The sequence below is a fragment of the Pseudomonas sp. Marseille-Q5117 genome, from assembly GCF_946901175.1.
Taxonomy (GTDB): domain Bacteria; phylum Pseudomonadota; class Gammaproteobacteria; order Pseudomonadales; family Pseudomonadaceae; genus Aquipseudomonas; species Aquipseudomonas iranensis.
The window spans coordinates 285,831-399,774 of sequence record NZ_CAMPPP010000002.1 but is presented as its reverse complement, the minus strand read 5'-3'; the positions used below and the strand labels follow the sequence as shown (position 1 = coordinate 399,774).

Genomic DNA, 113,944 nt, shown 5'->3' with positions numbered 1-113,944 from the left:
GCTTCGATGACGATATTCCGTTCTGATTTGCCGCTGTAACCGTCTTAAATGAAAAAGGCCCGTCGCTTAAACGACGGGCCTTTTTTGTTCAGGAAATTCCTGGCTACTCGCAATCTCCTGTGGGAGCGAGCCTGCTCGCGAAGGCGTCAGATCAGTCGGCGCACCACTAACTGACAGGACGCTTTCGCGAGCAGGGTGAACTGGTCAAGTAATCCCAGACACCGGTTACGGTGTTTTAGGCAGCTTTCTGCTCCATCGCTATTGGCGACAGATAACTGTTGTAGCTGTGGAGCCGGGTGCGGTTGTAATACACGAAGAAACGCACCATGTCGGTTTCTGCTTCATCGATCAGGCTGTAGCCGCTGCGAGGCACCCATTCTGATTTCAAGGTTCCAAAAAAACGCTCTGTCGGAGCGTTATCCCAGCACTGGCCACGATGACTCATGCTTTGCAAGATGCCATGGCTCATTAGTTCCTGTTGAAACTTGCGACTGGTGTATTGGCAACCCTGATCCGAGTGAAACATCAGTCCCGGCGGGCATGTTCGTATCTGTGTCGCCATGCGTAACGCCTTGCTGACCAAGTTAGCGTCATTGACCAGCGAGAACGCCCAACCAATGACCCGGCGAGCAAACAAGTCGATCACAATGGCTAGATGAACCCAGCGCTTGCCCACCATCAGACTGGTAACGTCTCCACACCAGACCTGATTAACCGCCGTTGGCTTGAAATTTCGCTTGAGTAGATTGGGTGCGACAAATGCTTCAACCCCCCTGGATCTAAAGGGATGCGGTTGGCGCTGTTTGCTGACAATGTTTGCCTCTCTCATTAGCGCTCTGACAAGACTCCTTCCCGCCGCTATGTTTTGGGCCTGCAGACCTTTGCTGATCATTCTGGAGCCCATGGCACCCCGGCTTTCGCTGTGCAGTTCAACCACTTTCAGCTTGAGTTCTTCGCGTTTTATCTGTGGCTTGGCTAGCCGCTGAAGCCACTCGTAAAAGCTGCTGCGCTTCACATCGAAAACACGACACAGAGTGGCAGTCGGAAAAGACTCTCTTAGCTCCGCGATCATCGAAAACGATCGGGATCCGACATCAAGAGAGCAGTAGCCTTTTTTAAGATATCGGCTTCCATCTCCATGCGTTTGATCTTGGCTTTCAGCTCCTGAATCTCGCGCTTGTCTTCGGTAATCGCTTTAGTGCCATTGACCGGCTGTCCTTCGCGCTCTTTGCGAACTTGGTCCACCCACCGCCTTAAGGCAGTAGGGCCTATATCCAGCGATGCGCAAACGTCTGGAACCGGGCAGTTGTCGTCAAGCACCATGCTGGCAGCACGTAGCTTGAATTCGCGGGTATAAATCTTTCTTTCGTTCATGAAACCTCCAGATTGGCGAAATCATATCGCCCTTAAGAGGTGTCCGGAATTATTAGGCCAGTTCAGGGTCGCTCCCACAAGGTAACTTCGTCTTAATCCAGAATCAGATGCGGCAGGAAGCGGCTGGAGTCCCTGGTGATCAGACTGTTGTCCTCGCGCACACCAATCCCTGCCGCCTCATCACCAATCACCCACGAGCCAATCAGCGTGTAGCTGTCGCCAAACTTCGGCAGCGGTGCGAACTCCTGCAGGATGAATGGCGCGTCGGTGTAGGGCCCGTCCTCTTTGATGATCAGACCTTCCGCTGTTTGCAGTTCGATGTTGGCACCTTCGCGGGAAAAGTACGGCTTGCGCACCCAGCCCTTCGGCACCGCACTCTGCGGATTCGGATCAAGGTGCGCAGCGAGCAGATTCGGATGTCCCTTGTGCGCTTCCCACAGCAGCGGCAGCGCACCCTTGTTGGACAGGATCGCCTTCCACGCCGGCTCGAAAAACTGCGTATCGCATTCGGCGATCGCCGCGCCGAACGGTTCGTGGAAGATGAATTCCCAGGCGTGCAGCTTGAACAGATGCGGGATCCAGCGATCCTGCAGATCGACGAAACGGCCCTCAGCCGTCAGGCCGATGTCTTCGATATCGATGTGGCGTGATTCGATGCCGACCTTTTCCGCGATCAGCCGCAGATAGTCGGTGGTGCCTTTGTCCTCGACCGAGTCCTTCATCGAGGCAAAGTAGAACGGCCGCTTCAACTGCAATTCGGCGAAGGCCTGATGCAGCTTGGTGTCGATGCTGTTGAACTGGTCAGCATGCGGCGGCAGCGTGCCACGCTCGATGCATTGTTCCAGCCAGCCCCATTGAAACGCCGCCGCCTCATAAAGGCTGGTCGGCGTGTCGTAGTTGAGTTCCAGCAGTTTCGCCGGCCCGTTGCCGCTGTAGGAAAAGTCCATGCGACCGTACAGATGCGGATGACCCTCGCGCCAGGAGGTGCGGATCATGTCGTAGTACGCCGCCGGGATGCTGAGGCGATCGAGCAACTCCTCGCTGTTGACGACGCGATCAACCAGATCCATGCACATCTCGTGCAGTTCGGTGGTCGGATCTTCGAGATCGTTTTCGATCTGCGCCAGGCTGAACTGGTAGTAGGCGCTTTCGTCCCAGTACGGTTCGTCGTCGATGGTGTGGAACAGGAAACCGAGGCTTTCGGCGGTGTGTTTCCAGTCGGGGCGCTCGGTGCAGTGGATCTTTTTCATGTCAGCTGCTCGAGCGTCCGGAACTGCTGCCCCAGCCACCCCAACCGCTGCGGGCGCTGGACTGGCTGCCGAAGCCGCCGCGCGAAGTCGACGACGCAACGTTCACCGGTTTGCTCTTGCTGCTCTCGTAATCCGACTGGCTGCGCGAGGTTGTGTCAGCTCGGCGGTACTGCGTTGAGGTGTTGTACGGCTGGCGCGTTTCGCGATCACGGTAAACGGTGCGTTCGGCGTTGTTGCTCATTGCGTTGCCGATCAGCCAGCCGGTCAGCCAGCCATTGCCGCCGCCACCTGAGCCACCGGAATAGTGCGAGCCGCCGTGGCTTGCGCTGCTGCTGGTGTCGCCCGCCGGCATTTGCGAATTGGCGATGGCATCGAGATCCTGCGGCGTCTCGGCATTGCCCGGCACTTTGAAGCCGCCGAGTTTCGGCACGAAACGACCATCGGAATTTTTCTGACACCAGCCAGCGGCAAAGTCTGCGTCGCACTTGGCCTTGTCGGTGTAGGCCGGGGCGATACGCCGGTGCTCGTTCAGGGCGGCGACGTAGGCGCTGGAGCAGAGATCGGCGGCCACTTCGGCGTCGACACACTGTTCAACGCTCTGGAAATTGCGCGGCTGATCCAGCGCCGCTGCTTCACCGGAAATCGCCATCGCCACCGATGCGGCGAGGGACAATTGCACGTATTTGCTGCGTTTCATCGAGAGGCTTCCTGCCGGTCAGTGGGACGGGGTCATGCACGCGGCATTGAGCATGCCGACGCTGATCGCCACGGCGGCGACATAAATGCCGGCGGCGACTTCGCCGTTGGCGATGCGCTGGGACGTGCCCTTGAGCACCAGCCCGGTCGCAACGAACGCCAACAGCTGCACGACGGCGGCGATGACCGCCCAGAGGACAAAGTCGAGCACGTTGACCGAGTAGGCGATCACGTTGCTCGCCGGAATCGCGAAACCGATGATCGCCCCGGACAGGGCAATGGCGGCGGCAGTGTTGCCGGCGCGGATCAGCTCGAATTCCTTGTGCGCGGTGATCCGCGTGTAGACGAATTGAAACAGCATGAACAGCAACACGGCGCCGATCAGGTAGACGACAAAACCGACCAGCGCGGTTTTGTTCAGGGAAACGGCCAAGACTTCCAGCATGAAAAACTTCCTTTTTTAAATGGCGCTCAAATCAGTCGTGTACAGCGAGATGCCCAGCGAGGTGCTCAGGCTGACGGTGCCTTCTTCGTCCTGTTCGACGGAGAACAGCAGCAGTTCGCGGCGATCGGTCAGGCCGGTGTCGCGGGCATACAGCATGGCGTGGTGCTTGATGGTGTAGGACTCGTCCGGGTTGACCACGTGTTCGGTCATTGGCACCAGTTCGGTCTGATGCAGTTCGGTGCCCCATTCGCGGGTGTATTCAACACCGTCGTGGTTGTACGTCGGCAGACCGATCAGGCTGTTGGGGCCGGCCAGACGCTGCAGTTCGGCGTCACTGTTGACCGTTACGTAGCTGAGGTAATTGAACAGCGTGACCGACTCGACCTGATCATCGCCGGTGACGTGGATCTGCACCCAGAAATCCTCGTCGTTCATGTAGTAGCGGTGCAGCTTGTTGGACTGGCCGAGATCGACCCAACCGGCGCTCCACACCGCTTGATCGAATGGCACCCGCACCGACGTCGAGCCTTCCAGCAGCAATGCCAGGGTCGTGTCGAAGCGCACGCCTTTGCCTTGTGCCATGCCCAGTGGACCGCTGGCGCCGGTGCTCGTTGGCGCAGCGGTCTGCCAATTGCTGGTGCCGAGCAAGTCTTTAAACCATCCCATGGGTACGTTCCTTGAAGCGGGTGGAGGTGTTCGGGGGTGAAAAAGTGGCGGTAGTGTAACGGGCGAAGCGGTGAACGAGCAGAGGCAATTACGCCGCAAAACCATGTGGGAGCGAGCCTGCTCGCGAATGGGTTGTGTCAGTCACTCGATTATTTGACTGTCACGACGCTTTCGCGAGCAGGCTCGCTCCCACAGGTTACCCTTCAGTGATTACTGCGCGGACTTCTGCTTCAGCCGCTCAAGGATCGCATTGGCGCTGCCTTCGTTCGGCGTGATGCCGGCGTCGCGCAGTTTGCGTTCCAAGTCGTTGCCGGTAGAGGCGTCGGCCAGTTCGTCTGCGGCGTTCAGTTCGGCAGCGCGTTGCTGCTGCTTGGCTTGCAGGCGGTTCAGGGTGCCGACTGCGGTTTCCAGTTTGCCGTTGGCGCCGCCGCTGGCAATCGAGGCGCTGACCTGGGCTTTCTGCACGCTGTCGCGGGCCTTGGCCATGTCCACTTGCTGGCGCAGGCTCTTGATCCGCGATTCGGCTTTGCTGATGTCCTTGCGCATGTTGTCGGCGTAGGCGCCGAATTCATCGCTGAGTTTCTTCTCGGCAGCGAGGTCGTTGGTCAGGGTCGAAATCGCTTCGGCCACTTCCAGCGCCAGGTCTTCACGGCCGGCATTCAACGCGGCTACAGCCTTGGCTTCGAGGTCCTTGATCTTGGCGTCGTATTCGCTGACGCGGTCGGCGGCCAGTTTGTGCTTGGCCATGATCGTCACCAGTTCGCGGCGGGCATTGGACAGCGCGGTGTCGGCGTCGCGGATTTCCTGATCGAGGATGCGCAGGGCCTGCTGGTCGGCGATGGCTTCGCCGACTTCATTGGCGCCGCCGCGCAGTGCGGTGAACAACTTGCTCCAGATGGACTGAGTCATTGGATATTCCCTGTTGATTACTTGAAGAAGTGTTCGAAGGCTTCGCTGGCGCGCTGCACGTTGTCGACCAGGGTTTTCACCTCGGTGACCACGTTGGTCAGGCTCGAATCAGCACTGAGGGCGCCGAACATGTTGTAGACGGTCTGCCCGTTCGGCATCGACTCGATCCCGATCGACGACAGCGGGAACATCTCGCGGCTGCGCAGCACGGCATCGTTGAACGCCTGGACGTTGCTGATCGAATCGATGTCCACCAGCACGGTGTCGACGATGATCTGCTGACCGGCCAGGGCGATGTGAATCGGCAGGCCGCCGAATTCGTTCATTTCCAGCTTGATGCTCGGCTCGGAGCTCTGGATCAGGGACAGCGAAATCTCTTGGGAAGCCACCTCTTCCAGCGCCTTGAGGGCATTGAAGAGGCTGTCGATGGTCCAGTTGTTGCCTGCGCTCATGTATTTCTCCGACATGAAAGAGCCAGCCAGAATCGGTTGGCGTAGCTGTTGCTCCATTTGCTTGAGCAAGCTTCGGTTTTCCGGAAGCACCCAAGTTTCGTGTTTCACATAACCGGCGGCGGCCAGGCCTGCGCGCATCTGCTTCATGTAGAAGCTCGATGGTTTTTTCGCCGACGTCTTGCCACGCTCGCCCTTGGGGCTGGCTGCGGCAGTCGTCCGAGTGCGGCTTGTCATGGCTGGAATCCGGTTATGAGCGTCTCACGCGTGGGCCACACTACAACCAATGCAAAGTGCCATCAATGACTCACGCGTGAGATTTTCGTGACAGACGCAAAAAGGCCCGCAACGTGGCGGGCCAGGGGATTGCGCAGTTGTTGCTAGGCGTTGCTGCTCAGGAATTCGTCAGTGGATACCACGCTGGCATAGGCGAAACCCAGCGCCGCCATGAAGGCTGCGTGCACATGGGCGGCCGGCACCGTCAGGCCGTTGAATTCCAGGTCACGGCTGGCGCAGGCATCGTGAATCACGGTCACGCTGTAACCCATGTCCGCCGCCGCGCGGTGATGCCATCGACGCACATATGGCTCATGCTGCCGACCACCACAAGGTCGGGGATGCCGTGTTCGTCGAGCACCGCTTTCAGCTCAGTCTCACGGAACGAGTTGACGAAGTGCTTGAGCACCACCGGCTCGTCGGCGCGGTTGAGCACTTTCGGATGCAGTTTCGCGCCCTCGGAGCCGGGAGTGAAAAACGGCGCGTCTTCGGAGGTGAATTCATGCCGAATGTGCACCACCGGATCGCCCGTTTCGCGAAAGGCTGCGATCAGCCGTGCGGCGTTGTCGGCAGCGGCGTCGGCGCCGACCAGCGGCCACTTGCCTTGGGGGAAGTAGTCGTTCTGGATATCGACTACGATGAGCGCTTGCTTGGCCATGGGATTGTCCTCGAGACGGTGATTGGGTGTGGCCTCAGTATTGACGCTGGCCGAGGATTCTAGGATTGGCCGCACCGACAATAGACGGGGGAAAACTGACAATGGCTGCACAAAGAGCCGCCACTGCTGAACTGGGCGTGCTGATTTACCCCGGCGCGCAACTCGCGGCGGTGCACGGTCTGACCGACCTGTTCGCCGTGGCCAACCGCATCGCCGCCGAGTATCAGGCTGTGCAATTGCCCGTGCTGCGGGTCAGTCACTGGCAGGTCGAGGGCGAGCAGTTGCCGACGCGGGTTTACGACAGTCATCCCGGTGCCGAAGACGCCTTGCTCGCCGTGCTGATTCCGCCGTCCCTCGGCGGGTTCGATGCGGCGCAGATGACCGCGAGTCTTGCGCAATGGCTGCGCGATCAGCATGCGCGCGGCGCAACCCTTGGTGGTGTTTGTGTGGGCTCGTTGATGCTCGCCGAAAGCGGCTTGCTCGACGGTCGCAGCGCCACCACCCACTGGACCTCGGCCCAGGCGTTTGCCGAGCGTTACCCGAAGATCAAACTCAAGGCCGACACGCCGATTGTCGACGACGGTGACCTGATCACCACGGCCGGGCTGATGGCCTGGTCGGAACTGGGACTGCGCCTGGTCGATCGCTTGCTCGGCCCGAGCATCGCCACCGCGACCGCGCGTTTTCTGGTGATGGAACACAGCGACAGCGCCAGTGAATGCGGGAGCAATTTCGCGCCGATCCTCAGCCATGGCGACGCGGCGATTCTCAAGGTCCAGCACTGGCTGCAAAGCACCGGGGCGACGGATGTTTCGCTGAACGCGATGGCCGAGCGCGCGGGCCTGGAAGAACGCACTTTCCTGCGCCGATTCCGCGCCGCGACAGGCTTGAAACCGACCGAATATTGCCAGCACCTGCGGGTTGGTAAAGCGCGAGAAATGCTCGAGTTCACCAATGGCACGATCGACCACATTGCCTGGACGGTGGGCTATCAGGATCCGGGCGCGTTTCGTGCGATTTTCAAGAAGATTACCGGGCTGGGGCCGAGTGAGTACCGGGGGCGGTTTGGTCTGAACCCCGCTCCCAGAACGACGATGAACTAATGTGGGAGCGAGCCTGCTCGCGAAGGCGCTGGATCTACAGAATTGTAGTCGGCTGACACTACGCTTTCGCGAGCAGGCTCGCTCCCACAATGATCGCGGCGAGGATGAGAGATCGTGCAATTTGCCGGAGTTTTGCGCGCTGTCGTGCAGTTTGAAACAGGCGTGATGCCAGCACAGTCACGGCAAACTCCCGATTATCGGGCGGTTCGGAGGGATCGTTGATTGGCCTGATCTCTGCAATTTCCTTTGAGAACCCATCGACTGATAAAAGGGGAACGCATGACCCCGACACCCAGCAACAAAATCGTCGTGGCCCATTCGGTGCGTGCCGAGGCGCCGCAACATGAAGTCGAGACCAACAAGGCTCTGGCGCGCTGGTTGGCGCAGATTCTCGGTTGCAAATTCGGCGGCAGTTACGACCCGGCCAAACATTCGGGCCGCGACCTCTATCTGCTGCCAACACAAACCATCGTCGGCGCCGCCCACGCGCAAGCACTTGGCATCAACGGCCCCGATGACTTGTGGGGCGGTTACGTCGAATACGATTTCATCTGCACCAAAGCCATCAGCCACGGTTTGCGCAGTCATCTGGCGCAGGCGCCGCAGGGCTGGTCGCCGCTGTTTTCGGAACGGGTGCGCAACGTTGTGCTCGACGGTCTCAGCGTATTTGCCCTGGAAGATGCACGGCCCGCCGCCGAACATCTGCTGTACGCCGGGCCGATTCGCTTGAAGCCGGTTCACGCTTGCGCCGGTCGCGGTCAGGAAGTGATCAAGAGCCTCGACGCGTTCGATGAGATCCTCGCGCGGCCCGAGGCGCAAAATCTGTTCAAGGACGGCGTAGTGCTGGAGCAGGACTTGAGCAACGTCGTCACCCACAGCGTCGGCCAGTCGTTCATCGGCGGCAAAGTGTTGAGCTACTGTGGTGATCAATACTTGACCGAGGACGGCCAGGGCGAAGAGGTCTACGGCGGTTCGAATCTGCTGGTGGTGCAAGGGGGCTATGACCAATTGCTCGCGCTGGATCTGCCTGATGATGTGCGTCTGGCCATCGAGCAGGCGCAGGTCTTCGACAGTGCCGCCAACGAAGCTTACCCGCGCTTCTTCGCCTCGCGGCGCAATTACGATATCGCCCAGGGCCTCGACGCTAGCGGCAACCCGCGCAGCGGCGTGCTCGAACAATCCTGGCGCATGGGCGGTGCCAGCAGCGCCGAAGTGGCGGCGCTGCAAAGCTTCGTCAACGATCCACAGATGCGCGCGATTCGCGTGTCGTCGGTGGAGACCTATACCGATCAGGCGCTGCCGGCGGACGCCATCGAGGTCTATCGCGGTCCGGCTGAAAACAGCGCGTTTCTTCTCAAATATGTGACGGTCCAATCCTATGACGGCTAGAAGCGAAAGCATTCAAATCGACATTGATGACGAACAGATGAGCGGGACTTTTCTCAGTCCCAAATCGAAAGTCCCGGGGGTGTTGTTTGTGCACGGTTGGGGCGGCAGTCAGGAACGTGATCTGGAACGGGCCAAAGGCATCGCCGGCCTGGGTTGCGTATGCCTGACTTTCGACCTGCGCGGGCATACCGGCGGCACCGGAATCCCGCTGACCCGCGTGACCCGTGAAGACAATCTGCGAGATTTGCTGGCGGCCTACGATCGCTTGCTGGCGCACCCGGCCCTCGACACTTCGGCGATCGCCGTGGTCGGCACCAGTTATGGCGGCTATCTGGCCTCGATCCTGACGTCACTGCGCCCGGTGCGCTGGCTGGCGCTGCGCGTACCGGCGCTGTACCGCGACGAGCAATGGCACACGCCCAAACGCGATCTGGACAAGGCCGACCTGCGCGATTATCGCGGCACGCTGGTGCGCGCCGACAGCAATCGCGCCCTGCATGCCTGCTCGCAATTCACGGGCGATGTGCTATTGGTGGAGTCGGAAACCGACGATTTCGTGCCCCACGCGACGATCATGAGTTACCGCGCCGCGTGTCAGCAGACCCACTCGTTGACCCACCGGATCATCGATGGCGCGGATCACGCGTTGAGTGACCCGGTGTCGCAGCAGGCCTACACCTCGATTCTGGTGGACTGGATTACCGAGATGGTGGTGGGGGAGCGGTTGAGCATTATCCAATCCAGATGATCTGTCGCGTGTACCGCCCCTTCGCGAGCAGGCTCGCTCCCACAGTTTGTGGAAGCGAGCCTGCTCGCGAAAGGGCCATCAGCAGCAATGCATGGTCAGGAAGGTTTCTTCTCGATGCGCAACGCCTTGGCCTTGGCTTCCACCACCAGATACATCACCACCGTAATCAACAGCGGCAGCAGAAAATAAATCGCCCGATACGCCAGCAATCCCGCGACCAGACTGCCGCGCGATGCCTCATGCTGCAGCAACGCCACAAACACAGCTTCCAGCACCCCCAGCCCCGCCGGAATATGCGTGATGACCCCGGCAATCGCGCTGATCAACAGCACGCCGAGCACCAGCGGATAATCCAGTTTGCTTGGCAGCAGAGTGAAGATCACCGCCGCCATCAGCGACCAGTTCAGCGCGCCCAAAAGCAATTGCAGCACCGCCATGCGCAGCGACGGCAGGTTGATTTCCACGCCGCGAATCGACCACTCGCGGCGCTTGGAAAACTGACACGCCGCCAGATAGCCGGCGCTGACCAGCAGCAATAACACACCGACCAGTTGCAAGGCCGAACTGCTGAGCTTCCAGCCCGGCGGCATCGTCACCAGACCGCTGCTGAACACTACGCCGGCGATGGTCATGTAGCCGAACCAGTTGGTCGCCAGGCTCAGGCCAAGAATCTTGGCGATGTTGCCTTTGCTTACGCCCAGCCGCGAATACAGGCGATAGCGCATGGCGATGCCGCCGACCCAGGCGCTGAGATTGAGGTTGAAGGCGTAGCTGATGATGCCCACCGGCAGGATCTGCTTCCAGGTCAGGTCCTGACGAATGTAGGTGCGGCCGATCAGGTCGAAACTGGCGTACACCAGAAAACTCAGCAGGGTCAGGCTGGCGGCGATGATCAGCGTGCGCACCTTGAAATCGGCGAGGGTTTCCAGCACCTCGGCCCATTCGATGCGCGTGGCGAACATCGTCAACAGGACGATCAGCGCGAGGAAAAACAGGATGGTCAGCGGACGTTTCCAGCGGCTCCATTTCGACGGCGCCGCCTGTGCCGAATGGCTATCGGAGTGCACTTCGGAATGACTCATGGACGCGCACCTCGGAAAGGCTTCAGACGCGGTTTATGCGCCGGCAGCCAACCGGCCATGGCCGGAAAGTGCCGCAGGAAGTGGAACACCAGAAAGCCCACGGTCATGTGCCAGATGCGCCCACGCGGCAAGAGTTTGGCGTCCATGGCTTTGCAGTGGTTCTGGCTGAGGTCTTCGAGGCGTTCGTACAGGTGCTGATTGAACGCGCGATCGCGGATCAGCACGTTGGCTTCCAGATTCAGCGACAGGCTCAGCGGGTCGAGATTGCTCGAGCCCACGGTGCTCCAGTCATCGTCGACCAGCGCGACCTTGCCGTGCAGCGGGCGCTGGCAGTATTCGTGAATCTGCACGCCGGCACGCAGCAGATAATCGTATGTCATGCGCGCCGCCAGTTTCGCCACGAGCATGTCCGGCTGGCCTTGCAGGATCAGCCGCACCTCGACGCCACGGCGGGCGGCGTTGCGGATTTCGCGCAGCAAACGGTAGCCGGGAAAGAAGTAGGCGTTGGCGATGATCACCCGGCGCTTGGCCTTGCGCAGCACCTGCAGATAGACGTCTTCGATATCGGTGTTGTGTTGATCGTTATCGCGGAACACCAGGCGCACCTGGCCGTCGTGATCGGTGAAGGCCATTTCCTCCAGACGCTGGCGCCGGCGCTGCCACCAGAACCGCGCGCGTCCGGGACGACCGCTTTGCAGCAGGGCGAAGTGATGGATATCGGCGACCACCGGGCCTTGGATCTCAACCGAGTAATCCTGCTTGGCTTCAGGGCCGAAATCGGCCAGGTGATCGCCGGAAAAATTGATCCCGCCAATGAACGCGATCAAGCCGTCGACCACCACGATCTTGCGGTGCAAGCGGCGGAACCAGTTGGTGCGGATGCCCAAGTGCTTTGGCGCCGGATCGAAGATCTGCAAATGCACGCCGGCATCGCTCAAGGCCGACAGATAGCCGGTGCTCAGCTCGCCACAGCCGAAGCCGTCGAGGCTGACCGTGGTGCGCACGCCGCGCTGGGCGGCTTCGATGAGGATTTGCTGCAACTCGGCGCCGACCTTGTCTTCGAAGACGATGAAGGTCTCCAGCAGGATCTCGCTCTTGGCTGCGCGCATCGCTTCGAATACCCGAGGGAAATATTCCTCGCCGTTCTCCAGCAGCTCTACGCGGTTATTGCTGTGCCATTGATACTCGACGTCAACGTGGCCGGGTTCGCGCACCGGCGGGTTTAGCGGAACCGGGTCGACGGCGGATTTTTCCAGTGGCGCACTGTTCATAGTTCAATCTCCACCGATAACGGTGCGTGGTCGGAAAGGTGGGACCAGGGCCGGTTCGTCAATACTTTTGGCCGGCTGGCCTTGAGGTTGCGTACGTAGATGCGGTCGAGTCGTAGCGCTGGCAGCCGCGCGGGAAAGCTGCGCGCCGGCTTGCCGTACTGCTCGGCGAACACTTCGCGCAGGCCACAGGGCTTGAGCTGCGCATCGGCGCGCTGGCGCCAGTCGTTGAAATCGCCAGCGACGATCACTGGGGCATCGGCGGGCAATTCGGCGAGACGTTGCATCAGCAGATCCAGTTGCGCATTGCGGTGGCTCTCGCGCAGGCCCAGATGCACGCAGATCGCGTGCACTTCGGTGCCGTCGCCAGGCAGGCGCAGCACGCAATGCAACAGGCCGCGGTTCTCATGGCCGCTGATCGACACGTCGAGGTTGTCGTGGCGGATGATCTGGAATTTCGACAGCAGCGCATTGCCGTGATCGCCCGCCGGGTACACGGCGTTGCGCCCGTAGGCGAATTGCGGCCAGAGGCTGTCGGCGAGAAATTCGTACTGCGGCATCGTCGGCCAGTTGTCGTAGCGTTTCGGATGCTGCTCGTGAGTACCGTGGACTTCCTGCAGAAACACCACGTCGGCAGCCACACTGCGCACCGCTTCACGCAGCTCCGGCAGAATGAAACGCCGGTTCAGTGCAGTGAAACCCTTATGGGTGTTGACCGTCAGTACGGTGAAAGTGCGCACCGAGGGCGCAACCACGGAGCCTTCGTCGGTAAAACCGACCGGTTCGGGAATGCTCATGACAGAACTCCTTCTGCGGCAACTTGCCCGGGAGTCGTGGCGAGGTCTTTATCGAGGTCGAAGCGCTGCAAGAGGTTGCGTGCGTCGTAGGGCGCGCGGACTTTGATGTCGTTGTCGAAGTAGCAGAACACTTCGCGGGATTTGCGCGCGCGGGGTTTCAGGCGTGGCGCTATCAGGTGGGCGTCCTCTGGCTGTTTACCGTGATGCCAGGCGTCGATGCGCTCGGCCCAGCGCTTGAGCGCTTGTTCGGAATAACCGCTGGCGTAGAGCTCTTCGGCGCCATGCAAACGCAGGTAGACAAAGTCGCTGGTGAGGTCTTCGCGGTACGGCCATTTGCCGGCGGTGTCGGCGACCACCAGAGCCACGTTATGGCGCTTGAGCAGGCGTACGAACTCCGGGTCGATGAAACTTTCATGGCGGATTTCCACGGCATGGCGCAGTGGCTTCTTGCGCCAGGCTTTGACGCTGGCGTGGCCGGGCAGATGCGAATCGTGCTGGCGGGCGAGGGCGGCTGCGGCTTGGGTGTCGTGGGGCAGCTGCGCGAGAAACTGGTCGAAACGCTCGGCGTCGAATTTGAAGTTTGGCGGAAACTGCCAGAGGATCGGCCCGAGTTTTTCCTTCAGCTCCAGCACGCCCGAGGCAAAGAAATTCGCCAGCGGTTTTTCGATTTCGCGCAAACGGCGCACGTGGGTGATGAAGCGCGGTGCCTTGACGCTGAACACGAAGTCATCAGGGGTTTCGGCGTACCACTGGGCGTAACGTTCGGGGCGTTGCAGGGCGTAGAACGATCCATTGATTTCGATGCTGTTGACCGCGCGGGAGGCGAACTGCAATTCGCGCTTCTGCGCCAGTCCCTTCGGGTAGAAATCCCCGCGCCACGGGGCGTAGCGCCAGCCTGAAATACCGATGTGAATCGTCGCCATCCCATCCTCCCGTAGAAAGTCCTCGTGTTGCCGATGTTCTGTGATGACTGCGGCGGGGGCGGGAAAGTTTCGGTGGTGTTACGGACGGTCGCGGGTGAAGCGAAGATCAAGAGCTTACCCCCTCACCCCAACCCTCTCCCCCAAGGGGGCGAGGGGGAAGGGAGCAGATCTTCATGCCTCCTGAAATCGCGTACGACTGTGAAGGGAGCAGATCTGCATGGTCTTCAGGACTTGAGTTCGACTCAAGGCGTGCAGTTGGTGATTTTGGTCATGCAACTCGGTCGGCTCCCTCTCCTGGGGGAGAGGGCTGGGGTGAGGGGGCTCTTGAACTTGCCGCGCAATTACCGATCAGTTCCTTACCAGGGTCAGCCACGGGAGATCGGAGCTTTGCGCAATTTCAGGATCGCCATTCTGCTGGGAGCGCTGCTGTGCTTCGGCGTCAACGCATCGCAAGCCGTCGCGCTACCGGGCGTTCCGGCGGCCGCCGACACGGCGGAAAAACCCGCCGAACCGGAACCGCTCGTGCAGGGCGGTCTGCTCGGGGCGATCAGTACGAGCATCGACGACGTGCAGGAAAAACTCGATCTCAACGAACACCTGGTCGATGCCTGGCGGCTGCGCGCCGACCGCGCGGCGGATGAGGTCGATCGGCTGGTCAAGCAACCGTCGAACCGCTCGGGCTGGAGCGTGGCCGGGGATTTCCTCACGTTGTCGGGAGTTTGGCTGGGCAGTTTCGCCCTGCTCACCGTGCTCGGCAGTCTGTTGGCCAAGCGTCTGCGTGAGGGACGCTGGTTGCGCACCCGCCAGCGCAGTCAGGATCTGCTCGGTTACGTGCTGCCTTACACCGTGCCGGCGCTGATCTGCCTGCCGCTGACACTGTATGTCAGCCATTTTCTGCAAGCTTCGGTGGGCCGTGCGCTGGCGCTGTGTCTGGCCTACGCCACCAGCAGCGGTATCTTCTCCACATCGATGTTGTTGTGCGTGGTGGTGATGTTCAACGTCGGCCACAAGCGCGCCGCCGCGCGAATCATCCGTGAATACTGCCCGCGCCCGCTGTTCCTGATCGGCTTTCTCGCCGCCCTCAGCGATGCCCTGACCAGCCCGCAGATCGCCCGACAATTGGGCGGCAATATCACCAGCAGCATCGCCGTGTTCACCGGGCTGATCGCCTCGGTCATCTTCGGTTTGCTGGTGATTCGCCTGCGCCGCCCGGTGGCGCATCTGATCCGCAATCGCCCGCTCGCTCAGCGTTTGAAACAACCGTCGCTGCAGGAGTCGCTGCGGATATTTTCCGGGTTGTGGTACTGGCCGATCGTGCTGATGGTGCTGGTCTCGGCAGTCAGCCTGATCGGCATTGGCGAGGACAATCAGAAAGCCCTGCGCTGCGCCTTGTTCACTACCGTGCTGCTGATCGCCACGGTGTTTCTCAGCACGGTGTTGCAGCACCTGTTCAAGTCGCGCAAGGCCGAGGCGATCCAGCGCAGCAGTGCCTACAAGGAGCGTTTTCTCAGCCTGTTGCATGCGTTGCTGCGCATCGTCATGGCGATTGTGTTCATCGATATTCTCGGGCGGATCTGGGGCGTATCGCTGCTCGATTTCGCGCAGAGCAGCACGGTCGGCCGGGCGATCAGCAATGCCTTGAGCAGCATTGGTCTGATCTTCCTGGTGACGTGGCTGCTGTGGGTGGTGCTCGACACGGCGATTCAGGAAGCGCTGAAACCGCCGATGAGCAAACGCGCGGCACGCCAGCCGAGCACGCGGGTGAAAACCATCCTGCCGCTGCTGCGCAATGCGATCAAAATCATCCTCGTGGTGATCTGCGCGATTACCACCATGGCCAATCTCGGCATCAACGTCGCGCCGCTACTGGCCGGTGCGGGCGTGGTCGGTCTGGCGATCGGTTTCGGTTCGCAGCAACTGGTGCAGGACGTCATCACCGGGTTGTTCATCATCATCGAAGACACCCTGTCGATCGGCGACTGGGTGGTGCTTGATTCCGGCCACGCCGGCACCGTGGAAGGCCTGACCATTCGCACCTTGCGCCTGCGTGACGGCAAAGGCTTTGTGCACTCGGTGCCGTTCGGCCAGATCAAGGCTGTGACCAACCAGTCACGCCAGTTCGCCTTCGCATTTTTCTCGGTGCAGTTCACCTACGACACCGACGTCGACAAGGCCATCGAGCTGATCCGCGAGGCCGGCGATTCGATCCGCGAAGACCCGTTCCTCAAGTACAACCTGCAAGGGCCGCTGGATGTGTTCGGGGTGGACAAGATGGACTTGAACGGCGTGGTGTTGACGGCGCAATTCCGCACGGTGTCCGGTGGACAATATGCGGTGAGCCGCGCGTTCAACCAGCGCTTGAAGAAGCTTGTGGATACCACCCCGAACGTGCATTTTGCGCAGACTTATCCACAGCAGGTGCTGTTGCCGAAGCGGCAGGAGGAGGGGGCGGTGGTTGCGGGTGAAGTGCCGCAGGAGTCGCGGACCTGAAGCATGATTTTGGGGTGCAGGGCCGGCCATTCGCGAGCAGGCTCGCTCCCACAGGGGAAACGGGATTGGACTGTGGGAGCGAGCCTGCTCGCGAAAGACGCCGGTGCGAACACTCTCAATGCCGGATCAGCTTGGCATGCAGTTGTCCCATGGCTATCGGATCCAGCTCTACCCAAACCTGCTGCTTGCCGGCAATCACTGCCGCCACCGGCACCCCATCGCGATACACCAGCCGATTGCTCACCAGCGCCGGCACTTTCACCCCGGGCAACAAGGTCCCGGCCAGATTCAGCGGATCAACCCCACACACCGCCACCAGGCTGCCGTCCTGCGGGCGTCGGCGTACTTCGCGCAGCAAGGGAATGGCTTCAGGCAAGGCAAACTGCTCGCCAGCCAGACCACTGACAACCCGCCCGCCGCGAATCTCGCCCCGCGCCTCCAGACGATGAAAGGTGCGCAGCAATTCCCGCCAGCTCGGCAACCAGTCCGCTTCGCGTTCGAGCAGACGCCAGAACACCACGCCGTAGCGGCGCAGCAGGGTCATGGCGACATGTTCGAGCGTCTCGGCGGCATCGGCTGACGAACCTCGGCGCAGCAATGCCCAGCGCCCGGCATCGTCCATGCCGCCGATGAATGCGCCGCGTCCGCGTCGACTGCTGCGCTGCTGGCGCTTGCTTGCCGGCGTGATCAGCGCGCGCAGACCGGCGAAGCTGTCGGCGTTCACCAAACCTGCGGCGACCAGTTCCTGCAAGGCGATTTCCAGTTCGCTGCGCAGCAGGCGCGCTTCATGAATCAACTCATCGAAAAACAGCGCGCCATGCTGACTCAGCGCCTCGAAGACTTTCTGTGTTTTCGGCGATAACTCACTCACTGGTGTCTGTTCTGCCAATGCACTCCACAGACCCACCTGGCTGCGCGGCAGAAGCACAATCGGCGTACTGCGCAATGCCGAGCCGCTGACCTTCTGCCGCGCATTGATGCGCGTCCACACCAGTTTGCCGTTGCGGCACAGTTCATCCAGCCAGCTCGGCGAATAGTCCTTGAGGCGCGCCGGCAGGATGTCGCTGTCCCACGCCGAAGCTGCCGCCGGGTAGCCTTCGAATTGGCCGACAATCGCCGGCAGCACCGCACTGCCCTGACCTTGGGTGGCCGGCGTCAGATGCTGCCAGTCGAACAGAAAACGCATGAAGTCCTGCAATGCCACCGGTTCGATTTCCCGGCGCAGGCGCTTGACCGTGTAGCGATGGATGCGCGCCAGCAGATGGCGTTCGCACCATTCTTCAATCGCGCTGATCGGCGTGAACTGGCCGCGCAACACATAGCCTTCGCGTTCCAGTTGCGCGAGGGCCTGATTGACTTGCGCGGCTGGCAGCGCGAGCGGTTCGGCGATGGCGGGCAACGGGATCGGCCCAAAGGCGCCGAGGCGGGCGCGGATCACTTCGACCAACGCCTCATCGAATGCCCACGTGTCGTCGAAGCCGGGCAGCACCACCGCCTCAGTCAGCAACGTCGCCTGTGGATAAAGAGCTTGTAGGCAACTCAAGCGTTCGCGGGCCAGCCATAACTGATGCTCGGCGTCGATCTGCAACAGGCAGGCGCGGCCACTGGCCATCAGCATTTGCAGCCAGTCCGGCCAACCCGCGTTGGCGCGCGCTTCGGTGTCGCTTATGCAGGCGAGGCTCATCAGCGCTTCGTGCATTTCATCCATGGAATTGGGCGACGGCCAGGCTTCTTCGCGCACTGCGGTGATCGCATCGGCGTCCAGCGCGCCGAGATCATCGGTCGACTGCGGATCGCTCCAGCGTCGATTGATCACCGCTTGCGTGCGGCGTTCCTCCAGCGGCGCGTCGTCGAGAAACGTGTAGGGTCGGGCGCTGAGAATTTCTGCCGCCAGCGGCGACGGCGCAGGTAAATCCCGGGCAATCAGGCGCACCTCGCCACGCTCCATGCGCCGCAGCAGGGTCAGCCAGCCTTCGCTGTCCATCGCTTCGTGCAGGCAATCGTCGAGGGTCTGTTCCACCAACGGATGCTCGGGGACTTCACGCTCGCCGGCGAGGTTTTCCAGGCAGGCGATCTGGTCGGGGAAGACGCTGGCGATGAGGTCTTCGCTTTTCACCCGTTGCAGTTGCGGAGCGACTTTGCGCCCGCCGGTGAAGCGCGGCAACGCCAGTGCCACTCCGGCATTCCAGCGCCAGCGCACGCCGAACAACGGCGCATCAAGCACCGCTTGAATGAGCGTGTGTTCAGCGCTGTTGCTGTGCAGGTAACGCCAGACTTCGTCGAGCTCGAAGCTGTGGCTGGTGGACAGCGACAGCACGATCGCGTCTTCGCTGGCGGCGGCCTGCAACTCGAAGTTGAAGGTGCGGCAGAAACGCTTGCGCAAGGCGAGGCCCCAGGCGCGGTTGATGCGGCTGCCGAACGGCGTGTGAATGATCAGTTGGGTGCCGCCGGACTCGTCGAAAAACCGCTCCATCAACAGCGTGTCCTGCGAGGGCAGGGCGCCGAGGGTCTGCCGTGCGCGAGCGAGGTATTCGACCAGTTGCTCGGCGCTGGCGAGGTTGAGGCCGAGTGTTGCGGTCAGCCAGTCGAGTGCCGGTTGCAGATTGCCGGGACTGGCGCTGAGCAGCTCATCCAGTTGCGCTTGCAGGCGCGCGACGGCAGCCGACAGTTCATCACTGCGCCCCGGCGCTTCGCCGAGCCAGAACGGAATGGTCGGCGGCATCCCCTGCGCATCCTCGACCCGCACCTTGCCACTTTCCACCCGCAAGATGCGGTACGAGGTATTGCCGAGCTGGAACACGTCGCCGGCGATACTTTCCACGGCGAAGTCTTCGTTGACGCTGCCGATGTTCAAACCCTGGGGTTCGAGCAGCACGCTGTAGTCGGCGTTGTCCGGGATGGTGCCGCCACTGGTCACGGCGGTCAGTTGCGCGCCGCGCCGGCCACGCAAGGTGCGACTGACGGCATCGCGGTGCAGATAGGCGCCGCGGATGCCTTGGCGGCCGTTGTAACCCTCGGCGAGCATGCTCAGCAGGGCCTGATAGTGTTTTTCATCGAGATCGCGATACGGCCAGGCTCGGCGGAACATCGCCAGCAACGCGTCCTCCGACCATTCCTGGCAACTGACCTCGGCAATGATCTGCTGCGCCAGCACGTCCAGCGGTTTTTCCGGAATGTGCAGCGTATCGAGCTCGCCCCGACGCACGCAGTCGAGCAGGGCGGCGCACTCGATCAGGTCGTCGCGGGTGGTGGCGAACAAACGCCCCTTGGGCGTGCCGCCGACCTGGTGTCCGGAACGGCCAACCCTTTGCAGAAACGCGGCGATCGAACGCGGTGAACTGATCTGGCAGACCAGGTCGACTTCACCGATATCGATGCCCAGTTCCAGTGATGCCGTGGCGATCAGCACCTGCAGCTCGCCGCGCTTGAGCCGTTGTTCGGCGTCGAGGCGAAACTCCTTGGCCAGGCTGCCGTGGTGCGCCGCCACCGCCTGCTTGCCGAGGCGTTCGCTCAGATGCCGGCTGAGGCGCTCGGCAAGGCGTCGGGTGTTGACGAAAATCAGTGTGGTGCGGTGCTCGCGGGCGAGTTCGGCGAGGCGCTCGTACACCAGTTCCCAGACATCGTTGGCCATCACTGCCGACAGCGGCACCGGCGGCACTTCGATGCCGAGGTCTCGTGGACGGGCGTGGCCTATGTCGACGATTTCGCAGGGGCGATCGTGACCGACCAGGAATTGCGCCACGGCTTCTACCGGTTTCTGCGTCGCGGACAGGCCGATGCGGGTCAGCGGTTCGGCGCACAACGCTTGCAGTCGTTCAAGGCTCAAGGACAGATGACTGCCGCGCTTGCCGGCGGCCATGGCGTGGATTTCGTCAATGATCACCGTGCGCGTGGTGCCGAGCATCCTGCGCCCGGATTCTGAGCCAAGCAGCACGTACAGCGATTCCGGGGTGGTCACGAGAATGTGCGGCGCGGTCTTGCGCATGGCGGCGCGGTCTTTCTGCGGCGTGTCGCCAGTGCGTACGGCGGTGGTGATGGTCAGCTCCGGCAGGCCCATTTGGCGCAATTGCGCAGTGATGCCAGCGAGCGGGTTCTGCAGATTGATCTGAATGTCGTTGGACAGTGCCTTCAGCGGTGAGACATAGACCACCAGGGTTTCGGCGGGCAGACCATCGGGCTGTTCCAGACCTCGATGGACAAGCTCATCAAGCACGGCGAGGAACGCGGTCAGGGTTTTGCCCGAGCCAGTGGGCGCGGCGATCAGCGTCGACCGGCGCTGGCGGATCAACGGCCACGCACGGGCCTGAGCGGCGGTGACCGCCGGGAAAGTCTTGTTGAACCAGGCGCTGACGGCGGGGTGAAAGCCGGCCAGCGCACTGTTGGCGGGGAGGGGCAGATTCATGACTGAAGTTATGCGGGCGGGGGCGGGAAGATGCAAGTACCGTTCGGACGCCTTCGCGAGCAGGCTCGCTCCCACCTTGGAACCCGGTCCCCTGTGGGAGCGAGCCTGCTCGCGAAGGGGCCGGTCAGGACGCCGCAAATTCGCGGATCTACACTTTACGGATGACGGTTGCGCACTAAACCCGCAAAATGCAACGATTCCGGCAATTATCGACGACGGTTCCACGAGAACCGTCGCCAAAGCCATCGTTCCAATCAGACTGGGCCTGCTGACTCTATGCGAATGCGCCTTATGTTACTGGGCGGCGGAAATGCCCTTGGGCAGGCGCTGATTCGCCTCGGTGCGGAAGAAGACATCGGTTTCCTCGCCCCCCGCCCGCCCGAAAACGGCTGGGATGCCGCGAGCCTCACCCAACTGCTCGACGACACCCGTCCCGATGCGTTGATCAACCTCGCCTACTATTTCGACTGGTTCCAGGCCGAGAGCGTCAGCGAAAGCCGCATGAGCGGTCAGGAACGCGCCATCGAGCGTCTGGCCGAACTGTGCCAGCACCACAACATTGTCCTCGTGCAGCCGTCGAGCTATCGCGTGTTCGACGGCTCGCGGGCCACGGCCTACAGCGAAAAAGACGAACCGGTGCCGCTGGGCCTGCGCGGTCAAGCCTTGTGGCGCATCGAGCAAAGCGTGCGCGCGACCTGCCCGCAACATGTATTGCTGCGGTTTGGCTGGCTGCTCGACGACAGTCCGGACGGCACCCTCGGGCGCTTCCTCGCCCGTGCGGAACAACCCGAAGAGTTGCTGCTGGCCGATGATCGTCGCGGCAATCCGACTCCGGTCGATGACGCCGCGCGAGTGATCATCTCCGTGCTCAAGCAACTCGACTGCGCCGCGCCGCTGTGGGGCACTTACCATTACGCCGGCCACGAAGCGACCACACCGCTGGCGCTGGGCCAAGCGATTCTCACCGAAGCACGCAGCCTGCATCCGCTGGCGATCGAAGCACCGACCGCGCAGGCCCATGCCGCGCGCCCGGACGCCGCCGAAGAGCCGCAACACGCGGTGCTGGCCTGCAAGAAGATTCTCCACACTTTCGGGATCAAGCCGCGCGCCTGGCGTGCCGCGCTCCCGGGTCTACTGGACAGGTTTTACCGACATGGCTGAAGGAACGGTTCTAATCACCGGCGGAGCAGGATTCATCGGCTCGCACCTGACCGACGCCTTGCTCGCCAAGGGCTATGCGGTACGCGTGCTTGACGATCTGTCGACCGGCAAGCGCAGCAACCTGCCGCTGGACAATCCCAAGGTCGAACTGGTGGTCGGCGATGTCGCCGATGCCGCTTTGGTCGCCCGCGCCATGCAAGGTTGCAACGCTGTCGCGCATCTGGCGGCCGTGGCCTCGGTGCAGGCCTCGGTGGACGATCCGGTGAAAACCCACCAGAGCAATTTCATCGGCACCCTGAATGTCTGCGAAGCCATGCGTCTGGCCGGGGTCAAGCGCGTGGTGTATGCCTCCAGCGCGGCGGTGTACGGCAACAATGGCGAGGGCGAGTCGATTGATGAAGACACGCCAAAAGCGCCGCTGACACCCTATGCCTCGGACAAACTGGCCGGTGAGCAGTACTTCGATTTCTACCGTCGCCAGCATGGCCTGGAACCGGCAATTTTTCGCTTCTTCAACATCTTCGGCCCACGCCAGGATCCGTCCTCGCCGTATTCCGGGGTGATCAGCATCTTCAGCGAGCGCGCCTCGAAGGGTTTGCCGATCACCGTGTTTGGCGATGGCGAGCAGACTCGCGATTTCCTCTATGTCGGTGATCTGGTCGATTTGCTGGTGCAGGCGCTGGAAAAGCCCGAAGTGCAGGAAGGTGCGGTCAATGTCGGCTGGAACCAGGCGATGAGCCTGAAGCAGATGCTCGAAGCATTGAAATCAGTGGTCGGTGAACTGCCGCCCGTGAGCTACGGGCCGGCGCGTTCAGGTGATATCCGCCATTCGCGAGCCGATAACCGACGCTTGCAGCAGCGCTTCGAAATGCCGCCGCAGACGCCGATGAGTGTGGGCTTGGCGCGCTTGCTGGGGCGCTCCTGAGAAGCCCCTCACCCTAGCCCTCTCCCAGGGGAGAGGGAACTGACTGAGGTGTTTGTGAGAAGTACGCCGACTTGCGATACCCAGTCGAACTCAGGTTTTGAACAACACACAAATCGGCTCCCTCTCCCCCGGGAGAGGGCTGGGGTGAGGGGCCCGGGCCTCCAACGCCCCACATGACTCAGCACCAAATGAAAAAGGCGCCTTTTTCAACAGGCGCCTTTTTCACGGCCGGAATATTGCTATCCCTGTGGCGAGGGAATGTTATCCCCCGATCGACTGCGTACGGTCTTCGTCAGGTCTGTGCCTGCCCGCCACCAAGCCTCATTCACCACCACGTGAACGTTCGGTAAAAAATCGACTTAGAACTTATAGCCCAGACCGACCATGTAGATGAACGGATCGACGTCCACATTCACCCGTGCACGGGTGCCGGGGGCGACGGCGTTGTTCTCGACGGTCGCGCGGGTGTCGATATCGATGTAGCGCACCTGGGCATTGAGCATGATGTTGTCGGTGATCATGTAGTCGGCGCCGACCTGCCAGGCCAGGCCCCAGGAGTTTTTCGCCTTGAAGTTGCTGAAGCCGTTGGCGCTGGCTTCGCTGCCGACGTGTTCGTCGTAGATCCAGGTGTAGTTGATGCCACCACCCACATACGGCTGGAAGGCCGATTTCGAATCCAGTGGGTAGTAGACGACGCTGAGGGTCGGCGGCAGGTGCTTCAGGGTGCCGAGCTTGCCGTTGGCGGCGGGCAGGGCGGTGCCCTTGAGCTTGACGTCATGCTCGAACGGCGTGGCTGCCAGCAGTTCGATACCGATGTTGTTGGTGAGCATGTAGGCGAAGTTCAGGCCCAGTTGGGTGTCGCTGCTCATGGTCGCCTTGCCGCCCAGATTAGTGCCGCTCAGCGGACCCTGATCGACCTTGACGCTGGAACTGTCGGCCTTCGGGTTGACGGTGATCGCGCCAGCGCGCACGAGAATGTCACCGGCTTCGTGGGCATGGGCGAGCGGGGCTGCGAGCGCGAGGGCAAACAGCGGGGCGCTGAGCAAGGACTTGTTCATGGGGGCTCCGAAAGGACATAAAAATTCGATGTCCTAGGGTACGAAGCCGTCTGATACGGTGTTTTGACTCAGCTCAATGAAACAGTGAAGGGGCGGGGTTTTGTGGAACCCTTGAGGGCCTATTCGCGAGCAGGCTCGCTCCCACCTTGGAATGTGATCACCTGTGGGAGCGAGCCTGCTCGCGAAGACGATAGACCAGCCAATACAAAACTACCGGGAATTACTCCGGCAGCTCATACGCATAAATCTTCTCCGCCTCCATCTGATACCCGGCATCGGCCAGTTCACTGCTCGAGGCTTTCACCTGCAACGGCCCTTCGACCCAATACGGCTGATACAGCTCATCGAGCTTCACGCCCAGTTCGCTTTTCACGTGGACGATCTGGTTCGACGGCGGTGGCGGTACGTGGATGCAGGCGCCGAAGTACGGCACCAGCAAAAAGTCGGTGGTGCGCCCCTCTTCGCTGACTTCCAGCGGCACGATATAACCGGGCAGGCGAATGTTCTGCCCGTCGAGGCTCTTCACGACCGGTGCATTGGGCATGTCCTGCTTGGCCGCTGGTGCGGACTCGGCAGAGAGTGCGTCGCCCATCTTCGACAGGTCGTGCAGCGGGGTCATGTTCGGCACTTCCGGCGCGGCGTCCGGCGGGATCATTTCCGACCAGGTCAGGACTTTCGGCGCCGCCGCCCACACGGGCAGGGCGACCAGCATCAGCAGCGCAAGCAGGGCGCGGGGCATGGTGAACATCCTCATAAACGGATCGACAGGCCATCGGCCAATGATTGGCGATACGCGCGCCAGGCCGGCACGCTGCCCATCAGCAGCGCGGCCGCCAGAATGCCACCGAGCAGCGTCCATTCATACTCGCTCGGCCATGCCAGCGGCAGATACAAACCGTAATTGGCCTGCACGTAACCTTGCGCAGCGGCGATGCCGATGTACAGCAATGCCAGTCCGGCGATGACTCCGGTCAGCGCCAACGCAAAGGCTTCCAGCACCAGCAGGCTTGCGATGTGCGACGGCCGCGCCCCCACCGAACGCAGAATCGCCATCTCGCGGCGACGTTCGTTGAGGCTGGTGAGAATCGCCGTGAGCATGCCGATCAACCCGGTCAGCACCACAAACAGCGAGACCACGAACAAGGCTTTCTCGGCCGTACTCATCAGGCTCCACAATTCCTGCAAGGCCACGCCCGGCAGGATCGCCAGCATCGGTTCGCCACGGTACTCGTTGATCTCGCGCTGCAAGGCAAAGGTGGAAATCTTGCTGTTGAGGCCGAGCATGAACGCGGTGATCGCTTGCGGGGTCAGGTCCATGTTGCGCGCCTGATCAGCGCTGATCCGCCCGTTGCCGCGCGCCGGCACACCGTTGTGCCAGTCAATGTGGATCGCCTCCATGCCGCCGAGGCTGATGTGCAGCGTGCGGTCCACCGGCGTGCCGGTGCGCTGGAGGATGCCGACCACGGTGAAGGGTTTGTCGTCGTGCTTGACCAGGCTGATCGCCGCCACACCGTGGGCCAGCACCAGTTTGTCGCCGAGCTTGTAGTGCAGCGCTTCGGCGACTTCGGCACCGAGCACCACTTCGAAAGGATCGGTGGCAAACGCGCGACCGTCGGCCAGCGCCAAGTGTTGCTGGCGCCCGTATTGATAGTGCTCGAAATAGGCTTCGGTGGTGCCCATCACGCGATAGCCGCGATGGGAATCGCCGAGGGACATGGGGATTGCCCACTTCACTTTCGGATTGTTGGCGAAGTGTTCGAAGCTGTCCCAGCGAATATTGTTGGTAGCGTTGCCGATGCGGAACACCGAATACAGCAGCAGGTTTACCGACCCCGAACGAGCACCGACGATCAGGTCAGTGCCGCTGATGGTGCTGGCGAAACTGGCCTTGGCTTCGGTGCGCACGCGCTCGACGGCGAGCAGCAGGCACACCGACAGGGCAATGGCGAAGGCGGTGAGCAATGCGGTGAAACGGCGGTTGGCCAGGCTGGCCATGGCCAGACGAAACAGATACATCTCAGACCTCGGCGGACGTAGCGGCGCGATTGAGATCGGCCAGGGACAGATGACGGTCGAACAGCGGCGCCAGGCTCTGGTCGTGGCTGACGAACAACAGACTCGATCCGGCCTCGCGGCACTCGGCAAACAGCAGGCGAATGAAGTTCTCGCGGGCGTCGTAATCCAATGCCGACGTCGGTTCGTCGGCGATCACCAGTTCCGGTTGACCGATCAACGCGCGGGCGGCAGCGACCCGTTGTTGCTGGCCGATGGACAAGGAGTCGGCGCGGCGACTGAGCAGGCTTTCGTCCTTCAGACCCAAGTGCGCGAGCAGGGTGGCGGCGGCCTGATCGACGCTGCCGTGGCGCTGTTTCGCCCGTTGCGCACGCAGTTTCGAGAAGTGACACGGCAACTCAACGTTCTCGCGCACCGAGAGAAACGGCAGCAGGTTGAATTGCTGGAAAATGTAGCCAGTGTGATCGACACGAAACGTATCGCGCTGGCCGGCAGACAGTTCGGTCAGCTCCTGGCCGAGCAGGCGAATGCTGCCGCGACCGGGCTTCTGCACTCCGCCGAGCAGGCCGAGCAGGGTGGTCTTGCCGCTGCCGCTGGGGCCTTTGAGAAACAGGGTTTCGCCGGCTTCCAGACGAAACGCCGGGATGTCCAGCAGCGTCGGGTGACCGGGCCAGTTGAAGCCAAGGTCGGAAAGTTCGATGAGTGCTTGGGTCATGGCACCGATTTCATGGTTGGACACGGACCCCTGTAGGAGCTGACGAGTGCAACGAGGCTGCGATCTTTTGATCCTGTTTTTTTTACAACCAAAAGATCGCAGCCTCGTTTCACTCGTCAGCTCCTACAGGGAATCTTCATTCGCTTCAGAATTTCAGCGCAGCCGATTTCGCCGTCACTTCGGTACCTTGCTGGCCAGTCGCGCTGATCAGTTGTACCTGAATCTTCTGCGTCGCCGGGAAGGTCTTGAAGATGTTCGCCAGGTTCAGCGTGCTCAGCGCGCCCGGTGTGGCGCAGTTGAACTGGTAATGCGCATGGATTTCGCTGTGGTCGTGGTGATGCTCGTGACCGTCCTTGTCCGCTTCATCTTCGTCGTGATCGTCGGCGTCCGGTTTGTCGCCGAACAGCGGGCTTTCCAGTTCCTGACTGACCACCTTGCAGCCGGCCGCAGCGGGCAGGCTGAACAGAGCCAATGGTTTTTCCAGTTGCGCCCGAGCGGCAGCGACTTTGGCCTTGTCGGCATCGGACGTGGCGGCGTGTTCAAAACCGACCAGATTCATCGCCGGGCTTTCCAGCTCCAGCTCCAGGGTCTGACCATCGAGCGCGGCGTTCAGCCGACCCACGCCATGTTCGTGAGCGCCGAGGCTGCCGTGCTCATGATCATGATCGTGCTCATCAACCGCATGGGCAGCGGCCAGCGGCAACAGGGCAAACGGCAAAGCGAGCAACAGACGACGCATGACGGACTCCGAGAAAAATGAAAAGTTTGTTATGTAATCTTATAACGAAAGTGCGCAGAGTGTGCCCGTGCGCTTGAGATTGCGCAAGACATGGCTAAGCACCGCCCGGGATGAGTTCGCGGGCGGTGCTGGGATTGGATGTCATGCTTGCAGAATCAGAAGCCTGCGCCGGGATAGTCGAACCAATAGTGTCCCGAAAGAACATCGTTGATCAGATTTGCGTCGAGCACGCTCGGGGCATCGCGACTGAAACGCTGTCGCCAAGCCGGAAGCCACCAGTAGTTGATGGCTGTTCCGCGCGGAAATACCACCAGAGTCAGCACCTCCTTATCCATTTTGCCCTGCGTGTAGAGTTGATGACTGCGATCCATCAGGGCCATGTACTGGTCGATTGGCAGTCTGAACATAAGTGCCATGGTGAAGATTTTTTCACTCTGACTGAACGCCGGACTCTGCAGTACCCGCAATGCTTCGCAAGTGTGTGAATTCGGTTGACTCGCTATGCTCTGGCCTTCGGGGGTTGAAAGTATGTCGAAACGATCATCCATGTCTCGCCAGTCGGTCCGGCTATTGCGCTCAAAGTAATCACGAATAACAAGGGTCAGTGGACCTGCAGTTTCCCCGTCAGCGGGACAAGCCGAAAGATCGGCAGGCAACCAGATGCGCCATGCCACGATGAGCAAGAGTGGGGTCATCAATAGGGCGTAGTAACTTCGTTTCATTACAGGGTGCTGTGAGAAAAAGGACACTGTAGATGAATGCTCGATAACCGCCACACTGGACAACGTCGCTTGGCGTTGCACAAGTCCCGTGGGAGCATGCAGGTCAGAAAAATGCAGGAGCGAACTTGATGTTGCGGATACGCGGAACGGTCGGCGAGGTGCCGGTGGATTTGACGGTGGAGCTGGATGACAGCGATTGGGCGAGGCTCGGTTCGGCGCTGAGCGGGCAGGCGCCGGTCGTGCAGTCTGAGGCGGTTGCGCCCGCTCCGGCGGCGAAGCCGGTGAATCAGGACGATGCGCTGTGGCAGGTGGCCAAAGACTTGCTGCGCAAGGCCGGGCAGCTCAGTGGACCGGATCTGCTCGATCAACTGGAAGCGCTGACCGGCAGTGCGGCAGCGGGCAAGCGTTTGCTCGTGCGTCTGCGCCACAGTGCCGATGTGAAAGTGGCGAGCGGCGGGGATACGCCGCTCTATAGCTGGATCGGGTGAGGCCTTAATACAGCGCCGCAAACACTTTGCGACGGTAAGCCGTCACCAACGGATGATCATTGCCCAGCAGTTCGAACACCTGCAGCAAGGTCTTGTGCGGCAAGCCTTCGCCGTAGCTGCGGTTGCGGATGAATAGCTTCAGCAAGGCGTCCAGCGCCGCTTCGTATTGCTGGCGCGCCAGTTGCTGGATCGCCAGTTGGTACACCGCTTCATCATCCTGCGGATTTTGCGCCAGGCGGCTCTTCAGGTCGGCGGCGTCCGGCAGATCGCGGGCGAGGCCGAGGAACTGGATCTGCGCCTTGGCGCCGGCGAGTGCGGCCTTGTGCTCATCGCTCTTGACCGCGTCGAGCACAGTTTGCGCTTCGCCCAGCTCACCGCGCTCGGTCAGGCAGCGTGCGTAAAGGATCAGCGCTTTGGCGTTGGTATTGTCTTCATTGAGAATGGTCACCAGCACCGCTTCCGCCTCGGCGAAGTGGCCTTCGTCGAACATCGCCTGAGCCTGTTCGAACGGGTCGGCAGCGGCCGGTGGCGGCATCTGCACATGCGGTTCCAGCAGCGCGCGCACGGCGGATTCCGGTTGTGCCCCGGCAAAGCCGTCGACCGGCTGACCGTCCTTGAACAGCACCACGGTCGGCAGGCTGCGAATGCCGAAGCGGGCGACGATGTCCTGCTCGATGTCGCAGTTGACCTTGGCCAGCAGCAACTCGCCCTGATAGCTCTCGGCAATGCCCTGCAGCATCGGCATCAACGCCTTGCACGGCGCACACCATTCGGCCCAGAAATCCACCAGCACCGGTTTGTTGAAGGAGGCTTCGATCACCGACTGGTCGAAATCGGCAGTCGTGGCGTCGAAGATGTACGGCGTTTGCTGACTCATGGGGGATCTCGTCAAAGCGTGGATGGGCTCACTATAAAGCTTCGCGAGGGGCTGCTGAAAGCTGTAACACTGATCGTTCCCATGCTCCGCGTGGGAATGCCTCCGGTGACGCTCTGCGTTACGCCGTACGAAGGGACGCGGAGCGTCCCGGGCTGCATTCCCACGCAGAGCGTGGGAACGATCATGCGCGGGTGGCGTAGTAAAGGCTCACATGCCGAAACTCTTCCGGCTCGGCCAGATCCGGCAAGGTCATCGCCTCGAGCATTTCAATTCGCTCATACAACGGATGACGAAAATCCCGCACCCGTGAATCCGCCACCAGCGCCTCGCGGCCGCGAGTGAGAAACGCGTCGAGCAGCGGCAGGTTGGCCCGGTCATACAACACGTCCGCCACCAGAATCAGATCGAAGCGATCGGCCTCGGCAAAGAAATCCGTCGAGTAGCTCATCTGCACATCGTTGAGCTCGGCGTTCGCCTTGCACGCGGAGATCGCCAGCGGATCGAGATCGCAGGCCACCACTTCCAGCGCTCCGGCCTTGACCGCTGCGATGCCGGCGATCCCGGAACCGGCGCCGAAATCCAGCACGCGCTTGCCGCGCACCCAGTCGGGAAACTGTGCCAGATAACGCGCCACGGCCAAGCCGCTGGCCCAGCAAAAACTCCAATACGGCGGGTCATGCAGGATGGGCTGGGTTTCTTCCTGGCTGAATTCGCGGGCCATGTTGTCGCCGTCGATCAGCCACAGCTGCAAATCAGTGCCCGGCAACGCACAGGCTTTCAGTCTGGCGTCGCCGAGCAATTCCCCCAAGGCCTGTTGCAGGTCGAGCGGTGCTGTCATGGCGCTTTGACGAATTGCAGCTGGCCCAAAGCCTGAGTGGTCGGTTGAGTGATGGTCTGCGACGGCAGGTGCAGAATCAGTTGTCCGGACTGGCTGGCGCGACCGCGCAGCTCAACCCGTGCGCCGGCCGGAAATGCCTCGGGGTTGAAGCGCAGATGAAACGGCAGGATCTGGTTGTTGCCGATCAGGCTGGAACTGGCGAGCAATTGTTGCGGGCGATCCTTTTCATCAATCACCAGCAGCGCCAACTCGACTTCGGCGCCGGTTGGCACGCCTTGCAGGGTGCCGCTCAATTCGCGCTGATGCGCTGGCAGCGGGCCGAGTTCGGCGGCCTCTTTGGCTTTTTTCTGCGCCTGTTGCGGCGCGGGGCCCGGCGTCGGCGGTTGCGGCTTGGGTGCGTCGCTGCCACAGGCCACCAGCAGGCTGAAAAGACTGAGCAGAACGAGCGGACGTAACGGCATTGGAGGCTCCGGCAGAATGAATTCCATGGATCAGACGATCATGCCGTTCTGTATACCGCAAAGCCTATGGCTTGTCTTGCCACGGGGATGCGCTACCATGGCCCTCCCATTTTTTGTTGCCAGCCACCATGCACTGTCCCTTCTGCGGTGCCAACGACACCAAGGTCATCGACTCGCGTCTGGTCGCCGAGGGCGAACAGGTGCGCCGCCGGCGTGAATGCCTGGCCTGCGGCGAACGTTTCACGACGTTCGAGACGGCCGAACTGGTGTTGCCGCGCCTGATCAAAACCGACGGCAGCCGCCAACCGTTCGACGAAGAAAAACTCCGCGCCGGCATGCAACGCGCGCTGGAGAAACGTCCGGTCAGCGTCGAGCGCCTCGAATCCTCTCTGGTCCATATCAAGCACAAGCTGCGCGCCACCGGCGAACGCGAGGTCAAATCCCTCGTGGTCGGCGAGCTGGTGATGGCCGAGCTGCAAAAGCTTGATGAAGTCGCCTATATCCGTTTTGCCTCGGTGTACAAGCGCTTCCAGGACCTCAATGAATTCCGCGAAGAGATCGACCGCCTCGCCCGCGAACCGGTGAAAGAATGACCACCGCCGCCGAGCAGGCGATCCTCGACGCCCATTTCATGGCCCGCGCGCTGGAACTGGCCCGCAAAGGCCACTACACCACCCATCCCAATCCGCGAGTCGGTTGCGTGGTGGTGCGTGACGGCCAGATTGTCGGCGAAGGCTGGCATGAGCGCGCCGGCGAACCCCATGCCGAAGTCCACGCCCTGCGCGCCGCTGGCGAGCAGGCCCGGGGCGCGACGGCTTATGTGACCCTCGAACCTTGCAGCCACCACGGGCGCACGCCGCCGTGTGCCGATGCCTTGGTGACCGCTGGCGTTGCCCGGGTCGTGGCGGCGATGCGTGATCCCAATCCGCAAGTCGCCGGGCGCGGTTTGCAGCGCCTGGCCGAGGCCGGTATCGCCACTGAAAGCGGGGTGCTGGAAGCAGAGGCACGCAAGCTCAATCAAGGTTTTCTGAAACGCATGGAACATGGCTTGCCATTCGTGCGGGTCAAGCTGGCCATGAGTCTCGACGGTCGAACAGCGATGGAAAGCGGCGAGAGCCAATGGATCACCGGCCCGGCGGCGCGTTCTGCGGTACAGCGTTTGCGCGCTGAGGCGGCAGTAGTGCTGACCGGCGCCGACACGGTGTTGGCCGATGGCGCGCGGTTGACCGTGCGCGCGGACGAACTCGGTCTGGGCAGTGAGCAAACCGCGCTGGCCATGAGTCGCCCGCCATTGCGCGTGTTGATCGATGGCCGCCTGCGGGTGCCGCTGGATGCGCCGTTCTTCAAGGCCGGGCCGGCGCTGGTCGCCACCTGTGTCGCGGTCGAGGAGCAATATGCCAATGGCCCGGAATGCCTGATCGTGCCGGGTGACGACGGCCAGGTCGATCTGCATCAATTGCTCATCGAACTGGCCAGTCGTGGCACCAATGAGGTGCTGGTCGAGGCCGGGCCGCGTCTGGCCGGTGCCTTTGCGCAACTGGGGCTGGTCGACGAATTCGTGATCTTCATTGCCGGCAAGTTCCTTGGCTCCACGGCGCGTCCGCTGCTCGACTGGCCGCTGGCGCAGATGAAAGATGCGCCGGAACTGAAAATCACTGAAATCCGCGCGGTGGGCGATGACTGGCGAGTCACTGCGATCCCTGTCCCTGCAGCCCGCGTATAATTCCCGGCCATCGCGTTAGCGCTGGCCTCGTTCTCAAGGAGAACCCCATGTTCACCGGCATCATCGAATCCATCGGCAGTATCCGCGCACTGACCCCAAAGGGCGGTGATGTGCGGGTGCACGTCGCAACCGGCAAGCTCGATCTGAGCGACGTCAAACTCGGCGACAGCATCGCGGTCAACGGCGTTTGCCTGACCGCAGTCGAGTTGCCGGGCGACGGCTTTGCCGCCGACGTCAGCCGCGAAACCCTCGATTGCACCGCCATGAATGACCTGAAAAGCGGCAGCCCGGTCAATCTGGAAAAAGCCCTGACCCCGACCACTCGCCTTGGCGGGCATCTGGTCAGCGGTCACGTCGACGGCGTCGGTGAAGTGGTCTCGCGCAGCGACAATGCCCGCGCCGTGGAATTTCGCATCCGTGCGCCGAAAGAGCTGGCCAAGTACATCGCCCACAAAGGCTCGATTACCGTCGACGGCACCAGCCTGACCGTGAACGAAGTCGATGGCGCCGAATTCATGCTGACGATCATTCCGCACACCCTCAGCGAAACCATCATGGCTTCATACAAGCCGGGCCGCCGGGTGAATCTGGAAGTCGACCTGCTGGCGCGTTATCTGGAGCGTCTGCTGCTGGGCGACAAGGCCGCCGAGAAGACCGCCGGCAGCACCATCACCGAAAGCTTTCTGGCCCAAAACGGCTACCTCAAATAATTCAAAAGAAGGGGGTGCCTTGTGGCGCTCAATAGCATCGAAGAACTGGTTGAAGACATCCGCCAAGGCAAGATGGTCATCCTCATGGATGACGAAGACCGCGAGAACGAAGGCGACCTGATCATGGCCGCCGAATGCTGCCAGGCCGAACACATCAACTTCATGGCCAAGCACGCCCGTGGCCTGATCTGCATGCCGATGAGCCGCGAGCGCTGCGAACTGTTGAAGCTGCCGCTGATGGCGCCGCGCAACGGTTCCGGTTTCGGCACCAAGTTCACCGTTTCGATCGAAGCTGCCGAAGGCGTGACCACCGGCATCTCCGCCGCTGACCGCGCGCGCACCGTGCAAGCGGCTGCCGCCAAAGACGCCAAGGCTGAAGACATTGTCAGCCCGGGTCACATTTTCCCGCTGATGGCCCAGGCCGGCGGCACCCTCGCTCGCGCCGGCCACACCGAAGCCGCCTGCGACCTGGCGCGCATGGCCGGTTTCGAGCCGAGCGGAGTGATCTGCGAAGTGATGAACGACGACGGCACCATGTCCCGTCGCGCTGAACTCGAAGCATTCGCCGCCGAACACAACATCAAGATCGGCACCATCGCCGACCTGATCCACTACCGGATGATCCACGAACGTACCGTTCAGCGGATTGCCGAGCAGCCGCTGGACAGCGAACTGGGCCAATTCAACCTGGTGACCTATCGTGATTCGGTGGAAGGCGACGTGCACATGGCACTGACGCTGGGCACTGTCTGCGCTGAGGAGCCGACGCTGGTTCGCGTGCACAACATGGACCCGCTGCGCGACCTGCTGATGGTCAAGCAACCCGGTCGCTGGAGCCTGCGCGCCGCCATGGCTGCGGTCGCCGAGGCCGGCAGCGGTGTGGTGCTGCTGCTCGGTCACCCGCTCGATGGCGACGTGCTGCTGGCGCATATCCGTGAAACCGGTGAGCAGGCAGCGCCGAAAAAACCGACCACCTACAGCATTGTCGGGGCCGGTTCGCAGATCCTGCGTGACCTCGGCGTGCGCAAGATGCGCTTGATGTCGGCACCAATGAAATTCAATGCGATATCCGGTTTCGATCTGGAAGTTGTAGAATACGTGCCCTCCGAATAATGACCGGCTGTTTCCGGACTCTGATTCGCGGCAAATAATCACTGAGGGGCGCGTAGCAGACGCGTCCCGGCTCTTTAAGAGAACTGACGAATGACCCTGAAGACCATCGAAGGTACCTTCATCGCCCCCAAAGGCCGCTACGCTCTGGTAGTGGGCCGCTTCAACAGCTTCGTGGTTGAAAGCCTGGTCAGCGGTGCCGTTGATGCCCTGGTTCGCCACGGCGTGAGCGAAAGCGACATCACCATCATCCGCGCACCGGGCGCCTTCGAAATCCCGCTGGTTGCGCAGAAAGTCGCCCAGAAAGGCGAGTTCGCAGCGATCATCGCCCTTGGCGCGGTCATTCGTGGCGGTACTCCGCACTTCGAATACGTGGCTGGCGAGTGCACCAAAGGCCTGGCCCAGGTCTCCATGGAATTCGGCGTACCGGTCGCGTTCGGCGTGCTGACCGTTGACTCCATCGAGCAAGCCATCGAACGTTCCGGCACCAAGGCGGGTAACAAAGGTGCCGAAGCTGCCCTGTCCGCTCTGGAAATGGTCAGCCTGCTGGCGCAGTTGGAGGCCAAGTGATTAGCGACGAAAGCGATCGTTTCAACCCGCGCGATCCGAAACCTGCGGATGCCGGCAAGCCGTCGAAAAGCGCCAAGCGTCGCGAAGCCCGTCAGCTCGCGACCCAGGCGCTGTACCAGTGGCACATGGCCCGGCAATCGCTGAACGAGATCGAAGCGCAGTTTCGCGTTGATAACGATTTCACCGATGTCGACGGCGCCTACTTCCGTGAAATCCTTCACGGGGTTCCGCAGTTCAAGACCGAAATCGACACTGCCCTGACGCCTTGCCTGGATCTGGCGATCGAAGAGCTGGACCCGGTTGAACTGGCGGTTCTGCGCCTGTCGACCTGGGAACTGCTCAAGCGCGTCGACGTGCCATACCGCGTTGTGATCAACGAAGGTATCGAGCTGGCCAAAGTGTTCGGTTCGACCGACGGCCACAAGTTCGTCAACGGCGTTCTCGACAAGCTGGCCCCGCGCCTGCGTGGAGCTGAAGTGAAGGCGTTCAAGCGCTGATCGGCGCTTGAATACTTTTCTCGGCCATGGGCGAGTTTGAGCTGATCCGCAATTTCTTCGCCGCCGCGCCTTGTGCGCAGGGCGGCGAAGGCGTTGCTCTGGGGATCGGCGACGACTGCGCCTTGCTGGCGGTTCCCGCTGGGGAACAGCTGGCGGTTTCTACCGATACGCTGGTGGCCGGTGTGCATTTTGCCGACCCCTGCGATCCGTTTCTGCTCGGCCAGCGCTCGCTGGCCGTCGCGGTCAGTGACCTGGCCGCCATGGGCGCCGCGCCCGTTGCCTTCACCCTTGCCCTGACCTTACCGACGGTAACCGCCGATTGGCTGCAAGCCTATGCCCGTGGTTTGAACCGCATGGCGCAAAGCTGCGGCGTCGCGCTGGTCGGCGGCGACACCACGCGCGGGCCGTTGAGCCTGACGGTCACCGTGTTCGGCCGCGTACCCGCTGGCCAGGCGTTGACCCGCAGCGGTGCGCAGGCCGGTGATCTGCTCTGCGTCGGCGGCGAACTGGGCAATGCCGCCGGCGCCTTGCCGCTGGTATTGGCCCAACGTGATGCCGAAGCGCATATCGCCCGGCCGCTGCTCGAGCATTACTGGTCACCACAGCCGCAACTGGCCCTCGGTCAGGCCCTGCGCGGCAAGGCCACGGCGGCGCTGGATATCTCCGATGGCCTGCTCGCCGATTGCGGGCATATCGCGCTGGCGTCGAAGGTGCGACTTGAGATTGAACGCGAGCGTGTACCGTTGTCGGATGCTTTAGTCGCGTTTCTCGGCCAGCGCGGTGCCGAGCGCGCGGCATTGAGCGGTGGTGATGATTACGTACTGGCCTTCACCTTGCCGTCCGCCGAGTTGCCGGCACTGTTGGCCGACGGCTGGCCGATCCATGTGATCGGGCGAGTGCTGCCGGGCCAGGGCGTGCTGCTGCTGGACCGCGACCGGCACGACATCACTCCGCAAATTCGCGGCTACCAACATTTTCAGGAGACACCGTGACAGATCACCCGAAACAGGTCCCTGCCGAATTCGTGCCTCCTTCGGTCTGGCGCAATCCGTGGCATTTCCTCGCGTTCGGCTTCGGCTCCGGGACCTTGCCAAAAGCGCCGGGCACGTGGGGCTCGCTGGTGGCGCTGCCGTTCATTCCGCTGTGGCAGATGCTGCCCGACTGGGGCTACTGGCTGATGCTCGGCATCACCATGCTGTTCGGCTTCTGGCTGTGCGGCAAAGTCGCTGACGATTTGCGCGTGCACGACCACGAAGGCATTGTCTGGGACGAAATGGTCGGCATGTGGATCACCCTGTGGCTGGTGCCGGAAGGCTGGTACTGGTTGCTCGCGGGTTTTCTGGTGTTCCGCTTCTTCGATATCCTCAAGCCGTGGCCGATCCGCTGGATCGACAAGCACGTGCATGGCGGCGTCGGCATCATGCTCGACGACGTGCTGGCCGGTGTGTTCGCCTGGCTGGCGATGCAAGGGCTGGTATGGGCATTCGCCTGATTCGACTCACGTGAGGAACCACGCAATGCTGCGACGCGGGTTGGCGCTGCTGCTTCTGGCTCTGCTGGGCACGTTCGCCCACGCGCAGGCCGCCGCGCCTGTGCCTGGGGTGATCCATCTGGCCAGCGAAGACTGGGAGGATTACACCGCCGCCGATGGTCACGGTCTGGCCTGGGACGTGTTGCGCAAAGTGTTCGAGCCGGCCGGGGTCAAGCTGGACATCCGCACGGTGCCGTACACCCGTTCGATCGGGCTGGTGCAGTTGAAGGAAGTCGACGCGCTGGTCGGCTCCTACCGCGACGAAGCCGAGCACGTGCTGTACCCGCAATCGAAGTTCGATTCTGATCACATCTACGCGCTGGGCCTGGCGAGCAGCCCGCCGCCGACCCAGGCGACCTTGGGCAAATATCGGTTGGCCTGGGTGCGCGGCTACCGCTACGAAAACTACTTGCCGAACATCCAGCGCTTCAACCAGATCGAACGACGTACCGGCATTCTGCTGATGCTCAAGCAGGGCCGGGCGGATTACTACATCGATGCGCTGACCGAGATTGAAGCGGTCGTGCGCGATGCCGCGGATCCAGCGCAGTATCGCTATTCGCATCTGGCTGAGTTGCCGCTGTTTCTCGGTTTCGCCGATACCCCACAGGCTCGCGCGTTGATGGCGCTGTATGACCGGCGCATGGCGGAGCTGGTCAAGAGCGGAGAGTTGAAGCCGGTCTTCGAGAAGTGGCAGCAGCCGTATCCGTTTGATCCAAAATGATCACAATGTCCTGTGGGAGCGTATGGCAGCTGTCATCAAACTTTTTGATAGTTATGCCCGATAATTCAGCCTAAGCGTCCACAGGAACCTGCTGTTACAATGCCCGCCTGCGAATTTTCAGTCTTCTAGATCAGGAGCACATCGGTGCCTGTCGTCTTCGTCGCCGCTTCCAAGCTGCCAACGCCTTTTGCGCAATTCACCATGCACGGCTTTCTCGATGAGAGCACCGGGCGTGAGCACGTCGTGCTGAGCCTCGGTGAAATTGCCGATGGCGCCCCGGTACTCGGTCGCCTGCATTCCGAATGCCTGACCGGCGATGCCTTGTTCAGCCAGCGTTGCGACTGCGGCTCGCAACTGGAAGCCGCGTTGCAGGCGATTGCCCGCGAAGGCCGTGGCGTGCTGCTGTATCTGCGTCAGGAAGGGCGCGGCATCGGTCTGCTGAACAAGATCCGCGCCTATGAATTGCAGGACGGCGGCGCCGACACCGTGGAAGCCAACGAGCGTCTGGGCTTTGCTGCCGATCAGCGCGACTACGCCATGTGCCTGCCAATGCTTGAGCATCTGGGCGTGAAATCCCTGCGCTTGATGACCAACAACCCGCGCAAGGTCAAAGCGCTGACCGACATGGGCATCGTCGTCGCCGAGCGCGTGCCGCTGCACACCGGGCACAATCCGCACAACAAACTCTATCTGGCGACCAAGGCCAGCAAGCTCGACCACATGATGGGCAACGAGCATCAGGGCGAGGTCGACCGCGCGTGACCCGCGGCCAGGTGCGGCGGCGGTTGTCGGTGGCCTGGTGGCAATACCTGGCGCTGGCGCTGTTGCCGCTGTTCGTGCTCAACGCGCTGTTCGGTGAAGGCCAGGGCCTGCTGCCAGTGCTGGCAATGCCTTTGTTCATCGCCGGCGTCGCCTCGATGTTTGTCAGCCTGAAGTATTTCGCCCGCTACAAACACGCCCTGATCGCCACGCAAAAAGCCCTCGATACCGCCGAAGAACCCGCCGCCTGGATTGCCCTTGCGGCGCGTCGGCGTACGGCGTTGCTGGTAGCGTCCTTGCCGGCCTGGATTGGCGCACTGGCGGTATTCGTCGGCCTCGAAGCCGTGCCGTTGATGTTGCTGGCGCTGTCCACCGCCGTGCTGTTCTACCTCTATCGTATTCCGCGTCAACTCGGCTGATGCATCGCCTGTGGCTGGCGGTTCTGCTGCTCGCCCTGAGCAGCCCGGCGCTGGCCGCACTGCGTGTGGTCAGCCTCGCCCCCTCACTGTCTGAAATCGTCGTTGAACTGGATTCCGCTGACCTGCTGGTCGGCGTACTGGATGCGGGCGAGCGGCCGGCGGCGATAGCGGATGTTTCATCAGTGGGCCGCTACGGCCAGCTCGATATGGAGCGCTTGCTCAGCCTGAAACCGGATTTGCTGCTGCTCTGGCCCGGTAGCGTCGGCGCGGGGCAGCGTGATCAGCTCAAGCGCCTGAACATTCCGACCTTCGTCGCCGAGCCGCATACGTTGGCGCAACTCGCGGCGCAGATCGAAGCCATTGCCGAACAGCTCGGGCGTCCTGAACGCGGGGCGAAACGAGCGGCCGAATTGCGCAAACAACTGGATGACCTTCGTCAGCGTTATCGTCGTGATGTGCCGCTGCGGGTGTTTTATCAAGTCTGGGACAAACCGCTGTATACCATCGGTGGCGGGCAGATCATCAGCGATGCGCTTGAGGTGTGCGGCGCGCGCAATGTCTTCGCCGAGCTGAATCTGCCGGCACCGCAGGTGAGTATCGAGGCGGTATTGCAGCGTGATCCGGAAGTGATTGTCGCCGGTGATCAGGCGCAGCTAGGGGCGTGGAAGACCTGGCCGCAGGTGGCGGCGGTCAGGCAGGGGAGACTGATATTGGTCACTGACAAAGGCCTTGAGCGACCGAGCGGGCAGATGATCAGCGCCACCGCCAAGCTTTGCCAATCGATCGCGCCCGACCGTTGAAACCGTGGTGCTTGTATTCGCGAGCAAGCTCGCTCCCACATTTGATCGGGTTTTAACCAATAATCTGGGTGCAAGAGAGATCAACTGTGGGAGCGAGCTTGCTCGCGAAGAGGTCGGATGATACAGCGCTGATCTCAGCTCAGAGTTCAGGGGTCCACGTCACCCCGAACATCCACACCCGACCTTCCTCACGATAGCCATACTGCGCACCGTCATAGCTGTAATTCGCCCGGCTGTAACCCTTGTCCAGCAGGTTATCCACCTTCAGATCCAGCTTGATCTCACGGTTCAGCGCCCAACTGCTGCGCAGCCCGAGCGTGCCGTAGCCACCCAGCGACTGGGTGTTGTTCAAGTCGTCGTAACTGCCGCTGACCAATTGCCAACTGGCGCCGAGTCCCAAGCGATCGAACTGCCGATCCAGATCCCAACTGGCCGTGCGCCGCGCCCGCCGCGCCAGCGTATGCCCGGTATCGCGATCACGTGGATCAATGATCGCTACGCCAAGATTGCTCTGCCAGCCAAACAGCTCGTGCTTCAGTGCCGCTTCAAAGCCATTGATCCGCGCTGACGCAACGTTCTGTGGGCGTGAGTTGCTGCCGAAGATGATCGCGTCTTCCAGGTCGGTACGGTAAATCGAGGCTTCCAGCCGCGCGCTGTCGCTCAACTGGCTGCGCCATTGCAGTTCGTAGCTTTTCGAGGTTTCCGGTTTCAGATCCGAGTTGCTATAGCTTGGGTAGTACAGGTCGTTGAAGGTCGGCGCACGGAACCCTTCGCTGTAGCTCAGCAGCACGTTGTTGTCCGGGTTCAGCGGCAGGGTGAAAGTGCCGCTCCACGTGTTCTGGTTGCCGAACTGCTGGTTGTCGTCGTGGCGCAGGCCGATCTCGGTGGAGAAACTGTCGGCCTGATAGCGATGCTGGATGAACGCGGCGCGATTCCAGCGGCTGTCCTCGTCAAACGCAGTGCTGCTGTTGACCCGGTCTTCGTACCAGTCGCCGCCGAGGATAAGGCTGTTGCGCGCGTCCAACGTCAGGTCGTTCTGCCAGTTCACCGAGTCGCGATAAGTGTTGAACACCGTGCGCTCGTCGCTGAGCTTGTCGAAGGTCTTTTCGCGGTTTTCGCTGTGGCCGAATTCAATGCGGGTTTTCCAGGTTTCGTTGACCCGCGCATCGACATAACTGCTGATGCTGCTGACATTGAAATCACTGTATGGCTGCTGTTGCACCGACTCGAAAGTGTCCATGTCAAAGCGGCCGAACGGGTTGTCGAATTCGCTCCTGCCACGGTTATCCAGCAGATTGGCGCCGACTTCGACGTCATCGGTCAGCGCGTGGCTGAGGCTCAGGCTCAGGGATTTGTTGCGGTAGGCGTCATGGTCGCTGTCGCTTGGATACGACTCGTGGGTACGGTCGAGCCCGGCCGTTTCGTCGAGGCTGGCGCCGAGGTTGAAGCGGGTTTTCTCGTCGCCGCCGGACAAGCCGAGGCTGCGTTCCCATGTCTGCTGACTGCCAAAGCCCAGATGCAGGCGTGGCTGCAAGCCTTGCTCGGTGCCGCGCCGGGTGAAGATCTGGATCACCCCGCCAATCGCGTCGCTGCCGTAAATCACCGAGCGTGAACCGCGCAGCACTTCGACGCGCTCGATCTGCTCGATGTTCAGATGTTGCAGGTTGCTGTCGCCGGAAGTCGAGTTGCCGATGCGCTGGCCATCGACCAGCACCAGGCTCTGCGCCGATTGCGTGCCGCGAATGTAGATCCCCGGCAGACTGCCGCGCCCGCCAGTCTGCGCCACTTGCACGCCGGGCACGCGCCGCAGCAGATCGGGCACGTCGCTTGGTTGCAGGCGATCAATGTCTTCGCGGGTGAACACGGTGTTGGCGGCGCTGCTGTCGTTGCGCGCCTCGACCTGACGGTTGGCGCTGATCAGCGTGTCCGGCAGCTTCAGCGCCTGATCGCGTTCGAATGTATCGGCAAGGGCGCTGGCGGCTGGTAGCAGGAGGAAGGGCAGGGCGAGGCGCGAGAGGTTCATGGACAGTCCAACGGGAGTTTCAGGTGTACACAAATCAAATGTGGGAGCGAGCCTGCTCGCGAAGGCGGTATATCAGTCAGCACTTCGTTGACTGACAGTCCGCTTTCGCGAGCAGGCTCGCTCCCACAAGGGTATTGCGTTTATTGGTCGAGCAATGCCAGCCGCTGGCGAATCGACGCTTCGATCCCCGCCTCATCGAGCCCGCACTCGGCGAGCATCTGCGCCGGTTTCGCATGCTCGACGTAAATGTCCGGCAAGCCCAGATGCAGCATCGACTTGAGGATGTTCTCGCGGGCGAGGAATTCGCTGACCGCTCCGCCGGCGCCGCCCATGATTGCGTTCTCTTCGATGGTCACCAGCAGCTCGTGGCTAGCGGCGATCTCGCGCACCAGCGCTTCATCCAGCGGTTTGACGAAACGCATGTCGACCACAGTGGCGTCGAGTTTCTCGGCGACTTTCAAGGCTTCGCTCAGTTGCACGCCGAACACCAGCATGGCGACCTTGCTGCCCTGACGACGGACGATGCCCTTGCCGATTTCGATCGCTTCGAGATCTTTTTCGATGACTGCGTTCGGCCCGCTGCCACGCGGGTAACGCACTGCCGCCGGGCCGTTGTAGAGGTGGCCGGTGGTAAGCATTTTGCGCAATTCGTTTTCATCGCTCGGCGTCATGATGAGCATGCCCGGGATGCAGCGCAGGTACGACAGGTCGAAGCTGCCAGCGTGGGTCGGGCCGTCTTCGCCGACCAGACCGGCACGGTCGATGGCGAACAGCACGTCGAGGTTCTGCACCGCGACATCGTGCACCAACTGGTCGTAACCGCGTTGCAGGAACGTCGAGTAGATTGCCACCACCGGTTTCGCGCCTTCGCAGGCCATGCCGGCGGCGAACGTCACCGCGTGCTGCTCGGCAATCGCCACGTCGAAATAACGCTCGGGGAAACGTTCGCTGAACGCCACCAGATCCGAGCCTTCCTTCATCGCCGGGGTGATCCCGACCAGACGCGCGTCAGCCGCGGCCATGTCGCACAGCCACTCGCCGAACACTGCCGAATACTTCGGCCCGCTGGCGACTTTCGGCGCAGCGGCCGGGGCGTCCAGAGGTTCGAGTTTGGTGATGGCGTGATAACCGATCGGGTCGACTTCCGCCGGGGCGAAGCCTTTGCCTTTCTTGGTGACGATGTGCAGGAACTGCGGGCCTTTGAGATCGCGCATGTTGCGCAGCGTGGCGATCAGGGTCGGCAAGTCGTGACCGTCGATCGGGCCGATGTAGTTCCAGCCCAGCTCTTCGAACAGGGTGCCGGGGACCAGCATGCCCTTGGCATATTCTTCGGTGCGACGGGCGATTTCCCAGGCGCCGGGCAGGCGCGAAAGGACTTTCTTGCTGCCCTCGCGCATGCTCGCGTAGGTGCGGCTGGACAGGATCTTCGCCAGATAATTCGACAGTCCGCCGACGTTGCGCGAGATCGACATATCGTTGTCGTTGAGGATCACCAGCATGTTGGCATTGACTTCCGGCGCATGGTTGAGCGCCTCGAAAGCCATGCCGGCGGTCAGCGCACCGTCGCCGATCACGGCGATGGCCTTGCGATCGCTATCCTGCAGGCGGGCGGCAATGGCCATGCCCAGCGCGGCGCTGATCGAGGTGCTGGAGTGGCCGACGCCGAAGGTGTCGTACTCGCTCTCGGAGCGGCGCGGGAACGCGGCAATGCCGTCCTTCTGACGCAGGCTGGCCATGCGCTCGCGGCGACCGGTGAGGATCTTGTGCGGATACGCCTGATGCCCGACGTCCCACAGCAGACGGTCGTCCGGGGTGTCGAAGACGTAATGCAGCGCGATGGTCAGCTCGATCACGCCCAGGCCGGCACCGAAATGCCCACCGGTCTGGCCGACCGTGTAGAGCAATTCCAGGCGCAACTCATCGGCCAGGGTTTCCAGCTCGGCTTCGCCTAACCGGCGCAGGCCGTCCGGCGTGTTCGCGCGGTCGAGCAGGGGCGTGGTCGGGCGCTTGCGGGGAATCTCATGAAACGTCGTGGGCATCAGGCGAATCGTTATAGGTATAAAAGATGCGGCAGTTTACCTGATGCATCGCCCCCTGCCCACGCGTTGGTCTTTTTTGGCCGATACGCCGTCAGTTGCGCCGCTCGACGATATACCGGGCCAGCTCGCGCAACGGCTCGGCGGCCGCGTCAAACGGTCGCAGCGCCTGCAGGGCCTGATCGCGCAGTTCCAGAGCGTAGGCCTTGGCGGCGTCGAGGCCGAGCAGGGCCGGGTAGGTCGGCTTGTCGCGGGCGATATCGGCACCCTGGCGTTTGCCGAGGGTGGCGGTATCGCTTTCCACGTCGAGGATGTCGTCCTGCACCTGAAAGGCCAGACCGATGGCCTGTGCATAAGTCTGCAACGCCTGAAGCTGATCAGGCTGGGCGCGGCCGCTGGCCAGGGCGCCGAGCCTGACGCTGACTTCAATCAGCGCGCCGGTCTTGTGCCGGTGCATCTGTTCCAGGGCTTGTTGATCGAGTTTGAGACCGACCGAACCCAGATCGATGGCCTGACCACCGACCATGCCCGCAGGGCCGGCTGCATGGGCCAGCGCCGTGACCATCTGCAGACGGATTTCGCTGCTGCAATCGCTCAGACGCGGGTCGAGCAGCGCGCTGAAGGCCAGGCTCTGCAAGCCGTCACCGGCGAGGATCGCGCAGGCTTCGTCGAATTTCTTGTGGGTCGTTGGCTGGCCGCGACGCAGATCGTCATCGTCCATCGCCGGCAGATCGTCATGCACCAGCGAGTAGGCGTGGATCAACTCGACCGCACACGCCGCGCCGCTGGCCTGTTCAGCCTTTGCGCCGAGGGCTTCGCACGCCGCGTAAGCCAGCAACGGGCGCACGCGCTTGCCGCCGTTCATTACGCTGTAGCGCATCGCTTCGTAGAGCCGCGCCAGTTCCGGCAGCGGCGCGTTGAACAGCGTTTCCAGCGCCGCGTTGACCCGGGCCTGACTGCTCGCCGAATACGCCGCGATCATTCTGGCTCATCCGCGTCGAAGGGTTCCTCGGCGAGCTCGCCATCGCGCTCCAGCAGCACCTGCACTTTCTGCTCGGCCTGGGCCAGCGCTGCCTGGCAGTCACGGGTCAGGCCGATGCCCTGCTCGAAAGCGGTCAGCGAGTCTTCCAGCGACAATTCACCGTTCTCCAGACGCTCGACCAGTGTTTGCAGGTCGGCGAGGGATTGTTCGAAATCCAGTGCAGCTTTTTTGCGGGCCATGGCGGCAAATTCCGGTAGACGTTAAACCGGCGCGACACTAGCAGATAGGGGGGGTATGGGCAAATGAGCGGACCGTCGCCAAGCCTCTCCATAACGGTGGGCGAGTCAATCCGGATAGTTGATTTTGTAACGCGTACTGCGTCCGCCGCCCGGCAGGCGTTGCAGGCAGCCCTTGTCCAGCAACTCCGCCAGATGCCGCGTCGCGGTGGCTTTGGAAACTTTCGCAACCGCTTGATATTGCCCTGCGTTGAGGCCCTGTTCGAAACCGCGCTCACCGCCATCGAGCAAGCGATTGAGCACTTTGATCTGCTCCGCTGAAAGGTCGGACTCGCGGTGCGCCTGCCAGAAGCGAGTCTTGCCCAACACCGAATCTATACGGGTGATGGCTTGCTGCAGGCTGCGCAGCAGTGTCTGCAAAAACCAGGTCAGCCATTCGGTGATATCGAGCGTGGCCTTTTGGCTCGACTCCAGAATCCGGTAATAACCGGCGCGATCCTCGAGAATGCTTGCGGACATCGCATAGAAGCGGATCGCCTGCGCTTCGCCTTGAGCCAGCGCCAGATCGGTGATGGTGCGGGTCAGACGACCGTTGCCGTCGTCGAAAGGGTGCAGAGTGACAAACCAGAAATGCGCGATGCCAGCGCGTAACAGCGGATCCAGCGAAACCTGATCGCGGCTGGCTTCGAACCAGCTCAAAAAACGCTCTATTTGCTGTTCCAGCCGTTGGCGCGGTGGCGCCTCAAAGTGAACCGTTGGCCGGTCGAGTCGTCCGGACACCACCTGCATCGGTTCGTCGCCGCGCAAGGTACCGACGAGTATTGGCCGCGCGCTGGACATCGCTTCCTCGGCGGGGAAAAGCCAGGTGTGCCATTCCAGCAATCGGGCCAGGGTCAGCGGCTCGTCGAAGCCATGGGTGGCATCGAGCATCAATTGCGCCAAGCCCTCGCTACGCTGGCTGACGCTATCGCGATCAACCCATTCCAGACCCAGGCGCCGGGCCAGAGAAGAACGCACGGAGCCGACATTCAGTTGCTCACCTTCGATGGCGGAGGAGGTGACGATGTTCTGAAGCAACGCATCGAGCTCGCTCTGTGCGCTCATCGAATCGCCCACTGAGCCGGCCATTCCCAAGAGTCGGCCCTGCGTCTGCACGCACTCGCGCAGCAGCGGGGCGAGGCGCTCTGCTTGCCAGTTGAAGTCGGGCCAATCGGGTTGTTGCCAGATCCAGTGTGCGGTCATTGATCACCTGTCATAGAAGCGTGAGCCGAATAAAAACGCTATTCGGCTCATTTGGTGAGCCGAATATGCCGGCTATTCGGCTCATCGTCTACCCGGATGGCGCGATTCCTACAGCAATCACACATGTATCCGATTGTTAAAAAACTGCCGAATCGCTACTCTTCGCGGCTTCTACGGCCCCGACAGTTGCGGGGTATTCAGACGAAACGCAGTTCACCGCTGTGAAGTACCGAGGATCGGGTGCAAGGTTTCGTTCAAGGCATGGCAGGAGGCGTCACATGCGTTCATTTCTTTTGCTGCTGATCGGCCTCGCCTGCGCGCCTGCGCTGTGGGCCGCGCCGACTGCGCAGTTGTCCGAGCCGGTGGGCGGCTGGCGTTATCACGGCCTGCTCGATCGTTCGGAAAATCCGCAGGTCGCCTACCCGACGCCGCCGATCGATCGCGGCATTCAGCGCAATCGCACGATGATCCAGGGCCAGCTCAAAGCCCTCGGCCACATGCGTCCGCCGCACAGCCTCGCCGTCAACGGCAATCCATTGAATCTGTACACCGATGATCAGGGACGTTTTGCCCGGCCCTACGCATTTGGCGCCGGTTCCAACAGCGTCGAAGTGATCAGCGCCGAAGGCCAGTCGCTCAAGCGCGTGCAATTTTATGAAGCAAATAATCTGCGCACGCCGGCGAAGATTCGTCTTGTCTTGGGATGGGACGACCCGAAAGCCGAGCTGGATCTGCATATTGTCACCCCCGACGGTCAGCATGCCTTTTGGGCACGGCCGGCGCTGAGCAATGGCGGCGGCCTCGACCCGGATGGTGTCGACGGCCCCGGCCCGGAAATGTTCACCATGACCGCGCCGCTGCACGGCACGTATCTGGTCTACGTCAACTATTGGGGCAACTACGGCGATGGTGGCTATAACTTCGAGGAGGCCAGCAATCAGAACGAGGTGATCACCTCGCAGATCACCTTGGTGCTCAACGAAAACACCGTCGACGAAAAACGCGAAACCTTCATCGTGCCCCTGCGGGCGATCGGTGATCTGCTGCTGGTCAAGACTTTCAACTATTAAGCATCCCGCCACGGATGAACTCGGATGTTGTGAACATGAGCGATAACACTGTGACTCCAGCTGCCGCGACACCGGCGGCCAAACCTTCGCGGCGCTGGCCGCTGGTATTGCTCGGCCTGTGCCTGGTGGCCGGTGTGGCGGGCGGTTTCGGCTGGCTGCTGCTCAAGCCCAAAGCGCCGCCGGCGACACTTGCCAGTGACAGGCTCGGCCTCGGCCGTCCGGATGCCTTGCTCGAAACCCGTTCACTGAGCCAGTTGCCCAAGGACCTGCTGACGGTGCCGTTTCTCAAGGCCACGCTCACCGAGGATTTCGTCTTCTATTACGAAACTCACGCCGACCGCCTCGGCCTGATCGGCAGCCTGCGCCGGATCATCTACGAGCATGACCTCAAATTGCAGGACAGCCTGATCGAGCAGCTTTTTGATCAACCGGCCGATGTTGCGCTGTGGCGCGGTGCGGATGGCCGCTTGAAGGATTTCCTGCTGGTGATGGATCGGGGCGGGTTGGCCAAGCTGCTCGAACCGTTGGCGAAAGTGGCGCTGGATGACACCCAGCTCAGCATCTTCGGCACTCTCAAAGTCGGCGGCGATGACGTGCCGCTGTATCAACTCAGCTACAACGCCAGCAAATCACTGCTGTTCGCGTCGCGCGGCGACAAACTGGTGGTGTTGTCCAATCCAGCCAAGTACTACGACCCCGAGAGCGGCGTCTCGGAAGAGTCGGGCCGCGTTTCCGCGCAAGCGCTGGCGGCGTTGCTCAACGGTGAAAAACTCTTCCCCGAAGCGTTCGGCTTGCCAGCGAAAAGTCCGGAAACCAAGCAGCGTCTGTCGGTCAATTCCAGCGTGCTCGCCATGGGCTATCAGCGCTTCATCCCGAATTTCGCCGGCCTGCGTTTCGACATGGACGACAAGGGTTGGCACAGCTATCTGGCCATGGATGAACTTGAAAACCAGCCGGACTTCGATTTCAAACCGGTCTGGCAGGCGATGCCGTTGGGGGCGAGCGCTTGCGTGACCCTGCCGGTGGCGGCCGAGCCGCAGAAACCGATATTGATCAAACTCGGTGCCGATGAAGCTGTTGCGCAAACGCTGACCGAACACGTCGCTGGCGCGGCCGGCCTGTGCTGGTACGCCGATTCGCGGTTGTACACACCGCTGCTGGTCGCCAGCCTCAAAGACGAGGACAGCAGCAAGCTTGACGGTGATCTGGGCAAACTGTTCGGCTCGATGGTCGGCGCGTTCGAAGCCAATGTCGCCGAAAGCGTATTCCCGGTGATCGACAAGCAGGAAGGCCAGAGCCACGTCTGGCAGCGTCAGGTCAGTTCCAGTTTCGGTCCGTACGCGGCGAAGACCGCTGAAAACCCGGAGGCGATTTCCGGCAAGGCGTTCATGAAAGTCAGCCTCGCCCGTCACGGCTCGACGCTGCTGTTCTCCCTCGACGACAAACTCGTCGACAAAGCCCTCGGCACCCTCTACAAGCGCTTCCCGCCGATGGCCGACGTTTTGCCAAAAGACGTACTGATGCCGATCTACTTCGGCCCGGACGCGATGGCGCAACTGATGCAGCGCGAAACCCTCGACAGCCTGCCGCAGGACATGGAACCGGTGTTTTATAACGCTGCGCAAACCTACCTGATGCCGAAACTGCGCACCCTCGGCGGCTACGGCAAATATGCCCTGACCTTGCCCGAAGGCAGTGAGCCGGACGGCCACTGGCAATGGCTGCCGCTGGAATGGAAAGCGCTGTGAGCGCACTGATCCGCAGCCTCGGCTTGCTTGCGTTGCTGCTGAGCGCAGGCGCCCGAGCAGTTGAAGCGCCAGCGCTCGACCCGGCGCAATCCCAGGTGTTTCGCGCCTGGTTTGTGCGTATTGCTCAAGAGCAATTGAGCCAGGGCCCGAGCCCGCGCTGGTATCAGCAGGACTGCGCCGGGCTGGTGCGCTTTGCCGCCAACGAAGCGCTGAAAGTCCATGACGACAAATGGCTGCGCAGCAATGGTCTGTCCAATCGCTATCTGCCGCCGGAACTGGCGCTGAGCGACGAGCAACGCAAGCTCGCGCAACAGTGGCAGCAGGGCGGCGGCAAGGTCGGGCCGTACGTCAACGCGATCAAACTGATTCAGTTCAACAGCCATCTGGTCGGCCGCGATGTGTCGCAGGCGCGGCCCGGTGACCTGATGTTTTTCGATCAGGGCGACGACCAGCACCTGATGATCTGGATGGGCCGCTACATCGCCTATCACACCGGCACCACCACCCCCACTGACAACGGCATGCGTTCGGCAAGCCTGCAGCAACTCATGACATGGAAGGACACCCGATGGATACCCGACGCAGCCAACCCCAACTTCATCGGCGTCTATCGACTGAACTTTCTCTCCCAATGACCGGTGCCCGCATGTTGCGTATCTGTTCGCGAATTTCCTTGCTGTTGGCGTTGTTGCTGCCGATTACCTGCGTCAACGCCGAAGACTCGGTGGAGCCGAGCAATTACACGCCGGTGGCCGGGGAGAGTTTCTTCCTGCTCGCCGACAGCAGTTTTGCCAGCGACGAGCCGGCGATGGTCCGCCTCGAAGCCCCGGGTCGTGACTACCGGCGCTTTCGCATGGAGCCGTACGGCGGCGCCGACATTCGCGTATACCGCATCGACAAGCCGCTGGATTTCCTCAAGCGCCAGAAGAACCTGCATCGCGTCGTCAGTGACGGCCAGTTCAAGGGCGAAGGTCTGTCCAACACCCTCGCGTATCTGTGGGACAACTGGTATCGCAAATCCCGGCGGGTGATGCAGCGTGCGTTCTCCTACGAGTCGCGCAAGCAGGTCACCGAAGAAGTGCCGGAGCTGAAAATGGGCGAGGCCATGGCCGCGCCGACGCCGTACGACGCGCAGCCGCAATTCGCGCTGATCCCGGGTCTGCCGGTGGTCAGCCAGTTCCGTTATCCACTGTGGCAGGCCAAGCCGATTCAGCCGCCGGCCGGGGTCAATCTGGCCGGCTCGTCCAGCGACTTTGTCAGCGTCGCACCGGGCAACGTGTACATCCCGCTGGGTAACCTGAAACCGGGGCTGTATCTGGTTGAAGCGCTGATCGGCAAGTACCGCGCGACCACCATGGTTTTCGTCTCCAACACCGTCGCAGTGAGCAAGATTGCCGGTGATGAATTACTGGTCTGGGCCGCGCGCAAGCACGAAGGCAGTTCGGTGCCGAAGGTCAATGTGCTGTGGACCGATGGCCTCGGCGTGATGAGTAGCGGTGCTACCGATGCCGACGGTTTGCTGCGCCTGAAACACGTCAGCCCGGAGCGCTCGTTCGTCATCGGCGAGGACGAAGAGGGCGGCGTGTTCGTCTCGGAAAACTTCTACTACGACAGCGAAATCTACGACACCAAACTTTACGCCTTCACCGACCGGCCGCTGTATCGTCCGGGCGATTGGGTGTCGCTGAAAATCGTCGGTCGCGAGTTCAAGAATGCCCGTGATTCGGTGCTGCCGGGCGCGGCGGATGTCAGTGTAAGCGTGCTTGATGCCACGGGGACCGAATTGCAGACCCTCGATCTGAAACTGGATTCCAAGGCCGGTACTCAGGGCCGTTTCCAGTTGCCGGATAACGCCGTGGCCGGTGGTTACGAGATCCGTTTCAACTACAAGGAGCAGGCCTACAGCAGTGCTTTCCGTGTGGCTGAATACATCAAGCCGCACTTCGAAATCTCGCTGAATCTGGCCAAGCAGGATTACCGTACCGGTGAGCCGGTGAAAGGCAGTCTGGTGTTGCTCTACCCGGACGGCAAACCGGTGGCCAACGCCAAATTGAGCCTGAGCCTGCGCGCCCAGCAACTGTCGATGGTCGACAACGAGCTGCAATACCTCGGGCAATTTCCGGTGGAGCTGACCAGCACCGAACTGACCACCGACAGCAAGGGCAACGCGACCCTCGATCTGCCAGCCGCCGACAAGCCCAGCCGCTACATGCTCACTGTGTTTGCCAGCGACGGCGCGGCGTATCGGGTCAAGACCACCAAGGAAATCCTCATCGACCGTGGTGCGGCGAGTTTCCGCTTGAGCGCGCCGCAGCGGTTCAGCGCGGTCGGCGACAAGGTCGCCTTCAGCTACGCGAATGAAGGTGGCACCGAACAGAGCAAAGCCGTAACACCGAGCAGCTACGCCTGGGTGCGCCTGGAAGATCAGAGCACCGGCGAAAGCAAACTCGCCGCAACGGATAAAGGTTTCAGCCTCGCCTTCGAACGTCCGGGCACCTACAACCTGACGCTTAAGGATCAACACGGTCGCATCCTCGGCGCCACCGGCCATTCGGTCACCGGCGAGGGTGTGAAAGCGGTGCCGGGTACCGTGGAAATCGTCCTCGACAAGCCCGAGTACAAGGCGGGCGAAGAAGCGCTGGCGCTGATCACCTTCCCTGAGCCGGTCAGCGATGCACTGCTGTCGCTGGAGCGCGACAAGGTCGAGGCCACTGCGCTGCTGGCCAAGGGCGCTGACTGGTTGAAGCTGGAAAAACTCAGCGACACCCAATACCGCGCGCGCATTGCGGTGAAAGACAACTTCGCGCCGAACCTGACCTTCTCCGTGCTCTACACCAAGGGCGGTCAGTACAGCTTCCAGAACGCCGGGATCAAAGTGGTCGCGCCGCAAATCGACGTGGCGATCAGCACCGACAAAGCGGTGTATCTGCCGGGCGATACGGTCACGGTCGACCTGACGACTCAGTTCGCCGGCAAAGCGGTTCCGGCGCATCTGACGGTCAGCGTGGTCGACGAAATGGTCTACGCGCTGCAACCGGAAGTCGCGCCGAGCATCGACCAGTTCTTCTATCACCCACGGCGCAACAACGTGCGCACCAGTGCCAGCCTGTCATTCATCAGCTACGACGTGGCATTGCCGGGCAGCCCCGGCGCACCGGGCAAGGCCAATCGCAGCGAGCGCGGCGTGAAGGTGCTTGAGCGTCCGCGCCGTGAAGACGTCGACACCGCTGCGTGGCAGCCGGAGTTGTTGACCGGCGCCGACGGCAAAACCCGCTTCACCTTCAAGATGCCGGACTCGCTGACCCGCTGGCGCATCACCGCGCGGGCGATTGCCGATGACGGTCAGGTCGGGCAGAAGAAGCAGTTTGTCCGTTCGGAAAAACCGCTGTACCTGAAGTGGAGCGGGCCGAGCAGATTCCGCAAGGGCGATCAGCCGCAACTGGGTGTGTTCGCTTTCAGTCAGGCGGAGAAACCGGTCAAGGCTGAACTGGTGACTCACTATGCCGGTAACGAACAACGTATGCCGGTGACTCTGAACAGCGGCATCAATTACCTGCCACTGCCGGCGTTCGCTTTGGCCTCTGGCGAGTGGACGGCGGAGCTGGTGCAGGACGGCAAAGTCGCCGATGCCCTGGCTGTGCGCTTGAGTGCCACCGGTGAAGGCTGGCAGGTCACCCAGACACAAAGCTTCGAGGTGGTCAGCGGCGATACGCCGTTGAGTTTGCCGGCGGATGCCACGGATATCCGCCTGCGTCTGGATGACAGTCCGCAAGCGCTGTTCCGTTCCGCTCTCGATGATCTGCTCAGCTACCCGTACGGCGGTGTCGAGCAGACGGCCAGTCGCTTGCTGCCATTGAGCATCGCCTATCCATCGCTGGCTTCGCACCCGCAGATTCGCGATCGCTTGCGCCTGATCATGCAGAACAGCCGCCTGCGCCTGGTGCAAATGGCCGGGCCGTCGGCGAGCTTCACCTGGTGGGGCTACGACGGCGAGCCGGATGCATTTCTCACCGCCTATGCCTATTACGCCGACTGGAACGCCAGCCGCGTGCTCGAGCTGACCCTGTCGCCGGAGCACTGGCAGCGAGTTCTGGAGGTTTATGCCAAGCAGGCGCCGAATACGCCATTGCTGCAACGGGCGCTGATTCTGTCGTTCGCCAAACAGATGCAGCTGCCAGTGAACACGCTGCTCAGCGGTTTGATCGACGATCTGGCCAAGGCCGGTGAAGGCGCTGCCGAAACCTTGCTCGACGACGGCCAGGACAGTCTGGTGATGAACGACCCGGATTCGGCACTTGGTCTGGCGACGGCACGGGTACTCACTGCATCGTTGGCCTCGCAGGCGAAAGTTGCTTTGCCGGAGGCATTCAATCGTCAACTGGGCGCAGCGCAACAACGTCTGGCGGTCAGCTCGCAGCCCTTCGTCGAAGCGCTGAACCTGTCGCTGCAACCGTTTGATCAGGCCCGTGCGACGGCGTTGCTGCAACGCCTGTTGCCGCAGCAATCGACGCTGGAACGTGCGCTGGCGCTGACCTGGCTGCAACGCAGCATCGCTCAGGCTTCGCCGACCATCGCGCTGATGCCGGGTGAGGGCTGGAAGAAAAACCACGGCGCCAGCGGCGAGTTGTACTGGACATGGCAAGGCGCAACGCCGCTGCCGAATGTGCTGAGCGTGTCCGGCACGCAAGAGCGACCGCTGCGTGCAGCGCTGAGCTTCCAGACGCAACAGCCGCAGGTCGATCCGATGGCCGTGACCATCACCCGGCGCCTGTCGCGTCTGGTGCCGGGCGACGAAGCGTTCACCTTCAAACTCGAGCCGGTCGGCACTAAACCGTTGTCCAGCGACAGCCTGTACCTGGACGAGGTGATCCTCACCAGCAAGGCAGCGAAACCGCTGCGCTACGGCATGCTTGAAGTGCCGCTGCCACCGGGCGCGGATGTCGAGCGCACAACGTGGGGCATCAAGTTGCAGGGCAAGGACGGCACCGAACCGACCGCGCTGGAGAAGGCGCGTTTCGAACCGGGACAACTGGCATACGCGGTGCCGGTCGACGCGCTGAGTGGCGAGTTGCGCCTGCGTCATCTGGTGCGCTTCTCGCAGAAGGGGCAGTTCAACCTGCCACCGGTACGCTTCAAGCAGGTGTATGCACCGCAGCATCAGGCCCAGGAGGCGAAAGCCGCCCTCGGTCAGGTCACGGTCAACTGACATGCGCCGGCCGCTGTTGTGGCTGCTGATGGGTGTGATGCCTGCGCTGGCGACAGCGCAGGACGAGCCGTTGCGCGTGGCCTATCAGGGCGAGTTGTTGTCGTTGAGTCAGACGCAACTGATCAAGCGCGAACCGTTGCCAGCGTCGCTGGATGCGCCGCTGGGCAGTCTGTGGAAGTTGTTCGTCTACGCGTGGCTGGTGGACACCGGTGCACGGGAACCGGCTTATGAATGTCGCGGGCAGTCCAGAGAAGAAGTTTATTGCTGCTCGGCGGGCGGCAAGATCGAGCGGGATCAGGCACTGGTGAAGTCCTGCGGTCTGTATTTCGAACCGGCGCGGTTGGGCATTGCAGCGACGGATTGGCGAGCGTATTGGCAGGCGCGGCAAGCGCCGTCGTGGTTGCTGGATTTGCCAGCCGTGCAACCGGCAACAAGGGTTTCGGTTGCCGAGTTATTGAGCGTTCTGGCGTTGCTGCCAGCGCAGGAACAGATGCGCCGCGTGCTGCTCGATGTCGTGCTGAACGCGGCGGACGGCAATGTCGCCGGCGAGTTGGGCGGACGCCTGCGTGTGAAAACCTGGAGCTGGCTCGGCGACCAGGATGCACAATCGCGGCAAGGTGGATTCGCCGGCTGGAGCGCCGACGGCGCACCGATCTGGGCGGGCGGGCGCGGCACCAGTCAGATGGTACTGCGTCATTACGGCCAAGCGTTGGCCAGCGTATTGCCGACGGCTTGGCCGGTGGACGCGGGGCGTTGCGTGGAAGTCAGGCTGTTTTCGAAATATCCGGTTTCCAAGGTTTTGTCAGGTGACCGTGTCGCCCCGTACGGGCCATTGCGCGGCGACTACCGCGTCGAATTCGCCAACGGCAACGCGCTGGACATCCACAGCGACGGCGAATTGTTTCTGCTTAACGACAAACTCGTCGCAAGGCTTGATCGCGAAGAATATGTCGCCCGCGTCCTTGAGCGCGAAGCCAAACCGGAACCTGCCGAAGCCGCCAAGGCCCTGGCCGTAGCGATCCGCACTTATCTGCTGCAAAACGCCACACGCAACGGCGATTGCCTGAGCATCGACGACAGCAGCAATCGCCAGCGCGTCGCACCGCGCCGGCCTCGGCCGAGTCACGCAACATCGCGGCGTGGACGGCGGACCTGGTACTGGCTGGCAGCACCGTCACCTATCACTCCGACCAGCCCGGCCCGGACAAACTCGCCTGGCAGCAAGCCGTCGAGCAAGCGAACGCCGGCCAACGTTACGACGCGATTCTGCTGCACGCCTATCCACGCGCCAGCCTCACCCGTTGGGACAACCCGGTCGCCTCCTGCGAAGCATTGCCCGCCGCGCAAGACTGGCTGCAAAAGCAGCGACGCGGCTGGCGTCCGAGGCTTGAAAGCGAAACCGGCTACAACGAAGTCAGCACTTTCGCCGTATGCAAACTCGCCTTCGGCCGGCCCTTCGTCGACCGCGAGCGTCAGCGCATTTATGTGCGCGGCGTACTGACCCTGCAGGATCGCCTCGACCTGACTCATGAATATCTGCACCTGGCCTTCGAAGCACACCCCAACGGCCAGGATGAAACCTACATCGAAGGGCTCGCCCGTCACCTTTTGCTGGAATAGACCATGACACTCCGTTATCCACAGGTCTTGCTGCTGCTCTGTGCCCTCAACGTGCTGCCGCAAGCATTCGCCGCCGATGGCGTCAAACTCGACACCCCGGTGGGAGGCTGGCGCAGCGGCGCACCGCAAGGCGAGGGCGAAAGCTTCCGCCAGACCGTCAACTACCCGGCCTCGTCGGTCAACACACCGCTTGGCCAGGCCAATACCGCCAGAATCAGCGGCCAGATCAAAGCCGTGCCGAAGAACAACGAACCCGGCCGCCTGATCGTCAACGGCGTCAGCATGCCGCTGAAAATCGACCCCGCCGGCGGCTTCGATCGCCCGTTCTCCTTCCCCAACGGCAGCAACAGCGTCGAAGTGCGTAGCGCCGACGGCCAGCAACGCCACCGCACGCAATTCCTCAACGCCCGCGGCGGCGCCACCCCGGCCAAACTGCGCGTCCTGCTGGCCTGGGACAGCGACGGCACCGACCTCGACCTGCACCTCGTCACCCCCGACGGCGCCCACATCTGGTACGGCAACCGCAGCGCCGCCAACGGCGCCGCCCTCGACGTCGACGTCACCACCGGCTACGGCCCGGAAATCGCCGCCATGCCCGCGCCGATCAAAGGGCAGTATCTGGTGTACGTGAATTATTACGGCGGCGGATATCGCGGGGATGACGAAGGTGGGGATGAAGCGGTTCAGGCGCTGACCACGGCGCAGGTGACGGTGATTACTGAAGAAGGCACGCCGAGCGAGAAGATGGAGACGTTTGTAGTGCCGATGCGGACGGCGGGGGAGCTGACGTTGGTGAAGTCGTTCAGTTATCCGTGACGGAAATTGGGCAGCAGGTTGCTGCCCAATTTTATCGAGCGTCTTTCAGGCCGCTAATCCAGGCCGGAAAGTACTGGATGTCAGGCGCTTGAGCGCAATATCAAGGGCCTGATCATCGAACAGTTTGCTCTTGCGAGCCGCAGCACCGGCGCCACCTTCCCAATGCTTCAATGCTTCGCGTAGCGCTGGAACAGTCGCAGATACCCCTTCCTGGCTCAACAACCAATCGACCGTGGCCAATAACTCCATACCGAATGGCGATTCAAAACCGTCAATCAGTTGAGCCGTACGTTCCAACGCTTGCGAATATGCCTTGGCCTCAGTCTTGAGATACGTTTGTAAAAACGCTTTGCGATCTTGATCAAACCAGATCACATCATTAATGCCTGCGTCGCTGATGCGCTTGTCACAGTGCAGATAGCTGCCATCGAGGTTATCAAGCAGGTGTTCAAGCCGGTTGGCGTATGGGCCATATTTATGTGTGACGAACTTCAGGTTCAGAGGGTTCTCGGTATCTGGCAGCTGCTCGATAGCGCGCTCGAGAAACCAGGCGAGCTTCTGAATCTCCAGCAGACTGCACTCCATGCCTAAAACCCAGTAGCGACGAACCAGTTCGGCGATAAGCGCCCGGGCTGGCGTGAGCTTCTCTACGCCCGCGCGTTTGGCGACATTCAGGTACTGATTGGACGGCTCGAACACCAAGACATCAGCATCGAGATCTCCCAACACTTCGACAATCTGTTCACGGACGTCAGGCCACTTCAAACCGCCGTTACCAGCACCTAACGGTGGAACCGCAACGGATTTCACATCGTTTTCAAGCAGGAACCGCCGCAGGTCATGCAAACCTTCGGTGATCCATGCCATCTGCGACGGCGACCGCCAGTGTCGCTTGGTGGGGAAATTCACGATCCAGCGAGGGCCGTCGAGTTCGTTGGTGGCAGTCACATGCATTTTGCCGGTTTCTACTTCACCGGCCTTACACGCCGCTGCATACACGCGGTAATTCTGCGCAAAGCGCTCTTTGAACATCAATGCGATGCCCTTGCCCATCACGCCTACGGTATTCACCGTGTTGACGAGGGCTTCTGTTTTGGCTTCCAGCAGGTTGCCTTGGGTGAATCTGATCATTGGAAATACCATTTGGGACGCCCATGGACAGGCAACGTCAGGCTCTGGGTGCGACGTCTGCTTCTGAGGGTGTATGCGTTGTACTTTTTACAAATGATCAGCACTTGCACCTCGGCGGCGTGCGTCCGGCAAATGGGATGTTTCGAAATCAGGTCCGGGATGGCAAGCGATCTTGCGCAACCTCGTAGGCTGCCTCCCGCTCACGTTTGCCTATGGCGACCACGAACACCAGGATTTCGTGATCAAGTACCTGATAGATCAAGCGATAACCGGCGCTTTTCAATTTCACTTTATAGCAGTCTGGTAGCTCGCGAAGCCGATTGGCTTCGATTCGAGGATTCTCCAAGACCTCAGCCAGTTTTTTTTTGAACTGTTGGCGAACCGTATCGCCCAGCTTGTTCCACTCTTTTAACGCACGTCGATCAAACTCAAGCTCATAAGTCATCCAGACTCACCTTGACCCGCTGAGGGGATGCGAGACGTTCGGTGACTACGGCAATCAGCGCTTCATCCTCTTCACTGAGCAGCGCCGCTTTGAAGGGTAACTTGCCTCGCTCTGCTACATATTGGAGGGTTTGGCGCAGAAGCTCCGACGGCGTGACGCCGAGCTTTTCGAGTTCTGCGAATGAGCGCTGTTTCAGATCATCATCGATGCGGATGTTGATGGAAGCCATGATGGGATACCTGTAATGACGGTTGTCGTTACGGTAACAAGGGGATCGCGTTCTCGACAAGTGAGAATTTAAGTTCCGGACGGTAGGCGTAGCCTTTTTGCAGGCATTAAAAAGCCGGCTTGTGGCCGGCTTCTCGGGGACTGGCTTGGTTTATTTTTGGTAAACCGCGCCAGCCTTCAAAACGTACATCCGGATCTGCGTCCGGCTGTGGGACTTGGTCAGACGTTGGTCTGCCGCGTCGGGCGTCATCCGAGCCGCTGGGCGGGTCGATGCGCGAATGTGGGGCGCAGGATACTGAGTTTTGCTCTGGATTCCCAGCCTCGAGTGCGGTTTAGAGCGACTGAAGCGGTACAAATCCTGGATTTACAGCGGTTATCAGGGCCCTCTTCGCGAGCAGGCTCGCTCCCACAGGTTCGAGTGAAATGTCATAGAAACGGCACCACCGGCCGGCGCTTGCCCAGTGTCGACCACCAGAATACCCAGCCAAGAATGTGAATCCGCTGCTCTTCGATCTGCGCGGGCCGGAAAACCTCGTCGGGGTATTCGGCGCTGTTGTGGCTGCGCATGCGCAGGCCGTTGCCGGGCATGCGGTGCAGGTATTTGATGCGCAGCATGCCGTCGTGCTCTACGGCGTAGATTTCGCCGTCGACGACCTGGGTCAGGCCGCGGTCGATGGCGACGATGGAACCGTCTTCGATGCGATCGGCCATGCTATTGCCGATCATGTGCGCGCAGATGGCGTTGGCGTGCTGGATGTCGAGTTGATCGAGGTGGGCGCGGGGCAGGCGCAGGGACTGGTCGGGGTCGAGGATGACGTGGGTTTTACCGTCGCCGTTGGCGATCGGGGTTTCCTTGAAAAATGCCAGGTCGATGTCGCTGGGGTTGATGACGGTGTAGACGCCGCAGATGGACTGGGCATCGAACGTGTCGCCATTGCTGGCGGGTGGGTGCAGGCGCGCGACCTCCTTGACGCCTTCCCCGGTTTTCAGCCATTCACTATTGACCGACAACAGGCGTGAGACTTCTTCCATGCGATACGCCGGGACGCCCCGGGTGTACCAGTTATGAACGTTTTGGGCTTCCGTGCCCCAGAACCTTGCGAAATCCGTGGTGCTGATGTTCGCTGCTTCCAGGAGTGCCTTGAATCGTGGACCGCTAGTGTTCTTTCTCATAAACACGGAGTCTACGGCCGGACTAGAGCGGTTTGAATAAACCGGGCGTTCAAAAAAAGCCTGTATTTTGCGACGGGATGTAAGACGTACTTGTGGGAAATTAAACAGATTAAAACTGCATGTAGGAATTTAAACGGTTTGTTTAGTCGGGCTTTTTCAAGAGCCCCTCACCCCAACCCTCTCCCGGAGGGAGAGGGGGCCAACCAAGGTATATTTCGAGTTACATCGACCATAACAACCGAGTCGATTATGCAGACGCCAATAACAAAAAACCCCGGAAATCCGGGGTTTTTTTCAAGCGTCACGCAAAGCGCAATGGCTTAGCCCTTGTAGGCGGCAACCGACTTGGTGATCGCTTCGCGGGCGGCGTCTGCGCCGGCCCAGCCTTCGATCTTGACCCACTTGCCCTTCTCGAGATCCTTGTAGTTCGCGAAGAAGTGCTCGATCTGCTGGATCAGCAGGGGTGGCAGATCGGTGTATTCCTTCACGTCGACGTACAGCTGCGACAGCTTGTCGTGTGGCACGGCGATGACTTTGGCATCGCCGCCGCCGTCGTCGGTCATGTTCAGGATGCCGACCGGACGGGCGCGGATTACCGAGCCTGGCGCTACCGGGTAAGGGGTAACGACCAGCACGTCGAGGGGATCACCGTCGTCAGCCAGGGTGTTCGGGATGTAACCGTAGTTGGCCGGGTAGAACATTGGGGTGGCCATGAAACGGTCAACGAACAGGCAATCGCTGTCTTTGTCGATTTCGTATTTGATCGGCGCGTGGTTGGCCGGGATCTCGATCGCGACGTAGATGTCGTTCGGCAGGTCTTTGCCAGCCGGAATCTTGCTGTAGCTCATTGGGCGTTGCCCCCGTAGTTGACCAAAAACACTTGGCCGGATTGACCAAAAAGTGGCGGCGATTATAGGCACATTCCTACGCCGACGCCACGTACCAGAAGTCGTGCAGAGCTTACTCGTGCGCCTGATAGACCGGGTCTGTGGCCTGAAGTTGCCGCAGTCTGCCCAACGGATCCTGCCGGTAGAAAAACTGCAGTTGCAAGTAGACCTGTGGATAAGCCTCGTGGAGCAGATCCGGGGCGCTGAAGAAGTATTCGCTGGTGACGGCGAAGAACTCCGCCGGGTTCTCGGCGGCGTAGGGATCAATGGCGGTTTCGGCGTCTGGATCGTGGTCGAGCTGGCGGTTGAGGTCGTCGTAGGCGGCCTGCATCACTTCAGCCCAGTCGCTGACCCGCATGTCGGTGTGCAGTGGCGGCAGGCCGTTGGCGTCGCCGTTGAGCATATCGAGCTTGTGCGCCAGTTCGTGGATGACCAGGTTGTAGCCTTCCCAGCCACCGCTGGCCTGTACGCCGGGCCAGGCGAGAATCACCGGCCCCTGTTGCCAGGCTTCGCCGCTGTGTTCGCCGTCCCACTCATGCTCGACGCCGCTGGCATCGCGATGACGTTGCGGGCTGAGGAAGTCATCCGGGTACAGCACGATCTCGTGGAAACCCTGGTACCAGTTCAGATCGCCGAGATGCAGCAACGGCAACTGCGCTTGGGCGGCGAGCAGCAGGCGCTGTTCCTGATGCAGTTCGACGCCGGGCAGGGCGGTCAGGTGTTTGTCGTCGAGAAACAGCACACAGGCTTCGCGCAACCACTGGTCTTCAGCAGCGCTGATGCCATCGAGGAAGGAGAGTTGATGGCGCACCCGTTGCCACAGGTCGTCGGCAATCGGGTGCCTGGCCAGGAGGCGCCGGCGTCGCCAGGCGCTCAGTGACCACATCGGATCAGTGCGATTGCACTTTGGTGCCGCCGAACCGGCTGCGCACCACGCCGATGATCATCGGCACCAGCGACAGCAGGATGATTGCCACCACCAGCAGCGAGAGGTTTTTCTTGATGAACGGCACGTTGCCGAAGAAGTAACCCAGAGTGACCAGACCGCCGACCCAGAGGATGGTGCCGAGCACGCTGAAGCCGAAGAAACGCGGGTACGGCATCCGCGCAACACCGGCGACGAACGGCGCGAAGGTGCGGATGATCGGCAGGAAACGCGCCATGGTCACGGTCTTGCCGCCGTGCTTGTCGTAGAAATCGTGGGTTTTTTGCAGGTAGTCGCGACGGAAGATTTTCGAGTTCGGGTTGCTGAACAGCTTCTCCCCGGCCGTGCGTCCGATCACGTAGTTGGTACTGTCGCCCATGATCGCCGCCAGCATCAGCAGGCCGCCGAGCAGCACCGGATCCATGCCGCCGCCGGCCGCCACTGCGCCAGCGATGAACAGCAGCGAGTCGCCCGGCAGGAACGGCATCACCACCAGACCGGTTTCACAGAAGATCACCAGAAACAGGATGGCGTAGATCCATGGCCCATAGTTGTTCACCAGCAAATCGAGATACACATCGAGATGCAGGATAAGGTCGAGCGGGTTGAAATCCATGGGGGCACCTGTATGACGGCCCGACTCGGCAGGCCTGTGCGGATGACTTCGTGTAAGCCTACAGCGGGGTGTAGTTTTTCTTACAAGCCGGAAAGATCGGGATTATACGGTCTGACCGCTGAAAAGCGCGCCGGTTTTGTAGCGGGGAGTGTCGCGAAGTGAGCAATTGTCAGGGAAGGGGTGGCCGTGGCGAGGGAGCGAACTCCCTCATCACTGAAGCTTGGAGTCAGAGCTCGTCGCTGATTGGCAGTACGTAGTTCTTGAACTCGGTGTCTTCCTTGAAGCCGATTGATTCGTAGGTTTTCTGCGCCACTTCGTTGTTTGCGCTGGTCGATACGCGCATGCGCACGGCCTGGGTTTCCTTGGCCATTTTCTTCGCAGTGCGGATCAGGTTGTCGGCGACCAGTTGCCGGCGCGCATCTTCGGCAACGTAGATATCGTTGAGAATCCACACGCGTTTGAGCGACAGCGACGAAAAGCTCGGATAGAGCTGGCAGAAGCCCATGAGTTTCTTGTCGTCATCGTCGGCCAGGGCCAGATAGATCACCGACTCTTTGCGGCGCAGGCGTTTTTCGAGGAACGCGCGGGAGGAATCCGGGTAAGGCAGGGAGCCGTAGAACTCGCGATATTTGACGAACAAAGGAGTCAGCAAATCCAGATGTTCGAGGGTCGCTTGAATAATCCGCATGATAGGTCTCGTCTTCAAGTGGCTGTCTTCAACTGCTCTGACGGCGATGGGAAACCCGGGCGGCCGTGCGTCGATCCTGCCTGAAAGCAGCGCAGAAAGGCAATGCGGAAACGGTTCAGGCTGGCGGTGGATCGAGCAGGAAATTGCCTTTCATGTCGACAGCGTCGTCCGCCTCCAATGTGTGCAACTGAGCTTCATCCTTCAGATTGACCCCCGACAGCTGCCGCCGACAGGCCTCGCGCATCAGATACAGCAAGCGATGCGCCGCCATGCCGTAGCTCAAACCTTCAAGCCGGACATTGGAAATGCAATTGCGATAGGCGTCGGTGAGGCCGACCTTCGGCGCGTAGGTGAAATACAGCCCGAGGCTGTCCGGCGAACTCAGGCCCGGGCGCTCGCCGATCAGCATCACCACCATTTTCGCCCCGAGCAGTTGGCCGATCTCGTCACCGATGGCGACGCGGCCCTGCTCGACCAGCACCACCGGCGCCACGGACCAGCCGTCGCCGCTCATCTGTTCTTCCAGGCGCGTCAGGAACGGCAGGGTGTGGCGGTGCACCGCCAGCGCCGACAGGCCATCAGCGACGACCATCACCAGATCGACGCCGCCCGGATGTTGGCTGGCGTAGTCGCGCAAGGTCTGCGCCGATTCATCGCTGAGCTTGCGCGCCGGGTCCGGGCGTGGCAGATAGGTGTGTCGGTCCGGCGCGGCGCTTTGCAGCGCCAGGGTTTCCCGCCCGCGCTCGCTCAGTTGTGCGCTGATTTCGCTGTGATCGAAGGCCAGGTGCACGGCATCGCGGGCCTGGGCGTGGGCAAACTGGAAATCCAGCTGCGCCCGCGTCGGCAGACTGGTGCCGGTGCGGCCCAGGGCAATGCGCGCCGGGGTCAGGCGGCGCAGTTCCAGCCACGGGTTTTGCGGATCGACCGGAGGTTTTTCCATAAGAGTCATCCCAAGTGCGCCAAGGCCTGGCGGAAAGCCGGCGGCAGGTTGTTGCCGAAGCGAACCTTGCCGTCCGCCTGGGTGAAGATGCCCATGTTGGCCAGCCATTGCTCGAACTCCGGCGCCGGTTTCAGGCCCAGGGTCTGGCGGGCGTACAAGGCGTCGTGAAACGAAGTGGTCTGGTAATTGAGCATGATGTCGTCGGAGCCGGGGATGCCCATGATGAAATTGATCCCGGCGACGCCGAGCAACGTCAGCAGGGTATCCATGTCGTCCTGGTCGGCTTCGGCGTGGTTGGTGTAGCAGATGTCGCAGCCCATCGGCACGCCGAGCAACTTGCCGCAGAAGTGATCTTCAAGGCCGGCGCGGATGATCTGCTTGCCGTTGTACAGGTACTCCGGGCCGATAAATCCTACGACGGTGTTCACCAGGAACGGCTTGAAATGTCGCGCCACGGCGTAGGCCCTTGTCTCGCAAGTCTGTTGATCGACGCCGTGGTGGGCGTTGGCCGACAGCGCGCTGCCCTGACCGGTTTCGAAATACATCAGGTTCTGCCCGAGGGTGCCGCGCTTGAGACTGAGCCCGGCGTCGTAGCCTTCCTGCAAGACATTGAGGTTGATGCCGAAACTGGCATTGGCTGCCTCAGTGCCGGCAATCGACTGGAACACCAGATCCAGCGGCACGCCACGGTTGATCGCCTCGATCGAAGTGGTGACGTGGGTCAGCACGCAGGCCTGGGTCGGGATGTCATAGCGCTGGATGATCGCGTCGAGCATTTCCAGCATCGCGCAGATCGAAGCGATGCTGTCGGTGGCCGGGTTGACCCCGATCATTGCATCGCCGTTGCCGTAGAGCAGGCCGTCGAGAATGCTCGCGGCGATGCCGGACGGCTCGTCGGTCGGGTGGTTGGGTTGCAGGCGGGTCGACAGGCGCCCGCGTAAACCGAGGGTGCCGCGAAATTGGGTGACCACGCGGATTTTCTGCGCGACCAGCACCAGATCCTGCACGCGCATGATTTTCGACACGGCGGCGACCATTTCCGGGGTAAGGCCAGGGGCGAGGGCGCGCAGGCTGGTTTCGTCCGCCGCATCACTGAGCAGCCAGTCGCGAAAGCCGCCAACGGTGAGGTGGCTGACCACGGCGAAGGCTGGTTTGTCGTGGGTGTCGATGATCAGTCGAGTGACTTCATCGGCTTCGTAGGGAATCAGCGCTTCTTGCAGGAAGTGGGTGAGCGGGATGTCCGCCAGGGCCATTTGCGCGGCCACCCGTTCGCCGTCGTTGAGCGCGGCGATCTCGGCGAGAAAATCCCCCGAGCGGGCGGGGCTGGCCTTGGCCATGACGTCTTTGAGGCTGTCGAAGCGGTAAGTCTGCGCGCCGACCGTGTGAGCAAAACTGGCCATTCAGCGTTCTCCGTGACGGCGCAGAATGCGTCTGCGCCGTGGTTTTCGACAATCAGTGCAAGGCTTGTTCAGCTTTTTGAATCGCCGCGAATTCTTCTTCCGGCGTGCCCGCTACCAAGTGATGCCGACTGTAGAAAGCAAAGTAAGCAATTAACACTCCATAGATGATCGCCGCGCCGATCACCACCCGTGGATCGACGAGGAAGCCCGCCACCACGGCGATGCACGCCAATACCAGCGCCACACCCGAGGTGAAAATGCCACCCGGCGTGCGGTACGGCCGGTCCATTTTGGGGCGACGGATGCGCAGGGTGATGTGCGCGGCCATCATCAGCACATAGGAAATGGTAGCGCCGAACACCGCGACCAGAATCAGCAGGTCGCCCTGGCCGGTCAGCGACAGACCGAAGCCGATGATGCCGGGAATCACCAGGGCCAGCACCGGCGCCTTGCTTTTGTTGGTCTGCGACAGTTTGCGCGGCAGGTAACCGGCCCGCGACAGCGCGAAGATCTGCCGCGAGTAGGCGTAGATGATCGAGAAGAAGCTGGCGATCAGTCCGGCCAGACCGACGAGATTGACGAAGCTGCCCATCCAGGTCGAGCCACCGTAGGCCTTGCTCAGTGCTTCGACCAGTGGATTACCCGAGGTCAGCAGCGAATTCGCACCAGCGCCGCCGGGACCGACGATCAGGATCAGCAGGGCGAACATCAGCAGCACCAGCATCGCCCCGATCAGCCCGCGCGGCAGGTCTCGCTTGGGGTTTTTGGTTTCTTCGGCGGCCAGCGGCACGCCTTCAACGGCAAGGAAAAACCAGATCGCATAGGGAATCGCCGCCCATACGCCGACATAGCCGAACGGCAGAAACGGACTGGCGCCGACCGCAGTGGTCACCGGGATGTCGAGCAGGTTGGCGACGTCGAAGTGCGGCACCATCGCCACCAGAAACACCCCCAACGCCAGGGCGGCGACGGCGGTAATGATGAACATCAGCTTGAGCGCTTCGCCGACCCCGAAAATGTGGATGGCGATGAAGATGATGTAGAACGCCAGATAGATCATCCAGCCGCCAATGCCGAACAGCGACTCGCAATAGGCACCGATGAAGACTGCGATGGCAGCGGGGGCGATGGCGTATTCGATGAGGATCGCGGTGCCGGTGAGGAACCCGCCCCACGGTCCGAAAGCACTGCGGGCGAATCCGTAGCCTCCGCCGGCGGTGGGGATCATTGAGGACAGTTCGGCCAGGGAAAAGCACATGCACAGGTACATGGTCGCCATTAGCAGCGTGGCCAGAAACATGCCGCCCCAGCCACCTTGGGCGAGGCCGAAGTTCCAGCCGGCGTAATCTCCGGAAATCACATAGGCGACGCCGAGGCCGACCAGCAGGACCCAGCCGGCGGCGCCTTTTTTCAGTTCGCGTTGTTGGAAATAATCGGTGCCGACTTTTTCGAAGTCGACGGAGGAGCCGGTCGCCGGAGCGCCGGCCGGGGATTCGCTTGGCATAGGGTTCACCATTTTTATTGTTTTATTGGCCCGGCTACAGCCAGGAACCTGATCGTTCCCACGCTCTGCGTGGGAATGCAGCCCGGGACGCTCGGCGTCCCTTCGAAACCGAACGCGGAGCGTCCGTTGAGGCATTCCTTTGCTGCGCGTGGGAACGATCAGCATCGCAAGATCAGAAGAATCCCAACGGATTGATGTCGTAGCTCACCAGCAGGTTCTTGGTCTGTTGGTAATGGTCGAGCATCATTTTGTGGGTTTCACGCCCGACGCCGGACTTCTTGTAACCGCCGAACGCGGCATGCGCCGGGTACAGGTGGTAGCAGTTGGTCCATACGCGACCGGCCTTGATCGCCCGGCCCATGCGGTAGGCGCGGTTGATGTCGCGGGTCCACAGGCCGGCGCCGAGGCCGAACTCGGTGTCGTTGGCAATCGCCAGGGCTTCGGCTTCGTCCTTGAAAGTGGTGATGCTCACTACCGGGCCGAAGATTTCTTCCTGGAACACGCGCATCTTGTTGGTGCCCTTGAGCAGGGTCGGCTGGATGTAATAACCAGTGGCCAGGCTGCCCTCGAGTTTTTCCACCTTGCCGCCGGTCAACAGTTCCGCGCCTTCGCCCTTGGCGATTTCCAGGTACGAGAGGATCTTGTCGAATTGCTGCTCGGATGCCTGAGCGCCGACCATGGTGTCGGTGTCCAGCGGGTCGCCGCGTTTGATCTGGCTGACTTTCTTCATCACTGCCTGCATGAATTCGTCATAGATCGATTCCTGCACCAGTGCGCGGGAAGGGCAGGTGCACACTTCGCCCTGGTTGAAGAACGCCAGCACCAGACCTTCGGCGGCTTTCTCGATGAAGCTCGGCTCGGCCTGCATGATGTCTTCGAAGAAGATATTCGGCGACTTGCCGCCCAGTTCCACGGTGGATGGGATGATGTTTTCCGCCGCGCATTTCATGATGTGCGAGCCGACCGGGGTCGAGCCGGTGAAGGCGATCTTGGCGATGCGCTTGCTGGTCGCCAAGGCTTCGCCGGCCTTTTTACCGAAGCCTTGCACGACGTTGAGCACGCCCGGCGGCAGCAGGTCGCCGATCAGTTCCATCAGCACGCAGATGCCCAGCGGGGTTTGCTCGGCAGGCTTGAGTACCACGCAGTTACCGGCGGCCAGTGCTGGCGCGAGTTTCCACGCGGCCATCAGCAGCGGGAAGTTCCACGGAATGATCTGGCCGACCACGCCCAGCGGTTCATGAATGTGGTAAGCCACGGTGTTGCCGTCGATTTCCGCAGCGCTGCCTTCCTGAGCGCGCAGGCAACCGGCGAAATAACGGAAATGGTCAGCGGCCAGGGGGATGTCGGCGTTGAGGGTTTCGCGGATGGCTTTGCCGTTGTCCCAGGTTTCGGTGATCGCCAGCAGTTCGAGGTTTTCTTCGATGCGGTCGGCGATTTTCAACAGGATCAGTGAGCGCGCCTGCACGGAAGTGGCGCCCCACGCATCGGCAGCGGCGTGGGCAGCGTCCAGCGCCTTGTCGATGTCTTCGGCGGTGGAGCGAGGGAATTCGGCAATTGGCTGGCCATTGACTGGCGAGGTATTGGTGAAGTACTGACCTTTGACCGGCGCGACGAATTCGCCGCCGATGTAGTTACCGTACTTGCTCTTGAACGAGACTTTGGCGCCGTCAGTACCGGGGTGGGCGTAACGCATGATGATGTTCTCCTTGGCTTTGTACTTATTAGAGAAACGCGCAAGTGCGCTTGCTATAAGCGTAGAGCAAGGCTCGGGCCACTGCCGCGCAGAGCAGGCAAATCAAGGGCTTGGCCGGTTTGTCTCGGACGAATGGAGTGGCGCTGTGACGGTATCGGTACAGCGCGGGTGACAGTTTGTACCGCTTGCGGCACAGCCCGTGACCGGACGGTCTTGCCGGCATTGCAATGCCGGAGCCGCTGGAGGATGCTGGGCGTCACCTCATGCTTTGGGCCGTCGCGCCCCGGGGAGAACAATAAGAAATGCACGACAACCATTTGAGTCGCCATGCCCGCCAGGTTCTCACCGTCACCCAGGGCAAACCGCACCTGCACGGCCCCGGCGCCGATCCATCGATCGCCCGTTCGTGGCTGCGTTGCCTTGAGGACTATCACCTCGATCCTTCTGTGACCATGGCGCCGACCGTGCTCGAGCATGGCCGGGTGCTGGAAAGTCGCGAACGTCTGCAACAAGTGCTGCAAATTGCCGGCACCGAGATGAGCAGCCTGCATCAGCAACTCTCCGGCGCCGGCCATGCGGTGCTGCTGACCGATGCGCGTGGGGTGATCCTCAATTGCGTCACCGCGCCGGCCGAACGCAAGATTTTCGAGCGCGCCGGGCTCTGGCTCGGCGCCGACTGGAGCGAAGCCTGCGAAGGCACCAACGGCATCGGCACCTGCCTGGTGGAGCGTCAGGCGCTGACCATTCACCAGGACGAGCATTTTCGCGGCCGCCACACCGGGCTGACCTGTTCGGCGAGCCCGGTGTTCGATCCGCACGGTGAATTGCTGGCGGTACTTGATGTGTCTTCGGCGCGGCCGGACGTCTCGCGGCAGAGCCAGTTCCACACCATGGCGCTGGTCAATCTGTCGGCGAAGATGATCGAGAGCTGCTACTTCCTGCGCTGTTTCGACAATCAGTGGTTGCTGCGTTTCCATCTGCAGGCCGAGTCCGTCGGCCTGTTCAGTGAAGGGCTGCTGGCGTTTGACGGCGAAGGGCGGATCAGCGCAGTCAACCAGAGCGCCCTGAACCTGCTCGGGCATATTCGCGGTGGTTTGCTCGGTAAACCGGTGGAAGCGTTTTTCGATTGTTCGCTGGATGACCTGCTTGGTCGCGCGAGTGCCAACGCCAGCGCCAGTTGGCCGCTGCGCACCCGTGATGGCCGGCATCTGTTTGCCGTGTTGCGCGGCGAATCGCGCAAGCCGACAGCCATTGTTCCAACGCCAATCGCTACTCCAGCGCCACGCCTGTCCGGCATCTGCCTCGGCGATGAAGCGTTGCAGGCGGAATTTCGCAAAGCCCTGCGCGTGTTCGAGCGCGACGTGCCGCTGTTGATCAACGGCGAAACCGGCTCGGGCAAGGAGGCGTTCGCCAAGGCTGTGCACCAGGCCAGCCAGCGCTGCGGCAATGCCTTCGTCGCCCTCAATTGCGCGGCCATTCCGGAAAGCCTGATCGAGAGCGAACTGTTCGGCTATCGCGGCGGCAGCTTCACCGGCGCACGCAAGGACGGCATGCGCGGCAAGCTGCAACAGGCCGATGGCGGCACTTTGTTCCTCGACGAAATCGGCGACATGCCCTTGGCGTTGCAGACGCGCTTGCTGCGTGTGCTGGAAGATCGGCAAGTGGTGCCGATTGGCGGCGAGCCGCAAGCGGTGGACGTGCGCATCATCAGTGCGACGCACCGCAATTTGCTCGAGCGGGTCGAGGACGGCAGCTTTCGCGAGGATCTGTATTACCGCTTGAACGGGCTGGAAGTGGCGTTGCCGGCGTTGCGCGAGCGCAGTGATAAATCGCAGTTATTGGATTTTCTCCTGGCCGAGGAGGCCGGCGGCGAAACGATTCTGATCGACGAACCGGCGCGGCAGGCGTTGTTGGCATTCAACTGGCCGGGCAATGTGCGGCAGTTGCGCAATGTCCTGCGTACGCTGGCGGCGTTGTGTGATGGCGGGCGGGTCGGCGTTGAGGATTTGCCGGTGATGATTCGGCAGGCGCGGCCGGCGGCTGCGTCGGCGCAGATTGCCGCCCAGCCACTGGACGATGCCGAGCGTCTCGCATTGCTCAATGCGCTGGAGCAGGCGCGGTGGCATATGACTCGTACCGCAGAGCAACTGGGGGTCAGTCGCAATACTCTGTATAGAAAGCTGCGCAAGCACGGCATTGAGCGGCGTGTCAGTTAAAGGCCCTCACCCTAACCCTCTCCCAAAGGGAGAGGGGACCGACCGCGTTGAATGAGCGTAAGTCGCCAGTCTGAAATATTGAGGCGAACTCACAATTTGAACGCAGCCCCTCACCCCAGCCCTCTCCCTTGGGAGAGGGCTGGGGTGAGGGGCTGCGGTCGAAAAACGAACCCGAGATGTAGCGGCCTACCCGTGCGCAGACTTCAGCTAAAGAGTGCCATTTCCCCCTCCCTACGCTAACCTGCGGCCATGTTTTACGAGGTCGACTATGCACATTCATATTCTGGGTATCTGCGGGACTTTCATGGGCTCGATGGCGGTGTTGGCCAAAGAGCTGGGCCATCACGTCACCGGCTCCGACGCCAACGTCTATCCACCGATGAGCACGCAGCTCGAGGCCCAGGGCATTCAGCTGACGCAGGGTTATGACCCGGCACAGCTCGATCCGGCGCCGGATCTGGTGGTGATCGGTAATGCCATGTCCCGTGGCAACCCGGCGGTGGAATATGTGCTGAACAAAGGCCTGCCGTACGTCTCCGGCCCCCAGTGGCTGGCTGACCACGTGCTGCAAGGGCGCTGGGTGCTGGCCGTGGCCGGTACGCACGGCAAGACCACCACCAGCAGCATGCTCGCCTGGGTGCTGGAGCATGCCGGCATGAGCCCGGGTTTCCTCATCGGCGGCGTGCCGCAGAATTTCTCGGTATCGGCGCGCCTGGGCGGTACGCCGTTTTTTGTGATCGAGGCTGACGAATACGACAGCGCCTTCTTCGACAAGCGCTCGAAGTTCGTCCACTACCGTCCGCGCACCGCGATCCTGAATAACCTTGAGTTCGATCACGCCGACATCTTCCCTGATCTGCCGGCCATCGAACGTCAGTTCCACCACTTGGTGCGCACCATTCCGAGCGAAGGTCTGGTCATCCACCCGACCACCGAGCCAGCGTTGCAGCGCGTGATCGAGATGGGTTGCTGGACCCCGGTGCAAACCACCGGCGCCGGCGGTCAGTGGCAGGTCAAACTACTGAGCGAGGACGGCTCGGCGTTCGAAGTAATGTTCGAAGGCGTGTCCCAGGGCACAGTCGAGTGGGAGTTGACCGGTCAACACAACGTTGCCAACGCCTTGGCTGCTCTGGCCGCAGCGCGTCACGTTGGCGTGGTGCCATCGATGGGCATCGTCGGGTTGAGCGCGTTCAAGAACGTCAAACGGCGTATGGAGAAAGTCGCCGAGGTGCGCGGCATCACCATTTACGACGACTTTGCCCATCACCCGACCGCCATCGCTACCACCCTCGACGGCCTGCGCAAACGCATCGGCGACGCGCCACTGATTGCGATCATCGAGCCGCGCTCCAATTCGATGAAGCTCGGCGCCCACCGTGACGGTTTGCCGGACAGTGTGGTCGATGCCGATCAGGTGATCTGGTATGCCCCGGCCAACCTCGGCTGGGACCTCGGCGCCACCGCAGCGTTGTGCACCGTGCCGTCCATCGTCAGCGATTCCCTGGAAGGCATCATCGAGCGTGTGAAGAGCCAGGCGCAGCCCGGTACTCACGTGGTGATCATGAGCAACGGCGGCTTCGGCGGCCTGCACGGCAAGCTTGCCGAGGCGCTGCAATGAATACTTTTTCCCAGGCCGGCGGTCCGGAACGCATCACCCTGGCGATGACCGGCGCCTCGGGCGCGCAGTACGGTTTGCGCCTGCTCGATTGCCTGGTGCGCGAGGATCGCGAAGTGCACTTCCTGATCTCCAAGGCTGCGCAATTGGTGATGGCCACCGAGACCGACGTGTCGTTGCCGAACAAACCGCAGATGATGCAAGCGTTTCTCACCGAATACACCGGCGCCGCAGCCGGGCAGATTCGCGTGTACGGCAAGGAAGACTGGATGTCGCCGGTAGCCTCCGGCTCCGGCGCGCCGGCAGCCATGGTGGTGGTGCCGTGTTCGACCGGCACGCTGTCGGCGATTGCCACCGGCGCCTGCAACAACCTGATCGAGCGCGCGGCTGACGTCACCCTGAAAGAGCGCCGCCAGTTGATTCTGGTGCCGCGCGAGGCGCCTTACTCGAGCATTCATCTGGAGCACATGCTCAAGCTGTCGAATCTGGGTGTGACGATTCTGCCGGCCTCGCCGGGCTTCTATCATCAGCCGCAGACCATCGATGATCTGATCGACTTCGTTTTGGCGCGGATCCTCAATCTGCTCGGCATTCCTCAAGACATGCTGCCGCGCTGGGGCGAGCATCACCTGAGCAGCGATGAATAAGCTGCTGGTGATTGTGCTGGCGCTGCAATTGGGCGGGTGCGCCACCGTGCGCACGCTGGATGCGGCCAAACCCGGCGCACCGGTGGTGTACGCCGGCACGCGGCTGGATTTGTACGCAATGAATGGTGGATGTTGCGCGATGGATCGGTTCGGTGCCGAGGCGCCGAGTCACCCGGGCGTGGACCTGCCGGCCAGCGCGTTGCTCGATACGCTGTTGTTGCCGTTGTCGTTGCTCACCGTGATTGGCGTCGGATTCCAGGCGACAGGTGGTTTGTAGGGGCGCGCACAACCTCTGTGGCGAGGGGATTTATCCCCGCTGGGGTGCGAAGCGCCCCCCCAAAAATTATAAAAGCGACGACTGCTGCGCAGCCGAACGGGGATAAACCCCCTCACCACAAAATCCCGGCATTATTTGCCTAACTTTCGCAGTTCATCCGACTCGATCACCCGCACGCCATCCTGTTCTTCCAGTGCCAGGCGCCACATCGCTCGGGCCAACTGGCACGCTTCGATGCCGTGATATTTCCCCGGAATCAGCTTCGACAACGGCCCGGCGAGTTGCTCAACCAGACGCGGTTCGGTGCGTTCGCCAAGCAACAGCGAAGGTCGGCAAATGGTCAGTTGCGGCCAGTTCTGCGCGCGCAGGGCCTGTTCCATTTCACCCTTGACCCGGTTGTAGAACACCGAGGAATTCGGATCGGCGCCAATCGCGCTGATCACGATCAGATGCCGCGCGCCCATCTCCCGGGCGCGCTTGGCAAACGCCACGACCATGTCCAGATCCACCGCGCGAAAGGCTTCTTCGGAGCCGGCCTGTTTGATCGTGGTGCCGAGGCAGCAGTAGGCGATATCGACCCGGCCACTGAGCTGCGGCAGAAACGCCTGCGGGTCGCCGACCGGGTTTTCCAGATGCGGATGCTCGGCCAGCGGCCGGCGTGAAGGGGCGAGGACACGGGTAATGGTTGGCTCGTTGAGCAAACGGTCGAGCAGATGTTCACCGGTCAGTCCGGTGGCTCCGGCAAGCAATACGTGCTGAGGCGTCAAGTACATAGTGTCTCTCCCTTGATACTGTTCAGCTTAGTTGCCTTTTTTCGCCGCGTCGTGCAATGCGCTGCTTTGCAACGCTTTGCGCGCCTGCTGTTTTCGCAGCAGTTGCCAGTGCGACAGCACGGTTTTCGGCGCCCAGATCTGCGGCTCCGAGGCTTCGAAGCCGTCGGCCAGTTCACGTTCGGCAACAGTGGCCTTGGCCAGTTTGAAAGCCTGCTCCAGATCATCAGTCTGGTTCAGCGCCTGGGCGAACAGCGCGTCGCCGAAGTAGGTGAAGTTGGCTTCTTCCGAGCAACCGAACGACACCCGATCGGCGCGCGAGGCGGTCATGATCAGCGTGCGTTCGTCTTTCAGCGCCGGGATGAAACCGCCGGAATAGCACGAAGAAATCACGATGACCTTGTCGCGATGCTTCAGCGGCGCGAACACGGCGGCGAGTTCATCGGCGGGCAGGTCGGCCAGTTCCATGCGCGGCTGATCGAGCACCAGTTCATGCTCGGCGGTGCCGTGGCTGGTCAGATAGATGAACAGCAGATCTTCCGGCCCGCTGCGTTCGGCAAGGGCTTGCGCGGCGCGGCGCAGGTTTTCCCGGGTGGCCATCGGCCGGTCACCGAGATGATCGCGATGATTGACCAGACGAATCTGGCCGAAGGCGCCGAAGCGCGTATTGAGCATGTTGGCGACGTAATCGGATTCGCGCAGGAATACGCTTTGCTTGCCGTCGCCGCCAAGGGTCAGGGTGTACAACTCGACTGCCGGAGTCGAAACAGGGATCGCCGCCAGCGCCTCGTCGAGCAAACGACCTTGGGCGAGCAAGCCGAGTTCGAGGGTGTCGGGCAGCAATTTGCCGTCGGCGTCGCGCACGCGCTGGCCATTGATCCAGGTGCCGCTGAGCACGCTGCCATCGGTCAGCACCAGAGTACCGCGTCCTGAATAGCTGTCGTTGTCGAAGCCGCCTATGTAGAAGCTGCCATCGGCGAGGTTCAAACGGCCCTGACCGGTGAAGCGCCAGTCATTGAACACACCGATGTAATGGCTGCCATCGGCACCGATCAATTCGCCCTTGCCGGTCAGCGCGCCTTCCTTGAACTGGCCGAGCCAGACGTCGCCGTCGGCGTTCTCGTAGCGTCCCTTGCCGTGCAGTTGATTGTTCTTGAAGCCGCCGACGTAGATATCGCCGTCGGCGCTGTTGTAGGTGCCGTTGCCTTCCAGTTGGCCGTTGACGAAATGCCCGCTGAACGAATTGCCGCTGGCATCGCCGCGCTGGCCTTCGCCGTTGGGTTTGCCGTGGGCGAACTGGCCTTGATAGGAGCTGCCGTCGTCCAATTCCAGACGGCCGAGGCCGGAATACTGGTCAGCCTTGAACTCGCCGCGATAGGTCATGCCGTTTTCTTTCAGCGTGCCTTCGCCATCGCGCCGGCCCTGCTTGAAGCCACCGCTGTAACTGCTGGCATTGGTGCTCAGGCTGCCCTGACCATCGAACAGCCCTTGCTGGAACTGGCCGCGATAGACCTCGCCGTTGCTGCCATGCCATTCGCCCTGCCCGTGCCACTGACCCTTGTCGAACTCCCCGGCGTACCAGCTGCCGTTGGGGTAGTCGACGCGGCCCTGACCTTGCAGCAAGCCGTCGACCAGTTCACCGCGATAGCGACCGCCATCGGGCAGGCGCGCATCCGGCGGCAACAGCGATTCGCCGTCGCCGCAAGCGGTGAGCATCAGGGTCAGGGCAAGGGGTGCAAGTCGAGCGATTGAGCGCATAGCGGGATCCGGGCAATTAGGCGACCGAGTATGCCGCAGCTATGCGTCGCATATATACAGACGTGACGCGAAACAGCGTGCGCTGCTTCGCATCCGGGATGATCAGACGAAGCAGAGTGACAGCGGCTCGGCGATGTAGGCCGGTTTGTCCGAGCCTTCTATCTCCAGTGTCGCGGTAGCCTTGAGCAACCACTGGCCGGGTTTTTTCTCGGTCACTTCGACCATGTCGACCTTCAGTCGGACTTTCGAGTTGACCTTGACCGGCTGGATGAAACGCACACTGTCCAGGCCATAGTTGACGACCATCTTCACGCCTTCGGGCAGCACAAGGATGTCTTCCATCAGTTTCGGCATCAGCGACAGCGACAGGAAACCATGGGCGATCGTGCTGCCAAACGGCGTTTGCGCAGCCTTGACCGGATCGACGTGAATGAACTGAAAATCACCGGTGGCTTCGGCGAACAGGTTGATGCGCTCCTGATCGATGGTGAGCCATTCGGAACGTCCAAGTTCCTTGCCGACATAATCTTTGAGCTCTGCAACGGGAACATAGGGCATTGAGACTCTCCTTGGGTTCATCGGTTTTATAGTTTTTCAGGGGGCGGATTTGACCGGCCTGCGAACCACTGTAGATCATCATGGCGATTTGCTCAGGTCAACCGACCATGCTTTTGGCGAATGCCGGTCCATAGCGCCGGCATGCTTATAATGTCGAGCCCCTGCTGGCTGAAAATGTAAGACGGAGATGTCGGATGTTGTTACGTGGCCTGACCCTGCTGGTGCTGTTCCAATTGCTTGGCACCGCGCTCAATCATTTGCTGTTGCCGATATTGCCGGGGCCGATCATCGGGCTGCTGCTGTTGCTGGTGTTCCTGATCATTCGCGGTGAAGTCGGCGAGCCGTTGAATCAGGCAGCGGGCAGTCTGCTGCGTTATCTGCCGTTGCTGCTGGTGCCGCCGGCGGTGGGCGTGATGGTGTATGCCACGGCGATTGCTGCGGATTTCTGGGCGATTGTCGGCGCGCTGGTGGTCTCGCTGATCCTGTCGATGGCCTTTGCCGGCGTGCTCATGCAGCGGCTGGTCAAACGTCACGCGCCGCCGGCGGAGGAGTCCTGATGCTGTTTGACTGGCAAGGCGCGTGGGCGTCGGTGATTCATCATCCGCTGTTCGGCATCGGCATCACCCTTGGCGCCTATCAACTGGTGCTGGCGGCGTTCGAGAAAACCCGCTGGATCTTTCTGCAACCGGTGCTGGTCTCCATGTTGTTGGTGATCGGTGTGCTGGTCGGCTGCGGCCTGACTTACGCGGAGTACCGCAAGAGCACCGAGATCCTCAGCATTCTGCTGGGGCCGGCCACGGTGGCGCTGGCGGTGCCGCTCTACTTGAATCTGCGGCGCATCCGCCAATTGTTCTGGCCGATTTTTACTACGCTGGTGATAGGCGGGGTCGTGGCCACAGGCATGGGTGTGGCGCTGGGCTGGTGGTTCGGTGCCGATCACATGATTCTGATGACCATGGCGCCGAAGTCGGTGACCTCGCCGATCGCCATGCTGGTCGCCGAGCAGATCGGTGGCGTGGCGGCGCTGGCCGCGGTGTTCGTGCTGATCACCGGGGTGATTGGCGCGATCTTCGGCCCGGCGCTGCTGACCCGCCTCGGCGTGCACAGCCCCGAAGCGCGCGGCATGGCGCTGGGCATGACCGCGCATGCGGTCGGCACGGCGGTGGCGATGCAGGAAAACGACGAGTGCGGCGCGTTCGCCGCGCTGGCAATGAGTCTGATGGGCGTGGCCACGGCGGTGTTCCTGCCGTTGGCGGTGTCGATGGTGGTGTAAGGAAATGTCTATGAGTCTGCCGCTTTTTCCGCTGAACACGGTGCTGTTCCCCGGCTGCAACCTCGATCTGCAGATCTTCGAGGCGCGCTACCTCGACATGATCGGCCGCTGCATGAAGCAGGGCGTCGGCTTCGGTGTGGTGTGCATCCTTGAGGGCAGCGAAGTCGGTGTGGCACCAGAAGGTTTCGCAATGGTCGGTTGCGAGGCGCGGATCACCGATTTCGAGCAACAGGACAACGGCCTGCTCGGCATTCGCGTGCAAGGCGGACGGCGCTTCACTGTGCTGCGCACCGAAGTGCAGCGCGATCAACTGATTCTGGCCGACGTCGAGTGGCTGGACGATGAGCCCGAGCAACCCTTGCAGGACGAGGACGCCGACCTGGTCGCGCTGCTCAAGGCGCTGGCCGAACACCCGATGGTCGAGGCGTTGAACATGGGCACCGAAGCCGCCGGGCAACAGGCGCTGGCCAATCAGCTTGCCTATCTGTTGCCTTTTGCCGAAGAGGACAAGATCGAACTGCTGCAACTCGACGACCCTCAACAACGGCTCGATGCAATCCAGGCGTTGCTGGACGAGTTGCAGGGCGAGTTGTTTGCCTAGTTGCACTCTGAATCAACTCAGGGCACTTGCCAGCATTGTTTTGCTTTGGTCTTTATCTTAGTTTCAGGTTGTCCGCAGGAGGCGGGCGATTTGAACAAGAATAAGGATGAAAGCATGACTGTATATGAAGATGAATGGGAGTTCTGGGACGATATTGCTGGCAAGTATATTTTGAAAAATGCCGGTACTGATCATAACGCCGGCCTCGTTATCGAGGCGGCAGCAAATTATGCCGATCGTATGGTAATAGCCCGGCGTAAACGGAAATCTGAAAAGGTTCCTGACGGCGAAGTTTCGCGGATGTCGGCAACAGCCACAATCGTCGCGGACGCAACCATTGTTTGATTATTTTCTTTTTCAGTATTTATCTGCCGTTGCAACTGAGTCACGGCAGGACGTTTATCGGTGGGTAACTGTATGTCTCTAGCGAAAATAAATAATAAAGCTTTCACGGCGAATCTTTATCTGGATGGCCGCCCGATAGTCCTCAATCAACAACGTCTGCAACGGGTGTTGCAAGACAAGCGGATAACCCTGGGCGAAAAACTGGAGGCCGAAGTAGGGCTGGCGAGCCTGCGGGCATCCAGCTTCATCACGCTGGCTGACCATGAAGAAGATGATCCGCTGGTATTGAAATTTGTTCCTCAGGGTGACTATTACGCAGTCCACCTGATGCATCCGGGCGCGTTTGACGGTGCGCGAATGTTCATTGAGGACAAGACCCATAACCTCTTGGCAAGCACCAGTGCTCCGGTGCAGTACTTTTCGGTCAGTACCTACGGTGCGCCGAAGGCTTCCCTCAACGATATCGCTTCCGGTCCGGCACTTATCGAGTTGAACAGCGAGCCGAAGGACAAGCCGCTGTATCGGCAGTCGAGCGATGACATGAGTTCGTTTCTGGACACAGACCCCAATGTTACAGGGCATAATGCCTTTAACAGCAAACCTGCACGATTCGTGATCAAAGTCGTCAAATAACGTAGAGCGGCAGATTCATAAAAAGGCGCCATTCATTTTCAATGATTGGCGCCTTTTTTCATGGGCGGTAGTGTTCGGCCACAGGCCAAGTCACATCATTGGAACAAATCAGGTGCCAGTGGGAAGGCAGATCCACACTGGCACGTTGTTGTACCGCGCAGCGCTTGGTCAGATTTCCTGGCTGGCGATGAACAAACTTTCGCGGCTCAAGCGCGTCTGCGGATCAGCCCCCAAATTCCAGTAGTTGCGTACCGAGTTGTAAACCAGCGTGCCCAGTGTGCCGGGCTTGTAACCGATGTGGGTCACGTAAACCCGAGCAGCCAGTTCGTTGCGTTGTTTGTGCTGCTCAATGTCCGCCAGCAACGCATCGATGCTGGCGTAGCCACGCGCATCGATAACGTACAGCTGCAACACCTCAAACAGCAGCGAGACTTCGTAAATATTGCCCGCGGACGTCACCACGCTGACGGATTCCACAGGCGTGTCATCGTCGATATCCGGCAGTTCAATGGTGACGCTGGCAATGCGCAGGCGATTGCCGTCGAGCTGGATATGGTCGCGGGTGACGGTTTCGCTCAGTCTGCGGGTGAACAGATTCCACGTTGACGCATTGGATGTTTTCGCTGCAGCGCCCGGAGTGCCCAGGCGCACGATGCAGTTGCTGGCCAGATAGACATCGTAGGTCGCGCTTTGGCCCTCAAGCAGATAGATGCCGGTATGCGTGCGCGGCTCGATCACCACTTTGCTCGCCCGTGCAGTTAGTGCCGGTTTCTCACTGACCAATGGCCGGGTGAACAGGTAGTTGCCGTTGCGCCTTTTCAACCAGCTGCGCGTGCTGACCAGCCGCGTACCGGGATTTTTCGCATCCTCTTCGTAGTCCAGACTCGGCAGTTGCAGGCGGTACGAGACTTCATCCTGCATGACCACCACGATGTCTTGCGCCAGTAATGGCGTGGTGACTTTCAGACTGTTGCGGCCGCTGTAACCCGTGGCCGCCGCGATGGTCTGTATCACTCCCTTGAAGGCGACGACTTTGGAGGGCAGCAGAATCGACAGGCATATATTGGTGTAGATCAGGTGGGTATTGCCCCAAACGCCTGTGCGCATTTCGACGTCATAGCTGAGCACCGCGTCGACGATTTCGCTGTTCTTGAAATCCAGATAAATGGTGCTGTTCGTCGCAGCGGCATTGGATGCGGCAACGAATTCGACCCGGCGATCAGTGCGTGCCACGAAATATCGCCCCAGCCCCTGACTGTCAATCTTCACCGTGCCGTCGTTGACGATGGCCGGGGCGGGTGCCGGCCGACCATTGATGGTCACGGCGACTTCGATGTCCTGACTTATAGCTTCGCCTGGCTGAGCAGGTAACAGCGCCAGCAATTCATATTCATCCTGGGTGCGGAACAGCCAGCGGGCGTTTTTCAGTTGGCGCTGGCCGGCCACTTCTTCGTAGACGTCCGCCAGCGTCAGCACATGCTCGGGCTCGGTGCCATCCTTGCCACGCAACGAGCTGACCACCAGCGACGTACCAATGATCTGCCAGCGCTGGATGACCGCCCTTGGCCAGCCGAACTCGATCACGCTCGAGTGTTCGCCGTCCTCGATGATCGTCGCGCGCGCGTTGGTGTTGGCGATGTAATAGCGATCCTCGCCACTGCCGCCCTCCACCTGACACTGAGTGCCGAAAATGGCAATGGTGTCGTTGCCGTCGCCAGCGCTTATGCGGTCGTATCCGTTGGCGGAAATCTGATTGGCGCCGGCGGTGCCGGTGACATGGCTGCTGCCCTTGCGCAGGGTCGAGACGTTCTCGAATGAAGTGAGGTGCGCAACTTCGATGCCTTCGGCCGTCGGGTCCAGACCACGCAGGGTGACTTTGCCGGTCTGCAGGTTGATGTCATGGCCGATGTGCCGTGTGTCGGTCGTTGGCCGTTGGCCTTCGAAGGTCACGAGGTCGGCGCCGGCTCCGCCATCCAGCACGTTGATATGGGCCGGTTTGTCCGAACGATCCAATTCCTGATTGGTGACTTGGTGATAGAAGGCGTCGTTGTGGTCGCCGCCGGTCAGCGCTTTATGGTCGTCGCGATAGGTGAACAGATTGGGCTGCGCCTTGACACCCGTGACGCGATCATTGCCATCGCCAAGCTGCCAGAAAACACCTTTGCCTTCACCCGCGCTGCCGCTGACCTTGCCTTTGAGATCGGCGGGCAAGCCATGAGCCGCATCGATCAGATCGTCTGCGCCGACGATTACTGCCTGGCTGTCCATTTTGAAGGGTTTCTGCCCGGTGCTTTCGTCCCACACATAACGCCAAAGTTTGACGGGCTGCAATTCGGTGCGGAAGGCACCGTTGACCACGTGTTCGATGGAGTTTTTGTAGGCGCCTTCGAGCATGTCTTTCGCCGACAGCTCGAGCTGTTTTTCGTGATCGCGATAGCCTTTGGAAAGCTTGAAGCGATCCATGACCTCCGTGTCCAGCTCCTTGCCGGTGAAGGCGAACCAGCCGGAGCGCAGGCGTTCGAGCGCGGTCAGCTCGATGTAATCATCAATATCGTCAACGACTCGCGCGGCCTGATAAATCATCGAGCCGGCGATCAGCAACGCTGCTGCGGCGAGACCGACGGGGCCGGCGACACTGCCGAAACCGGCCAGTGCGGCGACGCCCAGCACCAGGCTGATGGTCGCACCGGCGACACTCAAGCCGCCACTGACGTAATGATCCTGAGCCTCTTTGCCTGAGGTGGCGGCGGCAGCGTTGAACGATTTCACGGCATCGGCAATGTCGAACGGCAAGGTAATTGCGCTGGCGAACATCCCCGCACCGCGGCTCATGTATTTGCCCACCGACGTCAGCGGGAAATATTTGAAGACTGTGCCGCCGTGGGTGAGCATCGCCTGACCTGTCTTGGTCAGTCCTTGCTCGATAACCAGTGAGCCGAGTTCGGCGGCAATCGAGCTGCCCTGGAAAATCGCCTCTAGCTTGTCGCCCTTCTTGATTGCGTCGGTCATGGCCATGTAACCGCTGTAAATACCGAAGGCCTGCAGACCCACGCCGGCGCCACTGAGCAAGTAACTCTTGTTCTTGTTGACCCAGCCTGGCGAATTTTCGAAGGCATCGACGCGATGGATATGGAGCTTCTGCGCAGCCTTGCCCAGTTGATTGAGGCGATCGGTGCTACTGCCGGCATCAATCGGCGTGTCGCTGACGAACATCGGCCCGGCACCGATGGAGCGTTTGCAGGCGATCTCATAGAACAGCATCGCCGCCACGCCGCTGTCCGGGACGTCGGCGGACTGCAAACGCGATTGGACTTTCGCCGATTCAAATGTGAGTCCGTCGAGAAAATCCTGATCCGGGACTTTCATGTCGGTATTCGCCGGGCCGATCGGTTGACCGTTGATCGATGCGCCCAGTGCCTGCAGTTCGACTCGACTGGCCACATACTCGCCGATGCGCAACGGACCGTAGTATTTGTCGAGAGATTTCAATGTCTGCTGTTGCGAGGTGTCAGCAGGTTTCCCGACTGCAGGAGAAGGCAGATCGGCGAGATTGCCCGTTGCGGGTGCGTGGGCATTGGCCGAGGCATCAATGAGCGTGACCTGGAGCAGGCGCACATTGGAAATATGCGCGGAAGGTACGATGAGTTTCGACACGTCTTAGTCCTTTAATGGTGTGTATGAAGAGCCGGTTTCCTTACCGGTGGGCTTTCAGCTCTATGTGTCAGGGCCAGACGATGTCGTGGCCGAATTCGCTCTTGTTGCCCGAAAGCCTGACGATGGGCAGGGCCGCTGCCTCGACCCGGTCGATCAGTCGGTCATATTCGAAATGGTTGGAGTGCCCGGCATGGGTTGCCGCTTCGATGCGTTCAGCGTTGCCTCCCGCCATGTCGTTGATGTCTGCCACCCTCGCGCCTTTGGTCTGGTCGCTATTCAACAGCCAGATGCGCTCGGCACTCAGCCCGCTGCGAGTGACTGAAATCAGCCCCTCGAAATCATCGGAGGGGAACCACGTCGGCGGCGTGTCACGGGCGCTGGCGTTGAACATCATGTTTTCTTCGTGGGGGACGACTTCGAGGTTCCGAGTGTCGAGGGCGTAGACGAACATTTCCGTCTGCCGGGTGCGCCTGGACCGGTAACCGCGCTCGTGATCCCACGCCACGGGGCTGGCCGGGTCAGACCAGTCGGAAGACGAACTGCTCGGCGAATCGCTGGCGTCGCTGGCAACACTTTCAGAGTCACTGTCAGCGGCATCACGCCCCGGATATTTATGCGTCTGGCTATTGAAGCGCAGGTATTCGGGATCGGGCTCGCGGGCATACATCTGGCCTTCCTTGAGGCTGAACGTCGCGCTGATCGGTTTGTGCGTGGTGGCGCCGGGTTCATGGTGGTAGCGCGGCAGCATGGTGCCGTCGTTTGCCAGTTCGAACGGGGTGCGCTCGTCACCGCGAAACAGCGCAGGGACGTCGGTGCGGTACAGGCAGTTGTTCTTGTTGCGCAAGTAACCGAGCTTCTTCAACAAGGCTTCACGTACCTCGGGGGTCAGACTGTTTTCGGCGTGATACCAGTCGTGGCGGGCATTGCGCTTGAGGTTGAGCTGTTCGAGCGCATCCCTGGCGAACTGCTCAAGGCGTTGCGGGTTGGCGACGTCGGCGAGCAGGCGCTTGTGTGCTTGCGCCCATGCCGGTATTGCCAGCTGGTTTTTCATGTCCTGCTGCAGGCGCCTCAGTTGATCGGGCAGCAGGTTGTAGGATTGCAGAAACGTCTCACGTTCTCTCAAAGTCATGGCCGGACGCAGCCAGCGCAGGGAATCACGGAGCAAGTCCGTGAGCGGGTTATCCGTACTCGCGGGTTCGGCCCATCGCGGTGCTTTGCCGCTGGTTTCGGCTTCGCCGCGAAAACGTGCAATGTCCTGCCCCTGCAAGCCGTACAGCTGCCAGATTTCATGGTCGGTCCACTGCTTGAGATGAGCGGGTTGTGCGTCGAAACCACCTGCCGGAGGATCGACCCGCAGCAGATTGCCGTACGCGTCTCTGAAGGCAAATTGCGTGTCGGCCTCGTTCGACGCCAGAAGCGGCTGCATTTCGTAATAGCCCTGAGTGTCCGGCGAACGCCAGGACTGGCGGTAGCGGCTTTGATCGATGGGTGTCGCCACCGGCGATGTGCGCGGGCGCTTGGCGGCGGGCTGTTCGGTGAGACGCCAGGTCGAGCTATCGGCATTTTTATACAGCCGCGGGCCGGAGGGCACTCGCTCGGTCAACAATTTGCAGCGCCAGACACCGGACTGATCCAGCGCGACGTGAGTGGTTTTCACCGCGCCTTCATACTCGACATCGACAAACCTTCTGCCGACGATCCAGCGAAGGCCGTCAGCGTCCGCTGGATGCATGCCGCGCACAAATGCATCGGACAACCAGTATTCAGGCACTGAACTGTGAGGCCGGGCGGCATCGGCCCCTTGTGTCGACATCTGGAAGGTTGCTACGGCAGGTGTGCGTGATTGCTGACCGGCGAGGTGGAGGTCGATAGCGTTCATCGCTGCCAGATCATCCAGACCGGGTGTGCGAAAAACGTGGGGAATGCCCAGATCGAACGGCGTGTCGGATCGATCCGTGCGAACAATGGCTGAATCAGGCTGATGTGAAGTGGTTGTTGGCGGCTTGCGAGGTAGTTTGGGGCTCATGAATTACTCGGAACTTGATTATGTAAAAAAGCAGTGACTGGAAGTTTCAATGTTTCGTTGTTTGGACTTATGAAAGTGCCAATCTCGTTATAACTGCGGTTGGCCAATCTAACTGCTTTTCATCAATAGGAAAGTCCGTCTGAGCAAAAGCGGAGGGGATTATGTAACGTCAGTTTTGTATTTGTTTCGGGCAGGGGGTTTGTCTGGTTTTAACTGAGAAAGTTAACCGGGCGGGAGTAATTAGGTGTAGGTAAATAACGCCGCTCTTGTCGGAAACTTCCTAAAGAGCGGCGTGGGATAAACAGGGCTTGAAAGTTGCCTTTTTCAGTAGGCGTAACGCAATAGCGTATGGGGCAAGTGGCGCAGCACGAAGAAGCCGAACAGGGCAATCATGGACGGCAGGATCAGCCACCAGATCTTGAACGGCATCGGATTGAGCGACGTCTGCCGCTGGCTCAGCCACAGCGTGGCGGCACAGATGCAGCTGGCGAGCATGGCACCGGCGAGGATGTCAGTCGGCCAGTGCGCGCCCAGATAGACCCGCGACAGAGCGATTGCCAGTGCCGGAATGCACGCGATCAGCAGCCAGGTCAGACGCATGCGCGGCGGCTGGCCGCGACCGGCCAGTACGCCCAAAGTCAGGAACAGAGCAAAGGCGCCCGAGGCGTGACCGCTTGGCATGCTGTAGGTGGTCAATGGATCGCTGAGCACTTCCGGGCGTACCCGGGCGAAAAAATACTTGGTGCCGGTGTTGGCCATGGCGGTGATCAGCATGGTGGCGCCCGCGAACATTGCCTGGCGCCACTGCTTGCACAGCAACAGCAATATGACGAGCAGGGCGCTGAACAGCAGCATGTTGCGGAATTCGCCGATCAGGGTCAGCGTCACGGCGATTTCATCCAGCGCTGGCTGGCGATGTTCCTGCACCAGAGTCATCACACCGTTGTCGAGCGCGGTCAGGTACGGATAGCCGATGAACAGGCCGATCAGAATCAACAGGCTCATGCTGCCGATCCAGATCGTCGCACGCCGATGGCGACGTACGCTGCTGTTGACGCTCAGGCCGACCATCACCGCAATGCTCGCGGCGACAATCCCGGCTTGCAGCCAGAAACCTTCAGGCAAGGGCAGGCGGAACGCCGCGCCCGTGGCCCAGCCCGGCAACAGATAAGCCAGGCTCCAGCCAGCAGCGGCCAGCAGGCTGACGGCGAAGAAACGCGGGAAGGGCATGTCGCACATCCCGGCGACCATCGGCAGCATCGGCCGCAGCGGGCCGATGAAACGCCCGACCAGCAGGCTGGCGATGCCATAGCGCTGGAAGTACGACTCGGCGCCGGCCATCCATTCCGGGTGATGGCGTAGCCCGGGGAGGCGGCGGATGTTCTGGTGGAAATGGCGGCCGAGGAAGTAGGAAATCAGGTCGCCAAGAATGCCGCCAAGAAAGCCCAGCAGCAGCGTTTCGCTCAATGACAGCGCGCCGCTGCCGGCCAACACCGCCACGGCAAACAGCAACACCGTGCCCGGCACGATCAGCCCGGCGATCGCCAGACATTCCACGCACGCCACGATGAACACCGCTGCGGCCAGCCACTGCGGATTGGCGCCGAGCCATCCGGTGATGCTATCGAGCCATGGGCCCATACAGAAAAACTCCATTCATTCTTTAAGTAATTGTTACGCGGTTGACTGCTGACCTGTGGGAGCGAGCCTGCTCGCGAATACGCTGTGTCAGACGATAGAAGCGTTGGCTGGCACGACCCCTTCGCGAGCAGGCTCGCTCCCACAGGGGGACATCATTCATTGACGGATGCGGCGTCGGTTACGGGAAGCAAAATATAATCCCGGCCTTCGACCTGACCCCGTCGCAGCGGGTTCCGCGTGCACCATTGCGCATACGCAGCGTCAACGAAGCGATACATCAAGTGTTCATCGCGGCCCAGCGGGATGCCCAGCCGAGTGGTTTGAATAATCTGCGAGGGTGCCGGTCCCGCGTCCTCGACCAGCAACAACTCATGATCGAAACGCTTGGCGTCCCACATCGGTACTTTCAAACCCAATGCCTTGCACAACAACGTCTGCCCGGCGCACAACTTCTGCGTCGGCCGCGGTCGCCCCTGGGCATCGGGATTGTTCAGCAGCATCTGCGCCAGACTCGCCGGGCCGCTGACCTCGTCGACCCACGGATAGGCGGATTTGATCAGCACGGCATTGCCCGGACCTTGCGCACTGAAGTTCAGCGAATCACCGCCGCGGGCGTAGTACATATAGATGTGGCCGCCATCCAGAAACAAAGCCTTACGCTTTTCTGTGTAACCGAGCGAGGCATGACTGCCTTTTTCCGCGAAGTAATAGGCTTCAGTCTCGATGATTCGCGCACTCAGCCACAGATCACCGACGCGATGGCGGATGACTTTGCCGAGCAGCGCCTGCGCCAGAACCTGGGCGTCGCGGTCGAAAAAACTGTCCGGCAGGCCCACGGGCAGGCGCGCGGACTCGGGGCAAAGGGGCACGTTGGTCATGATGGGCAAGGTTTATCCAGGCTCAAGAGGTCGTGATGATAACAACGCTGAGCTTAATTACGTCTGAACGACGGGCAAACGCAGCTCATTTCGACCATCCGCCCGTCACCGCTGTTAGTCCCGGGACGCGACAGCTATAATCTGCCGCTTTCCTCTTTGCCAAGACCCCAGCAGACCATGACTGAGTCCGTTCTTGACTACATGACCCGATTGGGTCGCGCCGCCCGCGCTGCCTCCCGGGTCATCGGTCGCGCCAGCACCGCGCAGAAAAACCGCGCCTTGCAGGCTGCCGCCAATGCTCTGGATGCTGCACGCGCCGAGCTGGCCGCAGCCAATGAGCTGGATCTGGCTGCCGGTCGCGCCAGCGGTCTGGAGCCGGCGCTGCTGGAACGTCTGGAACTGACCCCGGCACGCATCGACGGCATGATCGTCGGCTTGCGTCAGGTCGCTGCACTGGCGGATCCGGTCGGCGCGATCCGCGACATGAGCTTCCGTCCGTCGGGCATTCAGGTCGGCAAGATGCGCGTGCCGCTGGGCGTGATCGGGATCATCTACGAATCCCGTCCGAACGTGACCATCGATGCCGCCAGCCTGTGCCTGAAGTCCGGCAACGCGACCATCCTGCGCGGCGGCTCCGAGGCGATTCATTCCAATCGCGCGATTGCCGCGTGCATTCAGCGCGGTCTGGCCGAAGCCGAATTGCCCGCCGCCGTGGTGCAAGTGGTCGAAACCACTGACCGTGCCGCTGTCGGCGCGCTGATCAGCATGCCGGAATACGTCGACGTCATCGTGCCCCGTGGCGGTCGTGGCCTGATCGAACGCATCAGCCGCGATGCCCGCGTGCCGGTGATCAAGCATCTGGACGGCATCTGCCACGTTTACGTCAGCGAACACGCCGATCTGGCCAAAGCGCAGCGCATCGCCTTCAACGCCAAGACCTATCGTTATGGTATCTGCGGCGCGATGGAGACCCTGCTGGTCGATCAGGCTGTTGCCAAGGATTTCCTGCCGTCGATGGCCGCGCAGTTCCGCGACAAAGGCGTCGAGCTGCGCGGTTGCGAGCGCACCCGGGCGATCATCGAAGTGGTCGCGGCCAGCGAAGACGACTGGCACACCGAGTACCTGGCGCCGATTCTGTCGATCCGTGTGGTCGACGGTCTGGAGCAGGCGATCGAACACATCAACCATTACGGCTCCCATCACACCGACTCGATCGTCAGCGAAAACCTCGCCGACACCCGCCGGTTCGTGGCGGAAGTCGACTCGGCCTCGGTGATGATCAACACGCCGACCTGCTTTGCCGATGGATTTGAATACGGATTGGGTGCCGAGATCGGCATTTCTACTGATAAGCTGCACGCCCGCGGCCCGGTCGGGCTCGAGGGGCTGACCTGCGAGAAGTACATCGTGGTCGGTGATGGCCAGTTGCGCGGCCAGGCGACGGTCTGACTTGACCGACCTCGACCTGACAGCGCCGCACACCGGCAGCGAGTCGCGCCCGCAACGCATTGGCGTGCTGGGCGGTACGTTCGACCCGGTGCACATCGGCCATTTGCGTGGCGCGCTGGAAGTTGTCGAAGCGCTGGCGCTGGATGAGTTGCGCCTGATGCCGAACGCGCGCCCGCCACATCGCGGGACGCCGCAGGTGTCGGCGCAGGATCGGCTGGCGATGGTCGAGTGCGCGGTGGCCGGATTGCCGCCGCTGGTGGTGGACGCCCGCGAATTGCAGCGGGACAAACCGTCCTGGACCATCGATACCCTGGAGTCGCTGCGCGCAGAGATGCCCGCCGAGACCCAGGTTTTTCTGCTTTTGGGCTGGGACGCATTTTGCGGCCTGCCCACTTGGCACCGCTGGGAAGAGTTGCTCCAGCATTGCCACATCCTGGTGCTACAGCGCCCGGACGCCGACAGCGAACCGCCGGATGCCTTGCGCAACCTGCTGGCAGCGCGTTCGGTGAGCGACCCGCTGGCCCTGAAAGGGCCGAGCGGACAGATTGCATTCGTCTGGCAGACACCGCTCGCGGTTTCCGCCACCCAGATCCGTCAACTGCTGGCCAGCGGTAAGTCGGTACGTTTCCTGGTGCCCGACGCGGTCCTGGCCTACATCGATGCGCACGGTCTGTATCGTGCGTCGAACTGAACAAGGCGTGCTTCACTGATACGAATCACCGTATCCCCAAGCCGCCGAATACATGAGCAAAACGAGTTACATATGACTGATAAAGATCTACCGAAAGTAAAGCGCAAAGGCACGTTCAAGAGCGCACCACTGCCGGAAGCCGTCAACACCAACGAGCCGCTCAAGGGCGACGAACTGGTCAAGATTGCCGTCGCTGCGCTGGAAGACGTCAAGGCCCAGGACATCCAGATCATTGATGTGCGCGACAAGCAGAGCATCACTGACTACATGATCATCGCCACCGGTACCTCCAATCGCCAGATCAACGCGATGCTGGACAAGGTCCGCGAGGAAGTGAAGAAGCAGGGCGCCAAGCCACTGGGCGAAGAAGGCAAGGGCGACAGCGACTGGGTTCTGCTCGACCTCGATCTGGTGATCGTGCACATGATGACTGCCTCGGCGCGTCAGTTCTACGACCTGGAGCGCCTGTGGGCCGGTGCCGAGCAAAGCCGTGCGGCCGATGCCAAGCACCACAGCCCGGAAAACACCCACGAGCATTTCACCAAGCTCAACAAAGACCAGTTCTAAGGGATCGCTGTGCGACTGCGCCTGATCGCCGTCGGTTCACGCATGCCCAAGTGGGTGGAAGAAGGCTGGCATGAATATGCCAAGCGTCTTCCGTCCGAGCTGGCGCTGGAACTGGTGGAAATTCCGCTCAACACCCGTGGCAAGAATGCCGACGTGGCCCGTTTCATCCGCCAGGAAGGCGAAGCCATGCTGGCCAAGGTCGGGCACAACGAGCGGATCGTCACGCTGGAGGTTCACGGCAAGCCGTGGAGCACCGAGCAACTGGCGGTCGAACTCGATCGCTGGCGCCTGGATTCGCGCACGGTCAACTTCATGGTCGGCGGCCCGGAAGGGCTGGCACCGGAAGTCTGTGCCCGCGCTGACCAGCGCTGGTCATTGTCGCCGCTGACCTTGCCGCACCCGCTGGTGCGGATCCTGATCGGCGAACAGTTGTACCGTGCCTGGACCGTGTTGTCCGGCCACCCTTACCACAAGTAAGCCTGCCCTCATGTCTCAGCCGATCCGCATCAAGGACCACGAAAAGGACGCCCGTCTGGTGCGCAGCCGTGTCGTGTTCGGTGCGATCGTGATCGTGGCGCTGATCTGTGTGCTGATCGCGCGTCTGTATTACCTGCAGGTGATCCAGTACGAGTACCACTCGACCCTGTCGGAAAACAACCGCGTCCATGTGCAGCCGATTCCGCCGACGCGCGGGCTGATTTTCGACCGCAACGGCGTGGTCGTGGCCGACAACCGGCCGAGCTTCAGCCTGAGCATGACCCGCGAGCGCTCCGGCGACTGGCAACAGGTGCTCGACGTCATCGTCGAGGTGCTGGAGCTGACGCCCGAGGACCGGGTGATCTTCGAGAAGCGCATGCGTCAGGGCCGTCGGCCGTTCGAGCCGGTGCCGATCCTGTTCGAGCTGACCGAAGAGCAGATCGCCCGCATTGCGGTGAACCAGTTCCGCCTGCCCGGGGTGGAAGTGGTCGCGCAACTGGTCCGGCATTACCCGCAGGGCGCGCACTTTGCGCACTCGGTGGGCTACATGGGGCGGATCAACGAGAAAGAGCTGAAGTCGCTGGATCCGGTCAACTACAGCGGCACCCACCACATCGGCAAGACCGGCATCGAGCGGTTCTACGAGCCGGAATTGCACGGTCAGGTCGGTTACGAGGAAGTCGAGACCAACGCCCGTGGCCGCGTGTTGCGGGTGCTCAAGCGCACCGATCCGATTCCCGGCAAGGACATCGTCCTGAGCCTCGACATCAAGTTGCAGGAAGCCGCCGAGGCCGCGCTGGGCGGGCGACGTGGCGCGGTGGTGGCGCTCGATCCGAAGACCGGTGAAGTGCTGGCGATGGTCAGTCAGCCGAGTTTCGACCCGAACCTGTTCGTCACCGGCATCAGCTTCAAGGCCTACGCCGAGTTGCGCGACTCCATCGACCGGCCGCTGTTCAACCGCGTGCTGCGCGGTCTGTATCCGCCGGGCTCGACGATCAAACCGGCGGTAGCGATTGCCGGTCTTGACGCTGGCGTGGTCACGGCTTCGAGCCGGGTGTTCGACCCGGGCTATTACATGCTGCCCAACTACGACCACAAGTATCGCAACTGGAACCGTACCGGTGACGGCTTCGTCGACCTCGACACGGCGATCATGCGGTCCAACGACACCTACTTCTATGACCTGGCGCACAAGCTCGGCATCGATCGGCTGTCGACCTATATGAACAAGTTCGGCATCGGCCAGAAGGTCTCGCTGGACATGTTCGAAGAATCCCCGGGCCTGATGCCGTCGCGCGAATGGAAACGCGCAACGCGCAAACAGGCGTGGTTCCCCGGCGAAACCCTGATTCTCGGGATCGGCCAGGGCTACATGCAGTCGACGCCGCTGCAATTGGCCCAGGCCACGGCGCTGGTGGCCAACAAAGGCATCTGGAATCGTCCGCACCTGGCCAAGTCCCTCGACGGGGTCAAACCAGTGGATGAAAACCCGATGCCGAACATCGTCCTGCGCGACCCGTCCGACTGGAACAAGGTCAACCACGGCATGCAGCAGGTGATGCACGGTGCCCGTGGTACCGCGCGCAAAGCGGCGATCGGCGCGCAATACCGCATCGCCGGCAAGTCCGGTACCGCGCAGGTGGTGGCGATCAAGCAGGGCGAGAAATACGACCGCTCCAAGGTCCAGGAACGCCACCGCGACCACGCCCTGTTCGTCGGCTTCGCCCCGGCCGATGATCCGAAAATCGTCGTGTCGGTGATGGTCGAGAACGGAGAGTCCGGTTCCGGCGTTGCCGCGCCAGTGGTGCGCCAGGTCATGGACGCCTGGTTGCTCGACCAGGACGGCCACCTGAAAGCCGAGTACGCCAGCCCTATCACTGCGGAGGCCCCGGCCCGTGATGAATAATTTCGATCGCATGCTCTCCAGCGAGGATGTGATGCGTCGCCGCGCGACGTTGCTGCAAAGACTGCATATCGATGGCCCGCTGTTGATCCTGTTGCTGATCCTCGCCGCCGGCAGCCTGTTCGTGCTGTATTCGGCCAGCGGCAAGAGCTGGGATCTGCTCGGCAAGCAGGCCACATCCTTCGGCATCGGCCTGGTGGCGATGATTGTCATCGCCCAGTTCGAGCCGCGTTTCATGGCCCGCTGGGTGCCGCTCGGTTACGTGATTGGTGTGATATTGCTGATCGTCGTCGACATCATGGGCCACAACGCCATGGGCGCCACGCGCTGGATCAACATCCCCGGGGTGATCCGCTTCCAGCCCTCGGAATTCATGAAGATCCTGATGCCGGCAACCATCGCCTGGTACCTGTCCAAACGCACGCTGCCGCCGCAGCTCAAGCACGTCGGCATCAGCCTGATGCTGATTGGCGTGCCGTTCATTCTGATCGTGCGCCAGCCCGATCTCGGTACCTCGCTGCTGATTCTCGCCGGTGGCGCCTTCGTCCTGTTCATGGGCGGCCTGCGCTGGCGCTGGATTCTCAGCGTACTGGCGGCGGCGGTGCCGGTGTCGGTGGCGATGTGGTTCTTCGTCATGCACGACTATCAGAAGCAACGGGTCCTGACTTTCCTCGACCCGGAAAGCGATCCGCTCGGCACCGGCTGGGACATCATCCAGTCCAAAGCCGCGATCGGTTCCGGTGGCGTATTCGGCAAAGGCTGGCTGCTCGGCACCCAGTCACACCTGGACTTTCTCCCGGAAAGCCACACCGACTTCATCATTGCCGTGCTTGGCGAAGAGTTCGGTCTGGTGGGGATTTGCGCGCTGCTGCTGATCTATCTGTTGTTGATCGGTCGCGGGCTGGTGATCACCGCTCAGGCGCAAACGCTGTTCGGCAAATTGCTCGCCGGCGCGTTGACCATGACTTTTTTTGTTTACGTTTTCGTCAACATCGGTATGGTCAGTGGCCTGTTGCCGGTCGTGGGGGTGCCGTTGCCGTTCATTAGCTACGGAGGAACTTCGCTGGTGACGCTGCTGTCAGCGTTTGGGGTTTTGATGTCGATCCATACCCATCGCAAGTGGATCGCACAGGTTTGAATAAGGTGAAGAGTGCAATGCAAGTAATGCGTGGCTGGGCGACTCGATGCGCGCCGCTGGTTGGCCTGATGGGCCTGCTGGGGAGCGTGCAGGAAGCGCTGGCCGGCGACTATGAAGGCTCGCCGCAGGTGGCCGAATTCGTCGGCGAAATGACCCGCGACTACGGTTTCGCCGGTGAACAACTGATGGGTGTGTTCCGCGAGGCGCAACGCAAGCAGTCGATTCTCGACGCCATCTCCAAACCCGCCGAACGGGTCAAGCAGTGGAATGAATATCGCCCGATGTTCATCACTGACGCGCGCATCGCCCGGGGTGTCGACTTCTGGCGTCAGCACGAGGCGACCCTGGCCCGTGCCGAGCAGGAATACGGCGTGCCGGCACAAGTGATCGTGTCGATCATCGGCGTGGAGACCTTTTTCGGACGTAATACCGGTAATTTCCGCGTGATCGATGCCTTATCGACCCTCGGCTTCGACTATCCTCCCCGTGCCGAATTTTTCCGCAAGGAACTGCGTGAGTTCCTCCTGCTGGCCCGTGAAGAGCAGGTCGACCCGCTGACCCTGAAAGGCTCGTACGCCGGGGCCATGGGCCTGCCGCAGTTCATGCCGAGCAGCTTTCGCGCCTACGCGGTGGACTTCGACGGTGATGGCCACATCAATATCTGGAACAACCCGGACGATGCGATTGGCAGCGTCGCCAGTTACTTCAAGCGTCATGGCTGGGTTGCCGGTGAGCCGGTGGTCAGCCGCGCCGATGTGCGCGGCGAGCAGGCCGATGAAGGCCTGACCACCGGTATCGAACCAGTGAAGACGGTCGCAGAGTTGCGGGCGCTGGGCTGGTCAAGTCATGATGCGCTGCGCGATGATATGCCGGTTACCGCATTTCGCCTCGAAGGCGACAACGGCCCTGAATACTGGATGGGCCTGCAGAATTTCTACGCGATCACGCGTTATAACCGCAGCGTGATGTACGCCATGGCCGTACATCAACTGTCTGAACAGCTGGTACAAGCACGGGGCGTCAAGTAATGCAGGCATTGCCTAACAATAAACCCCTGAAGCTGGTGGCTTTCGCTGCGTTGGCAGTCCTGGTCGCCAGTTGCACGACCAGCCGCACGCCGACGCAGAAAACCCCGTCCACTGCTGTCCGCGCCCAACCGGGCCTGGACATCAACCGCGCGCACAAAGACGGCGCGCCGTGGTGGGATGTCGATGTTTCGCGCATCCCGGATGCGACACCGACCCTGCACACCGGCCCGTACAAGGCCAACCCGTACACCGTGCTGGGCAAGACCTACTTTCCGTTGCAGGAATCCAAGACCTACGTGGCTTCGGGCACGGCGTCCTGGTACGGCACCAAGTTTCATGGCCAGAACACCGCCAACGGCGAAGTGTATGACCTGTACGGCATGAGTGCCGCGCACAAGACCTTGCCGCTGCCAAGTTACGTTCGGGTGACCAACCTGGACAACAACAAGACGGTGATCCTGCGCGTCAACGACCGTGGGCCGTTCTATTCCGATCGAATCATTGACTTGTCCTACGCAGCGGCGAAGAAACTCGGCTATGCCGAAACCGGCACCGCGCGGGTCAAGGTCGAAGGCATCGATCCGCAGCAGTGGTGGGCGGCCAAGGGCCGTCCGGCGCCGCTGATGCTCAATGAGCCGCAAGTGGCGCAGAATAGCGCGCCAGTGATCACGGCGTCGGCCGGCACCGTCGAGCAATGGACACCGCCGCCGCAGCAACACGCCGCGGCCGTGGTGCCCGTGCAGATCGATGCAAAAAAAAACGCTTCTGCACCAGCGTCTGGCCAGTATCTGCAGGTGGGCGCGTTCGCCAACCCGGACGCTGCCGAGCTGCTGAGGTCGAAGCTCAGCGGGATGGTGAGCGCGCCGGTGTTCATCAGCTCGATCGTGCGCAATCAGCAGACCCTGCACCGGGTACGCCTGGGGCCGATCGGCTCGCCGGGTGAGATCGCCCAGGTGCAGAACAGTGTGCGGCTGGCCAATCTGGGTTCGCCCAGCGTGGTCACCGAGTAACACGTAGACCTTGATTGACGGTTCACTTGCGGTATTCGGGGGGTGAACCAGGTTGTTGGCTCGTCGAAGAACAAAAGCCCGGCAAGGGTGACTGGAGTGAGCAACTGAACACGCGATGGCCCGTTAGAAGGCTGTCTGAATAAGTTTTGCCTTCGGGCAAGTTTCCAATAGCGATTTCGAGAGACGGATGAACATCACCACCTTTGCCAAACGCCTGTGTCTGCTAGTCCCGCTGCTCCTCTCGCCAGCCGCCTTCGCGGCCGAGATGATGCCGTCGCCACCACAACTGGCCGCCAAGGCCTATGTTCTGATGGACGCCAGCAGCGGCAACGTGCTGGTCGAGAACAACGGCGACCAGCGTCTGCCACCGGCCAGCCTGACCAAGCTGATGACCGCGTACATCGCGACCCTGGAAATCCGTCGCGGTCAGATCGGTGAAAACGATCCGGTGACCGTCAGCGAAAACGCCTGGCGCACCGGCGGTTCGCGGATGTTCATCAAGGTCGGTTCGCAGGTCACTGTCAGCGACCTGCTGCACGGCATCATCATCCAGTCCGGTAACGACGCCAGCGTCGCCCTGGCCGAGCACATCGCCGGCAGCGAAGACGCCTTCGCCGACCTGATGAACAAGACCGTCACCGAACTGGGCATGACCAATACCCACTTCATGAACCCGACCGGTCTGCCAAACCCTGAACACTACTCGTCGGCGCACGACATGGCGATTCTGGCCCGTGCGATCATTCACGAAGACCCGGCTCACTATGCGATCTACTCGCAGAAAGAGTTCTTCTGGAACGGCATCAAACAGCCTAACCGCAACCTGCTGCTGTGGCGCGACAAGACCGTTGACGGTCTGAAAACCGGCCACACCGATGAGGCCGGCTACTGCATGGTGTCTTCGGCTGTACGTGATGGCCAGCGCCTGATCGCCGTGGTGTTCGGCACCAACAGCGAAGTGGCCCGCGCGGCTGAAACCCAGAAGCTGCTGACCTACGGTTTCCGCTTCTTCGAAACCCAGACCTTCTACCAGAAGGGCACCGAACTGGCGCAGGCGCCGGTATGGAAAGGCACCACCAGCCAGGTCAAGGCCGGCCTGGCGCAAGACCTGACCATGACCCTGCCGAAAGGCCAGCTGAAAAAGCTCGCTGCCAGCATGACCATGAACCCGCAACTGGTCGCACCAATCGCCAAGGGCGACGTGATCGGTAAAGTCGAAGTCAAACTGGAAGACAAGGTAGTGCACAGCGCCGACCTGATCGCTCTGGATGGCGTCGAGGAGGGTGGTATCTTCCGCCGCATGTGGGATAGCATCCGTCTATTCTTCTACGGCTTGTTCAACTGATTTTGTGTTGACCTGCATGGCCCCGCCCCGATCCGGTGCGGGGCCATGTGCGTTACCACGGCTTAAGAGGCCGTTACGCCATGACCGATACCGAAGTACAGGCGCCAAAAATCGAATTTCCCCAGACTGATTACCCGATCAAGGTGATCAGCGATACGGGCGTCGGCCGCAAAGACCAGATCATCGAGATCGTCAAGAAACACGCGACCATCAATGACGAGCGCATCGACGAGCGTCAGAGCAGCACCGGCAAGTACACCACCATCCAGTTGCACATCGTCGCCACCGATCAGGATCAGCTGTACAACATCAACAGCGAACTGCGGGCGACCGGCTTCGTGCACATGGTGTTGTGATGCACGGCACGCTGGGCTTTCGCGAGCTGGGCCAGATGGCTTACGAGCCGGTCTGGCATGCCATGCAACGTTTCACCAATGAGCGCGGCACTGCTGCCGACGACGAAATCTGGCTTGTCGAACACCCGCCGGTGTTCACTCAGGGCCAGGCCGGCAAGGCAGAACACCTGTTGCTGCCGGGAGATATTCCGGTGGTGCAGGTCGATCGTGGCGGCCAAGTGACTTATCATGGCCCCGGGCAACTGGTGGCCTATCTGTTACTGGATGTGCGCAAGCTGGGTTTCGGCGTGCGCGATCTGGTCAGCCGCATGGAAGCCTGCCTGATCGAACTGCTGGCCAGCTACGGCGTTACCGCCGCCGCCAAGCCAGATGCTCCCGGCGTGTATGTCGATGGAGCGAAAATCGCTTCTCTGGGTTTGCGCATTCGCCACGGTTGTTCCTTTCATGGCCTGGCCCTGAACGTGGATATGAACCTGGAACCGTTTCGACGGATTAATCCCTGCGGCTACGCCGGGCTGGCCATGACCCAGCTGAGCGATCACGCAGGATCGATTGAATTTGCCGAGGTAAGTGCCCGGCTGCGCGCGCAGCTCGTCAAACACCTCGACTATGCTGAGCAGACGACCCTCACGGGCGGAATCGACTGATATGACTACTGATGCAGTGCAAACCATGATCCCGACGCTCGACGTGACCGAGCGCCCGGCCCCGCGTCCCAAGGTTGAAGCCGGCGTCAAGCTGCGCGGCGCCGAGAAGGTTGCACGCATCCCGGTCAAGATCATCCCGACCACCGAACTGCCGAAGAAACCCGACTGGATCCGCGTGCGCATCCCGGTTTCGCCGGAAGTCGACCGCATCAAGAGCCTGCTGCGCAAGCACAAGCTGCACAGTGTCTGCGAAGAAGCGTCCTGCCCGAACCTCGGCGAATGCTTCTCCGGCGGCACCGCAACCTTCATGATCATGGGCGACATCTGCACCCGTCGCTGCCCGTTCTGCGACGTTGGCCACGGTCGTCCGAAGCCACTGGACGTCAACGAGCCGGAAAGCCTGGCGATCGCCATCGCCGACCTCAAGCTCAAATACGTGGTGATCACCTCGGTGGACCGTGACGACCTGCGTGACGGCGGTGCCCAGCACTTTGCCGACTGCATCCGCGAAATCCGCAAACTGTCGCCAAACGTGCAGCTTGAGACCCTGGTACCGGACTACCGTGGCCGCATGGACATCGCCCTGGAAATCACCGCCGCCGAGCCGCCGGATGTGTTCAACCACAACCTGGAAACCGTGCCGCGCCTGTACAAGGCTGCGCGTCCGGGCTCGGACTACCAGTGGTCGCTGACCCTGCTGCAACGCTTCAAGCAGATGATGCCGCACATTCCGACCAAGTCCGGCCTGATGCTGGGTCTGGGCGAGACCGACGAGGAAGTCATCGAAGTCATGAAGCGCATGCGCGAACACGACATCGACATGCTGACCCTCGGTCAATACCTGCAACCTTCGCGCAGCCACTTGCCGGTGCAGCGTTTCGTGCACCCGGACACCTTCGCCTGGTTCGCCGAAGAAGGTTACAAGATGGGCTTCAAGAACGTTGCGTCTGGCCCGCTGGTACGTTCCTCGTACCACGCCGACGAGCAGGCGAAGCTGGTCAAGGCCGAGCTGTTGGGTTCCTGATTCACTGCTGATGTAAAAATGCCCGCCGAGGACTGTCCCTCGGCGGGCATTTTTTTGACTGAGGGAAGCCATCGCGTATGGCTTTGCATCAGTGCTGGATTCGCCCCTCACCCCGGCCCTCTCCCGAAGGAGAGGGAGCCGATTTCCTGGCTTCTCAAGATTTCACTCAACCCGATCGCTCATATGAACGCATTGGTCGCGATCATCTCGATCAGTTCCCTCTCCCTCCGGGAGAGGGTTAGGGTGAGGGGGCTTTTGTTTGTCTCTTCAGCTGACTACTGTGTGTGCATGACTTTACCGCTGGAGCCCAAGGATGACCGTTCGACCGAGCCACACCCTGATTGCCCACCGAGCCGTACCGGCGCTGCCCTCCGAAGGGACGATCGGCGTCATCGCGCCTGCCGGCCCCGGCGCCCTCGACACTGGAAAAGCGCTGCAATGGATGCGCGCGCGCGGCTATGGGCTGAAGGTGTTTCCGGGTGTCTATGAGAAGGACGGCTATCTGGCTGGCAGTGACGACGTACGCCTGCGCGATCTGCACGCGGCATTCGCTGATCCTGAAGTCGACGCGATCATTTGCCTGCGCGGCGGCTACGGCACGCCGCGTCTGCTCGACCGAATCGATTACGACCTGCTCAGCCGGCATGCCAAACCCTTTGTCGGCTATAGCGACATCACCGCGCTGCACCTGGCCATCAGTCGTTACGCCGGGTTTGTGACCTTTCACGGGCCGCTGCTCAATGCCGACCTGCTCGGCGACAAGGAGCCGCCGACCGTCACGTCATTCTTCGCCATGCTGCGCGGGCAAATGAAGTCAGGGAGTGTGCTGAGCCATCCGGCGGCTTATCCGTTATCCACCGTCGAACCGGGCATCGCTCACGGGCGTTTGCTCGGCGGCAATCTGGCGATGATTGCTGCAACCCTCGGCACGCCCTACGAGATTGATGTCGAAGGCGCAGTTCTGTTCATCGAGGACATCAACGAGCCGCTGTATCGCATTGATCGCCTGCTGACCCAGATGCGTCTGGCCGGCAAGCTGGCCCGACTGCGCGGTGTGCTGGTCGGTGATATCGCCGGGGTGGAGGTCGACGCGCTGAATCGCCTGCTCAAGCAAACCTTTGAGCCGTTGCGGATTCCGGTGTTGACGGGTTGGCGCAGTGGCCATTGCGACCCGAACCTGACACTGCCGTTGGGCGCGCTGGTGCGCCTGGATGCGGGGAAGCAGGAATTGGTGCTGGAGCAGGATGTGGTGATCAAAGTCTAGAAATTGGTCGCCTGACATTCAGTCATCGCGGGCAAGCCCGCTCCCACAGGTTATGAGTCGGATACACAATCGTGTTTCAACCAGAACCCTGTGGGAGCGGGCTTGCCCGCGATGCTTTTATTGGGCGCGCAGGCTCTCAAGCAACTTGTGCGTCGGATACCCATCCGCCGGCCAGCCCAGCGCCTGCTGGGCACTGCGAATGGCCTTGCGCGTATTGGCGCCGATAATCCCGTCCGCCGTGCCGGCGTCGTAATTACGCGCGCTCAATAACGTCTGCAGTTCGATGCGCTCGGTGCGGCTCAGCGGCAGATCATCTTTCGGCCAGTCGCCATTGATCAGGCCCGCGCCTTCAAAGCGCTCGGACAACAGGCTCACCGCCAGCGCATACGACGACGAATTGTTGTACTTGAGAATCGCCCGGAAGTTGTCGAGGATCAGGAACGCCGGGCCGCGATAACCGGCCGGCAGCAGCAGGGCGGCGGACAGTTGTTCCGAACCGGCTGGAACCTGCGCGCCATTGGGCAGGCTCACGCCCAGTTGCCGCCATTCAGCGACGCTTTTACGGATCGCGCCATCGGCCAGGGTGTAGTTGAAGCCGCTCGGCAATTGCACTTCGAAACCCCACGGCTGGCCACGCTGCCAGCCCGAGCTTTGCAGGTAATGCGCGGTCGAGGCCAGCGCATCGGCCGGGCTGCCCCAGATGTCGCGGCGGCCGTCGCCGTCAAAGTCCACGGCGTGAGTGTTGTACGTGGTCGGAATGAACTGGGTCTGGCCCATCGCGCCGGCCCAGGAACCGAGCATCTTCTCCGGGGTGATATCGCCCTGTTGCAGAATCTGCAGGGCGGCGATCAGTTGCGCGTGAGCAAAGCCCGGACGACGCCCCTCGTAGGCGAGAGTGGCCAACGAGTTGATCACCGACTTGCTGCCCTGAAACTGGCCGAAATTGCTTTCCATGCCCCACACCGACACCAGCGCCTGGCGATCAACGCCATAACGCTGCTCGATGCTTTGCAGAATGTCGGTGTACTGATTGATCAACGCCTGGCCCTTGCGGACGCGCAATGGCGACAGCGCACCATCGAGGTATTCCCACACCGGGCGGGAAAACTCCGGCTGACTGCGATCGGCACGGATCACGCTGGCGTCGAAGCTGACATTGGCAAATGCCTGGTCGAACAGCTCTGGACGAATCCCGGCGGCGAGGGCGTCCTTGCGGAAGCCCGCCTGCCATTCGGCAAAGGTCTGGGTCGGTTGAATATCGAGCGGATCGGTGGACGGCACTACCGGCGGAATGATCGCTGGGGCCGTGGTGACCGGGGCAGCTTGAAGCGGTTGTGCATCGGCGGCGGTGGGTTTTTCCGCGCAGGCGACAAGCAGGATGAAGCTGGAGGCAGCGATCAATTGGCGCACGGGCCAACGACGGGAAAGACTTGGGGGCATGCACAGTTCCAGGGGAAACGAATCAGGTGCAGACCTTAACATGAGCGGGGGGTGGTGCGCTTCAGGCAGCCAGAAAGTAAAAAGCCTCCCGGTTATCAGACCGGAAGGCTTCGCGACGGTAGCTGCCTTTGCCCTTGGCTGGTCGTTCCTGGCGGCTGCGGAACAAGGGCTGGGCGACGATGGATTTGGCCTTGTTGGGGCCATGCTTTGCTGGCTTTTTGCTCATGAGGGTTCTCTCGGTGTGGTGGTTTTGCGTCGGGAATAATCTGCCGATGTGGCGCATCTGTCCAGTAGCTCATGCGTAGGAATATTCTGGCGCTTTCGCGAGCAGGCTCGCTCCCACATTGGTACGCGGCCGACTGCCTTATTCGGCAGGCAAAGACAATCGCTGGCCAGCCATCAACAACGCCAGACGACTCAAGCTCATCCACGGCGAACCCGCCGCCTGGCCCTTGATCTGCGCATCGATACGCTGTGCTTCGAGCAGCAATTGCGCCCAGCGTTGCGCCGAGTAGCGTTGCAAAGCCTTGCTCATCAGCGGCTTGCGCTTGTCCCAGACCGGCGGTTTCGACTGGCTGAAACACTTGTCCAGTGGCGTGCCCTGGCTGTATTGCAGGGAAATGTTGGCCAACAGGCGCAACTCCCGCGCCAGTGCCCAGAGGATCACCGGCGGTTCGACGCCTTCGCCGCGCAGGCCCTCAAGCATGCGCAAGGCGTGGGCCGGTTCGCCGTTGAGCACCGCGTCGGTCAGGCCGAACACGTCAAACCGGGCACTGTCGGCCACGGCGGCCTGCACGGTTTCGACGGTGATCTGCCCACCTTCGGCCATCAGTTTGAGCTTTTCGATTTCCTGGGCGGCGGCGAGCAGGTTGCCTTCGACACGCGCGGCAATCAATTCGACCGCGTCCTGACTCGCCGACAGGCCTGCCTGTGACAAGCGCTGACGAATCCAGCTGGGCAGCTGATTGGCATCCACCGGCCAGATCTGCACAAACTGGACCTGCTGACCTTCGACCAGCGCCTTGCCCCACTTGGTTTTCTGCGCGCTGCCATCGAGCTTCGGCAAGCTGATCAGCAGGACAGTGTCTTCAGCGGGGCGCGAGCAGTATTCGATCAGCGCCGCAGCACCTTTGTCGCCAGGCTTGCCCGAGGGCAGGCGCAGTTCCAGCAGGCGTTTTTCGGCGAACAGCGACATGCTTGCGCCGGCCTGCAACAACGTGCCCCAATCGAAATTGGCGTCGGCGGCGAATACCTGACGTTCGTCGAAACCTTGCTGGCGAGCAGCACTGCGGATGGCGTCGGCGGCTTCCTGACACAGCAAGGGGTCATCGCCGCTGATAACGTAGACCGGCGCGAGTGCGCCTTGCAGGTGTTTGCCGAGTTGTGCGGGAGCGAGCTTCATAAAGAAGGGCGAGCGGGGCGCCTGAGCGCCCCGACCGTCTTACTGCTGCGGGATTTCGAGCGGCGACTGACGCGGAGTTTCCGCCTCAGCCTTCTGCGCCGCTTCCAGCGCATCGGCTTCAGCCTTGGCGCGGTCGTTGGCGGTTTGCTGCAGTTGCTGCAACTGGCCCGGGGTCAGCTGTGACAGGCGCAGCATCATGCGTTGCACCAGCTCGCGACGGATTTCATGACGAGCGTCGTTGGCTTCCTGATCGGAGCCGACGAGGTTGTTGCCGTCGTGAATGAACACCTTCTGCACTTCGAGCTTGTCGCTAAGCAGGGACAGGTCTTTGTCGCCGCGGAGCTCATAGCTCAGCACAGTGTTGACCTGATACTCGCCTGTGCGCCCGGCACCGGCATAGCTGAGAATGCGCTGGCTTTCCTGTTCGTCAGCCAGATACAGCTTGTACGGCGCGCCTGTGTAGACCTTGACGCCGCTGGACTCCAGCGTCTGACGCAGCTGTCTTACGGTTTCGCCATAAGCGTTACGCGCGCTCAGGTCGATTTCCTTGATCGACAGTTCGTTGGTGCCGGTACCACGCAACTGGAAACCGCAGGCGCTCAGCAGAACGGCGAGGCCCATCACCAGCAGATTGCGTTTGATCATTGTGTTGCTCCCCTTGAAACCAGGTGAGCCGACTCTGCGGCCCGAAAGGTTTTACTGGCTGCCAGGCGAGCCTGGCAGCCGATCCAATTTAGCTGGCGACGATGTTGACCAGTTTGCCCGGCACCACGATCACTTTGCGAATGGTCAGGCCGTCGACGAAACGCAGCACGTTTTCGTTGATGCGCGCGGCGGCTTCGATCTCTTCGCGGGTGGCGCTGGCCGGCATTTCGATCTGCCCGCGCAGCTTGCCGTTGACCTGAATGACCAGGGTCAGGTTGTCCTGCACCAAGGCACTTTCGTCCACGGCCGGCCAGCCTGCATCGATCACCGCATCGGCGTGACCCAGCTGCTTCCACAGTTCGTGGCTGATGTGCGGGGTGATCGGTGCCAGCAGCAGGGTCACCGCTTCCAGACCTTCGTGCAGCAGCGCGCGGTCCTGTTCGGTGCCTTGGACGGCTTTTTCCAGCACGTTCATCAGCGTCATCACCTGAGCGATGGCGGTGTTGAATTTGTGGTTCTGGCCGACGTCATGACTGGCCTGCTTGATCGCCAGGTGAATCGCACGACGCACGGTTTTCTGCTCGTCGCTCAGCGCGGCGATATCCAGCTTGCCAGGCAAGCCCTGGGTGACGTGGGCTTGCGCCAGACGCCAGACGCGCTTGAGAAAACGGTGCGAACCTTCAACGCCGGAGTCGGACCATTCCGCGCTCATGTCAGGCGGCGAAGCGAACATCATGAACAGCCGGCAGGTGTCGGCACCGAACTGGTCGATCATGGACTGCGGGTCGACGCCATTGTTCTTCGACTTGGCCATCTTCTCGGTACCGCCGATTTCCACCGGCAGGCCGTCGGATTTCAGCTTGGCGCTGATCACCTTGGCTTTGCTGTCACGCTCAAGTTCCACGTCTGCCGGGTTGAACCAGGTGTAAGCACCGTTGGCTTCGCGACGATAGTAAGTCTCGGCGATCACCATGCCCTGGGTCAGCAGGTTCTTGAACGGCTCGTTGGAGCTGACCAGACCTTCGTCGCGCATCAACTTGTGGAAGAAGCGCGCGTAGAGCAGGTGCAGAATGGCGTGTTCGATACCACCGATGTACTGATCCACCGGCAGCCAGTGATCGGCTGCGGATTTTTCTACCAGGCCACCTTCAAAATGCGGCGAGGCGTAGCGGGCGTAGTACCACGACGACTCGACGAAGGTGTCCATGGTGTCGGTTTCACGTTTGGCCGGCGCGCCGCATTTCGGGCAGCTGCATTCGTAGAACTCGGGCATGCGCGCCAGCGGCGAACCGGCGCCGTCCGGCACCACGTCTTCCGGCAGAACGACAGGCAGTTGATCTTCCGGCACCGGCACGTCACCGCACGCCGCGCAGTGGATGATCGGGATCGGGCAGCCCCAGTAGCGCTGGCGGCTGATGCCCCAGTCGCGCAGGCGGAACTGGGTGCGCGAGGCGCCGAGTTGTTTCTTGATCAGCGCCACTTCCATGGCGTCGAACGCGCCGGCGAAGTCGAGGCCGTCGAACTCACCGGAGTTGATCAGCGTGCCGTGCTCGCCGTAAGCGTCTTGCCATGGCGCCGGGTTGCTGTCACCGGAGCTGGTGCGCACCACCGATTTCACCGGCAGGTTGTACTTGTGAGCGAATTCGAAATCGCGCTCGTCGTGCGCCGGAACCGCCATGACCGCACCGTCGCCGTAGTGCATCAGCACGTAGTTGGCGACCCACACCGGCAGCTTCTCGCCGGTCAGCGGGTGCTCGACGAACAGGCCGGTCGGCAGGCCTTTCTTTTCCTGGGTGGCAACATCGGCTTCAGCGACGCTGCCGCCCTTGCATTCAGCGATGAACGCTTGCAGCTCGGCATTGTTCTGCGCAGCCAGGGTGGCCAGCGGGTGCTCGGCAGCGACGGCGACATAGGTCGCGCCCATCAGGGTATCCGGACGGGTGGTGAAGACTTTCAGGGTACCGGCTTCGCCGATCGAATCGACGTTGTACGGGAACTGCACTTCCATGCCACGGGACTTGCCGATCCAGTTGCGCTGCATGGTCTTGACCTGTTCCGGCCAGCCAGTCAGTTCGTCGAGGCTTTCCAGCAGCTCGTCGGCGTAAGCGGTGATCTTGAAGTAGTACATCGGGATTTCGCGCTTTTCGATCAGCGCGCCGGAGCGCCAGCCACGGCCGTCGATGACTTGCTCGTTGGCCAGAACGGTCTGGTCGACCGGGTCCCAGTTCACGGTGCCGTTTTTACGGTAGATCACGCCTTTTTCGAACAGGCGGGTGAACAGCCATTGTTCCCAGCGGTAGTAGTCCGGCTTGCAGGTGGTCACTTCACGGGACCAGTCCACCGCGAGGCCAAGACTGCGCAACTGCGACTTCATATAAGCGATGTTTTCGTAGGTCCACTTGGCGGGAGCGACGTTGTTCTTCATCGCGGCGTTTTCCGCCGGCATGCCGAACGCATCCCAACCCATTGGCTGCAGGACATTCTTGCCCTGCATGCGCTGGTAGCGCGAGATCACGTCGCCAATGGTGTAGTTGCGCACGTGGCCCATGTGCAGCTTGCCGCTGGGGTAAGGGAACATCGACAGGCAGTAGTAGGTTTCCTTGCCTGGCTGTTCACTGACTTCAAAGGACTTTTGCTCATCCCAGAACGACTGGGCGGCGGCTTCGATCTCACGTGGCTGATATTGTTCGTGCATGGCTACTTTTGTACTGGATAGGGGTGGCCTAATCCTCTTCGACGGCGGCATACGGGATGGCCCGGGTGCGCTGGAAGTGGAATGACAGGAAGCGCCGTAGCATACATGACCGCGCTTGGCCGAGGGAAACCCTGATTACAGCTGTTTGCCCGAGCTTTTGGACGACGAGGGCCGTTGGTCGCGGCGTGTAGCCGGTTCGTGCAGCGAAGCTAAGCTCTAAATGGGGAGGGGGTCTTATCTTCAATGAGGTGAGGGATGGTGGAGCAACGGAAAAAGAACGTAACGAAACCCGAGTTGTATGAAAGGTTGATCGATCGTCTGGGCATGGCGCTGGACGCCGTGAAAACCGCTGACCGGCTGCGCGACGAGCGCCCCCTGGAACTGGAATTGCGTGGCTTGAGTCCCGCCGAGTTCAAACTGGTCAAGGCCTATCTGGATCGCAGTGAACGTGAAACGCAGGGATGCCTGTCTCAAGCAGTGAAGCAGCTCGATGCAGCACATTCGGCCAAGGTCATCTGGCTCAAGGACAAGGCGCCGCGCAGAGACACCGACAAGGTGCGTTCTGTGCAGGCCAAGTAAGCGCATGGCAGGTCATGAAACGGATCTTTTGCAACCGGATTCGGCCTACTGGTTGTAACGCGTAATCAACACTCTTAGGCTTCGGGCATCTTTGGAGATGCCCGATGCCCTTTCGCTATTTCATCAAACAACTTTTACTGCCGCCCGGCATTCTTTTGCTGCTGTTGCTGGCCGCCTGGTGGCTGCGCCGCTCGCGGCCGCGTCTGGCGGGTGTGTGTTTTGCCCTCGGCTTTGGCGGCCTGTGGCTGATGAGCCTGCCGGTGGTCGTGCAGTGGAGCGCCAAGGCGCTGGAACGAGAGCCGCCGCTGGCGCGGCAGGAATGGGCGACGCTGGCGCAACGCGCCGATGCGATTGTGGTGCTGGGCTCGGGGCGTGAGCGCGGTGATCTGGCCTGGGGCGAAGACCAGCCGACCGGCGTCGGCCTTGAGCGTCAGCGTTACGCCGCACGCTTGGCCAAGGCCTCGGGCCTGCCGATTCTGACCAGCGGCGGCCTGCATTACGGCACGCCCCCGACCGAGGCGAAGTTGATGGCGGATTCGTTGCGTGATGACTTCGACGTGAGCGTGCGCTGGCAGGAAGGCGAGAGCCGCACCACATGGGAGAACGCGAAGATGACGGCAGATATTCTCTTGCCGCAGGGGATCAAGCGGGTTGTCGTGGTGACGCAGGCGTGGCACATGCCGCGTGCGGTGTGGAGCTTTGAGCAGGCGGGTTTTGAGGTGGTGCCGGCACCGGTGGGTTTCCTCGGTACCGATAACGCCCGGCCATTTGGCGGCTGGCTGCCGGAGTTCAAGTCGATCTGGCAGAGCGGGCAATTGCTCAATGAGGCGGTGGGACAGGTAGGGTATTCGTTGTTTTACCGCTGAAGATCATTGTGCCGAGGGGATTTATCCCCGCTGGAGTGCGCAGCAGTCCCCTCTTCTGAAGCTAAGAGAGGGGCCGCTACGCGCCCCATCGGGGATAAATCCCCTCGCCACATTTCTCAGAGAGTCTTCGACATCCGGCTGGCCATCAGCGCCCAGCCAAACAGCAGCAGGCACAACGCGATCAACGGCCACGAGCGCCATTGCAGATACGGCGTCAGATCGTGCATCGGTACCACTTCGCCGTACAGCACGCCTTGTTCGAACTGCGGAATCTGTTCGGTGATCTGCCCGAACGGGTTGATCAGGCCGGTGACGCCGTTGTTGGTCGCGCGGATCATCCAGCGTCCGGCTTCCAGCGCGCGCATCTGCGCCATCTGTAAATGCTGCAGCGGGCCGATCGACGTGCCGAACCAGGTGTCGTTGCTGATCGTCAGCAGCAGGTCGCTGCGTGCCGACAGCCCGGCGGCGAATTCCGGATAGACCACCTCGTAGCAGATGAACGGTGCAATCTGGTAACCCTTGGCTTGCAAGAGCGCTTGATCCGACGGGCCGCGGGCGAAGTCCGACATCGGCAGGTCGAAGAACGCGATCAAGCCCCGCAGCACGTCCTGCAACGGCACGTACTCGCCGAACGGCACCAGTTTCTGCTTCAGGTAAGTGCCGTCGCCTTCGCCGACCACGGTGATGCCGTTGAAGAAGCGCCGTTCGTGATGCACGGTCTGGCGGATCGGCACACCGGTGATCAGCGCTGATTTACGCTCGGCGGCGAAGTTGCCCATCATCGTCAGGTAGCCCTCGGCGGACTCCTTCAACACCGGCACGGCGGTCTCCGGCCAGATCAGCAGATCGACCGGTTTGGAGCGGAAGCTCAGATCACGGTACAGCGCCAGTTGCGCGTTGAGCTCGGCCGGGTCCCATTTCATGCTCTGCGCGACGTTGCCCTGAATTGCGGCCACGGTCAGCGGTGCGCCGGACGGGCTGGTCCACGCGTGGCCTTTGAGGGCGATGCCTGCTACCCAAGGCCCTGCCAGCAGTACCACACCGGCCGCGATGAAACCCTTGCGTCGCGCCTGCAACAAGCGCGACGCGTTGTAGATCAGCGCTGCGGTAAGTGCCAGGACAAACGACACCAGCCACATGCCGCCCACCGGGGCGAGCCCGGCCAGCGGGCCGTCGAGCTGGCTGTAACCGGAATAAAGCCATGGGAAACCGGTAAGGAACCAGCCGCGAAAGGCTTCCTGGCCGACCCATAACGCCGCAAAGGCCAAGGCATCCGCCAGCGGTGCTTCGTTACGCCGCAACCAGCGCGCCCACAGCCACGCGGGCAGGGCGAAGAACCAGGCAATCGCCGCGGTGAACAGTAGCATCAGGAACCCGGCGAGCAACACCGAAGCGCCACCAAAGTGGTGGATGCTGTAATAGATCCAACTGGTGCCGGCACCGAACAGGCCGAAGCCGAAGCACCAGCCACGGCCGAGCGCCTGACGCGGGCTCAGCTCACGCAAACCGGCATAGAACAGACCAACCGCCAGCAATGCCAGCGGCCAGATGTCGAACGGGGCGAGAGCGAAGGTGGTGATTGCACCGGCCGCCACGGCCAGCAGGTTACCGGGCCAGCCGGGGCGGGTTGTCCAGCGCATTTCAGTCCTTAGAAGTAACGAGCGATAGGCGTCAGTCGCAGCAAATGAATCCGACGGCTGTCGGCGTTCAGGATGCGGAAACGATAAGCGCCGATTTCAGTGGTTTCGTTGCGTTTTGGCAAGTGCCCGAACGCGCTCATCACCAGGCCGCCGACGGTGTCGAACTCGTCGTCGGAGAACTCGCTGTCGAAGAACTCATTGAAGTTCTCGATTGGCGTCAGCGCCTTGATCAGGAAATCACCGCTGGGCAGCGGCTTGATGTAGCTGTCTTCTTCGACGTCGTGCTCGTCCTCGATGTCGCCGACGATCTGCTCGAGCACGTCTTCGATGGTCACCAGACCGGCCACGCCGCCGTATTCGTCGATGACGATGGCCATGTGGTTGTGGTTGGCGCGGAATTCACGCAGCAGCACGTTCAGGCGCTTGGACTCCGGCACGAAGGTGGCCGGGCGCAGCAGGTCCTTGATGTTGAAGCTGTCACCGTTCTCCTTGAGGATCAGCGGCAGCAGGTCCTTGGCCAGCAGCACGCCCATCACGTCGTCATGGCTTTCGCCGATGACCGGGTAGCGCGAGTGGGCCGAGTCGACCACGGCAGGGAGGAATTCACGGGGTGTCTGGGTCGCCTTGATGCTGATCATCTGCGAGCGCGGCACCATGATGTCGCGAACTTGCAGGTCAGCCACCTGAATGGCGCCTTCGACGATGGCCAGCGCTTCGCTGTCCAGCAGTTTGTTCTGATGTGCATCACGCAGCAGCTCGAGGAGCTCCTGACGGTTCTTCGGCTCGTGGGCAAAAGCCTGGGTCAGTTTACCCAGCCATGACTTCTGCCCGTTGCTCGATCGATCTTCGCTCATAGCGATTACTCTGAATCCTTTGTTGTAACGATGGGGGAGTGTTCGGTTTCGTCGTCCGCGTACGGATCGGGATAGCCCAGTTCAGCAAGCAACTCGCGTTCCAGTGCTTCCATTTCTTCGGCTTCGTCGTCATCTATATGGTCGTAACCGAGCAGATGCAAGCAGCCGTGAATGACCAGATGTGCCCAGTGGGCCTTTAGTTCCTTGCCCTGCTCGGCGGCTTCGCGTTCGACCACGGCCACGCAGATCACCAGATCGCCGAGCAGCGGGATATCGAGAAACTCGTCAGGCACTTCCGCCGGGAACGACAACACATTGGTCGCGTAGTCCTTGTGGCGCCAGGTGCGATTGAGCTCGCGGCCTTCTTCCTCGTCGACCAGACGAATGGTCATTTCCGAATCAGCGCTGCGCTGGCGCAGGGCCAGTTCGCACCACTGACGGAACTCGGCTTCACTCGGCGCGCTGGCCTCGGTGGCGATTTGCAGATCCAGCTCAAGCATCGCGCGAGGCTTCCTTCGCAGCTTCGGCACGGGTCTCGAAGCGCTCGTAGGCCTCGACGATCCGCTGCACCAACGGGTGGCGCACGACGTCTTTGGGCTGGAAATGGGTGAAGCTGATGCCCGGCACGTCCTTCAGTACTTCGATCACATGGTGCAGCCCGGACTTGGTGCCGCGCGGCAGGTCGACCTGAGTGATGTCGCCGGTGATGACAGCGGTGGAGCCGAAGCCGATGCGCGTGAGGGACATCTTCATCTGCTCGACGGTGGTGTTCTGGCTCTCGTCGAGAATGATGAAGCTGTTGTTCAGCGTGCGACCGCGCATGTAGGCCAGCGGCGCGACCTCGATCACTTGTTTCTCGATGAGTTTGGCGACGTATTCGAAACCGAGCATTTCGTACAGCGCGTCATACAGCGGGCGCAGGTACGGGTCGATCTTCTGCGACAGGTCGCCGGGCAGGAAGCCGAGTTTTTCACCCGCTTCGACCGCCGGACGCACCAGCAGGATGCGGCGGATCTGCTCACGTTCCAGGGCATCAACCGCACAAGCTACCGCCAGATAGGTCTTGCCGGTACCGGCCGGGCCGATGCCGAAGTTGATGTCGTTGCCGAGGATTTCCTTCACGTAGCGCTGCTGATTCAAGCCGCGCGGGCGAATCATGCCTTTCTTGGTGCGCAGGGCGACGGTCGGTTCGGCGGGGGCCGGGTTGTCGATATCTGCTGATTCCTGAATGAACAGGTGCACCAGGTCTGGCGACAGCTCGGTACCCTTGGTTTCGCGGTACAGGCGGCGCAGCAGGTTTTCCGCGGACGTGGTGAGTTTTGGATCGCCAATCAACTCGAACTGGTTTCCGCGATTGCGGATCTCGATGGCCAGGCGCTGTTCGATCAAGCGCAAATGCTCGTCGAATTGCCCGCACAGATTGGCGAAGCGGCGAGCCTCAAAAGGCTCGAGGAGAAAACGATGTGGTTCGATGGGTGCGTTCAAGGTCGTATTTAGCCGCCCTGGGGCAATTAGGATGAAATCAAGGATAACGCCAGTGGCGTGGGTGCGAAAGCTCTTAAATATCTCAGCCGATCAGCGCCGCTGCGCTTTGCCTGTGGGAGCGAGCCTGCTCGCGAAGGCGGCGACACATTCAAAATTGATGTGTCTGACAGACCGCCTTCGCGAGCAGGCTCGCTCCCACAGGAGAAATGCGGCGTTATTGAATTAAAGAACCACGCAGCGAGTGCGGTTGTGCGGCGTCGATGTGCACGTCGGCGAACTGGCCGATCAAGGTTGGATTGTCGCAGCGGAAGTTGACGATACGGTTATTCTCGGTGCGGCCTTGGAGTTCGCCCGGGTCTTTCTTCGAATAATCAGTGACCAGAATGCGCTGGATCGAGCCGACCATTTGTCGGCTGATCTCGAAGCCCTGCTGATTCAGACGATGTTGCAGCGCGTTCAGGCGTTCTTTCTTCAATTCTTCCGGCGTGTCGTCGGCCAGATCGGCAGCGGGCGTGCCCGGGCGCTGGCTATAGACGAACGAGTAGGAGAAATCGAAGCCGACATCGGCAATCAGCTTCATGGTCTGCTCGAAGTCTTTCTCGGTCTCGCCCGGGAAGCCGACGATGAAGTCCGAACTGATGCAGATCCCCGGCACGGCAGCGCGCAATTTGCGCAGCTTGGATTTGTACTCCAGCGCCGTGTGGTTACGCTTCATCGCCGCGAGAATCCGGTCCGAGCCCGACTGCACTGGCAAGTGCAGGTGCTTGACCAGTTCCGGCACTTCGGCGTGGGCCTGAATCAGGCTGTCGGAGAACTCCAGCGGATGCGACGTCGTGTAGCGGATGCGGTCGATGCCATCGACAGCGGCGACCACGCGGATCAGTTCGGCCAGGTCGGCCAGGCGACCGTCGTGGGTCTGGCCGCGATAGCCGTTGACGTTCTGCCCGAGCAAGGTCACTTCACGCACGCCGTTCTCAGCGAGGTGAATGATTTCCGCGATCACGTCGTCGAACGGCCGGCTGACCTCTTCGCCACGGGTGTACGGCACCACGCAGAACGTGCAGTACTTGCTGCAACCTTCCATCACCGACACGTAGGCACTCGGGCCGTCGATACGCGGCTCCGGCAGGTGGTCGAATTTTTCGATTTCCGGAAACGACACGTCGACCTGCGGCAGCTTGCTGCTGCGCGCGGCGTCGATCATCTCCGGCAGACGGTGCAGGGTCTGCGGGCCGAACACTACGTCGACGTACGGAGCGCGATCGCGGATCGCCGCGCCTTCCTGACTGGCCACGCAACCGCCGACGGCGATGACCATGTCCGGGTTGGCAAGCTTCAGTTCGCGCCAGCGGCCGAGCTGCGAATACACGCGGTCTTGCGCACGTTCGCGGATCGAGCAGGTGTTGAGCAGAATCACGTCGGCGTCTTCCGCGCGAGCGGTGACTTCCAGGGCCTGATGTTCGCCCAGCAGATCGACCATGCGCGAGCTGTCGTACTCGTTCATCTGGCAACCGTGGGTTTCGATGTAAAGCTTCTTGGCCATGGATTCGGGTCGTCACGTGATTCAAAGAACCGCGCATTATAGGGAACAAGCCGTCAGGTTCCTACCGCTGTGCGTCCGGTGGCTATGCTATAGTTCGCGCCCTCATTTTTACCCCGATGTTATCCGCCCGCCATGACCAAACGCGAAGCTCCAATCTACAAGGTGATTTTCCTCAACCAGGGCCAGGTGTTCGAAATGTACGCCAAGCAGATCTATCAAAGTGATCTGTGGGGTTTCCTGGAAGTTGAAGAATTCGTCTTTGGCGAGCGCACGCAAATGGTCGTCGATCCGAGCGAAGAAAAGCTCAAGGCGCAGTTCGAAGGCGTGGTGCGCAGTTTTGTGCCGATGCATTCGATCGTGCGCATCGACGAAGTGGAACGTCTGGGCACGCCGAAAATCAGCGAGGCCCGGGGCGCGGTCGGCAATGTCATGCCGTTTCCGATGCCGATGCCTGAAAAGTAACAGCGGATTCTGGATTGGAATGAGTTTGTGGTGAGGGGATTTATCCCCGCTGGGCTGCGAAGCAGTCGCAATCCATCCAGCAATATGTGTCAGACAGAATCGGGTTGCAGGGTTTGGGGCTGCTTCGCAGCCCAACGGGGATGAATCCCCTCGCCACAGGTCATCTCC

Annotated in this window: 106 protein-coding genes and 2 pseudogenes (1 of these 108 running past the window's edge); 51 read left to right on the top strand and 57 right to left on the bottom strand. The window is 61.3% G+C overall.

Annotated elements, in window-relative coordinates:
• Positions 1-26 carry the 3' portion of a single-stranded DNA-binding protein gene (locus tag OC605_RS04975; protein WP_016772950.1) on the top strand. 490 nt of this gene lie to the left of the window's left edge, so 26 of the gene's 516 nt are visible here — the last part of the coding sequence; its start codon lies off the left edge, out of view; it ends in the stop codon at positions 24-26.
• Between the two features lie 209 nt (positions 27-235).
• On the opposite strand, the gene OC605_RS04970 is transcribed toward OC605_RS04975, so the two are convergent.
• The 9 genes and pseudogenes from OC605_RS04970 to OC605_RS04930 form a co-directional block, all read right to left on the bottom strand.
• Positions 236-1,072 (bottom strand): IS3 family transposase, encoded by an 837-nt coding sequence (locus OC605_RS04970; protein ID WP_241196157.1) that lies wholly within the window; start codon positions 1,070-1,072, stop codon positions 236-238.
• Positions 1,069-1,374 (bottom strand): transposase, encoded by a 306-nt coding sequence (locus OC605_RS04965; RefSeq protein ID WP_225927690.1) that lies wholly within the window; start codon positions 1,372-1,374, stop codon positions 1,069-1,071. The genes OC605_RS04970 and OC605_RS04965 overlap by 4 nt, the downstream gene beginning before the upstream one ends.
• A gap of 92 nt (positions 1,375-1,466) precedes the next feature.
• On the bottom strand, positions 1,467-2,624 hold the full coding sequence (locus OC605_RS04960; protein ID WP_262136433.1) for a glutathionylspermidine synthase family protein: 1,158 nt from the start codon (positions 2,622-2,624) through the stop codon (positions 1,467-1,469).
• Position 2,625: 1 nt separating this feature from the next.
• Positions 2,626-3,321 (bottom strand): DUF1190 domain-containing protein, encoded by a 696-nt coding sequence (locus OC605_RS04955; protein WP_186568809.1) that lies wholly within the window; start codon positions 3,319-3,321, stop codon positions 2,626-2,628.
• Positions 3,322-3,339: 18 nt separating this feature from the next.
• Positions 3,340-3,765, bottom strand: a complete 426-nt coding sequence (locus OC605_RS04950; protein WP_016772952.1) for a DUF350 domain-containing protein — start codon at positions 3,763-3,765, stop codon at positions 3,340-3,342.
• A gap of 15 nt (positions 3,766-3,780) precedes the next feature.
• The gene (locus tag OC605_RS04945) at positions 3,781-4,431 is read right to left on the bottom strand and encodes a DUF2491 family protein (RefSeq protein ID WP_110646975.1); all 651 of its coding nucleotides are present in this window, start codon (positions 4,429-4,431) and stop codon (positions 3,781-3,783) included.
• A 210-nt stretch (positions 4,432-4,641) separates the two neighbouring features.
• Complete coding sequence (locus OC605_RS04940) at positions 4,642-5,340, bottom strand: PspA/IM30 family protein (protein ID WP_016772954.1); 699 nt, start codon at positions 5,338-5,340, stop codon at positions 4,642-4,644.
• 17 nt (positions 5,341-5,357) lie between these two features.
• Complete coding sequence (locus OC605_RS04935; RefSeq protein ID WP_223631314.1) at positions 5,358-5,939, bottom strand: YjfI family protein; 582 nt, start codon at positions 5,937-5,939, stop codon at positions 5,358-5,360.
• Between the two features lie 230 nt (positions 5,940-6,169).
• Positions 6,170-6,723, bottom strand: a pseudogene (locus OC605_RS04930) (cysteine hydrolase family protein).
• 101 nt (positions 6,724-6,824) lie between these two features.
• Between OC605_RS04930 and OC605_RS04925 the strand changes: the two are divergent.
• The 3 genes from OC605_RS04925 (at position 6,825) to OC605_RS04915 (ending at position 9,963) form a co-directional block, all read left to right on the top strand.
• A complete protein-coding gene (locus tag OC605_RS04925; RefSeq protein ID WP_262136432.1) occupies positions 6,825-7,826 on the top strand; it encodes a GlxA family transcriptional regulator in 1,002 nt (333 codons plus the stop codon).
• Positions 7,827-8,105: 279 nt separating this feature from the next.
• Positions 8,106-9,215, top strand: coding sequence for a DUF3182 family protein (locus tag OC605_RS04920; protein WP_186568813.1), 1,110 nt, complete (start codon positions 8,106-8,108; stop codon positions 9,213-9,215).
• Positions 9,205-9,963, top strand: a complete 759-nt coding sequence (locus OC605_RS04915) for an alpha/beta hydrolase family protein (RefSeq protein ID WP_016772959.1) — start codon at positions 9,205-9,207, stop codon at positions 9,961-9,963. The genes OC605_RS04920 and OC605_RS04915 overlap by 11 nt, the downstream gene beginning before the upstream one ends.
• A 95-nt stretch (positions 9,964-10,058) precedes the next feature.
• Here the strand turns inward: OC605_RS04915 and OC605_RS04910 are convergent, their stop codons facing one another.
• Genes OC605_RS04910 through OC605_RS04895 form a run of 4 tightly spaced genes read right to left on the bottom strand, consistent with a single transcriptional unit; the run spans position 10,059 to position 14,033 of the window.
• Complete coding sequence (locus OC605_RS04910) at positions 10,059-11,045, bottom strand: lysylphosphatidylglycerol synthase domain-containing protein (protein WP_024014510.1); 987 nt, start codon at positions 11,043-11,045, stop codon at positions 10,059-10,061.
• Positions 11,042-12,316 carry a cardiolipin synthase ClsB gene (gene clsB / locus OC605_RS04905; protein ID WP_016772961.1) on the bottom strand — a complete coding sequence of 425 codons (1,275 nt, stop codon included), beginning with the start codon at positions 12,314-12,316 and terminating at the stop codon, positions 11,042-11,044. The genes OC605_RS04910 and clsB overlap by 4 nt, the downstream gene beginning before the upstream one ends.
• Positions 12,313-13,110 (bottom strand): endonuclease/exonuclease/phosphatase family protein, encoded by a 798-nt coding sequence (locus OC605_RS04900; protein WP_056790768.1) that lies wholly within the window; start codon positions 13,108-13,110, stop codon positions 12,313-12,315. The genes clsB and OC605_RS04900 overlap by 4 nt, the downstream gene beginning before the upstream one ends.
• Positions 13,107-14,033, bottom strand: coding sequence for a DUF72 domain-containing protein (locus OC605_RS04895; RefSeq protein ID WP_212617250.1), 927 nt, complete (start codon positions 14,031-14,033; stop codon positions 13,107-13,109). Before OC605_RS04895 ends, OC605_RS04900 begins: the two co-directional genes overlap by 4 nt.
• A gap of 387 nt (positions 14,034-14,420) precedes the next feature.
• Between OC605_RS04895 and OC605_RS04890 the strand changes: the two genes are divergently transcribed.
• Positions 14,421-16,523: a mechanosensitive ion channel family protein gene (locus OC605_RS04890; RefSeq protein ID WP_262136431.1), complete on the top strand. Its 2,103-nt coding sequence runs from the start codon at positions 14,421-14,423 to the stop codon at positions 16,521-16,523.
• A gap of 115 nt (positions 16,524-16,638) precedes the next feature.
• Here the strand turns inward: OC605_RS04890 and OC605_RS04885 are convergent, their stop codons facing one another.
• A complete protein-coding gene (locus OC605_RS04885; protein ID WP_262136430.1) occupies positions 16,639-20,925 on the bottom strand; it encodes a DEAD/DEAH box helicase in 4,287 nt (1,428 codons plus the stop codon).
• Between the two features lie 276 nt (positions 20,926-21,201).
• On the opposite strand from OC605_RS04885, the gene OC605_RS04880 reads away from it, so the two are divergent.
• Positions 21,202-22,086, top strand: coding sequence for a sugar nucleotide-binding protein (locus OC605_RS04880; RefSeq protein ID WP_038860943.1), 885 nt, complete (start codon positions 21,202-21,204; stop codon positions 22,084-22,086).
• Positions 22,079-23,011: an NAD-dependent epimerase/dehydratase family protein gene (locus tag OC605_RS04875; RefSeq protein WP_262136429.1), complete on the top strand. Its 933-nt coding sequence runs from the start codon at positions 22,079-22,081 to the stop codon at positions 23,009-23,011. The genes OC605_RS04880 and OC605_RS04875 overlap by 8 nt, the downstream gene beginning before the upstream one ends.
• 359 nt (positions 23,012-23,370) lie before the next feature.
• On the opposite strand, the gene OC605_RS04870 is transcribed toward OC605_RS04875, so the two are convergent.
• The 6 genes from OC605_RS04870 to OC605_RS04845 form a co-directional block, all read right to left on the bottom strand.
• Positions 23,371-24,069, bottom strand: coding sequence for an OmpW/AlkL family protein (locus OC605_RS04870; protein ID WP_024014503.1), 699 nt, complete (start codon positions 24,067-24,069; stop codon positions 23,371-23,373).
• Positions 24,070-24,289: 220 nt separating this feature from the next.
• Positions 24,290-24,808, bottom strand: coding sequence for a DUF3299 domain-containing protein (locus OC605_RS04865; RefSeq protein ID WP_262136428.1), 519 nt, complete (start codon positions 24,806-24,808; stop codon positions 24,290-24,292).
• 11 nt (positions 24,809-24,819) lie between these two features.
• Positions 24,820-26,085, bottom strand: a complete 1,266-nt coding sequence (locus tag OC605_RS04860) for an ABC transporter permease (protein WP_262136427.1) — start codon at positions 26,083-26,085, stop codon at positions 24,820-24,822.
• 1 nt (position 26,086) lies between these two features.
• Positions 26,087-26,797, bottom strand: a complete 711-nt coding sequence (locus OC605_RS04855; RefSeq protein WP_137215693.1) for an ABC transporter ATP-binding protein — start codon at positions 26,795-26,797, stop codon at positions 26,087-26,089.
• Positions 26,798-26,942: 145 nt separating this feature from the next.
• Positions 26,943-27,536, bottom strand: coding sequence for a DUF2796 domain-containing protein (locus tag OC605_RS04850; protein ID WP_137215692.1), 594 nt, complete (start codon positions 27,534-27,536; stop codon positions 26,943-26,945).
• 155 nt (positions 27,537-27,691) lie between these two features.
• Positions 27,692-28,258 carry a hypothetical protein gene (locus tag OC605_RS04845; RefSeq protein ID WP_071173727.1) on the bottom strand — a complete coding sequence of 189 codons (567 nt, stop codon included), beginning with the start codon at positions 28,256-28,258 and terminating at the stop codon, positions 27,692-27,694.
• Positions 28,259-28,386: 128 nt separating this feature from the next.
• Between OC605_RS04845 and OC605_RS04840 the strand changes: the two genes are divergently transcribed.
• Complete coding sequence (locus tag OC605_RS04840; protein ID WP_262136426.1) at positions 28,387-28,746, top strand: hypothetical protein; 360 nt, start codon at positions 28,387-28,389, stop codon at positions 28,744-28,746.
• Positions 28,747-28,750: 4 nt separating this feature from the next.
• Here OC605_RS04840 and trxA read toward each other — a convergent pair whose 3' ends face one another.
• The 3 genes from trxA to OC605_RS04825 form a co-directional block, all read right to left on the bottom strand.
• Positions 28,751-29,623, bottom strand: a complete 873-nt coding sequence (gene trxA, locus OC605_RS04835) for a thioredoxin (RefSeq protein ID WP_016772977.1) — start codon at positions 29,621-29,623, stop codon at positions 28,751-28,753.
• A gap of 181 nt (positions 29,624-29,804) precedes the next feature.
• Positions 29,805-30,461 (bottom strand): class I SAM-dependent methyltransferase, encoded by a 657-nt coding sequence (locus OC605_RS04830; protein WP_262136425.1) that lies wholly within the window; start codon positions 30,459-30,461, stop codon positions 29,805-29,807.
• Positions 30,458-30,922 carry a YbaY family lipoprotein gene (locus OC605_RS04825; RefSeq protein ID WP_071173724.1) on the bottom strand — a complete coding sequence of 155 codons (465 nt, stop codon included), beginning with the start codon at positions 30,920-30,922 and terminating at the stop codon, positions 30,458-30,460. The genes OC605_RS04830 and OC605_RS04825 overlap by 4 nt, the downstream gene beginning before the upstream one ends.
• Before the next feature lie 128 nt (positions 30,923-31,050).
• Between OC605_RS04825 and nrdR the strand changes: the two genes are divergently transcribed.
• From nrdR to OC605_RS04765, 12 genes are all read left to right on the top strand, one after another.
• Positions 31,051-31,515: a transcriptional regulator NrdR gene (gene nrdR, locus OC605_RS04820; protein ID WP_007910946.1), complete on the top strand. Its 465-nt coding sequence runs from the start codon at positions 31,051-31,053 to the stop codon at positions 31,513-31,515.
• Positions 31,512-32,645, top strand: coding sequence for a bifunctional diaminohydroxyphosphoribosylaminopyrimidine deaminase/5-amino-6-(5-phosphoribosylamino)uracil reductase RibD (gene ribD / locus OC605_RS04815; RefSeq protein WP_262136424.1), 1,134 nt, complete (start codon positions 31,512-31,514; stop codon positions 32,643-32,645). The genes nrdR and ribD overlap by 4 nt, the downstream gene beginning before the upstream one ends.
• A gap of 47 nt (positions 32,646-32,692) precedes the next feature.
• The gene (locus OC605_RS04810; protein WP_016772981.1) at positions 32,693-33,355 is read left to right on the top strand and encodes a riboflavin synthase; all 663 of its coding nucleotides are present in this window, start codon (positions 32,693-32,695) and stop codon (positions 33,353-33,355) included.
• A 21-nt stretch (positions 33,356-33,376) separates the two neighbouring features.
• Positions 33,377-34,468 carry a bifunctional 3,4-dihydroxy-2-butanone-4-phosphate synthase/GTP cyclohydrolase II gene (ribBA, locus tag OC605_RS04805; RefSeq protein WP_039761895.1) on the top strand — a complete coding sequence of 364 codons (1,092 nt, stop codon included), beginning with the start codon at positions 33,377-33,379 and terminating at the stop codon, positions 34,466-34,468.
• A 90-nt stretch (positions 34,469-34,558) separates the two neighbouring features.
• Positions 34,559-35,035, top strand: coding sequence for a 6,7-dimethyl-8-ribityllumazine synthase (gene ribE / locus OC605_RS04800; protein WP_003228649.1), 477 nt, complete (start codon positions 34,559-34,561; stop codon positions 35,033-35,035).
• A complete protein-coding gene (nusB, locus tag OC605_RS04795; protein ID WP_262136423.1) occupies positions 35,032-35,532 on the top strand; it encodes a transcription antitermination factor NusB in 501 nt (166 codons plus the stop codon). The genes ribE and nusB overlap by 4 nt, the downstream gene beginning before the upstream one ends.
• 26 nt (positions 35,533-35,558) lie before the next feature.
• A complete protein-coding gene (gene thiL, locus OC605_RS04790) occupies positions 35,559-36,524 on the top strand; it encodes a thiamine-phosphate kinase (protein WP_262136422.1) in 966 nt (321 codons plus the stop codon).
• On the top strand, positions 36,521-37,024 hold the full coding sequence (locus OC605_RS04785) for a phosphatidylglycerophosphatase A (protein ID WP_130888587.1): 504 nt from the start codon (positions 36,521-36,523) through the stop codon (positions 37,022-37,024). Before thiL ends, OC605_RS04785 begins: the two co-directional genes overlap by 4 nt.
• Before the next feature lie 25 nt (positions 37,025-37,049).
• Positions 37,050-37,787 carry a substrate-binding periplasmic protein gene (locus OC605_RS04780; protein WP_024014486.1) on the top strand — a complete coding sequence of 246 codons (738 nt, stop codon included), beginning with the start codon at positions 37,050-37,052 and terminating at the stop codon, positions 37,785-37,787.
• 144 nt (positions 37,788-37,931) lie between these two features.
• Positions 37,932-38,549: a GTP cyclohydrolase II gene (ribA, locus tag OC605_RS04775; protein WP_024014485.1), complete on the top strand. Its 618-nt coding sequence runs from the start codon at positions 37,932-37,934 to the stop codon at positions 38,547-38,549.
• The gene (locus OC605_RS04770; protein ID WP_073475718.1) at positions 38,546-38,965 is read left to right on the top strand and encodes an MFS transporter; all 420 of its coding nucleotides are present in this window, start codon (positions 38,546-38,548) and stop codon (positions 38,963-38,965) included. The genes ribA and OC605_RS04770 overlap by 4 nt, the downstream gene beginning before the upstream one ends.
• Entirely contained in the window at positions 38,965-39,765 is an 801-nt protein-coding gene (locus OC605_RS04765; protein WP_262136421.1) for a cobalamin-binding protein, read from the top strand. The genes OC605_RS04770 and OC605_RS04765 overlap by 1 nt, the downstream gene beginning before the upstream one ends.
• Positions 39,766-39,904: 139 nt before the next feature.
• Here OC605_RS04765 and OC605_RS04760 read toward each other — a convergent pair whose 3' ends face one another.
• The 5 genes from OC605_RS04760 to OC605_RS04740 form a co-directional block, all read right to left on the bottom strand.
• Positions 39,905-41,788, bottom strand: coding sequence for a TonB-dependent receptor domain-containing protein (locus OC605_RS04760; RefSeq protein WP_262136420.1), 1,884 nt, complete (start codon positions 41,786-41,788; stop codon positions 39,905-39,907).
• A gap of 140 nt (positions 41,789-41,928) precedes the next feature.
• Positions 41,929-43,827, bottom strand: coding sequence for a 1-deoxy-D-xylulose-5-phosphate synthase (gene dxs / locus OC605_RS04755; RefSeq protein WP_262136419.1), 1,899 nt, complete (start codon positions 43,825-43,827; stop codon positions 41,929-41,931).
• A 91-nt stretch (positions 43,828-43,918) separates the two neighbouring features.
• Positions 43,919-44,806 carry a (2E,6E)-farnesyl diphosphate synthase gene (ispA, locus tag OC605_RS04750; protein WP_262136418.1) on the bottom strand — a complete coding sequence of 296 codons (888 nt, stop codon included), beginning with the start codon at positions 44,804-44,806 and terminating at the stop codon, positions 43,919-43,921.
• Positions 44,803-45,045: an exodeoxyribonuclease VII small subunit gene (locus OC605_RS04745; RefSeq protein WP_016772991.1), complete on the bottom strand. Its 243-nt coding sequence runs from the start codon at positions 45,043-45,045 to the stop codon at positions 44,803-44,805. The genes ispA and OC605_RS04745 overlap by 4 nt, the downstream gene beginning before the upstream one ends.
• Positions 45,046-45,150: 105 nt before the next feature.
• Positions 45,151-46,284 carry a Fic family protein gene (locus OC605_RS04740; RefSeq protein ID WP_262136417.1) on the bottom strand — a complete coding sequence of 378 codons (1,134 nt, stop codon included), beginning with the start codon at positions 46,282-46,284 and terminating at the stop codon, positions 45,151-45,153.
• Between the two features lie 278 nt (positions 46,285-46,562).
• Here OC605_RS04740 and OC605_RS04735 point away from each other — a divergent pair, with 278 nt between their 5' ends.
• The 6 genes and pseudogenes from OC605_RS04735 to OC605_RS04710 all read left to right on the top strand — a co-directional run bounded on the left by OC605_RS04735 (position 46,563) and on the right by OC605_RS04710 (position 56,744).
• On the top strand, positions 46,563-47,354 hold the full coding sequence (locus tag OC605_RS04735; protein WP_262136416.1) for a YfaP family protein: 792 nt from the start codon (positions 46,563-46,565) through the stop codon (positions 47,352-47,354).
• 35 nt (positions 47,355-47,389) lie between these two features.
• Positions 47,390-49,102 carry a DUF2138 domain-containing protein gene (locus tag OC605_RS04730; RefSeq protein WP_262136415.1) on the top strand — a complete coding sequence of 571 codons (1,713 nt, stop codon included), beginning with the start codon at positions 47,390-47,392 and terminating at the stop codon, positions 49,100-49,102.
• Positions 49,087-49,737 (top strand): DUF1175 domain-containing protein, encoded by a 651-nt coding sequence (locus OC605_RS04725; protein ID WP_038860946.1) that lies wholly within the window; start codon positions 49,087-49,089, stop codon positions 49,735-49,737. The genes OC605_RS04730 and OC605_RS04725 overlap by 16 nt, the downstream gene beginning before the upstream one ends.
• The gene (locus OC605_RS04720; protein ID WP_262136414.1) at positions 49,734-54,308 is read left to right on the top strand and encodes an alpha-2-macroglobulin family protein; all 4,575 of its coding nucleotides are present in this window, start codon (positions 49,734-49,736) and stop codon (positions 54,306-54,308) included. The genes OC605_RS04725 and OC605_RS04720 overlap by 4 nt, the downstream gene beginning before the upstream one ends.
• Before the next feature lies 1 nt (position 54,309).
• Positions 54,310-55,928: pseudogene (locus OC605_RS04715) on the top strand (DUF2300 domain-containing protein).
• Positions 55,929-55,931: 3 nt separating this feature from the next.
• A complete protein-coding gene (locus tag OC605_RS04710; RefSeq protein ID WP_110602926.1) occupies positions 55,932-56,744 on the top strand; it encodes a YfaP family protein in 813 nt (270 codons plus the stop codon).
• Between the two features lie 45 nt (positions 56,745-56,789).
• Here the strand turns inward: OC605_RS04710 and OC605_RS04705 are convergent, their stop codons facing one another.
• The 12 genes from OC605_RS04705 to OC605_RS04650 all read right to left on the bottom strand — a co-directional run bounded on the left by OC605_RS04705 (position 56,790) and on the right by OC605_RS04650 (position 68,374).
• On the bottom strand, positions 56,790-57,875 hold the full coding sequence (locus tag OC605_RS04705; RefSeq protein WP_262136413.1) for a macro domain-containing protein: 1,086 nt from the start codon (positions 57,873-57,875) through the stop codon (positions 56,790-56,792).
• Positions 57,876-58,023: 148 nt separating this feature from the next.
• Positions 58,024-58,320: a type II toxin-antitoxin system RelE family toxin gene (locus OC605_RS04700; protein ID WP_041477706.1), complete on the bottom strand. Its 297-nt coding sequence runs from the start codon at positions 58,318-58,320 to the stop codon at positions 58,024-58,026.
• Positions 58,310-58,549 (bottom strand): type II toxin-antitoxin system RelB/DinJ family antitoxin, encoded by a 240-nt coding sequence (locus tag OC605_RS04695; RefSeq protein ID WP_039761862.1) that lies wholly within the window; start codon positions 58,547-58,549, stop codon positions 58,310-58,312. The genes OC605_RS04700 and OC605_RS04695 overlap by 11 nt, the downstream gene beginning before the upstream one ends.
• Before the next feature lie 425 nt (positions 58,550-58,974).
• Entirely contained in the window at positions 58,975-59,721 is a 747-nt protein-coding gene (locus OC605_RS04690) for a helix-turn-helix transcriptional regulator (RefSeq protein WP_073475694.1), read from the bottom strand.
• Between the two features lie 320 nt (positions 59,722-60,041).
• Positions 60,042-60,569: an inorganic diphosphatase gene (gene ppa / locus OC605_RS04685; RefSeq protein WP_003205933.1), complete on the bottom strand. Its 528-nt coding sequence runs from the start codon at positions 60,567-60,569 to the stop codon at positions 60,042-60,044.
• A gap of 112 nt (positions 60,570-60,681) precedes the next feature.
• Positions 60,682-61,494 carry a zinc-dependent peptidase gene (locus tag OC605_RS04680; RefSeq protein WP_262136412.1) on the bottom strand — a complete coding sequence of 271 codons (813 nt, stop codon included), beginning with the start codon at positions 61,492-61,494 and terminating at the stop codon, positions 60,682-60,684.
• Positions 61,495-61,498: 4 nt separating this feature from the next.
• Complete coding sequence (locus OC605_RS04675) at positions 61,499-62,149, bottom strand: DedA family protein (RefSeq protein ID WP_016773001.1); 651 nt, start codon at positions 62,147-62,149, stop codon at positions 61,499-61,501.
• A 226-nt stretch (positions 62,150-62,375) separates the two neighbouring features.
• Entirely contained in the window at positions 62,376-62,837 is a 462-nt protein-coding gene (locus OC605_RS04670) for a GNAT family N-acetyltransferase (protein WP_016773002.1), read from the bottom strand.
• A gap of 115 nt (positions 62,838-62,952) precedes the next feature.
• Positions 62,953-63,777, bottom strand: coding sequence for an ethanolamine ammonia-lyase subunit EutC (gene eutC, locus OC605_RS04665; protein WP_262136411.1), 825 nt, complete (start codon positions 63,775-63,777; stop codon positions 62,953-62,955).
• 5 nt (positions 63,778-63,782) lie between these two features.
• A complete protein-coding gene (locus OC605_RS04660; RefSeq protein ID WP_258603800.1) occupies positions 63,783-65,177 on the bottom strand; it encodes an ethanolamine ammonia-lyase subunit EutB in 1,395 nt (464 codons plus the stop codon).
• Between the two features lie 52 nt (positions 65,178-65,229).
• Positions 65,230-66,681 carry an ethanolamine permease gene (eat, locus tag OC605_RS04655; RefSeq protein WP_024014466.1) on the bottom strand — a complete coding sequence of 484 codons (1,452 nt, stop codon included), beginning with the start codon at positions 66,679-66,681 and terminating at the stop codon, positions 65,230-65,232.
• Between the two features lie 172 nt (positions 66,682-66,853).
• Positions 66,854-68,374: an aldehyde dehydrogenase family protein gene (locus OC605_RS04650; protein WP_262136410.1), complete on the bottom strand. Its 1,521-nt coding sequence runs from the start codon at positions 68,372-68,374 to the stop codon at positions 66,854-66,856.
• A gap of 302 nt (positions 68,375-68,676) precedes the next feature.
• Here OC605_RS04650 and OC605_RS04645 point away from each other — a divergent pair, with 302 nt between their 5' ends.
• The 4 genes from OC605_RS04645 (at position 68,677) to OC605_RS04630 (ending at position 73,129) form a co-directional block, all read left to right on the top strand.
• Positions 68,677-70,590, top strand: a complete 1,914-nt coding sequence (locus tag OC605_RS04645; protein ID WP_262136409.1) for a sigma-54-dependent Fis family transcriptional regulator — start codon at positions 68,677-68,679, stop codon at positions 70,588-70,590.
• A gap of 268 nt (positions 70,591-70,858) precedes the next feature.
• Positions 70,859-72,208 carry a UDP-N-acetylmuramate:L-alanyl-gamma-D-glutamyl-meso-diaminopimelate ligase gene (gene mpl, locus OC605_RS04640; protein ID WP_262136408.1) on the top strand — a complete coding sequence of 450 codons (1,350 nt, stop codon included), beginning with the start codon at positions 70,859-70,861 and terminating at the stop codon, positions 72,206-72,208.
• The gene (gene ubiX / locus OC605_RS04635; protein WP_262136407.1) at positions 72,205-72,852 is read left to right on the top strand and encodes a flavin prenyltransferase UbiX; all 648 of its coding nucleotides are present in this window, start codon (positions 72,205-72,207) and stop codon (positions 72,850-72,852) included. The genes mpl and ubiX overlap by 4 nt, the downstream gene beginning before the upstream one ends.
• Positions 72,845-73,129, top strand: coding sequence for a YceK/YidQ family lipoprotein (locus tag OC605_RS04630; RefSeq protein ID WP_262136406.1), 285 nt, complete (start codon positions 72,845-72,847; stop codon positions 73,127-73,129). Before ubiX ends, OC605_RS04630 begins: the two co-directional genes overlap by 8 nt.
• A gap of 131 nt (positions 73,130-73,260) precedes the next feature.
• Here the strand turns inward: OC605_RS04630 and OC605_RS04625 are convergent, their stop codons facing one another.
• The 3 genes from OC605_RS04625 to OC605_RS04615 all read right to left on the bottom strand — a co-directional run bounded on the left by OC605_RS04625 (position 73,261) and on the right by OC605_RS04615 (position 76,215).
• The gene (locus tag OC605_RS04625; RefSeq protein ID WP_016773010.1) at positions 73,261-73,902 is read right to left on the bottom strand and encodes an oxidoreductase; all 642 of its coding nucleotides are present in this window, start codon (positions 73,900-73,902) and stop codon (positions 73,261-73,263) included.
• Between the two features lie 27 nt (positions 73,903-73,929).
• Positions 73,930-75,657, bottom strand: coding sequence for a C13 family peptidase (locus tag OC605_RS04620; protein ID WP_262136405.1), 1,728 nt, complete (start codon positions 75,655-75,657; stop codon positions 73,930-73,932).
• A 102-nt stretch (positions 75,658-75,759) separates the two neighbouring features.
• Positions 75,760-76,215, bottom strand: coding sequence for a MaoC family dehydratase (locus OC605_RS04615; protein ID WP_016773011.1), 456 nt, complete (start codon positions 76,213-76,215; stop codon positions 75,760-75,762).
• Positions 76,216-76,409: 194 nt separating this feature from the next.
• Between OC605_RS04615 and OC605_RS04610 the strand changes: the two genes are divergently transcribed.
• The 5 genes from OC605_RS04610 to OC605_RS04590 all read left to right on the top strand — a co-directional run bounded on the left by OC605_RS04610 (position 76,410) and on the right by OC605_RS04590 (position 79,067).
• On the top strand, positions 76,410-76,772 hold the full coding sequence (locus OC605_RS04610) for a CidA/LrgA family protein (RefSeq protein ID WP_016773012.1): 363 nt from the start codon (positions 76,410-76,412) through the stop codon (positions 76,770-76,772).
• Positions 76,772-77,488: an LrgB family protein gene (locus tag OC605_RS04605; protein ID WP_016773013.1), complete on the top strand. Its 717-nt coding sequence runs from the start codon at positions 76,772-76,774 to the stop codon at positions 77,486-77,488. Before OC605_RS04610 ends, OC605_RS04605 begins: the two co-directional genes overlap by 1 nt.
• Positions 77,489-77,498: 10 nt before the next feature.
• Complete coding sequence (locus tag OC605_RS04600; RefSeq protein ID WP_186568839.1) at positions 77,499-78,089, top strand: LON peptidase substrate-binding domain-containing protein; 591 nt, start codon at positions 77,499-77,501, stop codon at positions 78,087-78,089.
• Positions 78,090-78,203: 114 nt separating this feature from the next.
• On the top strand, positions 78,204-78,434 hold the full coding sequence (locus tag OC605_RS04595) for a hypothetical protein (protein WP_262136404.1): 231 nt from the start codon (positions 78,204-78,206) through the stop codon (positions 78,432-78,434).
• A gap of 72 nt (positions 78,435-78,506) precedes the next feature.
• Positions 78,507-79,067 (top strand): hypothetical protein, encoded by a 561-nt coding sequence (locus OC605_RS04590; protein WP_262136403.1) that lies wholly within the window; start codon positions 78,507-78,509, stop codon positions 79,065-79,067.
• 168 nt (positions 79,068-79,235) lie between these two features.
• On the opposite strand, the gene OC605_RS04585 is transcribed toward OC605_RS04590, so the two are convergent.
• The 4 genes from OC605_RS04585 to OC605_RS04570 form a co-directional block, all read right to left on the bottom strand.
• Positions 79,236-82,721 (bottom strand): calcium-binding protein, encoded by a 3,486-nt coding sequence (locus OC605_RS04585; protein WP_262136402.1) that lies wholly within the window; start codon positions 82,719-82,721, stop codon positions 79,236-79,238.
• 67 nt (positions 82,722-82,788) lie between these two features.
• On the bottom strand, positions 82,789-84,747 hold the full coding sequence (locus tag OC605_RS04580; RefSeq protein WP_262136401.1) for a hypothetical protein: 1,959 nt from the start codon (positions 84,745-84,747) through the stop codon (positions 82,789-82,791).
• Between the two features lie 324 nt (positions 84,748-85,071).
• Positions 85,072-86,388, bottom strand: coding sequence for a bifunctional DedA family/phosphatase PAP2 family protein (locus tag OC605_RS04575; RefSeq protein WP_262136400.1), 1,317 nt, complete (start codon positions 86,386-86,388; stop codon positions 85,072-85,074).
• 152 nt (positions 86,389-86,540) lie between these two features.
• Complete coding sequence (locus OC605_RS04570) at positions 86,541-87,266, bottom strand: DNA-3-methyladenine glycosylase (protein ID WP_130888570.1); 726 nt, start codon at positions 87,264-87,266, stop codon at positions 86,541-86,543.
• Positions 87,267-87,443: 177 nt separating this feature from the next.
• Here OC605_RS04570 and OC605_RS04565 point away from each other — a divergent pair, with 177 nt between their 5' ends.
• The 13 genes from OC605_RS04565 (at position 87,444) to OC605_RS04505 (ending at position 100,165) form a co-directional block, all read left to right on the top strand.
• Positions 87,444-88,715, top strand: coding sequence for a glutamate-5-semialdehyde dehydrogenase (locus OC605_RS04565; RefSeq protein ID WP_262136399.1), 1,272 nt, complete (start codon positions 87,444-87,446; stop codon positions 88,713-88,715).
• Positions 88,684-89,406, top strand: a complete 723-nt coding sequence (gene nadD / locus OC605_RS04560) for a nicotinate-nucleotide adenylyltransferase (protein WP_024014451.1) — start codon at positions 88,684-88,686, stop codon at positions 89,404-89,406. The genes OC605_RS04565 and nadD overlap by 32 nt, the downstream gene beginning before the upstream one ends.
• Positions 89,407-89,478: 72 nt before the next feature.
• Positions 89,479-89,973: a ribosome silencing factor gene (gene rsfS / locus OC605_RS04555; protein WP_016773024.1), complete on the top strand. Its 495-nt coding sequence runs from the start codon at positions 89,479-89,481 to the stop codon at positions 89,971-89,973.
• A gap of 9 nt (positions 89,974-89,982) precedes the next feature.
• A complete protein-coding gene (rlmH, locus tag OC605_RS04550; protein WP_011063671.1) occupies positions 89,983-90,450 on the top strand; it encodes a 23S rRNA (pseudouridine(1915)-N(3))-methyltransferase RlmH in 468 nt (155 codons plus the stop codon).
• 10 nt (positions 90,451-90,460) lie between these two features.
• Entirely contained in the window at positions 90,461-92,356 is a 1,896-nt protein-coding gene (mrdA, locus tag OC605_RS04545; protein ID WP_071173699.1) for a penicillin-binding protein 2, read from the top strand.
• 31 nt (positions 92,357-92,387) lie between these two features.
• A complete protein-coding gene (gene rodA / locus OC605_RS04540) occupies positions 92,388-93,491 on the top strand; it encodes a rod shape-determining protein RodA (RefSeq protein WP_262136486.1) in 1,104 nt (367 codons plus the stop codon).
• Positions 93,492-93,508: 17 nt separating this feature from the next.
• Positions 93,509-94,519 (top strand): lytic murein transglycosylase B, encoded by a 1,011-nt coding sequence (gene mltB, locus OC605_RS04535; RefSeq protein WP_110602899.1) that lies wholly within the window; start codon positions 93,509-93,511, stop codon positions 94,517-94,519.
• Positions 94,519-95,529, top strand: coding sequence for a septal ring lytic transglycosylase RlpA family protein (locus tag OC605_RS04530; RefSeq protein WP_016773027.1), 1,011 nt, complete (start codon positions 94,519-94,521; stop codon positions 95,527-95,529). Before mltB ends, OC605_RS04530 begins: the two co-directional genes overlap by 1 nt.
• 187 nt (positions 95,530-95,716) lie before the next feature.
• Entirely contained in the window at positions 95,717-96,874 is a 1,158-nt protein-coding gene (locus OC605_RS04525) for a D-alanyl-D-alanine carboxypeptidase family protein (RefSeq protein ID WP_016773028.1), read from the top strand.
• An 80-nt stretch (positions 96,875-96,954) separates the two neighbouring features.
• Positions 96,955-97,230: a DUF493 domain-containing protein gene (locus tag OC605_RS04520; RefSeq protein ID WP_016773029.1), complete on the top strand. Its 276-nt coding sequence runs from the start codon at positions 96,955-96,957 to the stop codon at positions 97,228-97,230.
• Positions 97,230-97,877, top strand: coding sequence for a lipoyl(octanoyl) transferase LipB (gene lipB / locus OC605_RS04515; RefSeq protein ID WP_130912129.1), 648 nt, complete (start codon positions 97,230-97,232; stop codon positions 97,875-97,877). The genes OC605_RS04520 and lipB overlap by 1 nt, the downstream gene beginning before the upstream one ends.
• A gap of 25 nt (positions 97,878-97,902) precedes the next feature.
• The gene (gene lipA, locus OC605_RS04510; RefSeq protein ID WP_160768663.1) at positions 97,903-98,901 is read left to right on the top strand and encodes a lipoyl synthase; all 999 of its coding nucleotides are present in this window, start codon (positions 97,903-97,905) and stop codon (positions 98,899-98,901) included.
• 313 nt (positions 98,902-99,214) lie between these two features.
• Positions 99,215-100,165: an LD-carboxypeptidase gene (locus OC605_RS04505; RefSeq protein WP_262136398.1), complete on the top strand. Its 951-nt coding sequence runs from the start codon at positions 99,215-99,217 to the stop codon at positions 100,163-100,165.
• A 117-nt stretch (positions 100,166-100,282) separates the two neighbouring features.
• Here the strand turns inward: OC605_RS04505 and OC605_RS04500 are convergent, their stop codons facing one another.
• From OC605_RS04500 to leuS, 5 genes are all read right to left on the bottom strand, one after another.
• The gene (locus OC605_RS04500; RefSeq protein ID WP_186568848.1) at positions 100,283-101,605 is read right to left on the bottom strand and encodes a lytic murein transglycosylase; all 1,323 of its coding nucleotides are present in this window, start codon (positions 101,603-101,605) and stop codon (positions 100,283-100,285) included.
• A gap of 61 nt (positions 101,606-101,666) precedes the next feature.
• Complete coding sequence (arfA, locus tag OC605_RS04495) at positions 101,667-101,831, bottom strand: alternative ribosome rescue factor ArfA (RefSeq protein ID WP_016773035.1); 165 nt, start codon at positions 101,829-101,831, stop codon at positions 101,667-101,669.
• A gap of 138 nt (positions 101,832-101,969) precedes the next feature.
• Positions 101,970-103,007, bottom strand: a complete 1,038-nt coding sequence (gene holA / locus OC605_RS04490) for a DNA polymerase III subunit delta (protein ID WP_262136397.1) — start codon at positions 103,005-103,007, stop codon at positions 101,970-101,972.
• 39 nt (positions 103,008-103,046) lie between these two features.
• On the bottom strand, positions 103,047-103,652 hold the full coding sequence (gene lptE, locus OC605_RS04485) for an LPS assembly lipoprotein LptE (RefSeq protein WP_186568850.1): 606 nt from the start codon (positions 103,650-103,652) through the stop codon (positions 103,047-103,049).
• A gap of 88 nt (positions 103,653-103,740) precedes the next feature.
• A complete protein-coding gene (gene leuS, locus OC605_RS04480) occupies positions 103,741-106,347 on the bottom strand; it encodes a leucine--tRNA ligase (RefSeq protein WP_262136396.1) in 2,607 nt (868 codons plus the stop codon).
• 255 nt (positions 106,348-106,602) lie between these two features.
• Between leuS and OC605_RS04475 the strand changes: the two genes are divergently transcribed.
• Together OC605_RS04475 and OC605_RS04470 are read left to right on the top strand one after the other, a co-directional pair.
• On the top strand, positions 106,603-106,926 hold the full coding sequence (locus OC605_RS04475) for a hypothetical protein (RefSeq protein ID WP_262136395.1): 324 nt from the start codon (positions 106,603-106,605) through the stop codon (positions 106,924-106,926).
• Positions 106,927-107,030: 104 nt separating this feature from the next.
• On the top strand, positions 107,031-107,792 hold the full coding sequence (locus OC605_RS04470; protein WP_122610972.1) for a YdcF family protein: 762 nt from the start codon (positions 107,031-107,033) through the stop codon (positions 107,790-107,792).
• 116 nt (positions 107,793-107,908) lie between these two features.
• Here OC605_RS04470 and lnt read toward each other — a convergent pair whose 3' ends face one another.
• The 5 genes from lnt to miaB form a co-directional block, all read right to left on the bottom strand.
• A complete protein-coding gene (gene lnt, locus OC605_RS04465; RefSeq protein ID WP_122750928.1) occupies positions 107,909-109,432 on the bottom strand; it encodes an apolipoprotein N-acyltransferase in 1,524 nt (507 codons plus the stop codon).
• Positions 109,433-109,440: 8 nt separating this feature from the next.
• Positions 109,441-110,286, bottom strand: a complete 846-nt coding sequence (locus tag OC605_RS04460) for an HlyC/CorC family transporter (protein ID WP_262136394.1) — start codon at positions 110,284-110,286, stop codon at positions 109,441-109,443.
• A 5-nt stretch (positions 110,287-110,291) separates the two neighbouring features.
• Positions 110,292-110,786, bottom strand: a complete 495-nt coding sequence (gene ybeY, locus OC605_RS04455; RefSeq protein ID WP_262136393.1) for an rRNA maturation RNase YbeY — start codon at positions 110,784-110,786, stop codon at positions 110,292-110,294.
• A complete protein-coding gene (locus tag OC605_RS04450) occupies positions 110,779-111,771 on the bottom strand; it encodes a PhoH family protein (RefSeq protein ID WP_262136392.1) in 993 nt (330 codons plus the stop codon). Before OC605_RS04450 ends, ybeY begins: the two co-directional genes overlap by 8 nt.
• 214 nt (positions 111,772-111,985) lie before the next feature.
• Positions 111,986-113,314, bottom strand: coding sequence for a tRNA (N6-isopentenyl adenosine(37)-C2)-methylthiotransferase MiaB (miaB, locus tag OC605_RS04445; protein ID WP_206421518.1), 1,329 nt, complete (start codon positions 113,312-113,314; stop codon positions 111,986-111,988).
• Positions 113,315-113,446: 132 nt separating this feature from the next.
• On the opposite strand from miaB, the gene OC605_RS04440 reads away from it, so the two are divergent.
• Positions 113,447-113,776: a DUF1820 family protein gene (locus OC605_RS04440; RefSeq protein WP_016773045.1), complete on the top strand. Its 330-nt coding sequence runs from the start codon at positions 113,447-113,449 to the stop codon at positions 113,774-113,776.
• Positions 113,777-113,944 lie beyond the last annotated feature (168 nt).

Bases quoted from the DNA above. Each gene is read 5' to 3' on its own strand.
- arfA (WP_016773035.1), bottom strand. From the start codon at position 101,831: ATGAGCAAAAAGCCAGCAAAGCATGGCCCCAACAAGGCCAAATCCATC.
- OC605_RS04705 (WP_262136413.1), bottom strand. From the start codon at position 57,875: ATGATCAGATTCACCCAAGGCAACCTGCTGGAAGCCAAAACAGAAGCC.
- OC605_RS04920 (WP_186568813.1), top strand. From the start codon at position 8,106: ATGACCCCGACACCCAGCAACAAAATCGTCGTGGCCCATTCGGTGCGT.
- OC605_RS04840 (WP_262136426.1), top strand. From the start codon at position 28,387: ATGTTGCGGATACGCGGAACGGTCGGCGAGGTGCCGGTGGATTTGACG.
- OC605_RS04650 (WP_262136410.1), bottom strand. From the start codon at position 68,374: ATGCGTTACGCCCACCCCGGTACTGACGGCGCCAAAGTCTCGTTCAAG.
- OC605_RS04460 (WP_262136394.1), bottom strand. From the start codon at position 110,286: ATGAGCGAAGATCGATCGAGCAACGGGCAGAAGTCATGGCTGGGTAAA.
- OC605_RS04940 (WP_016772954.1), bottom strand. From the start codon at position 5,340: ATGACTCAGTCCATCTGGAGCAAGTTGTTCACCGCACTGCGCGGCGGC.
- OC605_RS04530 (WP_016773027.1), top strand. From the start codon at position 94,519: ATGCAGGCATTGCCTAACAATAAACCCCTGAAGCTGGTGGCTTTCGCT.
- OC605_RS04965 (WP_225927690.1), bottom strand. From the start codon at position 1,374: ATGAACGAAAGAAAGATTTATACCCGCGAATTCAAGCTACGTGCTGCC.
- nrdR (WP_007910946.1), top strand. From the start codon at position 31,051: ATGCACTGTCCCTTCTGCGGTGCCAACGACACCAAGGTCATCGACTCG.
- OC605_RS04630 (WP_262136406.1), top strand. From the start codon at position 72,845: ATGAATAAGCTGCTGGTGATTGTGCTGGCGCTGCAATTGGGCGGGTGC.
- OC605_RS04895 (WP_212617250.1), bottom strand. From the start codon at position 14,033: ATGGCGACGATTCACATCGGTATTTCAGGCTGGCGCTACGCCCCGTGG.
- OC605_RS04735 (WP_262136416.1), top strand. From the start codon at position 46,563: ATGCGTTCATTTCTTTTGCTGCTGATCGGCCTCGCCTGCGCGCCTGCG.
- OC605_RS04740 (WP_262136417.1), bottom strand. From the start codon at position 46,284: ATGACCGCACACTGGATCTGGCAACAACCCGATTGGCCCGACTTCAAC.
- OC605_RS04945 (WP_110646975.1), bottom strand. From the start codon at position 4,431: ATGGGATGGTTTAAAGACTTGCTCGGCACCAGCAATTGGCAGACCGCT.
- OC605_RS04625 (WP_016773010.1), bottom strand. From the start codon at position 73,902: ATGTACTTGACGCCTCAGCACGTATTGCTTGCCGGAGCCACCGGACTG.
- OC605_RS04925 (WP_262136432.1), top strand. From the start codon at position 6,825: ATGGCTGCACAAAGAGCCGCCACTGCTGAACTGGGCGTGCTGATTTAC.
- OC605_RS04860 (WP_262136427.1), bottom strand. From the start codon at position 26,085: ATGTATCTGTTTCGTCTGGCCATGGCCAGCCTGGCCAACCGCCGTTTC.
- OC605_RS04505 (WP_262136398.1), top strand. From the start codon at position 99,215: ATGACCGTTCGACCGAGCCACACCCTGATTGCCCACCGAGCCGTACCG.
- OC605_RS04960 (WP_262136433.1), bottom strand. From the start codon at position 2,624: ATGAAAAAGATCCACTGCACCGAGCGCCCCGACTGGAAACACACCGCC.
- OC605_RS04745 (WP_016772991.1), bottom strand. From the start codon at position 45,045: ATGGCCCGCAAAAAAGCTGCACTGGATTTCGAACAATCCCTCGCCGAC.
- OC605_RS04575 (WP_262136400.1), bottom strand. From the start codon at position 86,388: ATGGGCCCATGGCTCGATAGCATCACCGGATGGCTCGGCGCCAATCCG.
- OC605_RS04615 (WP_016773011.1), bottom strand. From the start codon at position 76,215: ATGCCCTATGTTCCCGTTGCAGAGCTCAAAGATTATGTCGGCAAGGAA.
- OC605_RS04620 (WP_262136405.1), bottom strand. From the start codon at position 75,657: ATGCGCTCAATCGCTCGACTTGCACCCCTTGCCCTGACCCTGATGCTC.
- OC605_RS04870 (WP_024014503.1), bottom strand. From the start codon at position 24,069: ATGAACAAGTCCTTGCTCAGCGCCCCGCTGTTTGCCCTCGCGCTCGCA.
- lptE (WP_186568850.1), bottom strand. From the start codon at position 103,652: ATGATCAAACGCAATCTGCTGGTGATGGGCCTCGCCGTTCTGCTGAGC.
- OC605_RS04475 (WP_262136395.1), top strand. From the start codon at position 106,603: ATGGTGGAGCAACGGAAAAAGAACGTAACGAAACCCGAGTTGTATGAA.
- OC605_RS04725 (WP_038860946.1), top strand. From the start codon at position 49,087: ATGGAAAGCGCTGTGAGCGCACTGATCCGCAGCCTCGGCTTGCTTGCG.
- eat (WP_024014466.1), bottom strand. From the start codon at position 66,681: ATGCCAAGCGAATCCCCGGCCGGCGCTCCGGCGACCGGCTCCTCCGTC.
- clsB (WP_016772961.1), bottom strand. From the start codon at position 12,316: ATGAACAGTGCGCCACTGGAAAAATCCGCCGTCGACCCGGTTCCGCTA.
- OC605_RS04660 (WP_258603800.1), bottom strand. From the start codon at position 65,177: ATGGCCAGTTTTGCTCACACGGTCGGCGCGCAGACTTACCGCTTCGAC.
- OC605_RS04825 (WP_071173724.1), bottom strand. From the start codon at position 30,922: ATGCCGTTACGTCCGCTCGTTCTGCTCAGTCTTTTCAGCCTGCTGGTG.
- ybeY (WP_262136393.1), bottom strand. From the start codon at position 110,786: ATGCTTGAGCTGGATCTGCAAATCGCCACCGAGGCCAGCGCGCCGAGT.
- OC605_RS04780 (WP_024014486.1), top strand. From the start codon at position 37,050: ATGCTGCGACGCGGGTTGGCGCTGCTGCTTCTGGCTCTGCTGGGCACG.
- OC605_RS04440 (WP_016773045.1), top strand. From the start codon at position 113,447: ATGACCAAACGCGAAGCTCCAATCTACAAGGTGATTTTCCTCAACCAG.
- OC605_RS04600 (WP_186568839.1), top strand. From the start codon at position 77,499: ATGAGTCTGCCGCTTTTTCCGCTGAACACGGTGCTGTTCCCCGGCTGC.
- nadD (WP_024014451.1), top strand. From the start codon at position 88,684: ATGGCCAGTTGCGCGGCCAGGCGACGGTCTGACTTGACCGACCTCGAC.
- ppa (WP_003205933.1), bottom strand. From the start codon at position 60,569: ATGAGCTACAGCAAGATTCCGGCTGGCAAAGACCTGCCGAACGACATC.
- OC605_RS04590 (WP_262136403.1), top strand. From the start codon at position 78,507: ATGTCTCTAGCGAAAATAAATAATAAAGCTTTCACGGCGAATCTTTAT.
- OC605_RS04675 (WP_016773001.1), bottom strand. From the start codon at position 62,149: ATGGATTTCAACCCGCTCGACCTTATCCTGCATCTCGATGTGTATCTC.
- lipA (WP_160768663.1), top strand. From the start codon at position 97,903: ATGATCCCGACGCTCGACGTGACCGAGCGCCCGGCCCCGCGTCCCAAG.
- OC605_RS04680 (WP_262136412.1), bottom strand. From the start codon at position 61,494: ATGTGGTCACTGAGCGCCTGGCGACGCCGGCGCCTCCTGGCCAGGCAC.
- eutC (WP_262136411.1), bottom strand. From the start codon at position 63,777: ATGGAAAAACCTCCGGTCGATCCGCAAAACCCGTGGCTGGAACTGCGC.
- dxs (WP_262136419.1), bottom strand. From the start codon at position 43,827: ATGCCCACGACGTTTCATGAGATTCCCCGCAAGCGCCCGACCACGCCC.
- OC605_RS04565 (WP_262136399.1), top strand. From the start codon at position 87,444: ATGACTGAGTCCGTTCTTGACTACATGACCCGATTGGGTCGCGCCGCC.
- OC605_RS04760 (WP_262136420.1), bottom strand. From the start codon at position 41,788: ATGAACCTCTCGCGCCTCGCCCTGCCCTTCCTCCTGCTACCAGCCGCC.
- OC605_RS04645 (WP_262136409.1), top strand. From the start codon at position 68,677: ATGCACGACAACCATTTGAGTCGCCATGCCCGCCAGGTTCTCACCGTC.
- OC605_RS04910 (WP_024014510.1), bottom strand. From the start codon at position 11,045: ATGAGTCATTCCGAAGTGCACTCCGATAGCCATTCGGCACAGGCGGCG.
- mrdA (WP_071173699.1), top strand. From the start codon at position 90,461: ATGTCTCAGCCGATCCGCATCAAGGACCACGAAAAGGACGCCCGTCTG.
- rsfS (WP_016773024.1), top strand. From the start codon at position 89,479: ATGACTGATAAAGATCTACCGAAAGTAAAGCGCAAAGGCACGTTCAAG.
- OC605_RS04720 (WP_262136414.1), top strand. From the start codon at position 49,734: ATGACCGGTGCCCGCATGTTGCGTATCTGTTCGCGAATTTCCTTGCTG.
- OC605_RS04695 (WP_039761862.1), bottom strand. From the start codon at position 58,549: ATGGCTTCCATCAACATCCGCATCGATGATGATCTGAAACAGCGCTCA.
- OC605_RS04580 (WP_262136401.1), bottom strand. From the start codon at position 84,747: ATGAGCCCCAAACTACCTCGCAAGCCGCCAACAACCACTTCACATCAG.
- OC605_RS04875 (WP_262136429.1), top strand. From the start codon at position 22,079: ATGGCTGAAGGAACGGTTCTAATCACCGGCGGAGCAGGATTCATCGGC.
- OC605_RS04605 (WP_016773013.1), top strand. From the start codon at position 76,772: ATGCTGTTTGACTGGCAAGGCGCGTGGGCGTCGGTGATTCATCATCCG.
- ribD (WP_262136424.1), top strand. From the start codon at position 31,512: ATGACCACCGCCGCCGAGCAGGCGATCCTCGACGCCCATTTCATGGCC.
- OC605_RS04520 (WP_016773029.1), top strand. From the start codon at position 96,955: ATGACCGATACCGAAGTACAGGCGCCAAAAATCGAATTTCCCCAGACT.
- lnt (WP_122750928.1), bottom strand. From the start codon at position 109,432: ATGCGCTGGACAACCCGCCCCGGCTGGCCCGGTAACCTGCTGGCCGTG.
- trxA (WP_016772977.1), bottom strand. From the start codon at position 29,623: ATGAGTCAGCAAACGCCGTACATCTTCGACGCCACGACTGCCGATTTC.
- OC605_RS04830 (WP_262136425.1), bottom strand. From the start codon at position 30,461: ATGACAGCACCGCTCGACCTGCAACAGGCCTTGGGGGAATTGCTCGGC.
- mpl (WP_262136408.1), top strand. From the start codon at position 70,859: ATGCACATTCATATTCTGGGTATCTGCGGGACTTTCATGGGCTCGATG.
- OC605_RS04880 (WP_038860943.1), top strand. From the start codon at position 21,202: ATGCGAATGCGCCTTATGTTACTGGGCGGCGGAAATGCCCTTGGGCAG.
- OC605_RS04900 (WP_056790768.1), bottom strand. From the start codon at position 13,110: ATGAGCATTCCCGAACCGGTCGGTTTTACCGACGAAGGCTCCGTGGTT.
- OC605_RS04845 (WP_071173727.1), bottom strand. From the start codon at position 28,258: ATGAAACGAAGTTACTACGCCCTATTGATGACCCCACTCTTGCTCATC.
- rodA (WP_262136486.1), top strand. From the start codon at position 92,388: ATGCGTCGCCGCGCGACGTTGCTGCAAAGACTGCATATCGATGGCCCG.
- OC605_RS04525 (WP_016773028.1), top strand. From the start codon at position 95,717: ATGAACATCACCACCTTTGCCAAACGCCTGTGTCTGCTAGTCCCGCTG.
- OC605_RS04570 (WP_130888570.1), bottom strand. From the start codon at position 87,266: ATGACCAACGTGCCCCTTTGCCCCGAGTCCGCGCGCCTGCCCGTGGGC.
- OC605_RS04470 (WP_122610972.1), top strand. From the start codon at position 107,031: ATGCCCTTTCGCTATTTCATCAAACAACTTTTACTGCCGCCCGGCATT.
- OC605_RS04885 (WP_262136430.1), bottom strand. From the start codon at position 20,925: ATGAATCTGCCCCTCCCCGCCAACAGTGCGCTGGCCGGCTTTCACCCC.
- holA (WP_262136397.1), bottom strand. From the start codon at position 103,007: ATGAAGCTCGCTCCCGCACAACTCGGCAAACACCTGCAAGGCGCACTC.
- ribE (WP_003228649.1), top strand. From the start codon at position 34,559: ATGACCCTGAAGACCATCGAAGGTACCTTCATCGCCCCCAAAGGCCGC.
- OC605_RS04710 (WP_110602926.1), top strand. From the start codon at position 55,932: ATGACACTCCGTTATCCACAGGTCTTGCTGCTGCTCTGTGCCCTCAAC.
- OC605_RS04670 (WP_016773002.1), bottom strand. From the start codon at position 62,837: ATGCGGATTATTCAAGCGACCCTCGAACATCTGGATTTGCTGACTCCT.
- OC605_RS04700 (WP_041477706.1), bottom strand. From the start codon at position 58,320: ATGACTTATGAGCTTGAGTTTGATCGACGTGCGTTAAAAGAGTGGAAC.
- OC605_RS04865 (WP_262136428.1), bottom strand. From the start codon at position 24,808: ATGCCCCGCGCCCTGCTTGCGCTGCTGATGCTGGTCGCCCTGCCCGTG.
- lipB (WP_130912129.1), top strand. From the start codon at position 97,230: ATGCACGGCACGCTGGGCTTTCGCGAGCTGGGCCAGATGGCTTACGAG.
- OC605_RS04915 (WP_016772959.1), top strand. From the start codon at position 9,205: ATGACGGCTAGAAGCGAAAGCATTCAAATCGACATTGATGACGAACAG.
- OC605_RS04950 (WP_016772952.1), bottom strand. From the start codon at position 3,765: ATGCTGGAAGTCTTGGCCGTTTCCCTGAACAAAACCGCGCTGGTCGGT.
- OC605_RS04850 (WP_137215692.1), bottom strand. From the start codon at position 27,536: ATGCGTCGTCTGTTGCTCGCTTTGCCGTTTGCCCTGTTGCCGCTGGCC.
- OC605_RS04970 (WP_241196157.1), bottom strand. From the start codon at position 1,072: ATGATCGCGGAGCTAAGAGAGTCTTTTCCGACTGCCACTCTGTGTCGT.
- OC605_RS04595 (WP_262136404.1), top strand. From the start codon at position 78,204: ATGACTGTATATGAAGATGAATGGGAGTTCTGGGACGATATTGCTGGC.
- ispA (WP_262136418.1), bottom strand. From the start codon at position 44,806: ATGATCGCGGCGTATTCGGCGAGCAGTCAGGCCCGGGTCAACGCGGCG.
- OC605_RS04955 (WP_186568809.1), bottom strand. From the start codon at position 3,321: ATGAAACGCAGCAAATACGTGCAATTGTCCCTCGCCGCATCGGTGGCG.
- OC605_RS04500 (WP_186568848.1), bottom strand. From the start codon at position 101,605: ATGCCCCCAAGTCTTTCCCGTCGTTGGCCCGTGCGCCAATTGATCGCT.
- thiL (WP_262136422.1), top strand. From the start codon at position 35,559: ATGGGCGAGTTTGAGCTGATCCGCAATTTCTTCGCCGCCGCGCCTTGT.
- OC605_RS04730 (WP_262136415.1), top strand. From the start codon at position 47,390: ATGAGCGATAACACTGTGACTCCAGCTGCCGCGACACCGGCGGCCAAA.
- OC605_RS04610 (WP_016773012.1), top strand. From the start codon at position 76,410: ATGTTGTTACGTGGCCTGACCCTGCTGGTGCTGTTCCAATTGCTTGGC.
- OC605_RS04765 (WP_262136421.1), top strand. From the start codon at position 38,965: ATGCATCGCCTGTGGCTGGCGGTTCTGCTGCTCGCCCTGAGCAGCCCG.
- ubiX (WP_262136407.1), top strand. From the start codon at position 72,205: ATGAATACTTTTTCCCAGGCCGGCGGTCCGGAACGCATCACCCTGGCG.
- OC605_RS04810 (WP_016772981.1), top strand. From the start codon at position 32,693: ATGTTCACCGGCATCATCGAATCCATCGGCAGTATCCGCGCACTGACC.
- OC605_RS04935 (WP_223631314.1), bottom strand. From the start codon at position 5,939: ATGAAGCAGATGCGCGCAGGCCTGGCCGCCGCCGGTTATGTGAAACAC.
- OC605_RS04690 (WP_073475694.1), bottom strand. From the start codon at position 59,721: ATGAGAAAGAACACTAGCGGTCCACGATTCAAGGCACTCCTGGAAGCA.
- miaB (WP_206421518.1), bottom strand. From the start codon at position 113,314: ATGGCCAAGAAGCTTTACATCGAAACCCACGGTTGCCAGATGAACGAG.
- mltB (WP_110602899.1), top strand. From the start codon at position 93,509: ATGCAAGTAATGCGTGGCTGGGCGACTCGATGCGCGCCGCTGGTTGGC.
- leuS (WP_262136396.1), bottom strand. From the start codon at position 106,347: ATGCACGAACAATATCAGCCACGTGAGATCGAAGCCGCCGCCCAGTCG.
- OC605_RS04855 (WP_137215693.1), bottom strand. From the start codon at position 26,797: ATGACCCAAGCACTCATCGAACTTTCCGACCTTGGCTTCAACTGGCCC.